125 protein-coding genes (1 of these 125 only partly in view) are annotated in these 115,343 nt (G+C 41.2%); 89 read left to right on the top strand and 36 right to left on the bottom strand.

Annotated features, from left to right (window positions below; translation table 11 throughout):
* The first annotated feature begins 123 nt into the window (after positions 1 to 123).
* Complete coding sequence (locus tag MHH61_RS04700; protein ID WP_024425965.1) at positions 124 to 330, top strand: hypothetical protein; 207 nt, start codon at positions 124 to 126, stop codon at positions 328 to 330.
* Between the two features lie 46 nt (positions 331 to 376).
* Here the strand turns inward: MHH61_RS04700 and yumC are convergent, their stop codons facing one another.
* Positions 377 to 1,375, bottom strand: a complete 999-nt coding sequence (yumC, locus tag MHH61_RS04695) for a ferredoxin--NADP reductase 2 (RefSeq protein ID WP_024425964.1) — start codon at positions 1,373 to 1,375, stop codon at positions 377 to 379.
* A gap of 391 nt (positions 1,376 to 1,766) precedes the next feature.
* Between yumC and MHH61_RS04690 the strand changes: the two genes are divergently transcribed.
* From MHH61_RS04690 to MHH61_RS04675, 4 genes are all read left to right on the top strand, one after another.
* On the top strand, positions 1,767 to 2,984 hold the full coding sequence (locus MHH61_RS04690) for an NAD(P)/FAD-dependent oxidoreductase (protein ID WP_024423350.1): 1,218 nt from the start codon (positions 1,767 to 1,769) through the stop codon (positions 2,982 to 2,984).
* Positions 2,985 to 3,120: 136 nt separating this feature from the next.
* Positions 3,121 to 3,246 carry a YuiA family protein gene (locus MHH61_RS04685; protein ID WP_157834354.1) on the top strand — a complete coding sequence of 42 codons (126 nt, stop codon included), beginning with the start codon at positions 3,121 to 3,123 and terminating at the stop codon, positions 3,244 to 3,246.
* 81 nt (positions 3,247 to 3,327) lie between these two features.
* Positions 3,328 to 3,648, top strand: coding sequence for a YuiB family protein (locus tag MHH61_RS04680; protein ID WP_024423349.1), 321 nt, complete (start codon positions 3,328 to 3,330; stop codon positions 3,646 to 3,648).
* Positions 3,649 to 3,747: 99 nt separating this feature from the next.
* Entirely contained in the window at positions 3,748 to 4,392 is a 645-nt protein-coding gene (locus tag MHH61_RS04675) for a 3D domain-containing protein (protein WP_024423348.1), read from the top strand.
* Between the two features lie 40 nt (positions 4,393 to 4,432).
* Here the strand turns inward: MHH61_RS04675 and MHH61_RS04670 are convergent, their stop codons facing one another.
* Positions 4,433 to 4,909: a divergent PAP2 family protein gene (locus MHH61_RS04670; RefSeq protein ID WP_024423347.1), complete on the bottom strand. Its 477-nt coding sequence runs from the start codon at positions 4,907 to 4,909 to the stop codon at positions 4,433 to 4,435.
* Between the two features lie 324 nt (positions 4,910 to 5,233).
* Here MHH61_RS04670 and MHH61_RS04665 point away from each other — a divergent pair, with 324 nt between their 5' ends.
* From MHH61_RS04665 to MHH61_RS04655, 3 genes are all read left to right on the top strand, one after another.
* Positions 5,234 to 6,724 carry a leucyl aminopeptidase gene (locus tag MHH61_RS04665; RefSeq protein WP_024423346.1) on the top strand — a complete coding sequence of 497 codons (1,491 nt, stop codon included), beginning with the start codon at positions 5,234 to 5,236 and terminating at the stop codon, positions 6,722 to 6,724.
* Positions 6,725 to 6,864: 140 nt separating this feature from the next.
* A complete protein-coding gene (locus MHH61_RS04660) occupies positions 6,865 to 8,193 on the top strand; it encodes a Na+/H+ antiporter family protein (protein WP_125586155.1) in 1,329 nt (442 codons plus the stop codon).
* 160 nt (positions 8,194 to 8,353) lie between these two features.
* Positions 8,354 to 9,130 carry a sporulation protein gene (locus MHH61_RS04655; RefSeq protein WP_125586158.1) on the top strand — a complete coding sequence of 259 codons (777 nt, stop codon included), beginning with the start codon at positions 8,354 to 8,356 and terminating at the stop codon, positions 9,128 to 9,130.
* A gap of 38 nt (positions 9,131 to 9,168) precedes the next feature.
* Here the strand turns inward: MHH61_RS04655 and MHH61_RS04650 are convergent, their stop codons facing one another.
* The 3 genes from MHH61_RS04650 to MHH61_RS04640 form a co-directional block, all read right to left on the bottom strand.
* Entirely contained in the window at positions 9,169 to 9,765 is a 597-nt protein-coding gene (locus tag MHH61_RS04650) for a biotin transporter BioY (RefSeq protein WP_034282595.1), read from the bottom strand.
* 117 nt (positions 9,766 to 9,882) lie between these two features.
* Complete coding sequence (gene ald / locus MHH61_RS04645) at positions 9,883 to 11,019, bottom strand: alanine dehydrogenase (RefSeq protein ID WP_125586160.1); 1,137 nt, start codon at positions 11,017 to 11,019, stop codon at positions 9,883 to 9,885.
* Positions 11,020 to 11,129: 110 nt separating this feature from the next.
* Positions 11,130 to 12,359, bottom strand: a complete 1,230-nt coding sequence (locus MHH61_RS04640) for a CdaR family transcriptional regulator (RefSeq protein WP_039181162.1) — start codon at positions 12,357 to 12,359, stop codon at positions 11,130 to 11,132.
* 406 nt (positions 12,360 to 12,765) lie between these two features.
* Here MHH61_RS04640 and MHH61_RS04635 point away from each other — a divergent pair, with 406 nt between their 5' ends.
* From MHH61_RS04635 to MHH61_RS04600, 8 genes are all read left to right on the top strand, one after another.
* Positions 12,766 to 13,059 (top strand): WXG100 family type VII secretion target, encoded by a 294-nt coding sequence (locus tag MHH61_RS04635; protein ID WP_003213769.1) that lies wholly within the window; start codon positions 12,766 to 12,768, stop codon positions 13,057 to 13,059.
* A gap of 95 nt (positions 13,060 to 13,154) precedes the next feature.
* A complete protein-coding gene (locus MHH61_RS04630) occupies positions 13,155 to 13,394 on the top strand; it encodes an EsaB/YukD family protein (RefSeq protein ID WP_003213579.1) in 240 nt (79 codons plus the stop codon).
* Between the two features lie 14 nt (positions 13,395 to 13,408).
* Positions 13,409 to 14,722 (top strand): type VII secretion protein EssB, encoded by a 1,314-nt coding sequence (essB, locus tag MHH61_RS04625; RefSeq protein WP_024425959.1) that lies wholly within the window; start codon positions 13,409 to 13,411, stop codon positions 14,720 to 14,722.
* 51 nt (positions 14,723 to 14,773) lie between these two features.
* Positions 14,774 to 19,249, top strand: a complete 4,476-nt coding sequence (gene essC / locus MHH61_RS04620) for a type VII secretion protein EssC (protein ID WP_125586162.1) — start codon at positions 14,774 to 14,776, stop codon at positions 19,247 to 19,249.
* The gene (esaA, locus tag MHH61_RS04615) at positions 19,246 to 22,155 is read left to right on the top strand and encodes a type VII secretion protein EsaA (protein ID WP_125586164.1); all 2,910 of its coding nucleotides are present in this window, start codon (positions 19,246 to 19,248) and stop codon (positions 22,153 to 22,155) included. The genes essC and esaA overlap by 4 nt, the downstream gene beginning before the upstream one ends.
* Positions 22,145 to 22,630 (top strand): type VII secretion protein EssA, encoded by a 486-nt coding sequence (essA, locus tag MHH61_RS04610; protein WP_034668062.1) that lies wholly within the window; start codon positions 22,145 to 22,147, stop codon positions 22,628 to 22,630. The genes esaA and essA overlap by 11 nt, the downstream gene beginning before the upstream one ends.
* A gap of 99 nt (positions 22,631 to 22,729) precedes the next feature.
* Positions 22,730 to 23,473, top strand: coding sequence for a (S)-benzoin forming benzil reductase (locus tag MHH61_RS04605; protein WP_044335792.1), 744 nt, complete (start codon positions 22,730 to 22,732; stop codon positions 23,471 to 23,473).
* 288 nt (positions 23,474 to 23,761) lie between these two features.
* Positions 23,762 to 24,295, top strand: a complete 534-nt coding sequence (locus MHH61_RS04600; protein WP_024423336.1) for an HD domain-containing protein — start codon at positions 23,762 to 23,764, stop codon at positions 24,293 to 24,295.
* On the opposite strand, the gene MHH61_RS04595 is transcribed toward MHH61_RS04600, so the two are convergent.
* Positions 24,292 to 25,779 (bottom strand): triacylglycerol lipase, encoded by a 1,488-nt coding sequence (locus MHH61_RS04595; RefSeq protein WP_241218538.1) that lies wholly within the window; start codon positions 25,777 to 25,779, stop codon positions 24,292 to 24,294. The genes MHH61_RS04600 and MHH61_RS04595 overlap by 4 nt on opposite strands.
* A gap of 176 nt (positions 25,780 to 25,955) precedes the next feature.
* Between MHH61_RS04595 and MHH61_RS04590 the strand changes: the two genes are divergently transcribed.
* The 9 genes from MHH61_RS04590 (at position 25,956) to MHH61_RS04550 (ending at position 32,333) form a co-directional block, all read left to right on the top strand.
* The gene (locus tag MHH61_RS04590) at positions 25,956 to 26,192 is read left to right on the top strand and encodes a YuzF family protein (RefSeq protein ID WP_024423334.1); all 237 of its coding nucleotides are present in this window, start codon (positions 25,956 to 25,958) and stop codon (positions 26,190 to 26,192) included.
* 183 nt (positions 26,193 to 26,375) lie between these two features.
* Complete coding sequence (locus MHH61_RS04585; protein ID WP_024423333.1) at positions 26,376 to 27,479, top strand: AI-2E family transporter; 1,104 nt, start codon at positions 26,376 to 26,378, stop codon at positions 27,477 to 27,479.
* Positions 27,480 to 27,545: 66 nt separating this feature from the next.
* Positions 27,546 to 27,767, top strand: coding sequence for a spore germination protein (locus tag MHH61_RS04580; RefSeq protein ID WP_003213446.1), 222 nt, complete (start codon positions 27,546 to 27,548; stop codon positions 27,765 to 27,767).
* A 98-nt stretch (positions 27,768 to 27,865) separates the two neighbouring features.
* A complete protein-coding gene (locus MHH61_RS04575; RefSeq protein ID WP_024425952.1) occupies positions 27,866 to 28,087 on the top strand; it encodes a spore germination protein in 222 nt (73 codons plus the stop codon).
* 96 nt (positions 28,088 to 28,183) lie between these two features.
* Complete coding sequence (locus MHH61_RS04570) at positions 28,184 to 28,432, top strand: YueH family protein (protein ID WP_024423330.1); 249 nt, start codon at positions 28,184 to 28,186, stop codon at positions 28,430 to 28,432.
* A 27-nt stretch (positions 28,433 to 28,459) separates the two neighbouring features.
* Entirely contained in the window at positions 28,460 to 28,867 is a 408-nt protein-coding gene (locus tag MHH61_RS04565) for a YueI family protein (RefSeq protein ID WP_024423329.1), read from the top strand.
* A gap of 60 nt (positions 28,868 to 28,927) precedes the next feature.
* The gene (locus MHH61_RS04560) at positions 28,928 to 29,479 is read left to right on the top strand and encodes a cysteine hydrolase family protein (protein ID WP_125586168.1); all 552 of its coding nucleotides are present in this window, start codon (positions 28,928 to 28,930) and stop codon (positions 29,477 to 29,479) included.
* Positions 29,480 to 29,556: 77 nt separating this feature from the next.
* Positions 29,557 to 30,969 carry a nicotinate phosphoribosyltransferase gene (locus tag MHH61_RS04555; protein WP_229137464.1) on the top strand — a complete coding sequence of 471 codons (1,413 nt, stop codon included), beginning with the start codon at positions 29,557 to 29,559 and terminating at the stop codon, positions 30,967 to 30,969.
* A 137-nt stretch (positions 30,970 to 31,106) separates the two neighbouring features.
* Positions 31,107 to 32,333 (top strand): EAL and HDOD domain-containing protein, encoded by a 1,227-nt coding sequence (locus MHH61_RS04550; RefSeq protein WP_024425947.1) that lies wholly within the window; start codon positions 31,107 to 31,109, stop codon positions 32,331 to 32,333.
* Between the two features lie 35 nt (positions 32,334 to 32,368).
* Here MHH61_RS04550 and MHH61_RS04545 read toward each other — a convergent pair whose 3' ends face one another.
* The gene (locus MHH61_RS04545; protein ID WP_024425946.1) at positions 32,369 to 32,725 is read right to left on the bottom strand and encodes a hypothetical protein; all 357 of its coding nucleotides are present in this window, start codon (positions 32,723 to 32,725) and stop codon (positions 32,369 to 32,371) included.
* Between the two features lie 505 nt (positions 32,726 to 33,230).
* Between MHH61_RS04545 and degQ the strand changes: the two genes are divergently transcribed.
* The 6 genes from degQ to MHH61_RS04515 all read left to right on the top strand — a co-directional run bounded on the left by degQ (position 33,231) and on the right by MHH61_RS04515 (position 38,037).
* On the top strand, positions 33,231 to 33,371 hold the full coding sequence (degQ, locus tag MHH61_RS04540) for a degradation enzyme regulation protein DegQ (protein WP_003213123.1): 141 nt from the start codon (positions 33,231 to 33,233) through the stop codon (positions 33,369 to 33,371).
* A 151-nt stretch (positions 33,372 to 33,522) separates the two neighbouring features.
* Positions 33,523 to 34,446: a polyprenyl synthetase family protein gene (locus MHH61_RS04535; protein ID WP_024425945.1), complete on the top strand. Its 924-nt coding sequence runs from the start codon at positions 33,523 to 33,525 to the stop codon at positions 34,444 to 34,446.
* The gene (gene comX / locus MHH61_RS04530; RefSeq protein WP_024425944.1) at positions 34,424 to 34,597 is read left to right on the top strand and encodes a competence pheromone ComX; all 174 of its coding nucleotides are present in this window, start codon (positions 34,424 to 34,426) and stop codon (positions 34,595 to 34,597) included. The genes MHH61_RS04535 and comX overlap by 23 nt, the downstream gene beginning before the upstream one ends.
* 13 nt (positions 34,598 to 34,610) lie before the next feature.
* Positions 34,611 to 36,902 carry an ATP-binding protein gene (locus MHH61_RS04525; protein ID WP_125586170.1) on the top strand — a complete coding sequence of 764 codons (2,292 nt, stop codon included), beginning with the start codon at positions 34,611 to 34,613 and terminating at the stop codon, positions 36,900 to 36,902.
* 80 nt (positions 36,903 to 36,982) lie between these two features.
* A complete protein-coding gene (locus tag MHH61_RS04520; RefSeq protein WP_024423322.1) occupies positions 36,983 to 37,624 on the top strand; it encodes a response regulator transcription factor in 642 nt (213 codons plus the stop codon).
* Between the two features lie 23 nt (positions 37,625 to 37,647).
* On the top strand, positions 37,648 to 38,037 hold the full coding sequence (locus MHH61_RS04515; protein WP_024423321.1) for a hotdog fold thioesterase: 390 nt from the start codon (positions 37,648 to 37,650) through the stop codon (positions 38,035 to 38,037).
* Positions 38,038 to 38,129: 92 nt separating this feature from the next.
* Here MHH61_RS04515 and mnhG read toward each other — a convergent pair whose 3' ends face one another.
* From mnhG to MHH61_RS04480, 7 genes are read right to left on the bottom strand one after another with little or no spacing between them, the layout of a single operon-like run.
* Positions 38,130 to 38,504 carry a monovalent cation/H(+) antiporter subunit G gene (gene mnhG / locus MHH61_RS04510; protein ID WP_024423320.1) on the bottom strand — a complete coding sequence of 125 codons (375 nt, stop codon included), beginning with the start codon at positions 38,502 to 38,504 and terminating at the stop codon, positions 38,130 to 38,132.
* Positions 38,488 to 38,769, bottom strand: a complete 282-nt coding sequence (locus MHH61_RS04505; RefSeq protein WP_024425942.1) for a Na(+)/H(+) antiporter subunit F1 — start codon at positions 38,767 to 38,769, stop codon at positions 38,488 to 38,490. The genes mnhG and MHH61_RS04505 overlap by 17 nt, the downstream gene beginning before the upstream one ends.
* Positions 38,769 to 39,248, bottom strand: a complete 480-nt coding sequence (locus MHH61_RS04500) for a Na+/H+ antiporter subunit E (RefSeq protein ID WP_024425941.1) — start codon at positions 39,246 to 39,248, stop codon at positions 38,769 to 38,771. Before MHH61_RS04500 ends, MHH61_RS04505 begins: the two co-directional genes overlap by 1 nt.
* Before the next feature lie 6 nt (positions 39,249 to 39,254).
* Entirely contained in the window at positions 39,255 to 40,733 is a 1,479-nt protein-coding gene (locus MHH61_RS04495) for a Na+/H+ antiporter subunit D (RefSeq protein WP_125586172.1), read from the bottom strand.
* The gene (locus MHH61_RS04490) at positions 40,726 to 41,067 is read right to left on the bottom strand and encodes a Na(+)/H(+) antiporter subunit C (RefSeq protein ID WP_024423316.1); all 342 of its coding nucleotides are present in this window, start codon (positions 41,065 to 41,067) and stop codon (positions 40,726 to 40,728) included. The genes MHH61_RS04495 and MHH61_RS04490 overlap by 8 nt, the downstream gene beginning before the upstream one ends.
* A complete protein-coding gene (locus MHH61_RS04485; RefSeq protein ID WP_024423315.1) occupies positions 41,067 to 41,498 on the bottom strand; it encodes a Na(+)/H(+) antiporter subunit B in 432 nt (143 codons plus the stop codon). Before MHH61_RS04485 ends, MHH61_RS04490 begins: the two co-directional genes overlap by 1 nt.
* The gene (locus MHH61_RS04480) at positions 41,495 to 43,900 is read right to left on the bottom strand and encodes a Na+/H+ antiporter subunit A (protein ID WP_125586175.1); all 2,406 of its coding nucleotides are present in this window, start codon (positions 43,898 to 43,900) and stop codon (positions 41,495 to 41,497) included. The genes MHH61_RS04485 and MHH61_RS04480 overlap by 4 nt, the downstream gene beginning before the upstream one ends.
* A gap of 219 nt (positions 43,901 to 44,119) precedes the next feature.
* Between MHH61_RS04480 and MHH61_RS04475 the strand changes: the two genes are divergently transcribed.
* The gene (locus MHH61_RS04475) at positions 44,120 to 44,329 is read left to right on the top strand and encodes a hypothetical protein (protein ID WP_024425938.1); all 210 of its coding nucleotides are present in this window, start codon (positions 44,120 to 44,122) and stop codon (positions 44,327 to 44,329) included.
* 73 nt (positions 44,330 to 44,402) lie between these two features.
* Here the strand turns inward: MHH61_RS04475 and MHH61_RS04470 are convergent, their stop codons facing one another.
* From MHH61_RS04470 to malK, 7 genes are all read right to left on the bottom strand, one after another.
* Positions 44,403 to 45,740, bottom strand: a complete 1,338-nt coding sequence (locus MHH61_RS04470) for a 2-hydroxycarboxylate transporter family protein (protein WP_024425937.1) — start codon at positions 45,738 to 45,740, stop codon at positions 44,403 to 44,405.
* Between the two features lie 176 nt (positions 45,741 to 45,916).
* Complete coding sequence (locus MHH61_RS04465; protein WP_024423311.1) at positions 45,917 to 46,876, bottom strand: ABC transporter permease; 960 nt, start codon at positions 46,874 to 46,876, stop codon at positions 45,917 to 45,919.
* Positions 46,877 to 47,923 (bottom strand): ABC transporter permease, encoded by a 1,047-nt coding sequence (locus MHH61_RS04460; protein WP_125586177.1) that lies wholly within the window; start codon positions 47,921 to 47,923, stop codon positions 46,877 to 46,879.
* Positions 47,916 to 49,451 (bottom strand): ABC transporter ATP-binding protein, encoded by a 1,536-nt coding sequence (locus MHH61_RS04455; protein ID WP_024425936.1) that lies wholly within the window; start codon positions 49,449 to 49,451, stop codon positions 47,916 to 47,918. Before MHH61_RS04455 ends, MHH61_RS04460 begins: the two co-directional genes overlap by 8 nt.
* A 159-nt stretch (positions 49,452 to 49,610) precedes the next feature.
* Positions 49,611 to 50,693 carry a BMP family protein gene (locus tag MHH61_RS04450; protein ID WP_048237317.1) on the bottom strand — a complete coding sequence of 361 codons (1,083 nt, stop codon included), beginning with the start codon at positions 50,691 to 50,693 and terminating at the stop codon, positions 49,611 to 49,613.
* 394 nt (positions 50,694 to 51,087) lie between these two features.
* Positions 51,088 to 51,795 (bottom strand): response regulator, encoded by a 708-nt coding sequence (locus MHH61_RS04445; protein WP_024425934.1) that lies wholly within the window; start codon positions 51,793 to 51,795, stop codon positions 51,088 to 51,090.
* Positions 51,788 to 53,386: a malate sensor histidine kinase MalK gene (gene malK / locus MHH61_RS04440; RefSeq protein WP_125586179.1), complete on the bottom strand. Its 1,599-nt coding sequence runs from the start codon at positions 53,384 to 53,386 to the stop codon at positions 51,788 to 51,790. The genes MHH61_RS04445 and malK overlap by 8 nt, the downstream gene beginning before the upstream one ends.
* Positions 53,387 to 53,571: 185 nt before the next feature.
* On the opposite strand from malK, the gene MHH61_RS04435 reads away from it, so the two are divergent.
* Positions 53,572 to 54,129: a YufK family protein gene (locus MHH61_RS04435; protein ID WP_125586183.1), complete on the top strand. Its 558-nt coding sequence runs from the start codon at positions 53,572 to 53,574 to the stop codon at positions 54,127 to 54,129.
* 42 nt (positions 54,130 to 54,171) lie between these two features.
* Here the strand turns inward: MHH61_RS04435 and MHH61_RS04430 are convergent, their stop codons facing one another.
* From MHH61_RS04430 to MHH61_RS04420, 3 genes are all read right to left on the bottom strand, one after another.
* Complete coding sequence (locus MHH61_RS04430; RefSeq protein ID WP_024423304.1) at positions 54,172 to 54,582, bottom strand: thiol-disulfide oxidoreductase DCC family protein; 411 nt, start codon at positions 54,580 to 54,582, stop codon at positions 54,172 to 54,174.
* Between the two features lie 18 nt (positions 54,583 to 54,600).
* A complete protein-coding gene (locus MHH61_RS04425) occupies positions 54,601 to 56,502 on the bottom strand; it encodes a transglycosylase domain-containing protein (RefSeq protein WP_051582041.1) in 1,902 nt (633 codons plus the stop codon).
* A gap of 107 nt (positions 56,503 to 56,609) precedes the next feature.
* Positions 56,610 to 57,788, bottom strand: coding sequence for an MFS transporter (locus tag MHH61_RS04420; protein ID WP_220396324.1), 1,179 nt, complete (start codon positions 57,786 to 57,788; stop codon positions 56,610 to 56,612).
* 218 nt (positions 57,789 to 58,006) lie between these two features.
* Here MHH61_RS04420 and kapD point away from each other — a divergent pair, with 218 nt between their 5' ends.
* Positions 58,007 to 58,624 carry a 3'-5' exonuclease KapD gene (kapD, locus tag MHH61_RS04415; RefSeq protein WP_103131550.1) on the top strand — a complete coding sequence of 206 codons (618 nt, stop codon included), beginning with the start codon at positions 58,007 to 58,009 and terminating at the stop codon, positions 58,622 to 58,624.
* Here the strand turns inward: kapD and MHH61_RS04410 are convergent.
* The gene (locus MHH61_RS04410) at positions 58,621 to 59,013 is read right to left on the bottom strand and encodes a kinase-associated lipoprotein B (RefSeq protein ID WP_025094193.1); all 393 of its coding nucleotides are present in this window, start codon (positions 59,011 to 59,013) and stop codon (positions 58,621 to 58,623) included. The two genes, kapD and MHH61_RS04410, sit on opposite strands and share 4 nt — an antisense overlap.
* A gap of 91 nt (positions 59,014 to 59,104) precedes the next feature.
* Between MHH61_RS04410 and MHH61_RS04405 the strand changes: the two genes are divergently transcribed.
* Entirely contained in the window at positions 59,105 to 59,281 is a 177-nt protein-coding gene (locus tag MHH61_RS04405) for a hypothetical protein (protein WP_162860193.1), read from the top strand.
* Here MHH61_RS04405 and MHH61_RS04400 read toward each other — a convergent pair whose 3' ends face one another.
* Together MHH61_RS04400 and MHH61_RS04395 are read right to left on the bottom strand one after the other, a co-directional pair.
* Positions 59,282 to 60,574, bottom strand: coding sequence for a HAMP domain-containing sensor histidine kinase (locus MHH61_RS04400; protein WP_039181080.1), 1,293 nt, complete (start codon positions 60,572 to 60,574; stop codon positions 59,282 to 59,284). It lies immediately after the preceding gene.
* Between the two features lie 133 nt (positions 60,575 to 60,707).
* Positions 60,708 to 61,883: a MalY/PatB family protein gene (locus MHH61_RS04395; RefSeq protein ID WP_125586185.1), complete on the bottom strand. Its 1,176-nt coding sequence runs from the start codon at positions 61,881 to 61,883 to the stop codon at positions 60,708 to 60,710.
* 83 nt (positions 61,884 to 61,966) lie between these two features.
* On the opposite strand from MHH61_RS04395, the gene MHH61_RS04390 reads away from it, so the two are divergent.
* Positions 61,967 to 62,227, top strand: a complete 261-nt coding sequence (locus MHH61_RS04390; RefSeq protein ID WP_125586187.1) for a DUF1871 family protein — start codon at positions 61,967 to 61,969, stop codon at positions 62,225 to 62,227.
* Here MHH61_RS04390 and MHH61_RS04385 read toward each other — a convergent pair.
* Positions 62,224 to 63,048 (bottom strand): alpha/beta fold hydrolase, encoded by an 825-nt coding sequence (locus MHH61_RS04385; RefSeq protein WP_024425926.1) that lies wholly within the window; start codon positions 63,046 to 63,048, stop codon positions 62,224 to 62,226. The genes MHH61_RS04390 and MHH61_RS04385 overlap by 4 nt on opposite strands.
* A 175-nt stretch (positions 63,049 to 63,223) precedes the next feature.
* Here MHH61_RS04385 and MHH61_RS04380 point away from each other — a divergent pair, with 175 nt between their 5' ends.
* The 3 genes from MHH61_RS04380 (at position 63,224) to yugI (ending at position 65,509) form a co-directional block, all read left to right on the top strand.
* Complete coding sequence (locus MHH61_RS04380; protein WP_003213765.1) at positions 63,224 to 63,724, top strand: Lrp/AsnC family transcriptional regulator; 501 nt, start codon at positions 63,224 to 63,226, stop codon at positions 63,722 to 63,724.
* Entirely contained in the window at positions 63,725 to 64,918 is a 1,194-nt protein-coding gene (locus MHH61_RS04375) for an aminotransferase (protein ID WP_039181074.1), read from the top strand.
* A gap of 198 nt (positions 64,919 to 65,116) precedes the next feature.
* The gene (gene yugI, locus MHH61_RS04370; protein WP_008345795.1) at positions 65,117 to 65,509 is read left to right on the top strand and encodes a S1 domain-containing post-transcriptional regulator GSP13; all 393 of its coding nucleotides are present in this window, start codon (positions 65,117 to 65,119) and stop codon (positions 65,507 to 65,509) included.
* Between the two features lie 245 nt (positions 65,510 to 65,754).
* On the opposite strand, the gene MHH61_RS04365 is transcribed toward yugI, so the two are convergent.
* Entirely contained in the window at positions 65,755 to 65,991 is a 237-nt protein-coding gene (locus MHH61_RS04365) for a DUF378 domain-containing protein (RefSeq protein ID WP_003212952.1), read from the bottom strand.
* Between the two features lie 144 nt (positions 65,992 to 66,135).
* Here MHH61_RS04365 and MHH61_RS04360 point away from each other — a divergent pair, with 144 nt between their 5' ends.
* The 5 genes from MHH61_RS04360 to MHH61_RS04340 all read left to right on the top strand — a co-directional run bounded on the left by MHH61_RS04360 (position 66,136) and on the right by MHH61_RS04340 (position 70,837).
* Entirely contained in the window at positions 66,136 to 67,299 is a 1,164-nt protein-coding gene (locus MHH61_RS04360; protein WP_024423295.1) for an iron-containing alcohol dehydrogenase, read from the top strand.
* Between the two features lie 121 nt (positions 67,300 to 67,420).
* Positions 67,421 to 68,593 carry an iron-containing alcohol dehydrogenase gene (locus MHH61_RS04355; RefSeq protein ID WP_024423294.1) on the top strand — a complete coding sequence of 391 codons (1,173 nt, stop codon included), beginning with the start codon at positions 67,421 to 67,423 and terminating at the stop codon, positions 68,591 to 68,593.
* A 126-nt stretch (positions 68,594 to 68,719) separates the two neighbouring features.
* Positions 68,720 to 70,075: a glucose-6-phosphate isomerase gene (locus MHH61_RS04350; RefSeq protein ID WP_024425924.1), complete on the top strand. Its 1,356-nt coding sequence runs from the start codon at positions 68,720 to 68,722 to the stop codon at positions 70,073 to 70,075.
* 112 nt (positions 70,076 to 70,187) lie between these two features.
* Positions 70,188 to 70,391: a spore germination protein gene (locus MHH61_RS04345; RefSeq protein WP_235046665.1), complete on the top strand. Its 204-nt coding sequence runs from the start codon at positions 70,188 to 70,190 to the stop codon at positions 70,389 to 70,391.
* A gap of 44 nt (positions 70,392 to 70,435) precedes the next feature.
* A complete protein-coding gene (locus MHH61_RS04340) occupies positions 70,436 to 70,837 on the top strand; it encodes a YugN-like family protein (protein WP_024423291.1) in 402 nt (133 codons plus the stop codon).
* Here MHH61_RS04340 and MHH61_RS04335 read toward each other — a convergent pair.
* Positions 70,834 to 71,820: a TrkA family potassium uptake protein gene (locus tag MHH61_RS04335; RefSeq protein WP_125586189.1), complete on the bottom strand. Its 987-nt coding sequence runs from the start codon at positions 71,818 to 71,820 to the stop codon at positions 70,834 to 70,836. The two genes, MHH61_RS04340 and MHH61_RS04335, sit on opposite strands and share 4 nt — an antisense overlap.
* A 126-nt stretch (positions 71,821 to 71,946) precedes the next feature.
* Here MHH61_RS04335 and MHH61_RS04330 point away from each other — a divergent pair, with 126 nt between their 5' ends.
* The 6 genes from MHH61_RS04330 to MHH61_RS04305 all read left to right on the top strand — a co-directional run bounded on the left by MHH61_RS04330 (position 71,947) and on the right by MHH61_RS04305 (position 76,101).
* Positions 71,947 to 72,171 carry a hypothetical protein gene (locus MHH61_RS04330; RefSeq protein ID WP_024423289.1) on the top strand — a complete coding sequence of 75 codons (225 nt, stop codon included), beginning with the start codon at positions 71,947 to 71,949 and terminating at the stop codon, positions 72,169 to 72,171.
* Between the two features lie 80 nt (positions 72,172 to 72,251).
* Complete coding sequence (locus MHH61_RS04325; RefSeq protein ID WP_024423288.1) at positions 72,252 to 72,926, top strand: zinc metallopeptidase; 675 nt, start codon at positions 72,252 to 72,254, stop codon at positions 72,924 to 72,926.
* Between the two features lie 48 nt (positions 72,927 to 72,974).
* Positions 72,975 to 74,267, top strand: a complete 1,293-nt coding sequence (locus MHH61_RS04320; RefSeq protein ID WP_024423287.1) for a hemolysin family protein — start codon at positions 72,975 to 72,977, stop codon at positions 74,265 to 74,267.
* A 113-nt stretch (positions 74,268 to 74,380) separates the two neighbouring features.
* Entirely contained in the window at positions 74,381 to 74,782 is a 402-nt protein-coding gene (locus tag MHH61_RS04315; protein WP_024425921.1) for a secondary thiamine-phosphate synthase enzyme YjbQ, read from the top strand.
* Between the two features lie 16 nt (positions 74,783 to 74,798).
* Complete coding sequence (locus tag MHH61_RS04310) at positions 74,799 to 75,827, top strand: nitronate monooxygenase (protein ID WP_024425920.1); 1,029 nt, start codon at positions 74,799 to 74,801, stop codon at positions 75,825 to 75,827.
* A 25-nt stretch (positions 75,828 to 75,852) separates the two neighbouring features.
* Complete coding sequence (locus MHH61_RS04305) at positions 75,853 to 76,101, top strand: hypothetical protein (RefSeq protein ID WP_024423284.1); 249 nt, start codon at positions 75,853 to 75,855, stop codon at positions 76,099 to 76,101.
* Positions 76,102 to 76,122: 21 nt separating this feature from the next.
* Here MHH61_RS04305 and MHH61_RS04300 read toward each other — a convergent pair whose 3' ends face one another.
* Positions 76,123 to 76,863 carry a protein-glutamine gamma-glutamyltransferase gene (locus tag MHH61_RS04300; protein WP_024423283.1) on the bottom strand — a complete coding sequence of 247 codons (741 nt, stop codon included), beginning with the start codon at positions 76,861 to 76,863 and terminating at the stop codon, positions 76,123 to 76,125.
* Positions 76,864 to 77,019: 156 nt separating this feature from the next.
* Between MHH61_RS04300 and MHH61_RS04295 the strand changes: the two genes are divergently transcribed.
* The 5 genes from MHH61_RS04295 (at position 77,020) to MHH61_RS04275 (ending at position 86,049) form a co-directional block, all read left to right on the top strand.
* Complete coding sequence (locus MHH61_RS04295) at positions 77,020 to 79,011, top strand: methyl-accepting chemotaxis protein (protein ID WP_125586191.1); 1,992 nt, start codon at positions 77,020 to 77,022, stop codon at positions 79,009 to 79,011.
* Between the two features lie 125 nt (positions 79,012 to 79,136).
* Positions 79,137 to 81,128: a methyl-accepting chemotaxis protein gene (locus MHH61_RS04290; protein ID WP_125586193.1), complete on the top strand. Its 1,992-nt coding sequence runs from the start codon at positions 79,137 to 79,139 to the stop codon at positions 81,126 to 81,128.
* A gap of 173 nt (positions 81,129 to 81,301) precedes the next feature.
* The gene (locus tag MHH61_RS04285) at positions 81,302 to 83,278 is read left to right on the top strand and encodes a methyl-accepting chemotaxis protein (RefSeq protein ID WP_125586195.1); all 1,977 of its coding nucleotides are present in this window, start codon (positions 81,302 to 81,304) and stop codon (positions 83,276 to 83,278) included.
* Between the two features lie 164 nt (positions 83,279 to 83,442).
* Positions 83,443 to 85,434: a methyl-accepting chemotaxis protein gene (locus MHH61_RS04280; RefSeq protein ID WP_024425916.1), complete on the top strand. Its 1,992-nt coding sequence runs from the start codon at positions 83,443 to 83,445 to the stop codon at positions 85,432 to 85,434.
* 90 nt (positions 85,435 to 85,524) lie between these two features.
* Entirely contained in the window at positions 85,525 to 86,049 is a 525-nt protein-coding gene (locus MHH61_RS04275; protein WP_024423278.1) for a type 1 glutamine amidotransferase domain-containing protein, read from the top strand.
* 84 nt (positions 86,050 to 86,133) lie between these two features.
* Here the strand turns inward: MHH61_RS04275 and MHH61_RS04270 are convergent, their stop codons facing one another.
* Entirely contained in the window at positions 86,134 to 87,126 is a 993-nt protein-coding gene (locus tag MHH61_RS04270) for a Gfo/Idh/MocA family protein (RefSeq protein ID WP_056765934.1), read from the bottom strand.
* 197 nt (positions 87,127 to 87,323) lie between these two features.
* Between MHH61_RS04270 and MHH61_RS04265 the strand changes: the two genes are divergently transcribed.
* The 4 genes from MHH61_RS04265 to MHH61_RS04250 all read left to right on the top strand — a co-directional run bounded on the left by MHH61_RS04265 (position 87,324) and on the right by MHH61_RS04250 (position 90,732).
* Positions 87,324 to 87,716: a DoxX family protein gene (locus MHH61_RS04265; protein ID WP_125586197.1), complete on the top strand. Its 393-nt coding sequence runs from the start codon at positions 87,324 to 87,326 to the stop codon at positions 87,714 to 87,716.
* A 66-nt stretch (positions 87,717 to 87,782) separates the two neighbouring features.
* Positions 87,783 to 88,925 carry an AI-2E family transporter gene (locus tag MHH61_RS04260; protein WP_024423275.1) on the top strand — a complete coding sequence of 381 codons (1,143 nt, stop codon included), beginning with the start codon at positions 87,783 to 87,785 and terminating at the stop codon, positions 88,923 to 88,925.
* Between the two features lie 127 nt (positions 88,926 to 89,052).
* Positions 89,053 to 89,886, top strand: a complete 834-nt coding sequence (locus MHH61_RS04255) for an undecaprenyl-diphosphate phosphatase (RefSeq protein WP_025094210.1) — start codon at positions 89,053 to 89,055, stop codon at positions 89,884 to 89,886.
* A gap of 372 nt (positions 89,887 to 90,258) precedes the next feature.
* Positions 90,259 to 90,732, top strand: coding sequence for a hypothetical protein (locus tag MHH61_RS04250; RefSeq protein ID WP_024423274.1), 474 nt, complete (start codon positions 90,259 to 90,261; stop codon positions 90,730 to 90,732).
* Positions 90,733 to 90,767: 35 nt separating this feature from the next.
* On the opposite strand, the gene bioB is transcribed toward MHH61_RS04250, so the two are convergent.
* The 3 genes from bioB to MHH61_RS04235 all read right to left on the bottom strand — a co-directional run bounded on the left by bioB (position 90,768) and on the right by MHH61_RS04235 (position 92,860).
* Positions 90,768 to 91,763 carry a biotin synthase BioB gene (gene bioB, locus MHH61_RS04245; protein ID WP_125586199.1) on the bottom strand — a complete coding sequence of 332 codons (996 nt, stop codon included), beginning with the start codon at positions 91,761 to 91,763 and terminating at the stop codon, positions 90,768 to 90,770.
* 151 nt (positions 91,764 to 91,914) lie between these two features.
* Positions 91,915 to 92,265: a hypothetical protein gene (locus MHH61_RS04240; protein ID WP_024425911.1), complete on the bottom strand. Its 351-nt coding sequence runs from the start codon at positions 92,263 to 92,265 to the stop codon at positions 91,915 to 91,917.
* A 217-nt stretch (positions 92,266 to 92,482) separates the two neighbouring features.
* Entirely contained in the window at positions 92,483 to 92,860 is a 378-nt protein-coding gene (locus MHH61_RS04235; RefSeq protein ID WP_024423272.1) for a helix-turn-helix domain-containing protein, read from the bottom strand.
* A 159-nt stretch (positions 92,861 to 93,019) separates the two neighbouring features.
* Here MHH61_RS04235 and MHH61_RS04230 point away from each other — a divergent pair, with 159 nt between their 5' ends.
* The 18 genes from MHH61_RS04230 (at position 93,020) to MHH61_RS04145 (ending at position 104,289) form a co-directional block, all read left to right on the top strand.
* A complete protein-coding gene (locus MHH61_RS04230) occupies positions 93,020 to 93,283 on the top strand; it encodes a helix-turn-helix transcriptional regulator (protein ID WP_034624558.1) in 264 nt (87 codons plus the stop codon).
* On the top strand, positions 93,280 to 93,432 hold the full coding sequence (locus MHH61_RS04225) for a hypothetical protein (protein ID WP_162860191.1): 153 nt from the start codon (positions 93,280 to 93,282) through the stop codon (positions 93,430 to 93,432). Before MHH61_RS04230 ends, MHH61_RS04225 begins: the two co-directional genes overlap by 4 nt.
* Positions 93,410 to 93,652: a hypothetical protein gene (locus MHH61_RS04220; protein ID WP_029706250.1), complete on the top strand. Its 243-nt coding sequence runs from the start codon at positions 93,410 to 93,412 to the stop codon at positions 93,650 to 93,652. Before MHH61_RS04225 ends, MHH61_RS04220 begins: the two co-directional genes overlap by 23 nt.
* A 50-nt stretch (positions 93,653 to 93,702) precedes the next feature.
* Complete coding sequence (locus tag MHH61_RS04215) at positions 93,703 to 94,104, top strand: holliday junction resolvase (protein WP_125586201.1); 402 nt, start codon at positions 93,703 to 93,705, stop codon at positions 94,102 to 94,104.
* Complete coding sequence (locus MHH61_RS04210) at positions 94,101 to 94,307, top strand: XtrA/YqaO family protein (protein ID WP_125586203.1); 207 nt, start codon at positions 94,101 to 94,103, stop codon at positions 94,305 to 94,307. The genes MHH61_RS04215 and MHH61_RS04210 overlap by 4 nt, the downstream gene beginning before the upstream one ends.
* A 131-nt stretch (positions 94,308 to 94,438) precedes the next feature.
* On the top strand, positions 94,439 to 94,957 hold the full coding sequence (locus MHH61_RS04205) for a sigma-70 family RNA polymerase sigma factor (protein WP_024423267.1): 519 nt from the start codon (positions 94,439 to 94,441) through the stop codon (positions 94,955 to 94,957).
* 152 nt (positions 94,958 to 95,109) lie between these two features.
* Complete coding sequence (gene terS / locus MHH61_RS04200; RefSeq protein WP_125586205.1) at positions 95,110 to 95,754, top strand: phage terminase small subunit; 645 nt, start codon at positions 95,110 to 95,112, stop codon at positions 95,752 to 95,754.
* 8 nt (positions 95,755 to 95,762) lie between these two features.
* The gene (locus tag MHH61_RS04195) at positions 95,763 to 97,064 is read left to right on the top strand and encodes a PBSX family phage terminase large subunit (protein WP_164512160.1); all 1,302 of its coding nucleotides are present in this window, start codon (positions 95,763 to 95,765) and stop codon (positions 97,062 to 97,064) included.
* Positions 97,061 to 98,518, top strand: a complete 1,458-nt coding sequence (locus MHH61_RS04190; RefSeq protein WP_125586207.1) for a phage portal protein — start codon at positions 97,061 to 97,063, stop codon at positions 98,516 to 98,518. The genes MHH61_RS04195 and MHH61_RS04190 overlap by 4 nt, the downstream gene beginning before the upstream one ends.
* A gap of 38 nt (positions 98,519 to 98,556) precedes the next feature.
* A complete protein-coding gene (locus tag MHH61_RS04185) occupies positions 98,557 to 99,645 on the top strand; it encodes an XkdF-like putative serine protease domain-containing protein (RefSeq protein ID WP_125586209.1) in 1,089 nt (362 codons plus the stop codon).
* Between the two features lie 22 nt (positions 99,646 to 99,667).
* Positions 99,668 to 100,591, top strand: coding sequence for a phage major capsid protein (locus MHH61_RS04180; RefSeq protein WP_024423262.1), 924 nt, complete (start codon positions 99,668 to 99,670; stop codon positions 100,589 to 100,591).
* 13 nt (positions 100,592 to 100,604) lie between these two features.
* Positions 100,605 to 100,988: a DUF3199 family protein gene (locus tag MHH61_RS04175; protein ID WP_024423261.1), complete on the top strand. Its 384-nt coding sequence runs from the start codon at positions 100,605 to 100,607 to the stop codon at positions 100,986 to 100,988.
* Entirely contained in the window at positions 100,985 to 101,341 is a 357-nt protein-coding gene (locus MHH61_RS04170; RefSeq protein WP_024425903.1) for a YqbH/XkdH family protein, read from the top strand. The genes MHH61_RS04175 and MHH61_RS04170 overlap by 4 nt, the downstream gene beginning before the upstream one ends.
* Complete coding sequence (locus MHH61_RS04165; RefSeq protein ID WP_125586211.1) at positions 101,338 to 101,835, top strand: HK97 gp10 family phage protein; 498 nt, start codon at positions 101,338 to 101,340, stop codon at positions 101,833 to 101,835. Before MHH61_RS04170 ends, MHH61_RS04165 begins: the two co-directional genes overlap by 4 nt.
* 4 nt (positions 101,836 to 101,839) lie before the next feature.
* Entirely contained in the window at positions 101,840 to 102,295 is a 456-nt protein-coding gene (locus tag MHH61_RS04160) for a phage portal protein (RefSeq protein ID WP_125586213.1), read from the top strand.
* Positions 102,282 to 102,494: a hypothetical protein gene (locus tag MHH61_RS04155; protein WP_034282476.1), complete on the top strand. Its 213-nt coding sequence runs from the start codon at positions 102,282 to 102,284 to the stop codon at positions 102,492 to 102,494. Before MHH61_RS04160 ends, MHH61_RS04155 begins: the two co-directional genes overlap by 14 nt.
* A gap of 3 nt (positions 102,495 to 102,497) precedes the next feature.
* Positions 102,498 to 103,844, top strand: a complete 1,347-nt coding sequence (locus MHH61_RS04150) for a phage tail sheath family protein (protein ID WP_034624547.1) — start codon at positions 102,498 to 102,500, stop codon at positions 103,842 to 103,844.
* 1 nt (position 103,845) lies between these two features.
* Positions 103,846 to 104,289: a phage tail tube protein gene (locus tag MHH61_RS04145; protein ID WP_024423257.1), complete on the top strand. Its 444-nt coding sequence runs from the start codon at positions 103,846 to 103,848 to the stop codon at positions 104,287 to 104,289.
* Positions 104,290 to 104,573: 284 nt separating this feature from the next.
* Here the strand turns inward: MHH61_RS04145 and MHH61_RS04140 are convergent, their stop codons facing one another.
* The gene (locus tag MHH61_RS04140; RefSeq protein WP_350223447.1) at positions 104,574 to 104,630 is read right to left on the bottom strand and encodes a putative holin-like toxin; all 57 of its coding nucleotides are present in this window, start codon (positions 104,628 to 104,630) and stop codon (positions 104,574 to 104,576) included.
* 184 nt (positions 104,631 to 104,814) lie between these two features.
* On the opposite strand from MHH61_RS04140, the gene MHH61_RS04135 reads away from it, so the two are divergent.
* The 12 genes in view from MHH61_RS04135 to MHH61_RS04080 are tightly spaced (at most 41 nt apart) and all read left to right on the top strand, a layout consistent with a single transcriptional unit that may run on beyond the window.
* A complete protein-coding gene (locus MHH61_RS04135; protein ID WP_012011040.1) occupies positions 104,815 to 105,255 on the top strand; it encodes a phage portal protein in 441 nt (146 codons plus the stop codon).
* 41 nt (positions 105,256 to 105,296) lie between these two features.
* Complete coding sequence (locus tag MHH61_RS04130; RefSeq protein ID WP_095357030.1) at positions 105,297 to 105,434, top strand: hypothetical protein; 138 nt, start codon at positions 105,297 to 105,299, stop codon at positions 105,432 to 105,434.
* Positions 105,435 to 109,514 carry a transglycosylase SLT domain-containing protein gene (locus MHH61_RS04125; protein ID WP_164512157.1) on the top strand — a complete coding sequence of 1,360 codons (4,080 nt, stop codon included), beginning with the start codon at positions 105,435 to 105,437 and terminating at the stop codon, positions 109,512 to 109,514.
* Positions 109,507 to 110,175, top strand: a complete 669-nt coding sequence (locus MHH61_RS04120; RefSeq protein WP_024425897.1) for a LysM peptidoglycan-binding domain-containing protein — start codon at positions 109,507 to 109,509, stop codon at positions 110,173 to 110,175. The genes MHH61_RS04125 and MHH61_RS04120 overlap by 8 nt, the downstream gene beginning before the upstream one ends.
* A 12-nt stretch (positions 110,176 to 110,187) precedes the next feature.
* On the top strand, positions 110,188 to 111,198 hold the full coding sequence (locus MHH61_RS04115; protein ID WP_125586215.1) for a phage portal protein: 1,011 nt from the start codon (positions 110,188 to 110,190) through the stop codon (positions 111,196 to 111,198).
* The gene (locus MHH61_RS04110) at positions 111,195 to 111,461 is read left to right on the top strand and encodes a DUF2577 family protein (protein ID WP_024423253.1); all 267 of its coding nucleotides are present in this window, start codon (positions 111,195 to 111,197) and stop codon (positions 111,459 to 111,461) included. Before MHH61_RS04115 ends, MHH61_RS04110 begins: the two co-directional genes overlap by 4 nt.
* Before the next feature lie 14 nt (positions 111,462 to 111,475).
* On the top strand, positions 111,476 to 111,898 hold the full coding sequence (locus MHH61_RS04105) for a DUF2634 domain-containing protein (protein ID WP_024423252.1): 423 nt from the start codon (positions 111,476 to 111,478) through the stop codon (positions 111,896 to 111,898).
* Positions 111,891 to 112,940, top strand: a complete 1,050-nt coding sequence (locus tag MHH61_RS04100) for a baseplate J/gp47 family protein (protein ID WP_125586217.1) — start codon at positions 111,891 to 111,893, stop codon at positions 112,938 to 112,940. Before MHH61_RS04105 ends, MHH61_RS04100 begins: the two co-directional genes overlap by 8 nt.
* On the top strand, positions 112,924 to 113,847 hold the full coding sequence (locus tag MHH61_RS04095) for a YmfQ family protein (RefSeq protein WP_125586219.1): 924 nt from the start codon (positions 112,924 to 112,926) through the stop codon (positions 113,845 to 113,847). The genes MHH61_RS04100 and MHH61_RS04095 overlap by 17 nt, the downstream gene beginning before the upstream one ends.
* 11 nt (positions 113,848 to 113,858) lie before the next feature.
* A complete protein-coding gene (locus tag MHH61_RS04090) occupies positions 113,859 to 114,242 on the top strand; it encodes a phage tail protein (RefSeq protein WP_024423249.1) in 384 nt (127 codons plus the stop codon).
* 15 nt (positions 114,243 to 114,257) lie between these two features.
* Positions 114,258 to 115,136 carry a hypothetical protein gene (locus MHH61_RS04085; RefSeq protein ID WP_125586220.1) on the top strand — a complete coding sequence of 293 codons (879 nt, stop codon included), beginning with the start codon at positions 114,258 to 114,260 and terminating at the stop codon, positions 115,134 to 115,136.
* A gap of 10 nt (positions 115,137 to 115,146) precedes the next feature.
* On the top strand, positions 115,147 to 115,343 hold the 5' portion of the coding sequence (locus tag MHH61_RS04080) for an XkdW family protein (RefSeq protein ID WP_125586222.1). The gene runs 133 nt beyond the window's last position; the window shows 197 of its 330 coding nt (coding positions 1-197); it begins with the start codon at positions 115,147 to 115,149; the stop codon falls past the right edge of the window.

Below are 115,343 nucleotides of genomic sequence, written 5' to 3'. Positions count from 1 at the left end.
ATGTTTTTTTTCGCAAATCGCTCAATTTTGTTACAGCTGACTCGAACAACTGGCTATTTCCACTCGAAAAGAGTATCATGAGAACCAAACATAAACTGTAGTGAGAAAAGAGGTTGCTGAGGTTTGAGTGAACAAATCAATTGCAGGAACTGTCATGAACTGATTCCGTATCGTTCCAAAACGTGTCCATCTTGCGGGATTGAGAAGCCGCTTCCGAAAAAGGAACGTGTGAAGGATCGGGTGATTTTGGTTGTGGCAGGGATTGTTGTGGTGCTGCTTGCTGCAATGGTACTTGGAATGGCAAATGCCTATATTGGGATTTTTAAATAAACGAAAAAGGAGTTCCGCGAGTGGGAACTCCTTTTTTGATCCGATCTTATTTGTTTTCAAATAAGCTTGTGGAATGGAGAGGCTGTACACGGGCTTTCGGGTCCATGTAAGCTTTCGCATTGTTGACAGCAGTTGGTGCTTCACCAAATCCGCTTGCAATCAATTTGACTTTTCCTTCATACGTACAGATGTCTCCTGCCGCATAGAAGCCTTCAATGTTTGTTTCCATTGTAGATTTCACCACGATGGAGTTCTTTTCGATTTCAAGGCCCCATTGTTTGATTGGTCCAAGGGAGGAAACAAAACCGAAGTTGACGATCACGTCGTCCACATCAAGCACTTGTTTTTTGTCGCCTTTGACTTCTTCGAGCACGATTTGTTCAATGCGGTCTTCACCAATGAGCTCAGTTGGTACATATGGTGTTAGTACATTGACTTTCGAGTTGTGCAGGTTTTCTACACTGTGCTCATGTGCGCGGAATTTATCGCGGCGGTGAATAATGGATACTTCTTTTGCGATTGGTTCAAGCATAAGTGCCCAGTCCACCGCAGAGTCTCCGCCCCCAAGAACGGCAACACGTCTGCCGGCAAATTGGTTCAAGTCATTAATGAAGTAATGCAGGTTGCTTCCTTCAAATGATTCTGCTGAATCAAGTTCAAGCTTTCTCGGTTGGAATGCACCGTTACCAGCTGTGATGATAATTGTTTTAGAATAATGAATCTCTTGATTTGTCACAAGTTTAAAGATCCCATCTGCCTGCTTTTCAACCGTTTCAACTGCCTGCTCTAAGCAAATGGTTTGATCAAATTTATCCATTTGTTCCTTTAAGTTATCAACTAATTCTTGTGCGCGGATTTTTGGAAATCCAGCCACATCATAAATATATTTTTCAGGGTAAAGAGCGGATAGTTGACCGCCGAGCTGAGGAAGGCTTTCAATGATTTTCACACTTGCCTGTCTCATGCCTCCGTAAAACGCAGTAAACAATCCAACTGGGCCGCCCCCGATAACGGTAATGTCATATACCTTAGAATCTTCTTGCATTCCTTTAATCCTCCCAAATGAAAATTGTTATCACTATATCATATCATACCACATATCGTCGTTTGACTTGTTTTGAAAAACTTGTCGTTTTTTGATGCCGAAGCTTTGGAAAGGAGGAAAAAGTGAGAAAGACCGTTTATCATAAGGATTTTCAGTTTAAAGCCTTGAAAATTGGAGCAGAACTCGCTATTATTGTTAAGGGAACTAAATATTAATTTTTTATGAATTTTTGTCGGATACGGTCAAATGCTTTCGTTTTATGTAGGTGAAAGTTCAGATTTTCACATACTTATTTTTTTGTTTAAATTTCATAAAATGCCGCAAAGCGGTTGAGAATAACGATATGTAATTCTTTATCCGTTTTACAGCAAATTTAAAAAAGGTGGATGTGATTCCAGTGAATAAACCGAAAATCGTTGTATTAGGTGCAGGTTATGGCGGATTAATGACTGTAACAAGATTAACAAAACAGCTTGGCACAAATGATGCGGACATTACTCTTGTGAACAAGCATAATTATCATTACGAAACAACATGGCTTCATGAAGCAAGTGCAGGTACTCTTCATCATGACCGCTGTCGTTATCAAATCAAAGATGTGATTAACAGTTCCCGTGTCAACTTTGTACAAGCAACAGTTGAAAGCATTGATAAGGAAGCGAAGAAAGTTGTGACATCAGATGGCGAACTTTCTTATGACTACCTTGTTGTTGCACTTGGTGCTGTTCCTGAAACATTTGGTATTGCAGGACTGAAAGAATACGCATTCTCAATCTCTAACATCAACTCTGCTCGTCAGCTTCGTGAGCACATTGAGCTTCAATTTGCGACGTATAATACGGATGCTGAAAAACGTCCAGAGCGTTTGACAATCGTTGTCGGCGGCGCAGGATTCACAGGTATTGAGTTCCTTGGTGAGCTTGGAAACCGTGTGCCTGAGCTTTGCAAAGAGTATGACATTGATCAAAAAGACGTGCGTATCATCTGTGTAGAAGCTGCGCCAACAGCTCTTCCTGGATTCGATCCAGAATTGATCGACTATGCGATGAACTACCTTCAAGGTAAAGGTGTTGAGTTCAAAATCGGTACAGCGATCAAAGAATGTACGCCTGAGGGGATCATTGTTGGAAAAGACGATGATACAGAAGAAATCAAAGCTGCGACTGTTGTTTGGGCAGCAGGTGTACGCGGTAACCCAATCGTTGAAGAAGCTGGTTTTGAAAACATGCGCGGCCGCGTAAAAGTTTCTCCAGATCTTCGTGTACCAGAAAATGATGATGTCTTCATCATTGGTGACTGTTCATTGATTATCAATGAAGAAATCAACCGTCCATACCCACCAACTGCACAAATCGCTATGCAGCAAGGTGAAACAGTAGCGAAAAACCTTGCAGCACTAGTAAAAGGCGGTTCTCTTGAAAGCTTTAAGCCAGACATCAAAGGAACAGTTGCTTCTCTTGGTGAACACGACGCTGTAGGTGTTGCGTTTGGTAAAAAACTTCAAGGAACAAAAGCTTCTGCAATGAAGAAAATCATCGACAACCGTTCTTTATTCATGGTTGGCGGACCAGGACTTGTTCTGAAAAAAGGAAAATTCAAGTTCTTCTAAACCATCATAGACAAAAACGTGTATCCTCGTGATACACGTTTTTTTTATAAGTTGTGGTATATTTTCTCACTTGGTCATTGACGGCGAAATATGTTATGATGAATTATCAGAAAATTTAGATTAAGGAGTGAGCAATATGAATGCACAAACAAAGGAAAAAACATCAATCTGTCAATATTGTTCAGGAAAAGGGTATTTTCAGCTATTGCTCGGCGGATCTGAAACGTGTGAGGAATGTAAAGGGACAGGAAAGAAGCGTTAATCGATCTGCTTTTTCCATTGATTGACTTCATCTCTATTTCCAAGTTAAACTAATGATGGGATATTTGGGGGTGGAGATGAAGTGATCAGTTTACCAGTCGTTATCATTTCAGTTATTTTATTTTTCGTGTTATTCTTCGGCATTGGCTTTTTGCTCAATATGCTACTGAGAATGTCATGGATTATGGCTATTTTATATCCAATTGTATGCCTTTTCATTATTAACAATCAAAAGATGATCGCTTATGTAAGAGAGCCTGGCACTGCTTTTTCAGGAATAGGAGACCGGATCGTCTCACTCGCTGCGGCAGATATCATCATCTTATTAAGCGGCCTGATCGGTGCAATCACATCAGGTTTTGTCATTAATGCACTTCGAAAAAGAGGGTATCAAATGTTTTAACTCACTTGTGGACACGCAAGTGGGTTTTTTTGTTTCTTCTTTGCATAGTTTCCATTTTGTTTGGAAACAAATAGATGGGTAGAGGAGTGACAAATAGAGATGAAAACATGGATGAAACGATTGTTCATGACCGCCTTATTCATGCTTGCACTTTTGACAAGCTTTACGGGCATATCTGGAGTTGAACCAAGTGATTTAGCTGTATGGGTGAAAAAAACCGATGCGGGCAAGCAAGTATCTTCTTTTTTTCAGCAGCAAAAAAGGGAAACGATCGCACTCAAAAGTGAAGATTCGCGGGCTGTTTCTCTCGAAGAAGCGTTTAATTGGAACGATTACCCGAAGCAGAAAGTTGTTGCAACCGGCTATACAGCAGGTGTGGAATCAACAGGCAAAACGAAGGAACATCATGCATATGGCATTACATATTCAGGCGTCAAAGTGAAACGTGATTTATACTCAACAGTGGCAGCCGACCCATCTGTTTTTCCGATTGGAACGGTGCTGTTTATCCCAAACTATGGCTACGGTGTGGTTGCAGATACCGGGAAAGCCATTAAAGGTCATAAGCTTGATTTATACTATGAAACCGTTGATGATGTGTATAGAGAATGGGGTAAAAAAGTGCTCGATGTGTATATCATCAAAAAGGGTGAAGGGACGTTAACGGAAAAAGACTTAAATCAGCTTAATGAAGCAGAATCGATGCAAGTATTCCGTCAGCAGTTTCAAGCCAATAAAGAATAAAAAAGCTTTGGGCCGTTTAAGGTCCAAAGCTTTTTCGCTTCTACATGAAGTAATAATCTAAGATGAGTGTCAGCAAGATCCCTGTTAAGCCGCCGAAGAAGACTTCAATCGGCTTATGACCAAGAAGCTCTTTTAATTTCTTTTGCTTTTCTTTTTCTTCCGCATTCGGGAAATTCTTTGCTTCGGAAACAAATCGGTTAAAATCTGTTACGAGCTTGTTGAGAACAGTCGCCTGTTCTCCTGCCTGTCTGCGAACGCCTGTCGCATCAAACATTGTAATAATGGCAAAGATGGCGGAAATGGCAAAGATAGATGTATCTAGCCCGTGCTCTAAAGCCACTGCTGTTGAGAGTGCTGTTACTGCTGCGGAGTGTGAACTTGGCATTCCGCCTGTGCTTGTAATGAGCGACCAATCTAGTCGTCTAGAAATGATAAATTGAATCGGTACTTTTACAAATTGAGCAAAAAAGATGGCTGCAAGGCTGGCAAGCAGCGGAAAATTCGTCAGTACGCTCATGAACAAGAAACATCCTCTCTTTAAGAAAAAATATCGTGCGAAATGATGGACTAAAAATCCTAGTATGATGAAAAAATGATAGCAGTAAAAAATGCTGCCAAGTCCATGTTCATTATAACATTAAAGAAAGTAGATGTGGAACGAGGAGAACAAGGACAGGCTGCACAGGTTTTCGCTGCTTTTTCATGATGCCCTTCCGCGTGTGAAAATATAAATGTTCATCAAGTAAAGACAGACTGGCAATGATCGTATAGGCACGCAAATTTTGATATAATAGAAGTTCCAATGTGAAAAATGGAGTTCATTAAGGAGCGTGTGATAAATATGTTTTTCTCGACAAATGAATTGCAGCATAAAGATACACTGGCGATCGGACTTTTTCAAAAGAGCCAATTATCAGGAAAAGCAAAAGAAATGGATGAATTACTTGAAGGAAGAATCACTGAATTATTAAAAGAAGGCGACATTTCATCCAAACGAAATCAGCTTTCGAAGTTTTTCCCATCCCCTGAAACAGGCATCAAACGCATTTATTTTGTCGGGCTTGGGAAGGAATCAGATTACACGTTTGAAGAGGCAAAAGAAGTGTTTGCCCATTTATTCAAAAAGCTTCATCAAGATAAAAAGCAAGCGGTTTCTGTCTTGCTGGATACGTTTATTGGAAAGGATCTGCCTGCTCAAGATGCAGCCCATGCCCTTTCTGAAAGCTGCCTTTTAGCTACATATGAATTACAGGATTTTAAACATAAAACAAATGAACCGGATCGTTTTATCGAGTTTGTTTATGCAACGACAGAGCATGATCAAGCTGAAATTCAGGCGAGTTTGAAAGTCGGCGAAGTGTACGGACAGTCAGTCAATTCGGCCCGTACCCTTGTGAATATGCCGCCGAACATGCTCACATCCTCTGATCTGGCTTCGTATGCGGCAGAGCTTGCATATAAATATGAATTTGAGATTGAAATTTTAGATAAAGAACAAATGGAAGAGCTCGGAATGGGCGGTATTTTAGCCGTCAATAGAGGCTCAACAGAACCGCCAAAACTCATCGTATTGAAATATCAAGGCAAGGAAGAATGGACAGACGTCATCGGCCTTGTCGGTAAAGGCATCACGTATGATACCGGGGGCTATTCTTTAAAGCCAAGAGCGAGTATGGTTGGCATGAAAACAGATATGGGCGGCTCAGCCTCTGTTCTAGGCGCAATGGAAATCATCGGCGAACTTCGCCCAGAGCAAAATGTCATTGCGGTCATCGCCTCAACCGATAATATGATCTCGGCAGACGCTATGAAGCCGGACGACGTGATTGTGTCACTAAGCGGTAAAACAATCGAAGTGCTCAATACGGATGCAGAAGGCCGTCTTGTTTTAGCAGATGGGGTGACATATGCGAAGCAGCATGGTGCCTCTGTCCTTGTAGATGTGGCCACATTAACAGGCGGTGTCATTGTGGCGCTTGGAAATGAGACAACAGGCGCGATGACCAATAACGATGAGCTGTACGCTCAGTTTAAAGAAGCATCAGAAGAATGCGGTGAAATGATCTGGCAGCTGCCAATCACGGAAAAAGATAAGAAACGAGTACGAAACAGCAAAATGGCGGATCTCAATAACTCACCAGGCCGTGATGGTCATGCGATCATGGCAGGTGCTTTCATTGGCGAATTCGCAGAGGAGACGCCTTGGGTTCACTTAGATATTGCAGGAACTGCAACAACAGAAAAACCTTCATGCTTTGGACCAACAGGGGCAACAGGTGTGATGGTGAGATCACTCGCAACATTTGTGGAACGATTTGAAGGAACAAAATAAAGGAGAAGGCACTGCCAAGTGGCAGAGCTTTTTTATGTAGGACATACGCCATTTGACGAAGTTTTTTTTCTATGGTAACATACGTTGGTACTTTAATTATCTACTACATTAGTAAACTAAAGGATTTCGGAGGTTTCACCATGAATGCAGTTGTTTTAGCGGTTGTTTTAATGTTGATATTAAGCTTGCTGCGGGTCAATGTCGTGATTGCGCTGGCAATAGGCGCTTTAGCTGGCGGACTTGCAGGTGGATTAGGCTTGGGAGGAACAGTGGACGCCTTTACGGACGGACTCGGAGGAAATGCAACAGTGGCGATTAGTTATGCGTTATTAGGAGCATTTGCTGCGGCACTGACGAAAACAGGTCTGCCAGATGCCATGGTTGAAGGAGCAGTAAAGCTTCTAGGAAAAGAAGGCGATTCAAGACGGAAAACACTATCAAAAGTGCTCATCGTTCTTGTCATTTTGATCGTGTCTTGTTTTTCACAGAACGTCGTTCCTGTTCATATTGCCTTTATCCCAGTCCTCATTCCGCCGTTATTAAAGGTGTTTAACGAGCTTCAGATTGACCGCAGACTGCTAGCGTGTGTCATTACCTTCGGACTCACTGCACCATATATATTACTTCCAGTCGGTTTTGGACAGATTTTCCACGGAATGCTTCGTGACAATATGAAGGAAGCGGGTCTGACCGTAGACCTTGCAGATATTCCGTATGCGATGCTGATTCCTGTAGCAGGCATGGTTCTTGGCTTGATTGTTTCCATTTTTGTATATCGAAAGCCGAAGGTATATGAGAATCGTGAAATTACAGACGTAGAGAAATCGGCTTATACGAAAAAAAGCTTATTCTTTGCCGGTCTTGCTATTCTCGTTTCGTTGATTGTCCAGCTTTATCTATCACAAAGCCTTGGTGTGGAAGGAATGATCTTCGGTGCACTCGCAGGACTGCTTGTCTTGTTTGTGACTGGAATGATGAAACGGGATGAAGCAGATGAACTGATTACATCTGGAATGAATATGATGGCATTTATCGGTTTTGTCATGCTTGTTGCGGCTGGGTTTGCCAACGTTTTAACAAAAACAGGAGACATTGAATCTCTTGTCAAAGCATCTTCCCAATTTATCGGAAACAGCCAGAGTCTTGCGGCGATTTTAATGCTGCTCGTTGGTCTGCTTGTGACAATGGGAATCGGATCATCATTTGCAACGATTCCGATTATTACAACCATCTTTGTTCCACTTTGCTTACACTTAGGTTTTAGTCCAATGGCTACCATTGCCATTATTGGCTCTGCTGCGGCTGTTGGAGATGCAGGTTCACCTGCAAGTGACAGTACGCTTGGACCAACATCTGGATTGAATATGGATGGACAGCATCACCACATTTGGGGAACTTGTGTCCCGACTTTTATCTATTATAATATTCCGCTTGTTCTGTTCGGCTGGCTGGCGGCGATTATTCTGTAAGATGAAAAGCTTGTAGAGAAAACAATGATGTTTTTTCTATAAGCTTTTTTTGTTGTTCGCAGATGAAAAAATAATTAGGACAAAAGTATGAATTAAATGAATCTTTCTTTCTCTATCTTACGTATATATGCTGATAAAAATGAAAAGGGGAAGATGGGACATGTCATTTTTTAAAAAGCTAGCGGCAAGTGCAGGAATTGGTGCGGCAAAAGTAGATACCATTTTAGAGAAAAACGCTTATTATCCAGGACAAGAAGTAACGGGAACTGTCCATGTAAAGGGCGGAAAAATTGCTCAGGAAATCCGCCATATCAATGTTAAAATTGAAACACAGTATGTGATTGTAAAAGATGATGAAGAGCGTAGAAAATATGCAAACATCCATTCTGTACTGGTGGCGGATTCTTTTACCATCCAGCCTGGAGAAAAGCATGAATTTCCGTTTTCTTTTATTCTTCCTATCGATACCCCGATGACGATCGGAAAAGTTGAAATTGCAGTGGAGACAGACCTTGATATCCAAGGCGGAATCGATAAATCTGACTATGACCGCATTTTCGTTGAAGCACACCCTTGGGTGAGAAATGTACTGGAGGCCACTAGAAATCTAGGCTTCCACCTGAACGAAGCAGACTGTGAGCAAGCACCTTACTTCCAGCGGCGCCTGCCATTCGTCCAAGAATTCGAGTTCATTCCGACATCAGACTACTATCGCTATATGCTTGATGAGTTAGAGCTGATTTTTCTGATAGATGAAGGCGGATTAGACATTGTTTTCGAAGTCGACCGTAGAGCAAGAGGCCTGAGAGGCTGGCTTGAGGAGATGTATAATGATGGGGAACAGCTTGTGCGCTACCGCTTCAGTCCATCAGATCTTGAAAATGTAGAAGTGCTTGAAGGAATGCTGGAAGAAATCATAGATCAATACGCTGAGTAATGATGAAAAAGAGCCTGAATGAAGACAGGCTCTTTTTTCTATGATACAGCTTCTTGTTTTCGAAAGGATGTGGCTTTGGATACAGAGCGATAAATTTTAGGTGCCAGCATCGCAAGTAATATAGTCAATGCGTAGTCTTTTACCATAAACCAGATCATAAAGAACCATGTGGTTTGATAGGAAATCGGTGCATTGAGCCATACATTTAATGCGAGGTATGTATAGGTCGTTCCAATCACATACATCACGGTCGTACCAGCAATGGCTGCAAGCAAAAAGCGGCCAAAGCCAGGGTTTTTTCTTTTTTCTAGAATGAATCCGGCAAGCCAGGCAGCAGGGATGTACGATAATACAAAGCCACCGCTTTTGCCTAAAATGACCCCAAAGCCCGCAGAGAACTGGGCGAATACAGGTGCACCAGCAATTCCAACCAAGGCATAGACAATCATAGCTAATGCCCCAAGCCGTCTGCCGAGTAAGAGACCGGCAAGCACACAAAAAAACGGCTGCATCGTAAGTGGAATTCCGCCAACCTGTAAAAACGGCACAATGGATGTAATATTGGCCCCGATAGCCATGAGTGCAGCAAACATTCCGACTAGCACAAAGTCAGCAGTTCGTGTCTTCTTTTGCATGATGTTTCCCCCTGTCTTATCTGTACAAATAGATTAAGGGGAAGAAGAAATTTTGTCAACTTGTTTTTATTTTAAGTTAACAATATAAACCCGCCCATCAAGAGAGCGGGTAGTTGATTAAGCTTCAGTCATAAAAGTGGCATCGATGGCTTTGCTGACAGGTACGTAATCATAGCCGAGATCACGAGCGACCGCTTCGTACGTGATATGTCCGTTCATGACATTGACACCTTCTGCGATGGCATTGTTTTCTCTAATGGCTTTTGCAACGCCTTTATTCGCAATTTGCAGTGCATATGGAACAGTGACATTCGTTAACGCAACAGTTGATGTCCGCGGAACCGCACCTGGCATGTTGGCGACAGCATAATGCAATATGCCGTGTTTTTCATAAGTAGGCTGGTCATGGGTTGTGATATGATTAATGGTTTCGACAATGCCGCCTTGATCAATCGCTACATCTACGATGACAGAACCAGGCTTCATTTGTTTCACCATTTCTTCTGTCACAAGCGTCGGTGCTTTGGCACCAGGAATCAGCACAGCACAGATGAGAAGATCTGCTTCACTGACTGAATCTGCAATGTTGACAGGATTGGACATTAACGTTTTCATTTGATGGCCAAATTGGTCGTCCAGCTGACGCAGGCGTTCTGCGTTTACATCAATCAGGGTGACATCTGCGCCAAGTCCAATTGCCATTTTCGCTGCGTTTGTTCCAACAACCCCGCCGCCAATAATGGTGACCTTTCCTCTTGATACCCCTGGTACACCTGCAAGTAAAATACCCTTTCCACCTTTTGGCTTTTCTAAAAATTGTGCACCAATTTGAGCGGCCATTCTGCCTGCTACTTCAGACATAGGTGTGAGAAGAGGGAGTGATTTTCCGTCCGTTACGGTTTCATAAGCAATGGCTGTAACGCCTTTTTGTTTTAATGCTTCAGCCAAGGAGGGCTCTGCGGCTAGATGCAGGTACGTAAATAAGATGAGTCCTTCTCTGAAATAAGGATATTCCTCAGGTAATGGTTCTTTTACTTTCATGATCATATCAGAAGATGCCCATACATCTTTCGCTTGATCAAGAATCTCTGCACCAACAGATACATAATCGTCATCAGTGAATCCGCTTCCAAAACCAGCGTTTGTTTCAATCAAAATCTGATGTCCAGCTGAAAGCAATTGAGAAGCTGCTCCTGGTGTTAAAGCCACTCGGTTTTCATTGTTCTTAATTTCTTTCGGAATGCCGATGATCATGTTTATTCCTCCTATGCTTATCTATTCATATTGTATGTCTAGTGTATCCTGAAAGTTTAGAAAATTCTTCGGTTGAAATAAAAAATAAAAAAACGCCTCTTTGTGAAATTTCACAAATGGACGTTTTTTAGCTTCATATCAAGGTATATGGTCATTTTCTCATTCATGTTTTTTAAATCAATTTCTGCGATGTCTGTAATCCGTTTTAATCGATAATTTAAGGTATTGATGTGGATATTTAATTGCTTTGCGGCAATATTGGCATTGCTGTCACAGTCAATAAACCGTTCAAGTGTTTCGACAAGGTTGGAATGATGCCTCAGGTCGTAATCCTCCAGCTTCGATAAAGAGTAACTGGAGTAAGAAGAGCCCTTTCGCTTCTCAGCAAGCACATCAAGATATTGATAAATGCCTAGTTCAGAAAAGCTGTTTAAACGTTCTGTTTCAACTGGAAAGCGTTCTTTCGTTTTTAATACAGCCAGTGCTTCTTTATAGGAAGGCTGAATTTGAGAGATGTTATCGTAAATTCCTCCAATTGCTGCCTGAACATGCTGAATATGATACCGGTCCGCAAGTTGCTGCAGCATGCCGCTTGTGAATTGTTTAATATCTTGAAGCGGATGTTCTGTTTTTGGTGAGACAAGAATAATGAATTCGTGAAAATCAACAGTCGTTAACAGTACCTGGACTTGCTGTGTTGTTTCAAGCAGATAGGACAGCTTTTTTTCTGTCTCCTCTGTGAGTTCGTCACGAAGACGGAAGATGATGATGGCATATGTGTCTGGACATCTGATGCCAAGTCTTAAAAATAGGTCAAGCATCTCATCCTTTTCATGAATATGACCTGTGAGCATCTTCCAGAAAAGCTCCTGATTGCGTTCCTCTGTTTTCGTTTTTCGAATTTGTAAATTGAGTAATTTGTTTTTCACGGCATGTGCTGCCATTTTGAGAAGGTCCATTTCTTCTTCTGAAAATGGCTGCGTAGATTCAATCGCCCAAATAAATCCGAGCACTTCTTTGTCCTTCCAGATGGAAATGGCGACCCTGCTAGATAAACCGACCTCTGCAATTTGAGGGACACGAAGCGGTTCGTCTGTTTTAAGGAGTGTAGGAATGATGCCGTCCTTCCAAAGCCGATTGATGACTTTTTCCGGTACCCGGCGGGAGATAATGGTTGAAGTTCTGGCGGGATCAGTAAAATCATTGTGTGTGCTATATGCCAATAATCGATGATGAGTATCTTCTATAGTAATAGGGCAATTGAGCACATCACTTATTTGGTCTGCCACATCCTCTAAACGATCAAGACTATACTTAAACGGATCTGTCTTTTTTGTCATAAAAAACCCCTGCTTTTTCGAATATTTCACGTACTTACATTATGAAGAGAATGAGGTACGTAAATCAACAAAAAACTGCCATAAACTTAAAAAAACAAAAAGTGTGAGAAGCAAGCAAGTGGATGTTGAAGCACGATGAAAAAGAAATAGTACAATAATAACGTAGTAAAAAATCAATAGGCGGAAAGGTCCACCAAAGTCGGTGGATACTTATTAAGAATATATGACCAAAAAACTGTTAAATACTAGATAAAAAGCGAAAAACCAGTAATTCTATAGACTCATTTTGTAAAATAAAAACAGATTTGTTTGACTGTGTATCATTTCTGTTTTTATAATAATAACGTCAAAAAATAAGTGGATTAGCCCATTATATGGCGGCTATGCACGGGAGGTAATGAGGAATATGTCAGGAATTATTCGCGTAACCCCAGAAGAACTAAGAGCGACCGCTAAGCAATATGGTGTTGAAAGTCAAGAAGTGTTAAACCAAGTTGATCGTCTAAATAGAATGATCTCTGATTTAAAAGGAATGTGGGAAGGTGCTTCTAGTGAAGCATTTGCTGATCAATACGAACAGCTTAAGCCTTCATTTATCAAAATGTCTGATCTATTAACAGATGTCAGCAATCAGCTTGATCAAACGGCAAATACACTTGAAAGCACTGACCAAGACATCGCAAGCCAAATCCGCGGCTAATCAAGGGGATTTCCTTTCTAAGTGTGAAAAGCAGAAACAGCGCCGAGTCTGTCAATGGATGCCGGCGCTCTTTCTATTTTGTGAGGTGGAAATTTGTGTATATCGATATTACCATCGACTTAAAAAATTATGATGGCAGTGTGTTTGATTTGAGACTATCAAATTATTTACATATTAAACAAGTCATCCATATCGCCTGGCAGGCAAAACAAATCTCGCTTCCAAAGCGGGAAGGCGGATGGGTGCGAGTAGTCAATAAGAAAGCTGTGTTTTCAGGCGAATATAAGCTGTCAGACTGTGGAATTACCACAGGAGACAGGCTGGAAATACTATGAAAGGACTTTTGTAAATGGCAGATAAAAAGAGTTCCTATTTAGAAGAACAATTAGAAGCAGTCATGAAAAAAGAGGGAGGCACCTATACCTTTATTTTTCAAAAAGAGACAATTAAACTCTTAGACGGTTTAGAAGCGGCACCGATCAAAGACATCAACCCTTCATTTCAGAAAGAGATTCAATTAACTGAAGATGAGGTCATCATTTCTATTCAACCGCCTCCTGCCTATCAGGAATTTCGTTTCATCCATGCAAAGGATGAAAAAAGCAAATGGATTTTTTCGTACCAGCTTGTCGATGCAGTTCTTAAACACGACGTGAAACGGCTGCATCCTATTGTTTCTCCTGAAAACATTGTTTTTCATCAAGGCTTAGCTCCTGCATTTTTGCATTATGGAGTCAAAGAAAGCATCCCGCCATATGAAACTGATGAACATCGCCTGTTAAAAGAGGTCAAGGCCGTCGTTCTTCGAGTGGTTGACCATGAATATCAATTTCAAGAATATGTGGCTTACAATGAAACGTTGAAATTATCTGAGCTGGCAAAAGAAATTAGTGAAACGAAGTCGCTGGAAGAATTGTCAGCTTTGATTGAGCAAAAGATCAAAGCAATCGATACGAAAGAAAAAACGCTATTAACCATCCCTAAAAAGAAATGGAAGATTGAGCGATACATCGGACTAGGTCTGCTTGTCCTATTAATCCCTGCATTGGTGTACACCATTTACACCTTCTTTTTTGCCATGCCAAAACAAGAAGCATACGTCGAGGCAAACAAATATTATCTCAACAAGCAGTACAGTCAAGTGGTGGATACGTTAGAGAAATATCCAGCCAATAAAATGCCAGTCTCTCTTCAATATGAACTGGCCATTTCGTATGTACAAACGAATCAAGGCAGCCTCTTACTTGATCAGCATAAAAAAGAAATCACAGAAACGTACACATTACAGACAGATCCGCAATACTTCCTATTCTGGATTCATATTGGACAAGGCAATAGCAAGGAAGCACTTGATATTGCACGGGTGCTTGGAGACGACAGGTACATATTCACGGCACTCGTCGCCTACCGCAATGAAATTCAAAACGATGACAGCCTTTCTGCTGAAGAAAAACAAAAACAACTAGATCCAATCATTAAAGAAATGGCGAAATATGAAGAAAAAGAAACAACCGAGACAAGCACAAGTGACTCCTCGGGCGCAAGCCAAACAGATGAAACAGCTGAACAAAAAGAGCAGTCAAAAGCCGATCAAGAGAAAAAAGAGAAAGAATCTGAAGCGAAAAAGAAAACCTCTCAGACAAAAAAAGATGAGAAAAAATAATTCTTTCGATACAACTGACAGTTGGTGCTGTCCGATGAGGAGGTGGAGCGTTTGAGTCTTCTTTGGGTTTTTTATGAGGAGGATTATCAAACCGTCCGTTTAGATGAGCAGTTCAATCGAGAAGCTCTGATTGGACCTGAAATAGAGCATACGGTGACAATCCCTTCACTTTCATTTGATGAAGGGACAATTCGTTTATCTCCTGATGAACCGAATGATGGTTTTACTATTTATCAGGGGAATGAGAAGAAAGGCAAATTACTTCCACATGAACCATATCAGCTTGGTTCACTCACATTTATTTTAATGGATGCACATCATGATCAGCATATTTATTACCTAGGAAATAGAGTTGAGCTGTCTTTTTCACGTGAAGAGAAAGATGAGATTGATGTGTGGAAAGAACAAGCTCATTCCATGTTTCAAGATGCCAGCCAGTTCACTTTAGAGAAAATCGAAGGAACATGGTATGTCATGCCTCAGGACGAGACGATTTACGTGAACGGAAAAAAAATCCACGGTCCAGAGAAGGTTTATGCCGGAGATGAGCTGTTTTGGAACTTTCTGACGGTGACATTTATAGATGATGATTTATTACAAGTGACAGCTTACGAACCTTTTCAAACGCGCTTGGAAAAAACAAGACCTCCAAGCACAGAAACAAAACAAAAATACCCTTCATACAGACGTACACCGCGTTTGATTTATGATTTACCAGATGACCGGGTATCCTTTAGCTTTCCTTCGCAGGAGAGTGAAAATAACAGCAGAGGGCTTTGGCTTGTTGTCCTTCCGCCGCTTGTCATGCTCCTTGTGATGGGGATTGTCGCCCTTATCCAGCCGCGTGGAATCTTTATTGTCGTGTCGATGGCGATGTTTATCATGACGTTAATTACATCGTCCGTTCAATACTTTAAAGAAAAATCACAGCGTAAAAGACGAGAAGAGAAGCGGCAGCGAGTCTATTCTCTTTATTTAGAAAATAAGCGGAAAGAGCTACAGGAGCTGTATGACCGCCAGCAATATATTTTGACGTATCATTATCCGTCATTTGAACAAATGAAGTATTTAACATCAGAAATCAGCGGCCGCATTTGGGAAAAGACGCTTGTAAGTGACGACTTCTTGCATCTGCGTCTTGGAACAGGCGCAGTCCCATCAAGCTATGAATTATCGATGAGCGGCGGCGATATGGCCAACCGGGATATTGATGACTTAATGGAACAAACGCAGCACATGCAAAAAGTATATCGTGAAGTGAAGAATGTCCCGATTACATTCGGCCTTGCGGATGGTCCAACAGGATTAATTGGGAAGCCTGCGATTGTGAAAAATGAGCTTCATCAGCTTGTCGGACAGCTTGCTTTCTCGCACAGCTATCACGATTTGAGATTTGTCTTTATCTTTCATGAGCAGGAGTATGAGAATTGGGAATGGATGAAATGGCTTCCGCACTTCCAGCTGCCTCATACATATGGCAAAGGGTTTATTTACAACGAACAAACACGTGATCAGCTGTTGTCCTCAATCTATGAAATTTTACGTGAGCGTGATTTAGAAGAAGAAAAAGAGAAGAAAATCTTTACGCCTCATTTTGTGTTCATCGTGACAAATCATGAGCTCATTGCCGAGCATGTGATTTTAGAATACTTAGAAGGCAGCCGGACTGATCTTGGTATTTCCATCATCTTTGCAGCAGAAACAAAGGAAAGCTTAGCTGAAAATATTTCGACGCTTGTCCGTTATATTAACGAAGAAGAAGGAGATATTCTCATTCAGCACAAGAAGGCAGTAAGAATTCCGTTTCAACTTGATACACATCAGCGCGGGGACAATGAACTGTTTGCCAGAACCCTGAGAACATTAGATCATCAAGTCGGTATGACCAATTCGATTCCTGAGACGGTCTCATTCCTTGATCTTTTCCATGCCAAACAGGTAGATGATATTGGCATTCGTGAAAAATGGCTGACTTCAGAAACGGCCAAATCATTATCAGTGCCAATCGGTTATAAAGGGAAAAACGACATTGTCGATCTGAACCTGCATGAAAAAGCACATGGCCCACACGGACTATTGGCGGGAACAACGGGATCAGGGAAAAGTGAATTTTTACAGACGTATATTTTATCGCTCGCTGTACATTTTCACCCGCACGAAGTTGCTTTCCTGTTGATTGACTACAAAGGAGGCGGAATGGCGCAGCCGTTCCGAAATATTCCTCATTTACTTGGAACGATCACCAATATTGAAGGCAGCAAGAACTTTAGTGAAAGAGCGCTGGCCTCAATTAAAAGTGAATTAAAGAAAAGACAGCGGCTGTTTGATCAGTATCATGTGAATCACATCAATGATTATACGAAGCTCTATAAGGAGAAAAAGGCTGAGCAGGCAATGCCTCACCTGTTCTTAATCTCTGATGAGTTTGCTGAATTAAAAAGTGAAGAGCCAGACTTTATTAGGGAGCTTGTTAGTGCTGCACGTATTGGCCGAAGCCTCGGGGTCCATCTCATTTTGGCTACCCAAAAGCCAGGCGGGGTCATTGATGATCAGATTTGGAGTAACTCCCGTTTTAAGGTCGCACTAAAAGTACAAGATGCGTCAGACAGTAAGGAAATTTTGAAAAATAGTGATGCAGCGTCCATTACCGTCACAGGCCGCGGTTATTTACAAGTGGGCAACAATGAAATTTATGAATTGTTCCAATCGGCTTGGAGCGGTGCACCATATATGGAAGATGGCTACGGCTCAGAAGATGACATTGCCATTGTGACAGATACTGGTCTTATTCCGTTATCAGGAGTAAGCACAGAGCCAGCAGTGAAAAAAGAGACAGTGACGGAGATTTCCGCTGTTGTGGATGAAATTGAACGTATGCAGCAAGAGCTTGGAATCGAGAAGCTGCCAAGTCCATGGCTTCCACCGCTTGAGGAACGTATTCCAAAAACACGTTATGCGTCGAGTGAAGAGCATGTCTTCCATTTTGCGCTTGTCGATGAACCAGATCAGCAGAGCCAGCATCCACTTTCTTATCAAATGATGGAAGATGGGAACATTGGCATCTTCGGTTCCTCCGGCTACGGCAAATCACTTGCTGCCACAACACTGCTGATGAGCTTTGCGGAGAGGTATTCACCTGAAGAATGGCACGCATATATTTATGATTTCGGAAACGGAACATTGCTTCCGTTAGCTAAACTGCCGCATACGGCGGATTATTTCTTAATGGATCAGATGAGAAAGATTCAAAAATCAATGAAGCGTCTGCGGGAAGAGGTTGAATATCGCAAGCGCTTATTCAGACAGCAAGAAATGAGTCATATCAAAATGTACAACGCCTTAAATGAGAAAAAGCTTCCGTTCATTTTTATCGTGATTGACAACTTTGACATTGTCAAAGACGAAATGCATGAGCTCGAATCTGAATTTATTCAGCTGAGCCGTGACGGACAATCACTAGGTATATACTTCTTGATTACAGCAACCCGGGTAAATGCAGTGCGTCAATCGCTGATGAACAATCTGAAAACGAAGATTGTCCATTACTTAATGGATCAAGGAGAGGCGTACTCGATTATTGGCAGACCGAAATTCAGCTTAGAGCCGATCCCAGGCCGAGTCATTATTAACAAAGAAGAGCTTTATTTTGCGCAAATGTTTCTGCCAGTTGAAGGAGAGAACGATCTCGAATTGTTTGAGCATTTGAAACAAGAGATACAGCTTCTTCATGACCGCTTTGAAGCATCCGAAAAACCAAAGCCTGTGCCAATGCTTCCTGATAAGCTGACAGTTTGGGAGCTTGAGAGTCGTTTAGATGAACAAAAACTGCCTTATGACATTCCAGTCGGATTAGATGAGGAATCTGTGGCACCTGTTTATTTTGACTTGAAAAAGAATAAACATTGCCTCATTATCGGTCAAACGCAGCGCGGGAAAACAAATGTGACAAAACTGATGCTCGATCAGCTTTTAGTGGCAAAGCCTGAAAAGCTGGCTGTCTTTGATTCAATTGATCGAGGTCTATCCCATTATGCAAAAGAAGAGAACATTGATTACCTTGAAACAAAAGATGATATCACCGAATGGGCAGAAGAAATGGACCGCATATTCAAGGTGCGGGAAGAAATGTATGTCGAAGCTGTGCGCCAAGGGGAGACCGATCAGTTGTCATTTCCTCAAATTGTGCTTGTGATTGATGGCATTACGCGTTTTCAGCAGACGATCGATCCGCGTCTTCAAGATCAATTGGCTGATTTCATGAAGTCATATGCACACTTAGGCTTCAGCCTGATTGCATCAGGGAATCATACCGAGTTCAGTAAGGGCTATGATGCACTCACAAACGAAATCAAACAAGTTCGTCATGCTATGTTACTCATGAAAAAATCAGAGCAAAACATCATACCGCTTCCGTATGCAAGACAAGAACCAGAGATTCAGCCAGGCTTCGGGTATTTGGTTGAAAACGGAAAAGAGAAGAAAATCCAGGTTCCTTTATGTGCGGTAGAAAGGAAGAGTGTTCAATGACAGAGCAGCAAAAAAGCTCCATCAAAATCGTATCCACCATGATATTGATTCTTGTGCTGCCGGTTTTATTTTTCCACCTGATTGGAGATGACCCGGCAAAACAGAAGAAGAATGCGACACGAAATATTGCAGTGGTCAATGAGGATATGGGAGCGAGCGAAAGTGAAAACACGGCTCGTTTCGGACAGGATGTTGTGGCAGCATTGTCAGAACGTCCTGATTATACATGGACTGTAGTGAATCGCAGTGCGGCGGAAAATGGACTGAAAAACAGAAAGTATGACGCTGTCCTCTATATTCCGTCTGACTTCTCTAAAAATGTGCTGAGCTATGATAAAGACCATCCTGAAAAGGCGTCCATTCAATTTTCAATTCAAGATCAGCTCAATGCAGTCAATAAAGAGAAAGTGCAGAGAGAGCTGGAAAATGCACAAAAGAAAATGAATGAACAGATGTCGACGCTATACTGGAGTTTTGTATCACAGGAAATTGGCAATGTAAGAGAAGAGTTTGAGCATATTGTCGGTAAAGAAGTCGAATTCCAAAACACGATGTACAACTTCTATAAGCCGAACTCAAACAAACTATCAGATGCCGTCCAGCAGCAGAAGAAACAAATAGAAGAATTAAAAAATGCGATGGCCGATTCACAGAAACAATATAAAGACGGATTGAGTACAACAGAAGAAGCAAAGAACCAATTAAAGGACTTTGTGAAAGCAGTCGATCAATACCAGCAGTATCAAGATAAACAAAAGGATCTCTTGATCAAAGCGCAATCAGCAAGCCAAAAGCAAATCCAGCAAGGGCTCAAACAACTCGCTGACATTCAAAACCAAAATGCCCGCAGCTTTAGTGATCAAATGGGCGGACTCAAAACAGACATCAACGGGGTACAAAGTCAGCTGAAAACAACGGACAGCGCCATCCAATCTGTTCAAAAGTCGAGAGAAGACGTTATTCCTAAGCAATCCACGGGGTTAAAGGAACTTGTGAAGACGTCTCAGGAAGAACTGATTAGAAATTATGAAGCTCAATATCTTGCATACATAGGGGATAAAATTACTCCGTTGCAAGAGCAATTGAAAACTTCAAGAAAGGCATTGCTTGAAGCAGAGAAACCGAAAGAGGATCCGAATGAGGATTCGAATAATCAAGATGAAGATCCGCAAGACTCGACAGACGATTTGAAAATCGATCTTGAAGAAGAGACGAAGAAATTAACTGAAATCTCAACAGAAATAAATCAAGTGGCAGATGATTTGTCTGGAAATGAAGAAACGCCACCTACTCCAGAAAATGGTGAAGAAAATCCAGAACAAACTGGGGAAACCAAATCAACGTCAGTTCAATCAAAAGAGCAACTAAAAGCACTGTCCCTAAAATTAGAAGAAGTGAAAAAGAATATCGAGGAGAAAACCACAGCTCATAATGATCAATTACAAGGAAAAGTCGATCTTTTGAGTAAAGTATTAAAATCTTTAACAGATAAAATAGATAAACTAGAAGAAAAAATAATAAGAATAGAAACTAGCAACAATAAAAACATAAGTGATATAAAGAAATCCATCATCAAACAAGAATCTGCTATTACAAGAAAATTAGAACGAATAGAAACAACTCAATCTCCATTAAATCAATATACATCGAAAATGGATAAACTTAGGGATTTTAATACAAAATCAGAAAATGCATCAGAATTATTAAAGTATTCAAATGAATTAGTACATTATGAAGCATTACTTAACAGCTTCTATCAAGAGAAGGATCCTTCTTCTTTGGTCGACACCAAACCAGATGAAATCCAATCCATCCTCTCCATCAAAAAAGAAGAAACAGAAAACTGGGATAAGCTCAAAAACCAGATGCTGACATCAAACGATGATGTGTCTACTTTTATTGATGAGATGCAGAAGTTTTCAGATGGTTATGCGGAGTACATTACGGCTCAGCAGGCAAGTATGGAACAGGAATTACAGACAATTTCTGAAAGTGCGGACAATGTAGCTGAGCAAATGGCTGATCAAGGAGATGCGGTGTATACAGCAGACATTGCAGGCAGTTCAATTGTTGTCAGTGCACAGGATTCAATTGGTCAGGAAGTGCTTCGTCTTTCAGAAAATATGAGTTCGTTAACCGACCGCCAAAAAGGGGTGGCGGATTATACGAATAACATTGAAGAGAGTGTCACAACAGTTCAAGAAAAAGCAGATACGCTGAATGAAAACTGGAGCAAGAATGTCGACTCTACAAAGCTTGTTCAGCAAGATTTAAAGGGTATTTTAGGAAATACATTAAGTGATCAAGGCAACAGCAACTATGTGTATAACCATTTAGCCAATCCGCTGAAAATCAGCGGCGATGTGCCGGAAGAAAAAACGCAGACTGTACCGCCGGTCGTCATTTTGGTCATTGTGATGATCAGCAGTTTGTTAATTGGCTTTTTCAGCTCGTATTATGCGTCAGCTCCGATGCTGGTCAAAGGTGCACTCTTTGGCATCTTGAATCTATTAGTCGGACTCATGATCAGCTTGTTTGGACTGAACATTTACAAACTTGCAGATGATCAAGCCATTCAATGGTCGATCTTCACCATTTTGTTATTAGTGGCGTGCTCTGCCTTTATTCGCACGGCCTTCCTATTCGGTTCTATTGCCGGATGGATGGCAGCAACAGCGCTGATTTTCTTCTTTGTCGCACCGTTAATTGATTTGGTGATGCCGAATTTCCACTTTACCAATCCAGTGACAGACGTGTACCTGTCGATTCAATATGGAAATGGAGACACCTTTGGAATGGGCGTCACAGGGTTAGTGATTTTAACTGTTCTTTTCATGGTCGTACCGCTTGTGAAAAAGCTATGGAAAGATAAAACAGAGGAACGTGATGTGACTCATGAAGCTTAATCTATTCGTGAAAGGGACGGCACTCGCTGCCGTTTCCCTTTTTCTCCTCATCCCTGCTGCTTTCGCTGCTGGTGAAGATACGGATACGAATGTCAAGCCGAATGAATATCAGGAAAAGGAACTCAATATTAACTCGAGTATATTGAGGGATCAAACGAAATACGAACAAAGCAAAACGACATCAAAAATCAAAACAGACATTCATTTTGCTAAACCGCCTAAAGCCCCGGGGGGATCTCTTTCTCCCCAGCTATTTAGTGATCTAAAGGAGAACCCGCCCAAAACACCAGCTCGTATGATGAAAGAAATGAATATCTCTTTTAGTGATTCGGCTGTATCAGCACCTTCTGAGGATGAACATGAGAAGCAGACATCGGCACTGCTTCCGATTATCTTTGGTTTCTTGATAGCCCTTGGTCTCGTTGTGATGATCATCCTGATTCCAAAGGTGAATGTGAAGGCTGAAAAGAAATAGTCTGTCTCTTTTAATAGAGGCAGGCTTTTCTTTATGCAGATTGCTTGCTGTCATACCGTTTCACTACGTAAAATAGTGTTATCAAGGGAGGAGATTGTCATTCGAATTTCAATCGTTACAGGCGGATCAAAAGGTTTTGGCTTAGCACTTGTGAACAGGCTGCTTTCACGCGGGGATCATGTGTACACGGCAGCAAGAAGTGCATCGCCGATATCCCATCCGAAGCTTACACATACCCAGGTTGATCTGACCGATGAAGAAGCAGCGGCCAAATGGCTTCAACATAGTCTTACGCCGCAAACTCTGGCAGATGCTGATGACATCTTACTTGTCAACAATGCAGGAATGGTCACACCTATCAAGCGCGTTGGACAAGGCGGACAGGATACACTTCATCAGCATTACAAGCTGAATCTTGTCATTCCTGTTTTGCTGAGCCATGTGTTTGCCAAGCAGACTCAATCATTTAACGGAAAGAAAACGATCGTTCATCTCTCTTCTGGAGCGGCGAAAAACCCATACAAAGGCTGGAGTGCGTATTGCAGTTCAAAGGCAGGACTCGATATGTTTATGAGGACTTTTCATGAGGAACAACAGGACGAGGCGCATCCGATCAACACGTTTTCCTTTTCACCCGGCACGATCGATACAGATATGCAGGGGGAAATTCGGAAATCATCAAAACAAGACTTTGAACAAATAGACCGTTTTCAGCAATTATATGAAACAGGCACGTTGAAGAGCCCAGATGAAGTTGCACGTATTTTGCTCGATCTTTTAGCGGGTGATCCAGCTGGCGGATGTGTCTACGATGCACGTGAGTATGGGAAAAAGCAGTCATAACGACGGCTGCAGCGTGAAGACAAACCCTCGCATTCGGTGTCAGGCCTGCGTGCCGGTGCTCACGAATCTCAAATTCGCTCCGCGCCAGTACTCGGCCTTCCTAGACTTCAAGGGTTTTCATATCACGAAAAAAAGCAGTCATAGCGACTGCTTTTTTCGTATTGTACAAGCAAAAACAGCTCATTTGACATAAGCTATTCTTGAGACTCATAGAAAATATAACAGAACATTTGAGTTTCTTTTCAGAATATGTTAGGATGCTAAAAATATAGATAAGGAGGGGTTTCCATGAGAAAGGTTACATTAATGGATGTTTACACCCATCCAGTCGCTCAAAAATATTTAAATCGTTCAGGAAAAGCCCATGCGATTGCTTGTGCTTATCACGCATTCAAACTGGCGGTGCAGGCTGGGATTAATCCAGATCTCGCTGTGAAAGCAGCCCTCTTGCATGACATCGGCCACTATGAATGGTATACAGCTGGCGGAGAATGGGATTACGAGACATATAGACGGAATGATATTCATGCCATTAAAGGCGCGGAGCGTGCTCACAAACTGCTCATACGCCTCGGTGAGGAACCAAAGGCAGCCAAAGATATTGCGCTTGCAATTCTGCTTCATACGGATTCATATTTGCCAGAGGGCGACCTTCATAAGGACACACTCCAGCAAATCGTTAAGAAAGCAGATGAAATGGATGAAGAGCCTGGCGGGCATCACCATTACAGACAAATAGACGAATCACTTGCAATGAAAAAAATCACGGAATTGGATCAGAAAGTGCAACAGGCACTTCAGCCCATGAAACGCTCTGTTTAGTATGGAATGTCACCATGAATATTTCCATGCTGATCGACATACAATGTGCGAATAACGGTACGGTTAAATGCTGATGTACCTGATGCAGTGAGTCCAGTGTAATGAACCGTGACAGAATAAGCACCTTCTTTTTTCAATTGAACAGCTGATGAAGCAGTTGTTTTGAGAGGATGATCTTTTTGGGCATCCTTAAAGTAAAAGGTTTCTACTTTCTTGCTTAATCGTTTAATCAGACCGCTTGAATGGGTTGATGCATCATCCCCTGATTTCGCTGCTTCTGCTTTGATTTCTTCATTTAATGGTGAATCAAAGGATACGAGCAGCAAATAAGGAGTCATTTTTTCTGAATTTGATCGAATTGTCCATTTTCCAGGAACGGGTTTATTGATTTGCACATGGTGCGAAAATGCGCCTTCATATGGGAAAGATGCTTCCGATGTCTTCAGATTTGTTAAGACGTCTCCATTTGGGACGATGATTTCCGGCTGCGCCTCATGCCTTTCATTTAACCACTGAATCGATAAGCCATTCGTTCCTTCCTCTACATAGAACGCTTCTGTTTTATCCTTTTCACTTTCTCCGCCTTTCACATAAACATCTGTATTCAGCTCAGTAGAGTTCGGGCTCTCTATATTTTCGTTTCCAGTGCTTGTGGCATTTGCCAGCAGCTGATGCTGGAACACAGGGAACATGCTTGTGCCGTTTTTAATGGAGTTGTGATCCCATTTCCCTGTTAAAATATTGTTTGCATATGATAGTCTTGTGCTGCTTACCGTGACGGCGCCATCGTTTGCGCCAAAGCTCTTTAAATACATGCCTCCTAAGTAAAGCACCCCGCCAAATGTTCCCCATTCCGATCCCGAATACGTGATGTATTTATGAGGAAACTTCTCCAGCTTGTCGGTTTCACTTCGAAAAGCCGCCATGAGCCCCGTTTGCAAAGAATAGAGCGCGTCGCTTTTTTGTCCAAGAATTTCCGCGAGCCAGCTTCCGCCCTTGCTATACGCTAAATCTGCCAGCGGCGTCCCGTAATGAGGGGAGCCGAGTGTGATGACCTTCTCTACATATGGATGGGCATTGTGATACACGAGTGCGGACTGTGTATCCACCCCGCCTTTACTATGACCAATCACAATGAGTTTTCGACCGAACACATCATAGATTTCTTTTAACTTTTCTGCTAATAGTTTGCCATTCTTTTTCGTATCCTGATCTGGATACAAATCTATGAATGCGCTTTCGTATCCGTTCAGAACAGCTTGCTTTGCCATGTCGTTTCGGTCGAACCATGTGGAGGAGGAGCTGTTAATGCCGTGAACAAAAACAAGTGGCGGTTTTGACTCGTCTTTTTGAACCGGCTCTTCTCCTTTAAACCACTTCCCTGGTGTCCCAGGCTCATCCCCAATTGATCCTGCATACGCATAACTTGCAAAGGAAAAAAAGAGCATGACAGCAGCGAGACAGATGAGTTTTTTCAAGATCATTCACCTCTTCAAATGTTTTAAGTTGTTGGCAGCACCAATCTATTATACTTCCAAAAGATGTAAAATTATATAAAATGTTAAAATATGGTATTTGGGTTGTAGGTTTGCCCTGAGTGACATTCACATGGGTCATTGCATAAGCTGTGGGTAAATACACAAGTAAAGGGGCAGGTAGGATGGCACAACAAGGAAGTCCGCAGCTTGTTTCATTAGTTGATCCATATGTTTATCAAACATTGCAGAAAGTGATCGGTATGAGATTAATTGTTCAAACAGTGAAAGATACAGTGCGCGGAAAATTGAAGGAAGTCATGCCGGATCATATTGTGATTGAGGCGGGGGCAAAATCAGTTTTTTATGTGCGGATCCAGCAAATTGTATCGGTGATGCCTGATCACAGTGAAAGAGTGTAACAAGCAGACGCAAAGGTGTCTGCTTTTTTCACGCTTATAGAATGTATATCTGGAAAAAGTGCATGATATACCAATTGTTCTTTTTTTTACAAAAAATGAGGTTCTAAAACAAGAAGCAGTTGACAGAAGGTGGGTTGAATAGTAGTTTTTTAATAAGATCAATACGTAACAGGAGGAGCATCTTTGTTAAAATCTAAAGTTCATTTTTGGACATTCCAAATATTACTTGTTTTACTCATTGTTTATGTATCAACAAAGGTTTCGTTTTTATTTCAGCCGATTATTTTATTTGCATCCACCTTGTTTGTTCCCATCTTGCTGGCTGGAATTCTCTTTTTCATCTTTAATCCAATTGTTCGATTTTTGTCCAAGAAAATTCCTAGGACACTTGCTATCCTGATCATTTATCTTTTGTTCATCGGACTCATCACGTTCATTGTGAATGCTGCGGGACCGGTTATTGTCACGCAGGTCGGTGGACTTGTCAAAAGCTTCCCTGGTTATGTGACGGATATGCAGAAATTTATCAACGACTTCTCGCATTCTAAAACATTCACTTGGATGATGAACCAAGATTATGTCTCCGTCTCGAAGTTTGAACAGACAATTGTTTCAACATTAAAAGGTTTGCCGGAAAATATTGCTTCAAGCATGTCTGCTGTGTTTGGCGTGATTGCCAATATTGCTTTAGCTGTGATCACAGTTCCGTTCATTTTGTTTTATATGTTGAAAGACGGACATAAGTTTCCGGACAAGCTCGTTCAATTTTTGCCAATGCCTTACCGTAAGGAAGGGTTGAAAATCTTTAAAGAATTAAACGATACACTTGCGGCTTACATACAAGGGCAGATTGTTGTCTGTTTATTTGTTGGAGTGGCTTGTTTTATCGGATACTTATTAATCGGTGTGAAATATGCGCTCATTCTCGGCATTATCATTGCGGTCACAAATGTGATTCCGTACCTTGGGCCATATCTTGGCGCGGCACCAGCTGTGCTTATTGCGTTTCTTGATTCGCCTGGAAAAGCGGTGGTGACAGTCATTGTCATTCTTGTCGTTCAGCAAATTGACGGAAACGTCATTTCTCCATTGATCATTGGAAAACGCCTCAACACACATCCTTTGACCATTATCCTGCTATTAATTGGGGCAGGAAGCTTTGGCGGAATCCTTGGCATGATCTTTGCGGTCCCTGTCTATGCACTGCTTAAAGCTATCACCTTGAATATTGTCAGATTGGTGCAGCTGCGTCAGCGATCTCGCAAAGAACAGCATTTAAACGTCTAGGACAGATGCACACCTTTTCCCTACTTGCATAAGATGATTGAGATAAGCAGATAGGGGGAGATTCTGATGCCTGCGATCGTTGGACCTATTCATATCGAGTCGTTAGGAGGAAACGGTGCAGCTACTTTCGGTGATGTCCTGGCCATTGCCCCTTTGGCTGTAGACCACTCTACTGGCGGTGCGGGAGCCTTTAATTCAGGTGATTATATGTCACTTACAAGTGATCCGAATGCCACGATGCTTTGGGACTTTACTTTGTTTGGCCAGCCTCAATCATTTAATGCATAGGAAGACAGCTGATACTCACAGATCAGCTGTCTTTTTTATTTTTCATACACGTATTTTTGAGCTGGGCATATGATGTGGGGAGAAAAGGTGGTGGAAAGATGCCAGCGATTGTTGGGCCTATTCATATTGATCGTGTGATTGGAAATGGTTCTGCACATTTCGGTGATGTTTTTGCCATTTCGCCAAAAAGTGTCGATCACTCCGCCGGTGGATCTGGTACCTATAATGCAGGGGACTTTGTCCAATTTTTTAGCAGTCCAAACGTTACGTTTATGTGGGATATAGACCTGATCAGCCAGCAAAAGAGCTTTAATGCATAGCCAGCTTTGAAAGGGAATTCCTTTTCAGAAGCTGTCTTTTTTTATGGTACAATAGATATGGATGTAAGAAGAAAAAAGAGGTGTGAATTGAGTCAAATGAAAATTAGAAAAGCACACATCACAAGCGGACAACCAAAGACCTACAATGTATATTTACATGAAAATAAAAAAGAATATAAAACGCTTGTAGCCGTACCTGACATTGAATGGAGTATTTCCATTGCGTATGAGGACGAAAAGGAGCAGCTCATCCATACGCTTGAACAATCCTTAATGGAAAGAGTAGAAACAGACGAAGCCCGTGACCTCGCACTCAAAATTGTGCACTGGGTCACAGAAATGTAAATTTAGAAACCAGGAGTGAAAACAGCGATGAAAGAAGAATCCGTAGACTTTTATTTGCAGCAAGGGATATTTGGACATGCTGAAACAAAACCTGATGAACGAAGGATGTTTCTTGGTTCATTAAGGGAACGAGCGCTTCTCGCCCTGACAAAGGGACAGGTATCAAGAAATAAACCGTATCAAGAGGTGGAACAAGTATTGAAGGCCAATCGACAGGCCTCCCTTCTTTTAAATGGTGAACTGTCTTATGCATCTTATTCTCAATATGTGAAAATGGCAAATGCCGCTGGATGTTCCTTTAAAGTGGTGAATCATCACGAAGCACACTCTCCTTTTGGTCTTGTCATAGAGATGCCTGGTGCGGTCAATCAGGAGCATATCTATATAGAGGATGAGCTGTTTCAAAAAGCTTTTTCTCATGAATCTGTTGAATAGGTTTCCCTAGTGAAATGAATAAGCTATAATGATTCAAAAGAGCATATGGGAGAGATGCGGATGGGCAAAGCGTTGATTTGTATTGATTATACAGTTGATTTTGTTGCAAACGATGGAAAACTGACATGCGGAAAGCCTGGACAGGCGATTGAGTCTAAGATCACAGAGATCACTTCTTCATTTATTGATGAAGGCCACTTTGTCGTCTTTGCTGTCGATCATCATGAAGAAGAGGACCCTTTTCATCCAGAGACAAAGTTATTTCCGCCCCATAATATTCGCGGAACAGAGGGTATTGAACTTTATGGACAACTAAGTTCACTATTTCACACGTCAAAACATTTAAAACATGTCTACTATATGGAAAAAACAAGATACTCTGCTTTTGCAGGCACTCAATTAGAAATGAAACTGCGCGAGCGCGGCATCACGGAACTTCACTTAGCCGGCGTATGTACCGATATTTGTGTACTTCATACAGCTGTTGATGCGTACAATAAAGGCTTCGAACTTGTGATTCACCAAAATGCTGTGGCGAGTTTTAATGAAGCGGGGCACGAGTGGGCACTTTCTCACTTTGAGCAGTCGCTTGGTGCGAAAGTGGTTAAGTAAGGGAAGGAGAATGGAAGTTGGAGCATCGGTTTAATGACGACAGTTTATCACTACATACAGATCTTTATCAAATTAACATGGCAGAAACGTATTGGAGAGACGGCATTCATGAGAAGAAGGCAGTCTTTGAACTCTTCTTTAGAAAGCTTCCATTTGACAATGGCTTCGCTGTATTTGCTGGCTTAGAGAAAGCGATTGAATATTTATCGGACTTTTCCTTCACCGAAAGCGATCTTGCGTATTTAAAAGATGAACTCGGTTATAAAAGCGATTTCATTGACTATTTAAGCGGATTGTCCTTTACAGGTACACTTCATTCAATGCGAGAAGGGGAAATTGTCTTTGCGAATGAACCGATTATGCGCATCGAGGCAACGCTTGTTGAAGCTCAGTTAATTGAAACGGCATTGCTCAATATCGTGAATTTCCAGACGCTGATTGCAACAAAAGCGGCTCGGATTAAAGGAATCATTGAAGATGAGACAGCATTAGAATTTGGAACAAGACGTGCGCATGAAATGGATGCGGCGATGTGGGGAGCAAGAGCGGCACTCATCGGCGGCTTTCAGGCGACAAGTAATGTTCGTGCTGGGAAACGCTTCAACATTCCAGTATCAGGAACACATGCCCACGCACTTGTACAAGCATACCGCGATGAATATACAGCATTTAAAAAATATGCTGAAACACATACAGACTGTGTCTTTTTAGTCGATACGTATGATACTGTCAGATCAGGTATTCCGAATGCGATTAAGGTAGCGAAAGAATTTGGAGACAAAATCAACTTCATTGGTGTCAGACTTGATAGCGGAGACCTTGCATACTTGTCTAAAAAAGCTAGAACAATGCTAGATGAAGCAGGATTCCATGATGCCAAAGTCATTGCATCAAGCGATCTTGATGAACACACCATTATGAACTTAAAGGCACAGGGCGCCAAAATTGATGTGTGGGGTGTTGGAACAAAACTGATCACAGCATTCGATCAGCCAGCCCTCGGTGCAGTGTATAAACTGGTGTCCATTGAAGAAAACGGCAAAATGAATGATACCATCAAAATTTCATCCAACCCAGAGAAAGTGACAACACCAGGCCGTAAACGTGTGTACCGCATTATCAATCAATTGAATCATCATTCTGAGGGTGACTACATTGCGCTTGAAGAGGAAGATGTTCATAGTGAGGATAAACTAAAAATGTTCCATCCTGTGCATACATTTATTAGTAAATTCGTGACAAACTTTGTGGCGAAAGATCTTCACGTCCCGATTTTTGAGCAAGGAAAACTTGTCTATGACAATCCAGATATTCAAACGATTCAAGCCTACGTGCAGGAGAGTCTTGGACTCTTCTGGGAGGAATATAAACGAATCAGCAAACCAGAAGAATATCCAGTCGATTTGAGTCAAAAATGCTGGGATAATAAAATGCAGTTTATCCATGATGTGAAAAATAAAATCAAAAAAGAGCTTTATGAAAGCGAATGATCTGAAGAAAGGGAGACCATCAAGCCAGGTGGTCTCTTTTTTTTATTTTGACCGATTGAAATTGAACTAAAAGCGCAATCATTTGGTATACTGAAAGCACATCTTGTTTGTCATGGCATAAAGGAGGATTGGAGCAGTTGAGGGTGTTTGTTGCGAGACAGCCTATTTTTAACAGAAAAGAACAAGTCGTATCATATGAGCTGCTTTATAGAGATAGTGAAACCAATACATATAGCGCTGAAGACGGTGATCAAGCGACAACGGACCTCATTATCAATAGTTTTCTAAATATCGGCATCGAAACACTGACAGAAGGAAAACGATGCTATATTAATTTCACCGAAAGCTTGCTTTCATCTGATCTGCTCACCTATTTTGATCCGCATCAGCTTGTGATCGAGATATTAGAAAATGTACCGATTACCCCGGCACTTATTATGAGATGTAAGCAGTTAAAAAAATGGGGATATACGATTGCACTCGATGATTTCTTCCTAAACGGAACACATTTTAGTGACAAACTGCTTGAGGAACTCCTCTATTGCATAGATATTTTAAAAATTGACTTTCTGAAAACCACAACGCAAGAACGAAGAGATATTCTGCATTCGTATAAAAAGTATCGCCTTCGATTCCTAGCAGAAAAGGTAGAAACGAGAAGAGAATATGAAGAGGCACTAGAAGCGGGCTTCCACTTGTTTCAAGGGTATTTCTTTAGTGAGCCGCATGTGATATCGGGACGAGCATTATCGACCAGCTTCCATGCGTACCATCAGCTTTTAAATGAGTTAAGCAAGGACCAGCCGAATATCCAGACCGTCACCCATTTTATTGAAAGTGACCTTTCGCTATCATATCAATTATTAAAAATGCTGAATTCAGGCGGCATGAGACGTCTTTATCAAATTAAAAGTATCCGGCAGGCGATTATCCTGCTTGGATTTAATGAAATTCGGCGCTGGATCTTTATCCTTTCATTTAAAGAACTGAATGTCCAAGCTAACTCAAGCCAAAAAGAAATTATCAAAATGTCATTCATTCGTGCCAAAACGTGTGAACTGATTGCTTCTCGTACTGAACGAGAGCACCCCGCCTCTTATATGCTGACAGGTATGTTTTCTCTCATTGATACGCTTGTCAGGGCAGATATCACAGAACTTGTGAAGGAACTGCCGCTTTCTGATGAAGTTGGCGAGGCACTGCTTGGCTATGAAAATGATTATTCTTTTGTGCTAGGTATGGCCAAACGTATTGAACGAAATGAATGGGATGATGAAATGTTAGATGGAAATCTCCCGAAACAGGAAGCCTATGGGTGTTATATAGAAGCCATTGAATGGTGCCATAAAATGTTTGAATCTTAAGAAAAGCCGCTCGTGTGAGAGCGGCTTTTTCTTTGTCATGCCCACTTTAAAAGAAGAAAAAGTCTGCTGGAGGCAAGAGACAAGTAGATTCGAATGCCTTCTGGACTAAAGCGGATATCAATGCCGCTTTTCACACCAATTTGCTTCAGCATTCGGCTCACACTTGTGGAATCAGAGCGCTCAGCAGCCTCCATGATGCGCTGCGCAAACGGAAGGGAGCTTGAAATTTGCTGCGTGATGAGTGAAGCATCAGCAACGAGACGGGCCGATTCCTTTGCGGCTCGTTGAAATGAGTGGGCATCTACTGGAGGAAAAGTCATTGGCGTGCGCGGCGGGTATGCGTGGCTCATTGCGGGAACCTGCAAAGCAGGATAAGGAACATAGTAAAACACATGGTCACCTCTTCTCTCATTGACGTGAAATTGGACGGATATCTGTTCTAAATGTATGTAGAAAATCAGAATAAAGAATCAAAATGATCTTTCTATCTTTGTAATTCCAGCATAAAAATAGGTACTTTTGCGGTCAATTTCGGTGAATGTCGCCAAAAAATTGCGGTGTCCACAATAGCGTCTGTCGTCTGGCCTATGACACGCAAAACCGAAGATACAGAGGGGATCGTACGTTCTATCGGGAGAGAAGTGTGACGAATGATGCCTATTCCTGTCGCAAAAATGACGCAATTCCTTTGAAATTGAGATAAAAGTATGATTTGAAAAGTCAGAAAATGATGAAAAAAGACCTATTGAATTTTGCGGTATCACGCACACGTTTTGTGCATACTTTTCGGTGAAAAAATACTCAATTACATTTACACTGTTAGTAACAGATCAAATACTTATGACCCAATCACCATACACAAATACATTGATCTTCCAAAAAAGGAGAGTGGAATCGATGGAAAAGTATGAAATCGAAGAACTTAAACAATTATTATGGAAACTTGAAAACGAAATCAGAGAAACAACGGCTTCTCTTCATAACATTAACAAAAGCATTGATCAATACGACAAATATGAATATGTGAAAATTTCTTAAAGACTTGATAATCCTCAAGTCTTTTTTTTATCCAAATACATACAAAAAAAGGATATATTATTATATAATTGTTAAATAGTGATGTCAGTGGACATTTGCTCATGTCTTTTTAGTAAAATAAAAGACGAAAGGGTGAGGTACAAGATCGAGTATGCTAAACTATCTAGAGAATACAAAAATCAAGCAGAATATGTCTGATTTTATTCAACATGCAGTCAGGCAGAATGATTTACAAAAGCTGCTTCTGAAATTTACAGATATAAAGAATGAATTCCCTTTTGGACAATTGGCTTACCAGCATTATGTGGCATTTGGCGGTCAAGACAAGCAAGCGATTACAAAACTGGCAGCAGGGATTGAACTTCTCATCTTATCAGCCGATATATTAGATGATATTGAAGATCAAGACAAAGATTCTTATCCTTGGATGAAGTGTCAGAGCGGAATTGCGATGAATGCAGCAAATGTTCTTTTTGTATTGAGCTTTGAAGTCTTTTCAAAGCTTGATCATGCACCGGAGCTTTTAAACAGTGTATACTCCTATTCCATTCAGTCAATGCAAGGACAGCATTTGGATATGAATCTGGAGCCGGAGAATGAGCAGGATTGTTTAAATATCATGAAGTTAAAGGCAGGATCACTGTTTGTGTTACCCTGTATGTTAGGGGTTATCTTGGCAACAGGTTCATTTGAAAAAAATGTAGAAAAATATGCTTATTATCTAGGCATGGCAGAGCAGCTTGAAAATGACTATGTGGCTCTTTTTAATAAAAAAAATATTGATTTTAAAAGAATGCAAACATTACCGCTAGTATATTTAAAAAATGAATTTAATCCATCCAGTTCTGACTTGCTCAGTTATTATCAATCAGAGGATAAGAGCATTGGCTCTGAAGAATTAAAGGATAAATTAAAAGAATCTGGCGTTCAACAATATGTATTTATTATGAGAAACCTTCTCAGAAATAAGTTTAAAGAAGCATTCGAAATACTACATTTAGAGGCTTCTAAAAAGGAAAAGCTGATACTTTTTTTAATTGGAGATGGAGAAGATGAACATTCAGAAACTAGTTAGTTATCTAGTGGAGAATCCCTCGGCATTAAAGCAAGTTGCAAATGGAAATGCATCGTTGCTTCACGTTGATCAAGTGACTGCAAGCATTATTGTTGAAGGTTTTCAAAAAGAAGACACCATTAGATCAAAAAAATGGAAAGATGCTGGGTGAGTATAGAGGGTCTATGCAAAAATTTTACTCGAAATTAACTGTTATATTAATGATCCTTAGCTTTATTTATGTGATTTATATTTCCTACATCAATGTGTTTAATATTTTTGTAGGAGCAGTCGTTTCGGTGAATAGTGACGGCCAACTTGAAATAGAGGATGTTGTTGATTTTACAGACAGCTATTATGCTGGTGTTAGGAAAGGCGATATCATCCTTGAAGTGAACGGTAACAAAGAACCAACCGAAGAAGTAAGACGAGGTTATTTAGCGAATGTCAAGAGTTTAGTTGTTGATAGACATGGTGATGAAATTGAAATAGAGAATGTAAGCTTATTAAGTCAAGAAAATCTGTTTATTTATATAATACCTATCATTTTTTATTCGATCTGTCTATTCTGTATATTTATGATTTTAAAAATCAATAAATCTAGGAAAAAAGAGTCTGCATATATTCTAGCTCTCTTTTTGCTAGCTGTTGCTGTAGCCTATGTAAGCTCTGGCGGCTCTGGTAAAGGGGAATATATTAGCAGCTTTGTCGTAATTTTTACGATGACTAGTGTACCGTCGTTATATATGCACTTTATGTATCAATATTTAAAGGAATTAGGAACGGTAATTATTAGTTGGCGTGTACTTCTTTGTTTGTATGCCGTCCCTTTTATAAATATTGTATTAGAAATTCTGTTTAAAAATATGGTTTTAGCTGCTTTTAACTTACTTTCATTCTTTGCACTTGCATTTATTACGATTATTATCACATTAAGGGCTGCTAAAAAGTTGAAAGGGACTGAAATCGGAAATGTCCTTAGTGCCTTTGCACTTATCTTGATCTCATCATTCAGTCCATTTATGCTATTTTTTATTATTCCTTATTTATTTCATAAATATTTTATTTCACCTTATATCCTAGCATCGTTCGCTTTATTGATTCCGTTTTTCTTAGTCTATCAATTTATGACAAATAAATTATATAATGTTGATTTCTTTTTGGGGAGAATCAAATATTATAGTCTTTTAGCCATCACACCTACTATAGCGGTAGTCGTTATATTTGATTTCATTCAGAAGCCAAGTGCTAACTTTTATACAATGAAATTTACGATTATCACGTATATTCTTATGCTCACTGTCTTCTATTTTAAAGAAATCATCGACTTCCGTTTTCGATTGAAGCGTTTTTCAGAGAAGCATAATTATCAAGATAGCGTGTTTAAATTCACGCAGCTCATTCGTGAGGCGTCATCACTTCACCAAGTGTTCTATCATTTAAAATACACCATTTTAGAAGTACTTGTTGTGAATAAAGCCTTTGTGCTTGAGGTGAAAGCTGACGGACAAATTATTGAAATTGATGAATCGACAAATGATAGTAAGCTATGGAAAGAATACGTGGATCAATTTCAAGATATTTTAGGTGAAGTCGGGAAAATTATTGAGCTTGATAAAGGGTTTATGATGAAAATTGGCGAACGGGGCGGTCACTCGTTTATCATTTGCTGCTTATCCAATATACAGACACCGAAATTGACGCGTGATGAGATTTCTTGGTTGAAAACATTGGCCTTTTATACAAGTGTCAGTTTAGAAAATGTCGTTAAAATCGAAGAATTGATGGAGCATCTTGACGATTTGAAACAGCGCGAGGCCAATCCTGCCTGGCTGAAGAAAATCATGTTTGCTATGGAAGAAAAGCAGCGTTCAGATTTAGCGAGAGATCTTCATGATTCCGTGCTGCAGGACTTGATATCACTAAAAAGGCAGTCGGAGATGTTTTTAACGAATTTCCAAAACAACCAATGCCCGACATCTATTGAAAATTCGCTTATCTCATGGAATGATCAAATGTCCAAAGTGATTCAAACGACGAGAGAAACGTGTCATGAGCTTCGCCCGCAGCTGCTGTATGATTTAGGTTTAGTAAAGGCGATATCGAAGCTGACTTCTCAAATTCAGGAGGAAGCGCCGTTTCATATTAGGCTGAATACGACACGCTTTGATAAAGAATTGGACATTGATATTGATTCACAGCTGAATATTTACCGAATTGTTCAGGAACTGTTATCCAATGCCCTGAAGCATTCAAAAGCCACTCAAGTGTTAGTGATGCTGATTTGTATTAAAGATCAGGTTGTTCTTCACTATGAGGATGATGGAGTCGGTTTTGATGCCAGTCATCTTGATCAGCATACAATGAGCATGGGGCTATCGGGAATTAGAGAACGAGTGAAAGCGTTAAATGGAAAGCTTCAAATTCACACAGCCCCGGAAAAAGGGCTTAAGGTGAAAATTGAAATGGAATTGTAACGATTTATTAAGGAATAAGACTTGGCATCAGCCAAGTCTTTTATATAAAATGGAAGTGAGTGATTTAAAGGGAGGAAGACATGAAGAAGATATTGGTCATTGATGATCATCCGGCTGTCATGGAAGGGACAAAAAGCATATTAGAATCAGACCAGCAGCTATCAGTCGATTGTTTAAGTCCTGATGCAGAAGCCGCCTTTTTAAAGACGCATGACTTTTCCATCTATGATGTGATTTTAATGGATTTAAATCTCGGGGATATCAATGGAATGGACATTGCGAAACAAATTTTAGAAACCAACCATCAAGTGAAAATTATCATTTATACAGGGTATGAAGTAGATGATTATTTTGAAGAGGCTATTCGGGCTGGATTACACGGTGCAATCAGCAAAACAGAGACGAAAGACAAAATTATTGAATACATACACCGGACATTGCAAGGGGAAGTTGTCATTCAGCTGTCCTATTTAAAGAAATTAATTTCACAGCAGCAAGAAAAGCCAGAACAGGCGCAGCAGACTGATCACGATCTCTTAACCGAACGGGAGTGTTTGATCCTTAGAGAAGTAGAAAAAGGATACACGAACCAGGAGATTGCCGATGTGCTTCATTTGAGCAAACGGTCAATTGAGTACAGTTTGACATCCATCTTTAATAAGCTGAATGTTGGATCTCGTACAGAAGCGGTGTTAATTGCCAAGTCTGAAAGTGTGCTGTAAACGTGTGAAGGGAGAGGGCCTTAATGGATGTGAGCGGATCAAATACACTGCTTGAGGCACTAGGCATTGAAATTGTAGAGTGCAATAAATCACGATGCGTTGCAACAATGCCAGTCGATCACAGAACAAAACAGCCATTTGGACTGCTGCACGGAGGAGCATCTGCTGCTCTAGCAGAAACAGTGGCGAGCATGGGGGCTGCGGCTCATTTAGACTTAACGCAGCAAGTTTGCTCAGGTATTGAAATCAATGCCAATCATTTAAAATCTGTACGCGATGGAGTGGTGACAGCGACAGCTGTTCCTGTGCATGTAGGACGTCGTACAATGGTATTTCAAATCGATATAAAAGATGATCGAGACCGGCACATCTGTACGTCAAGATGCACACTTGCTGTCATTGATCGCATATAAAAAAGCTCCCGGTGCAGCGGAAGCTTTTTTTGTATGCTGTTGTGCGGTAAAAAAAGAATGGCCCAACATGGCAGGCCATTCTTTTTTGCTTTTTATAAATAAGAATCTTCTTTTCGCTTAATCACAAAGTTACGGAAACCGCCATAATCATCTTGAACGCTGCGTTTGTCGAGCTTAACACCAGTATTGTAGGCGGCTCTTCCGATTAAGTGTGCGCCGACTGGTGCTGTCAGGAAGATAAATACGATGCCGAGAAGGATTTTTGCAGAAATAACGCCTGCAAGAAACCATTCGTGAAAAAACACACCTACTAAAATCAGAACAACGCCAAGGGTCGATGCTTTTGATGCAGCATGCATACGGGTGTAAACATCCGGCAGGCGAAGGACACCAATGGCTGAAATCAAACAGAGGATAGCGCCTAGCAGGATAAAGAAAATCACGATGGCTTTAGCGATGACGATCATTTTCAATCACTTCCCCTTTCTCAAGGAATTTGGAAAAAGCGACAGTACCGATAAAGGCAAGGATGCCGAGCAGTAAAATAATCTCAAAGAATGCAGTGGTTTTCAGTAAAATTGAAACGATGGCTGTCATCCCAATTAAATTGATTCCTATCGCATCAAGTGCACTTACACGATCAGGAATAGAGGGACCTTTGATCACTCGTATCACAAAAAGCAAAGTAGACAGTGCCAGAATGCCAAGTGACATTTGCAAAATGAGTTCCATTACTTACCGCTCACCTCCTGAATCGCTTTTTCAAATGAAACCCGGATATCGTGAATGGCTTTTTCAGCATCTTCAATATCCATCGCATGAATGTATAAAATGGACCGATCATCGGAAATATCAATCACTAGTGTACCTGGTGTCAATGTAATCATATTTGCCAGTATGGTGATTTCCCAATCTGTTTTCAAGTCCGTACGAAAGGCGAAAATACCGGGCTTAATCGTGAGCTTTGGAGATAATACGGTCTTTAATACACTTAAATTGGCAAGAAGCAGCTCGCGAATAAAAATGATGATCAGCTTGAAAATCGCATAAAGGGCATAGCCGTAAAAACGCTGCGGGAAAAATCGACGCAGCATGAAAATGGCGATCATCCCTAATGCAAAACCTGATACAAAGTCTGCGGCTCTGTATGTATCATTCATAAACATCCATGTAAAGGCTAGGAGTGCGTTTAGTAATATTTGAAAGGCCATGTTCATCTACTCCTTCAGCACAGCTTGAATATATTTTTCTGGTGTAGAGAGCATTTCCGCTGCTTGATTGATATAAGGGGCAATGAACTCTGTCCCTAACCCAATGGAAAGCGATAGGACGACAAGCAGTACGCCAGGGTACACCATTCCTTTAATTGACGGCTTTCTTCTTCGCATATCCTGTTCCTCGCCCCAAAATGCGGACATGAAAATCTTCATAATAGAGTAGAGGACAAGGAGACTGGACAGTAAGACCAGGATAGAAAACGTCATGTGTCCAGCAGAAAATCCACCTTCCACAATTTTTAGTTTTCCAACAAAGCCACTTAGCGGCGGAATTCCTGCAAGCGATAAAGCCGATATGAAAAACATCCATCCTAATAGAGGCTGGGATTGAATCAGTCCGCCCATTTTTTTCAGTTGATTTGTACCAGCATACACAAAGAGGGCACCTGCCAGCATAAATAAAGCCCCTTTGATCACCATGTCGTGAATGAGATAATAAATGGCACCTTGGAGTGATGCAGGTGTGTTGGCTGCAAATCCAAACAAAATGACCCCAACAGCTGTGACAATGTTATAAATCACGATCTTCTGCACATCAGAATAGGCGATCGAGCCTATCACACCGAATATCACCGTCAGTGCGGCAAGCCACGCCATGAGTGTATGGGTGAAGCCTGTATCGTGTATAAAAATTAATGTAAAGACTCTTGCAATCGCATATAAGCCAACCTTTGTCAGCAAAGCCCCAAATAGAGCTGAAATCGCTGCTGGCGGCGCATGATACGATCCTGGCAGCCAGAAATAAAGCGGGAAGATCCCAGCTTTTAAGCCGAATACAATGAGGAACAGGATGGAAATAACAGTGATTAATCCTGTTTGCCCTGATTCAGCTATTTTCACACTTAAATCAGCCATATTGAGCGTACCCGTCACTGCATATAAACAGGCGACTCCGACAATAAATAATGCCGACGAGATGATATTAAACACAATATATTTGAGTGATTCACGAAGCTGAGGCTTTGATCCGCCTAATACAATAAGCATATAAGATGCCATCAGCAGTAATTCAAAGAATACAAACAGGTTGAAAATATCTCCCGTTAAAAAGGCTCCGCTCACGCCAGCTAACAAAAACTGTACGCCAGAATAATAGAAGAGCCGCTCTCTTTCTTTCCCAATCGTTTGAAAGGAGAAGAGGACTGTCACAAGCCCGACAACGGAAGCGGTCAGCACAAGGAGTGCAGCAAATTGATCGGCCACAAGGGCAATCCCAAATGGCGCTTTCCAGCCGCCCAAATAAAGGGTTTGTATCCCATTTGTGAAAATCGTTTGAACCAAATATGCATTACATATAATGGCTGAAAGAGATGCCAAGACACTAAAGACTCTTGACAGCATGATGTTTTTATTCATAAAGATCAATAGTGTAGCAGCTAGTAATGGAATTAATATAGGCAGGATCACGAGATTATTCATGCTGATCATTTCCTCTCATTTGATCCATGTCATCTGTTCGCAGCTCTTGGAAGGCACGGAAGGCCATGACAAGTAATAAGGATGTCACACCAAAAGCAATGACAATGGCTGTTAAAATTAATGCTTGTGGCAATGGATCCACATAGGATGTGAGCCCCTCTTTTAGAACGGGAGGCGCTCCTTTTTTTAAACCGCCCATTGTTAAAAGAAGCAAGTGGACGCCGTGACTCAAAACAGCAGTACCGACGATGACCCGCAGAAGGCTCTTTGACAGCATCAAATAGGTCGCCGCCATAAAAATAATTCCGACGATAATAGACATTAGAAATTCCATTATTCCTTCTCTCCAATCATTTGAATAATGGTCATGGTGACACCGACAACAACTAAATACACACCGATATCAAACAGGACAGCTGTCGCCAGTTCTGTTTTCCCTAAAAACGGTAATTGAAAATAATCAAATGCATGGGATAGAAAAGGTGCACCGAATAGAAAGGATCCCATACCTGTCAGGATCGCAACGAGCAAACCGGCTCCAGTTACATAAATAAAGTCAAATGGCAAAATGCGTCTTACTGTCTTCAGATCGTAGGCTAAAAGCAGAAGTACGACAGCCGCAGCACTCATCAGGCCGCCAATGAATCCGCCGCCAGGATTGTTATGTCCCGCAAGAAATAGGTGAAGGGAGAAAAGCAAGATGATGAATGCTGTGATTTTTGTTGTGACTTGCAAAAGCATATCATTCGTATCAATCTTTCTCATCGCCGCACACCTCTCTTCCGTTTTGCTTGTGTTTTTAATAACCCATAAATACCAAGTGCCGCAATGGCGAGCACGGTAATTTCAAAAAGGGTATCAAAGCCCCTGAAATCTACTAGAATGACATTGACAATATTGTCACCGCCAGCAAGTTTGTAGCTGTTTTCAATAAAGTAAGTTGAGATGGTGTCAAGTGACTGCTGACTTGTGGAAGCGAAAGCTAGACAAGTGACAACAACCCCAACGCCTAATGAAATGATGAAATTGGTCATTTTGAATCTTCTTGTTTTTTGCTTTAAGCTCAGCTTCGGCAAATGATAGAAGCAAAGCAAAAACAGTGCGACAGAAATCGTTTCAATAATCAGCTGCGTCAGCGCAAGGTCAGGTGCTCTGAAAATCACGAAGAATAATGACAGCGTGTAGCCCATGACACCTAGTGCAATAATAGCTGTTAATCGTGAACTTGCGAATACTGTGGCAATCGTCGCCGCCACCATCACAAGTGAAAGAATCACCTCATACGTGCCAATTGAGGCAGCCTGATCAGTTTGAAATGAAAAGGCCTGCTGATAAAACATCACGCCGCCAATAACGATAATCATGAACCCAAACACATAGACAAGATAGTCACGAAGAAAACCAGTCATATAACTGTTTGTCAGGCGGTATGAACCTTTTTCTAAACCGATAAGAGAGCGGTCGTATATAGCGTTAAATGACCATTTTTCCTTAAAGATGTTGTACATTGGACGCCATTTTGAAAGCGTCAAGTAGCCGATTGTGCCGAGTACAACAACACCTATTGTCATATAGAGTTCTGGCTGGAAGCCATGCCATGCTTCAATTTTCACAGAAAAACGGCTTCCTGTTTCAATCGCTTCAGGAATGATCGCCGCAATTGCAGGTTCAATGACAGAATAGGCAAGAATATTAGGGAAAAAGAAGAAGGTGACCACAAGTGCAGCTAGAATGATGGGCGGAATGAGCATGCCGATCGGTGCTTCATGCGGTTTTTTCTCCAATTGGTCTATATTCAGACGGCCTCTAAAAGTTTTAAAGAGGAGCATCATACTATAAATAAACGTAAAGACACTAGCGAGCCAAGCGAGTGCTGGGAAGATGGCACCCCATGTTGAAACGTCCGTAAAGCTGATATCAGAAATCCGTATCATACTTGTGAAAAATAGCTCTTTACTTAAGAAACCGTTAAATGGCGGTAATCCGGCCATTGAAAATGTACCGATTAACGTAATTGTGAAGGTAATCGGCATGATCGTCATTAATCCGCCTAATTTCCGAATGTCACGAGTTCCTGTTTCATGATCGATAATACCAGCTGCCATAAAGAGACTGCCTTTAAACGTAGCATGGTTAATGAGGTGAAAAATAGCTGCAAGAACGGCTGCGCCAAAAAAGGCAGGATTGTTTTCATGAATCGCAGCTGCGCCGACGCCAAGCATGAGCATAATCATGCCGAGCTGGCTCACTGTCGAATAGGCCAGAATGGCTTTCAAATCGTTTTGCCGGACGGCGTGGAATGATCCCCAGAATAATGTGACAAGTCCCACGATGGAAATGGTCCAGAACCATACCTCTGATATAGCAAAGATTGGACTGAAGCGGGCAACAAGATAAATACCGGCTTTCACCATCGTAGCAGAATGCAGATAACTGCTCACAGGGGTCGGTGCTTCCATTGCATCAGGCAGCCAGATATAGAATGGGAACTGCGCTGATTTCGTAAACGCACCTAGTAAGATTAGGATCATGGCAGGGATAAAGTAAGGTGATGCCATAATGAGCTGAAGCTGATTGACTGCTTCACGAATACTGAATGAATCAGTAATCAGGTAAATGAGGATGAAGCCACCAAGCATAGCTAATCCGCCAAAAACAGTAATAAGCAGTGATTTCGTTGCTCCATATCTAGAGCGCTCCCGCTTATACCAATACCCAATTAAGAGGAAGGAAGAGATACTCGTTAACTCCCAAAACAAGTATAAAACCACCATGTTGTCAGAAAGAACGACACCCAGCATCGCGGTCATAAACATGAGCAAATACGTGTAGAAAGAGCCAAGCTGTTCTTTTTCCTTTGATAAGTAGAAAATACTGTACAGCACCACTAGTGAGCCGATACCTGTAATTAATAAAGCAAATAACAGGCTGAGACCATCGACATACACAGTGAAATTCATCCCTAAAGATGGAATCCATTCAGCCTGTGAGAAAAGCGTTCGTCCATTCGAAGTGATGTGTAACATTTGGATGAAATAGGTAAATAAAAGAATCGGCAAGATGAGAACAAACCATCCTGTATGTATACGCTTCACATATTTGTAAAGGAAAGGTACAACAAAAGCGAGTAAAAAAGGTGATAGGATGGCGAAGTGAATAAGCTGCAAGAAAATGAACCTCCTTTGATCAATATAAATTCACGTTCTAAAGAACTGGTAATTAAAATTATAGCGTAAATACAGCCATAGTGCATTGGTTTGAAACGATTTCAAGCAAACTGTATTTGTTTTAGGTTCTTTTGACCACAAAAATAATTTTATCAAAAATGATACTCATTGTATATTGTTTTGTTTTTCGTACATGCTTTTCTTAAAGGAGCTGATCAAATGAAACGAAAGATCGTCATCAGCTTAAGCCTATTCTGCACGATTTTAGGAGGAGCATTCTTGATTGACCGAAATGATCAAAAAAGGTGGCAGGCCGGGAGTGAATGGCCGCTGTTTTCTGAGCATCTTCTTCACATGAGCTATCAAGAAACCAAGCTGTATCCTTTTCAGCCCAGGGAATATTTACGAATTGTATTAGCTGATGAATAAGATCCTATAGGAGAAAAGAAATATAAAAAAGCATGGGCCCATGTGAGAGCCCATGCTTTTTATGTGTGGTAGTTTAACTAAACACTCTGAGTAAGATCGTTGCACAGATAACAGTTGCTGCTCCGCCAAGTCGTGTAGATACTTGTGCGAAAGGCATAAGACCCATTCTTCCAGAAGCTGAAAGAATCGCAACGTCGCCAGTACCGCCAAGTCCGCTGTGACAGCCAGTGACAATAGCAGATTCTACTGGATACATGTTCATTAGTTTTCCAACGAAGTAACCAGAACCAACCATTGCGAGTACAACAGCGATACATACGCATACGAATGGAATGGAGATGACAGTTGCTACATCATCAAGTGGAATGTATAGAATACCAAGACCAACCATCAGCGGCCATGTAAAGCTTTTAGATACAAACTTGTAGAACTGCTGTGAGCCGTTTTGAAGATGCTGAGGCATCACGTTTAAGTATTTGATTAAAGCGGCAAGAACAATCATTAAGATTGGACCTGGAATATGAACAAAGCTTTCTAACAAACCACCAAAGATGAAGGTTGTACAAGCAACGAGTACACCAGCACCCATTAACCCGAAATCAACTTTTGCATCCAAATCTGGCTGCTCGAAAATTTCGTTTGCTTCTTTAGATTTCACAAGACGGCCATTTCCGTTTAGTTCTGGACGTTTCTCACCAAGCTTCTTCAATGCGCCAGCACAGATAATGGCAATGACGTTCCCGATGACAGCCGCAGGAATTAATTGAGAAATTAATGACTCTGCTGATACATCAAGAATTTGTGAATAAGCGATAGATAATGGCAAAATCCCTTCTCCAACACCACCGGCAATAATCGGTACAATAATAAAGAAGAATGAATGATGCGGTGTGAAGCCAACTAAAAGGCCAACAAGGATACCAGCACTCACAGCTGCAATTGTACCTGCAACGAGAGGAACAAACATACGAATAAGGCCTTGTACTAAAACAGTTCGCTGCATCCCAAGAATACTACCTACTACAAGAGCAGAGATATAGAAGTAAAGGAAGTTCGACGTTTTCATAAGAGACGTAACCGCTTCCAATGAGTTCGGATTCAGGACATTAAAAAAGACCAGGAACGATGGTACGAATAAAGAAAGAATCGCCGGTCCACCAATATCTTTTAAGATTGGAATACGTTGTCCTACATCTCCAAGGAAAATCCCCAAAATCATAATAACAGCGAAACCACCAAGCATATTTGCTGGAATTTTATTAAAATAAGCGGCAGTTAAAATAATCGCTGCAAGTACTAAATACACAGGTAGATCAATAACACCAATTTTCCAAGACATGATCTTACGGAAAACGCTTTTATTATTGTCAGAATCGTCTGTAATCGATTTCAATTGTTGTGCATTAGCCACATAAACACCCCCAAATGCTATTTGTCTCAATTGTAGAAGATTCAATGACACTCTTCTATTTATTAAACTAAAATAAGTGTAATAAAAGTAAAATAAACAGGAGTTTTTGAGTTTTTTATCATACAAAAATCCCCTGAAAGTAGTTTGTCCTTCAGGGGATTGATCATACATCGTATTTATCGTTTTCCTTTTAGATAAGGCGTACCAAGTGCTTTCGGTGCATCGGCACGTCCGATGAAGCCAGTAAGTGCTAAAATGGTGAGCACATATGGTGCTATGAGCATATACACATTCGGTATATCTTGGAACAGCGGCAGGAGAGAGCCAATGATGCTTAAACTTTGAGCAAATCCAAAGAATAAAGCAGCGCCCATTGCGCCAAATGGATGCCATTTACCGAATACAAGCGCAGCTAGTGCGATGAAGCCTTGTCCAGTAATGGTGGCATGTGAGAAATCAAGCGCGATCGTTGAGGCATAAACAGCTCCGCCAAGACCGCCAAACAGTCCACTAATGAAAACAGCAATGTAACGCATCCGGTACACTTTGATACCCATTGTATCAGCTGCCATTGGATGCTCTCCGACTGCACGAAGACGAAGACCAAACGGCATTTTAAATAAAACAAACCAAGCAACAACCGCAAGAGCTAAGGCGAGTATAGACGTATAATAAACATCTTTAAAGAAAATATCACCAATGATCGGAATGTCACTTAAAAGGGGGATATCTCCTTTATAAAAAGGCTCTGTAATTTTATCAGTTTGTGCTTTCCCATAAATCAGTTTGACGACAAACAATGTAGCGCCAAGTGCCAGCATGTTAATCGCCACACCACTGACCGTTTGATCAGCTCGGAAGGTAATGGTCGCCACTGCATGAATCAGTGAGAACAATCCGCCAACGGCCATTCCGACGAGAAGCCCAAGCCACGGGGTCAAGGCTCCAAACGTATCAGCAAAAAATAAGTTAAAGATAATACTGGAAAATGCTCCGACGACCATCAACCCTTCAAGACCGATATTGACAACACCTGATCTTTCTGAAAAGACGCCTCCAAGAGCGGTTAAAATAAGTGGTGCAGCATAAACAAGTGTAGCTGGGACGATGATTTCAAGTATTTGCAGAAATCCCACTTATTTTCCCCCCTTTTTCTTCATTTGTTGAATCACAAGACGGATAATATAGCTTGAGGCGACGAAAAGAATGATGATCGCAATGACAATATCAACAACCTCAGTCGGTACGCCTGATTCAAGCGGCATATTTAATGCACCGACCTTCAATCCACCAAGCAATAATGCAGCAAGGACAACACCAACAGCCGTATTTCCACCTAATAAAGCGACGGCAATTCCATCAAAACCTACGCCTGTAAACGAGCCTTTAATAGAGGCATATTCAAATGTACCAAGACCTTCCATAGCGCCTGCAAGACCTGCAAAAGCACCTGAAATAAGCATCGCATAAATGATATTGCGGCGAACGTTCATACCAGCATAGTGTGATGCCTGCTGGTTCATTCCAACTGCTCGTAATTCAAACCCTTTAGACGTTTTTTGAATAATGGTCCACATCACGACGGCAGCAATAATGGCAACAAAAATACCGTTATGCATTCGGGAAAAATCAGTGATCTGCTCAAAAAATCCAGAGCGGAGCGAGGCAGTGGCATCGATTTTATCTGTTTTATCTTTATTATCTGTTAAGACATTTGAGATTAAATAGTTTGTGACATGAAGGGCAATGTAGTTCATCATGATAGTAACGATGACCTCATGCACATAAAAACGAGCTTTTAAAAAACCAGGAATAAAGCCCCATAAAGCACCTGCAGCAGCTGCGGTGATGAGTGCAAGCGGCAGATGAATATACATAGGTGCATGGACAGTTGTTCCAATCCATACAGCAGCTACCCAGCCAACAAGCATTTGACCTTCTACACCGATATTAAACAGGCCTGTCCGAAATGCAAAGGCAACAGCAAGACCTGATAATATATAAGGTGTCACTTGCCTGATGGTTTCTCCCATATAATAGGTTTCACCGAAAACGCCATTCCAAAGGGCGCTATAGCCTTCGATGACACTATAACCGCTTGCCAGCATAATAATGGCCCCAACCAAAAGACCAAGTACAATGGCTATAAGCGGAATCAGCAGATTTGTTAAGCGATTAGACATTTGCTTCTTTCCCCACTTCCTGTTGCGTACTTCCAGCCATTAATAGACCAAGCTCTTGCTCTGTTGTTTCTTTTGGATCAACAATGGCGACAATGCTGCCTTCGAAAATAACAGCGATCTTATCACTGACATTGATAATTTCATCAAGCTCAAAGGAGATGAGCAAAACGGCTTTGCCTGCGTCTCTTTGCTCGATTAGACGTTTATGAACAAATTCAATCGCACCAACATCAAGTCCTCGTGTCGGCTGAGCGGCAATTAATAAATCAGGATTGCGGTCAACTTCACGGCCGATAATGGCTTTTTGCTGGTTACCGCCTGACAGAGCGCGCGCTTCTGTATATTCACTCGGTGTTCTCACGTCATATTCCGCAATGATTCGTTTTGCTTTTTGATAAATATTTTTCATATTCAATAAGCCGAATTTTGAATAAGGACGCTGATAATACGTTTGTAAGGAAATGTTTTCTCCAATTGAAAAATCGAGTACAAGTCCATGTTTATGACGATCCTGAGGAATATGTCCAATCCCAGATTCGGTCACTTTACGAGGCGGGAGATTTTGAATGGCTTTCCCGTTTAGCATGATTGTGCCAGATTCTGATTTCTTTAGACCGGTAATGGCTTCAATTAATTCAGACTGGCCATTGCCATCTACCCCAGCAATTCCGACAATTTCGCCAGCCTTCACTGAGAGGTTCAACTGCTTAACCGCTTCAATTCCTCTGGCGTCTTTTACTGTGAGATCTTGAATTTGAAGAACTTCCTCAGCTGGAGAAGCAGCTTTTTTATCTGTTTTAAATGACACTTCACGACCAACCATGAGGCTTGCAAGTTCATCTTTATTTGTGCTTGCCACATCAAGTGTACGAATGCCTTGGCCTTTTCGGATAATGGTCACGCGATGACAGGCATCCATAATTTCTTTCAGCTTATGGGTGATTAAAATAATGGATTTGCCTTCATTGATTAAGTTTTTCATAATTTGTATGAGTTCTTTGATTTCTTGAGGTGTTAAAACGGCCGTTGGTTCGTCGAAGATCAAAATATCAGCGCCGCGGTAAAGTGTTTTTAAGATTTCTGCACGCTGCTGCATACCGACAGAGATGTCAGATACTTTTGCGGCAGGATCTATTTTCAAACCATAGCGGTCAGAAAGCTCTTGTACTTGCTGTATGGCTTGTTCTTTGTCAATCTTTCCAAACTTCTTTGGCTCTTTACCTAAAATGATGTTTTCAGCGACAGTAAAGGTATCGACAAGCATAAAGTGCTGATGCACCATTCCGATGCCTAAATCACTAGCATCATTTGGACTAGAGATGGTCACGGGTTTTCCGTGCACCTTAATTTCACCTTTTTCAGGCTGGTACAGTCCGAAAAGCACGTTCATGAGCGTTGATTTTCCAGCGCCGTTTTCACCAAGCAGCGCATGAATTTCGCCCTTTTTTAGCTGCAGCGTAATGTTGTCGTTTGCTACAATGCCAGGGAATTCTTTGCGTATATTCAACATTTCAATGACATAATCCACAGGTTTAACCGCTCCTTTTTTAGGGTGCTGATGAAGATAAAAACTAGCAAAAGAAAAGCTGCAAAACGAGGCTGCAGCTTTTCTTTTACCACCTTTTACGAATAAAGAGGAGGTAAAGGAGAGGCAAGGGGATAAGGCGCGCTTATCCCGATGCTCAAATTAAGCTTTAAAATCTTTTAATTCATCACGTGTTGCAGGGATTTTGATTTCGCCCTTGATGATTTTTTGTTTCCATTCTTCCACTTTCTTTAATACATCCTTATCAAGGTTTTCCTTAGATGGAGAGATGTCAAGAGCGCCTTCTTTCAGACCGTATGTGATCACTTCGCCGCCAGGGAACTTACCTTCTTTTGCTTTCGTTGTTAAGTCTTGTACCGCTGTGTCTACTTTCTTAACCATAGAAGTAAGAGTGACACTTTGTTTTGTTCCAGGTACTTTTCCTTCGTCATACTGGTCTTTATCTACACCGATGACCCAAACTTTACGATTAGGATCCGCTTTTTTCAGGTTTTTCGCTTCTGTGAAGACACCAGTTCCAGTGCCGCCAGCAGCATGATAGATGATGTCGACGCCAGATTTGTACATGCTTTCAGCTGTTGCTTTACCGATGTCAGCCTTATCGAATGCACCAGCATATTTCACTTCAACTTTTGCTTTTGGGTTCGCTGCTTCAACACCAGCGCGGAAACCGACTTCGAATTTTCTGACTAATTCAGAATCAACGCCGCCGACAAAACCAATCTTGTTTGATTTTGTTGTAAGAGCAGCCGCAACACCCACAAGGAATGATCCTTCGTTTTCGTTAAACACAATGCTAGCCACGTTGTCTTTTTTCACGACTGCATCAACGATAGCAAAGTGGTTTTTCTTACGTTGATCCGCAATTTCAGATATAGCATCTTCCATTAAGAAACCAATTCCGTAAATCAGGTCGAATTTCTCACGAGCAAGTGTGTTTAAGTTTGTTGTATAGTCAGCATCTGATTTAGATTGTAAGTAATCAAAGCCGTTTTTACCTTTTTTTAGATTGTTGTCTTTCCCAAATGCTTGTAAACCTTCCCAAGCTGATTGGTTAAACGATTTGTCATCGACACCACCGACATCAGTTACCATTGCAACAGTGAATTGATCTTTATCTTTTTTGCTTTCACCGCTGTTTGAGCCAGAGTTGCCGCATGCTCCAAGGATGGTTCCTGCTGCTACGACTAAGGACAATGCTAGTCCAATTTTGCGCTTCTTCAAAACATAACCCCCTATAAAATTTAAAAGTTTCAGAAAAGTCTCGCGAAAAAAGACCGATCTATCTCTTCTCACCCTTCTGAAGAGGGTATTTTATCCTGCTTTCTCATGAAGCTTATGGAGGGCAGGAGAGAAGATGTAAGACATCAGACTTATATCTCGTTGAACTAATCAATCATAATTTATCATTTCCGATCGAATAAATAAATAGAAATTTGTTTTATTTTTAAAAAAATGTTAAATGGCTTTATTTGATGTCTTTTTATCTGCTGAAATATGATATAATGCCGCTTTTGTGATGTGCTCCGCTACAGCAGAACCACTGATATCAAGGGGTTTGTTACATCGTATGCCATAAAAAAACATCTGGCCTTTGTGAAAGGTCAGATGTAGTATTTTAAAGATATTGCTGAATCAAATTCATATTGCTCGTGTTCAGTTTATATTGGAAAACAGGACGTCCTATTGTCCCATATGCCATTTCAACATCCACCACTTCGATATCCTCAAGGAATTTCAAGTATTTTCTAATGGAGACTTGAGAGATTTCTGTATGATTGGCTAGGTCTTCGGTTGTGAAAGCCTGCTGGCCAAATGATTGAATGCTTGTCCAGATGAGTTTAAGTGTGCTTTTGGTCAGTCCTTTTGGCAAGAGGACTTTTTCCGCCTCTGCTTTTTTATGAAAAAGCTTCGCATCTAAATCATTTTGCGAAATGCTGTTCATGGATTGATACAGGGCGTGTTTCCGTTTATACTCTGCCAGTGCTGATTGGAATCGTTCGAACTCAAAAGGCTTAATTAAATAATCAACTGCCCCGTTTCGCATCGTTTGCTGTACAACATCGACTTCATTTGCAGCCGAAATGACAATGACATCAACGGCATGATTTTGCTGGCGAATTTCTGTTAGTAATGCCAGTCCATTTTGTCCAGGCATATAAATATCGAGCAGTACGAGGTGAATGACTTCTGTTTTTAACATTTCAAGTGCCTGCTGAAACGAGGTGGCAATCCCCTTTAACTCAAAGCCGTCGATTTGGGTCAGGTAGCGTTTGTTCAGCTCCCCAACCATTGGATCATCTTCTACTATTAACACATTAATCATGTGAATCCTCCTTTTGTTTATACGGAATGCGGAGACTAAAGGTCGTTCCTTCTCCTTTTTCACTCGTGACAATCATATGTCCGTTCAATTTCTTGATGCTTTGGTCAACGAAGTAGAGTCCGAACCCTCGGTCTTCTCCTTTAGTTGAAAAGCCTTGATCAAACATGATGTCTTGTTCTTCTTTCGTGAGACCAACACCTGTGTCCGTGATTTCAATGTGAAGCTGCTCATGGACGTATCTGAAGGAGATCGAGATGTTTTTCGTATCAGTATGTGAAACAGCATCGAGTGCGTTATTTAACAAGTTGCCAATCACGGTAATGAGATCATGCGTCACTGCCGGGTCCTCCGTATTTGGCACTTGTGTGCTGCAAATAACCTCCAAGGCAGCGCCTTGTTCCCTGATATAGCTTTGTTTTCCTAGTAAAAATCCTGCTAAAACAGAGTTTTTCACATGGTTGATGATTTCATTTGTTTCCGTTTGCTGATAGATCGCAATATCTTTGATATAGGTGCCAAGGTCATCGTAGTTTTTGAGCTGAACCAATCCTAAAATGACATGCAGCTTGTTCATAAATTCATGTGACTGGGCACGGAGCGCATTCGCATACATTTTGACCCCGCTAAGCTGCTCAGCCAGATGTTTCACTTCTGTTTTGTCACGGAAGGTGGCGATGGCTCCGACAATCTCATCATTTACTGTAATTGGTACTTCATTAAAAACGAGCTCCAGTCCATTCATTCTCACGTCACGATCAAGCAGTGGCTTGCGTGTTTCAATGACCTGTTTTAAGCCGCTTGAAGGGAGGAGAGTTTGAACATCTTGTTCTCTAGGATCAACCATAATGCCCATATTATGAAAGAGTCGTTTTGCCTCTGCATTGGCCAGCTTGATTTGACCGTGCTGATCGACGGCAAGAATCCCTTCTTTTGTTGATTCTAGCATGGCACTTCGTTCTTTTAGCAATGTGGCAATCTCATCCGGCTCAAGTCCAAACATAATCTTCTTCACTTTTCTTGCCACAATGAGTGCCCCGATGATGCCAGATAGGAGGCTGAGTGATGTGACGAAGTAGAGTGGAAGTAAGCTTTGATGAATAATCAAGTCAATTTCCTTTAACGTAATCCCTACGGCCACAGCCCCGAGCTGCTTACCATTTTGATCATAAACAGGAACAAAAGCACGCATGGATCTGCCGAGTGTTCCAGAAGCCGTACTAATATGTTCTTTTCCCTGTAATGCTGCTTTTTCATCACCGCCGGCAAACCGCTTTCCAATTTTCTGCGGATTCGGGTGTGTTTTGCGGATACCGTTCATATCCATGACGACAACGAATTCGGTTTTGGTGATTTGCTGAACACTTGTTGTATATTTTCGTAATGCGGAATATGAATGATCTTCTAATGATTGTGCTGTGATCGGTGCCTCTGCGACCATTTTGGCAGTAGAAAGAGCAATGTCACGTTCCTGCTGATGGATGTTCTTGGCTGTTTCCGACCATATTGTAAAGAATGTGATACAAAGGGAGATCAGGACAACGATGCACACAAAGATCGTCAGCCGTGTTTGCAGTCTTAAAGTTTTTTTCACGAGTATACCCCTAACGCACGATTTTTTCGTAACAGTAATACTTTAACGGGAAAATGTAAGTTTGTGAAGGAATGTACGTGCAAAATCATAAATTTGATTTTGCTGTCGGTTTACTTTGAAAGCATCTTGTCAATCCGTTTTAAGTGAGCCATAATAAATGTGAGCTTATGAGAAAGGATCTATTTATGAAAAATACATATTTGACTGGATATTTTCCGCTGATTTCAATTTTACTATTCAGCTCTGCTTTTTCGATTTTCACAGTAGGTATCACAACTGATTTCTTGACTCAAGCAGGCATTTTAAAAGGAATGCTTGAATTTTTCTCTGAACAGGGCATTCGTCTTGCTCTCTTTGCTGCTTTTGCACTTGTTTATTTTATGATCTTATCTGCCTTAAAACTGATTGCAGATACGGTATTAGAGCTGGCGTTACTCTTTTTCGCTAAGGACCCTGAAGGGGAGAACTTAAAGAAAATTCGGATCGCATCCGTTGTTTATTTATTTGCCAGCTTGCTAGCTTTTCTGTTGACACAGCAGCTCATTCTGCTAGTCGGACTTTTTGCACTAGCAAGTCTTGTCTATTTTATCTGGGTTGTGGTTCGCATTTATCAATCGCTTTCTATGCTGAATTTGATTGGATTTATGATGTTTCTTCTGCTGTTTTGGGCGACGTTTTTGATCGGTATTTTGTACTTATTTATTAAGCTTTATAACAGTGTGATGGCAAGTCTGCCTTCATAAGCAGACAAAGAAAGCATCCTCCAATGATGGAGGATGCTTTTTTTATGAAAGAAACCGTTTTTGAATATCGGGTGTAGGCATCATACAAGATGTTTTTTGACCAAACCATTTGTAGCGATTTTTTGCTATCAACTGATAAAACCAATCACGGATTGGGCGAGGTATGGCAAGGAGTAAAAAGCTCCATCTGTATATCCCTTTTAAATGCCGCGCGGCTTTTAAGATGCCTGTCGACTTCGTATAAAGGGTCCCTTTTTCAATATAAATGAATGAATTGAACTCATCTAAAGGCAAACCGTTTTCCTTTAAAATACGCTGCCCTGTATCTGATTGTAAGGAAGCGAACATCATCCGTTCATTCGGATCGCGCTTAATCACAAACTGAACAGCGCCGCTGCACACGTTGCAGACACCGTCAAATAAGATTAAATGGGGTGGATGTGTTGAATGCATCGCAATCAAACCTCCTGTTTATCTGGCGTATTGCATCGTATTTTTCCAAATACGTAAGTGCGGGCTTGAATGATAAATCGATTCCACCGTTCCTCTATCTCTTCCAACCCAGACACCCATTGTGTACTGATCTGTCAGTCCCACAAACCAAATATCTTTGTAGTCATTGGATGTCCCTGTTTTACCACCGATGTAAGGGGCGTTGAAATTCGCTTTTTTCCCTGTCCCACTCTTCACAACAGAGGTAAGCAGCTTACGCATCGTTTCATTTGTACGCTGAGAATATACTTGCTTTGGCGACTCTTTCCACTTGTAAAGGGTCTTACCGTTTAAGTCTGTCACTTTTGTGATCGAATGACTTTGTGTGTAGGCTCCTTGGTTGCCAAAGACGGTATATGCATCTGTTATTTCTAGCGGTGAGAAGCCTTTCGTAAATCCGCCAAGTGCAGAAGGAAGACGGTAATCTTCCGCTACAATATGTTCGAATGAGAACTTCTCTAAATAGCTGAAGCCTTTTTTGACACCCACTGTATCCAGCATTCGGATCGCAGGGGTATTGTAAGAATTTTTAAAGGCTGTTTCAAGTGTGACTGTTCCATACGTTTTATGATTATAGTTCTGCGGACAGTATCCGCTGCTGCAAAACTTGCCGGCACTGATGGTGCTTGAAGCCGTTGCACCGGTTTGATCAATATAAGGCGCATAGTCTAAAAGCGGCTTAATCGCAGACCCAGGCTGTCTTTGCGCTTGATAAGCGTAGTTAAAATCAAATTTCTTATAGTTTTTCCCGCCAGCAAGTGCAACAATTTGATGCGTTTCATGATTAATGACGGCTGATCCGCCTTCCACACCTTGGTAAGGCAATTGAGCATTGAGCTGATAGACGGCTCTTTGCTGTAAGGAAGGATCAAGCGCCGTATAAATTTTCACACCATCCTGGAGCAGGGCACTGACCTTTTCAGATAATTCCTTTTGAATCGCCTTTTTCGCTTCAGCTGTTTTGGCTTTCTTCAATCGTTTTGTAAAGCCCTCCTGATCAGACACAAGATCTGTAAACTCTTCATTGGCATATGTCACATAGTCAGGGTATAGGTTTTTCTTTTCACTTAAAGAAAGGCTGATTTTTTCTTTGACGGCTTTTTTGTATTGTTTTTTGGTGATGACGCCATCTTTCTTCAAAATACCAAGCAGTCGTTCTTGGCGTTTCTTTGTGTGCTTGAACTGTTTTAATGGGTCATACAGTGTTGGGTTGTTTGGAATAGCAGAGATAAATGCCATTTGGGCAAGTGTTAAAGAACTAAGCGGCTTATCAAAATAGTAATTAGCCGCAGAACCGACACCGTAAACACCATTACTGAAATAAATCGTATTTAAATAGCTTTCGAGAATTTCATCCTTCGAGAATTTCCGCTCAAGTTCATAGGAATAGAGCAGCTCCGTAAACTTTCGGCTGAACGAACGTTCATGGCTTAAATATAAGTTGCGGGACAGCTGCTGTGTGATCGTACTCGCTCCTTGGCTGATGCCATGGTTTTTGACATTTGCAGCAAGGGCACGAACCACCCCCATAAAGTCAATTCCCTTATGGTCATAAAAGTTGCGGTCCTCTGAACGAAGGAACAGCTCCTTCACAGGTTCAGGAATGTTATCGTATTTCACGAACACTCGGTTCTCATCGTTTGAGACGATCTCGGAGATAAGAGAACCATCCCGGTCATACATATAACTGTTTTGGGAAAAATCTATCTTTTCCAGCTTGATTTTTTGATCAAGCACTTCGTTAACAGGCTTTACACTTGCAGCTTCTTCCTTTGATAGATAAAAAGTCAGAGCAAATAATGGGATGAGGGCAGCAAGTAATAACCAACCAATAATTGCACGAAACATGAGGTCACTCACTTTCTTCAATTTTCTAGCCATATCGTACCATTCTTTTGCGAATACGAGAAGGTTATTTTTAGAAAAGAAAGGGCGTGAAGTCTAGTGAATAAGGCTTTTCCGCAAGAAAAAAGAGTATCTGAAGATGATCAGACACTCCTTTCCTTTGTTTTCGCATGTGAGCGGACCGCCCATAAAAATAACGCGCCAAACAGAAAAATGCCGGCAGTGACATAAAAGACAGCTGGAATCCCGTAATGACTCGCCACAATGCCGCCGATTACCGGACCGACGACATTCCCAAGAAAGCGGAAGCTGACATTGTATCCGAGCACTTCTCCTTGCATAGAAGCAGGTGCTTTAATCCGGATATACGCCGTCGTACACGGAATAATTCCGCCAAGTGCCATCCCGTATAGGAAACGGAAAATGACTAACATGACGTACGAATCCGCCATCGCTTGCGGGATGAATAAAATAGAGGAGAGGATGAGAAGGGCAAGGAGCACCTTGTCATGACCAATTCGATCTCCGAGATCTCCCCATTTTCGCGTAAACAGCAAATTGCCAAGTCCAGTTGCAGAAAAAGCAAGCCCCGCATAAAAAGCGAGATTGACAGGACCATGTAAATCATGAATGTATAAAGCCAAAAGCGGCTGAATGCTAAAGTTCCCTACTTGTGTAATAAACGTTAAAAGCATCGTGACGACAAGCAAAGGCTGTTTGAAAATGTGAAAGAGTACATCCTTCCGTGAGTAAGAAACACGCTTTGCTTCTTTTGACCGGATCGGCTGTTCTTTCACTCCGAAGATAATCACAATAGCTGACACATAAATGACAGCCGCTGTCAGGAAAAACGTATAAATAAATCCGACGCTGTCTGCCATGAATCCACCCATTAATGGACCAAACAATCCTCCGGCAACATTACTCATCTGCATCGTTCCAAGGGTTTTACCGGCAGTTGCCTTTTCGGTCTGTGCAGAAATCAGTGCCATTGAAGTCGAGATAAAGCCTGTGACAAGCCCCATGAAGAGCCTTAGTGCGAATAGCTGATACACAGTGTGCACAAGCCCCATTAATAGAATACTTGTGGCGATGCCAATTCCGTTAATTAATAAAATCTTTTTATAGCCATGCCGGTCGCCAATCCGCCCCCAAATCGGAGAAATCAGGAAGGCCGTTAAAAACGTGACTCCAAAGACATAGCCGCTCCATCTTTGAACAAATTCATTTGAATAGCTGCTATCAAGAGATTCTATGTAAAGTGATAAAAAAGGGACGATCATTGTAATGCTCGCAGATACAAAAAAGTTCACAAACCACATGATGTACAAGTTTTTCTTCCTGTTTGTGATAGAGACCACCTTCTTTATTTATTTCGTGTTCCTTAATAATTATAAAGGAAAATAAACGATCTTTCATCAGATGAATAGGTTGGGCATAGTGAATCTGCATTATTTTCACGAAAATGAAGTGATTTCAAGGTCCGTCTTAATATAATGGTATGAGAATGAAAAGCTGACGAAAAAGTGAGGTGAAACTGGTGGAACAGAAGACGGTGCTTGTGGTCGATTTTGAATTTACGATGCCTGATGGAAAATATCATCCGCAAAATTTTTTTCCTGAAATTATTGAAGCTGGAGTAGTGAAAGCAGCAGATGAAACGATCATAGACACATTCTCTAGCTACGTCAAACCGAAAAAGTTCCCGAAGCTGACGAAGCGCTGTAAATCTTTCCTCGGAATTACGCAGGAGGATGTAGAGAGCGGAATTTCATTTGAGGAATTTATCGAGAAGCTCGTGTCACTTGATGGGGGAGAGAATTGTGCAATTATTACGTGGGGCAACATGGACATGAAGGTATTGAAGCAAAATTGTATGCTCAATCACATTGCCTTTCCTTTTAAGGGGAAGCTGAGGGACCTGGCCTTTGAATATAAAACCTTTTTTGGTGACCGCACACTGACAGGGCTTCGAAAAGCAGCAAAGGAATACGGCAGTGAAGGAGCTGGTAAGCATCATAAAGCACTCGATGATGCCATGACGACTTATCAGCTGTTAACCCTTTTTGAAAAAGACAGAGCCTATGTGGAAAATCCGCAAACAACCAAAATTGGTGAGCTGATCGATTTCTCACATTTTTTTGATTCGGCTGATTAGCGGACGTCTTCTGGAAAATAATCTTTCTCAAGAGAAGATAGGCACGCTCTTGATTTTTCAGCCCATTTGGAATCATCCGCACGGAGTGCTTGTTTCAATTTATCTACAGCTTCTTTCAGTGACTCTTCATAATCAGGGATATCGCCATCATAAGGCTTCACCATATGATGAGGGATATTTGTCTGTTCTCTATAGGCCAAAGCCCGCCTCTCTTGGAAAAAAGGCACGTCTGCTTCTTTCGGATGATGCAGGTCGCCTTGAGTGGGATGTGTCAGAACGGCTTTTACTTGAACGAGATAGGTCGATGGTTTCACTGCTGTCACTTCCCCAACGTATACACCTGTTTTATAAAAACCTTTCACAACTTGTCCAATTTGAATGTCTGTCATGTGAAATTCCTCCATTTCCTTCTCATAGGAAGGTATTTCATTTCTTTTAGCCAATATAGTGAAGTAAACGAGCAAAAGGGGGAATGGCGAGATGTCATTCATCGTACTTTTTCTACTATATTTTCCTGAAGATAAAAGGGAGTACATCCCGGCGGCGATCACCACGGTGATTTTCTTTATTGCTGCGTTTATTTGTTTTCGTCTCATCGTGCGTGCGTCTAAGAAGCAGGAGCGGATAGATGAAAAAAGAACAAAAAAAATGGATTAATCATTTTCTTCTTGTATCTTCAGGAAATTTCACGGTGACGGTTGTTCCAGACTGCAGCGAGCTTTTGAAACGTATGGTTCCATGGTGATTTTCAATAATTGAAAAAGTCACTGTCAGCCCAAGTCCAGTTCCTTTGTTTTTCAAGGTGTAATACGGTTCGCCAAGCTTTTTCATTTGGCTTTCTGTCATACCTACACCGTTATCAACGAAATAAAGGCAGATTTTATGATTTTCTTTCGAAGCAAAAAGTTCAACCTTTCCTTCATGTTCGGGAGCTGCTTCTATCGCATTTTTGATTAAATTAATCATGACTTGCTTGATCTTCGTTACGTCACCTTGAATGTATAAGTCAGGTTCAATGGATTGATGAATCGTGACCGATTTAAAATTTGCATAGGATGTCATCAGTGATGCACATTCCTCAAGTAATTTAGATAGATTAAGAGATTCAATTTGATAATAGTTTTGTTTTGCAATGTCAAGATAACTCGTAATAATGTCCTGAGCCCGGTCTAATTCGGACAGAACGAGATTTTTATAATCTTTATTGGCAGGCGGCTCTTTTGTATGATCACTCGAAAAGAGCAATTGAATAAACCCTCTCACAACTGTCAGCGGATTGCGTACTTCATGGGCGACACTTGCAGCAAGTTCACTTACAATGGTCAGTTTTTCTGACTGGACAAGCTGTGTTCTCATTTCCGCATTTTCTTTAACGAATTCAATACAATAGATACTGAGCACAAGAAAGAATATGTAGTAAAGAGTTGAGAAAAATAACTCAAGGAGCTTTTGCTGCATAATAAAAGCTGGGCTGTATTCAAGTAAGCTGACCGCAAGCAGTCCAATGTAAATAAAGAATCCTTTGGATAAACCGATAAGCACTCCGTAAAAAAGCTTATTTGGCTTCGAATATTGATGCCATTTTCGGTAGAACAGGAATGGGATGAAAAAGTAAATTGGGACAACAATGAGTCCAATCCATAAGAAAGAGCCATACATCACGAATTTGACAATGATGCTTATCAAGATGGCAACGCTCCCCGCCATGTATCCTCCGTATAAAATAGCAAGTACAAGGGGAATAGATTGAAGCCCAGTCTGCAAATCTAAAATCGAACCAACTGGATACATAATACATAGTGCTGAAGAGATGGATGCGAATACTGTGATGAGCAGTTTATTCGTTTTTGGGAAATGAGCAGGGGTCCGGCTTAACCATAGCGCATGATATAAAAAGATTGGAAATAGAATAAAAGATACATGGAGCAGAAAATCCTTGAACATTTCCATTTAAATGCTCTCCTCGTAAATAATAGTAATTCCTCTCATTATATCATTTCATGTACAAAGTAGATATGATAAAAGGAGGGTTTTTTTCTTTAAAAAGAACACCCGTTAGGATGTTCTTTCTACCGTATAGATCTTATTCAGCTGATGGCGTGAACGCTTGATGAAGACGTTTCAGTCCTTCTTTGACTGTTGAAGCAGGACAGCCGAGATTCATCCGAATAAAGCCGTCTCCTTCGTGTCCGTACACGTGGCCAAGCTCTAGGATCACTTTCCCTTTTTTTAGCAGATTCCGCTTTAATTCCGCTAGACTGTATTGATAATCCTGAATGTCCAGCCACAATAAATAAGAAGCATCTGGTTTCATATAACGCATATTTGGAAGATATTCGTCAATATAATCCATGGCCATCTTCATGTTGCCTTCGAGATAAAGAACAAGGGCATCAAGCCACTCATCCCCGTGACGGTATGCTGCTTCCATCGCTGGAATCGCAAATGCATTCAGTTTGGACAGTCCGTTTCTTTGCAATTCATTGGTGAAAAGGGTTCTTTTTTCTTCATCTGAAATGATAATAGCAGATGCCTGCAGACCCGCTAGATTAAAGGTTTTACTCGGCGCAATACACGTTACCGTGATATGTGCAATGTCGTCAGAAAGGCTGGCGAAGGGCACATGCTGCTTCCCGTAAAGCATTAAATCTGAATGAATCTCATCTGAAACGACTGTGACTCCATGCTTCACACAGAGGTCTCCAACTCGCTTTAATTCCTCTTTTGTCCACGCTCTTCCAGACGGATTATGCGGATGACATAGGAACATCAGCTTTGCTTGTGGCCTGCTCAGTTTTTTCTCTAAATCATCAAAATCCATCATATAACGGTTGTTTTCTATTTTTAAAGGATTGGTTGAGACTGTACGTCCATTTCGCTCAATCATTTGATAAAAAGGTGTATACACTGGTGACTGTATAACTACTTCGTCATGCGGTGCTGTAAAGGCTTGAACTGCAAAACTAAGAGCCGTTACGATGCCTGGTGTAAAAGTGACCGCTTCTGTCTGAATGGTCCATCCGTGTCTTCTTTTGAGCCATCCAGCTACTGCCTGCTGCGTATCCTGATCTTGAAATGCATAGCCAAATACACCATGGTCTAATCGCTCTTTCAATGCATCAAGGACGACCTGCGGCGCTTTAAAATCCATATCGGCCACCCACATCGGGAGGGCATCTGTTGTCAGGAACAAAGACTCTGCTTGATCCCATTTCACTGATTTTGAACCTTTACGTATGATCTGTTCGTCGAAATTCATGAAACCCACCTCTAGCTGTTTTTCAACCATTCTTGGTTGTGCTAAAATAAACATCACAAAATTTATTATAAGCGGTGATACCGATGAAAGATAGTCAAGCTGTAGAAGAGATGATTCAATTCATTAAGGCATGGGACCCTTTTCATTATGGAGAGGATTTTTATGAAACGGAGCCTGCTGACGTCATCAGTGCATTATACGACGCAGAAGATCCGTTAACTTTAGCAAAAGAGATTCAAGCCATCTACCATCACTCATTTGAACAGCTTCTTCCGATAGAGAGCTGTCAGCATACAGCGAATCAGCTTTTTGTCTTGCGAGACAACAGCTCCTGTTCACGCTAAGACAGGCTGAAATGTCCGATTTGATCAGACACAAAGACCGGATTTTCCTCAGGAATGAGGTGCCCGGTTTTTTTTAATGCATGTAAGGTCGAATTCGGCAGATCTTTGTGCAGTCTTTCGCCTATTTGAATGGGAACGATTCGATCTTCCTCGCCCCAAATAAGCAGCACGGGTGTTTCCATTTTCTTTAAAACGTCCGAGGTTAAATCTCCTTCCCGGTGCCGAATCAAACGAAAGATTCCCCGAAAGATTTGATCATCTGAAAACGGTTTTAAATATCCGTCGACCATCTCTTGATCAATGATGGAGTGATCATGCACAACAGCCGTTAAATTTTTCATAATGCCTTGCTTTAAAAGCTTTCTTTTTAGATACAGATAAAAATAAGGAATATATGTGCTGTAAACAAGTGATCTTTTTGACTTATTTAAATATCCTGAGCTGCACAAAAGAACCGCCTTTTCAAATAGGTCCGGCCGTTCAGTAGCAGCGTATAAGGCGATTTGTCCGCCCATTGAATGGCCGACTAGAATTGCATGCTGAATCTGTAAATAACCAGCTAGCTCTATAATAATTTTTCCCATGTTGCGATAGCTGTAAATAAACGTATTCGACTTCTCGGACTGTCCAAATGGCGGCAGATCAATCGCAATTAAGTTGAAGTCCTGTTTCAGAAGCGGGATGAGCTTTCGATAGCTGAAGGTAGAAGAGAAGAGACCGTGAATTAAGATCAATGTCTTCTTGCCTTCATTTGGATAGTGCTCGTAATAGATATCTAAACCGAATGTACTTTTCATATAAGCTGGCTGAACAATGTCCACATTCTTCACTCCGATACTTGATACTCTCTCTGTTAGGTGACTGTATTGTACCCTAAAAAGTGGATTTTAAGCTATCATTAGAATCTTTTCCCTGCTTAGCATAATGGGAAAAACGTGCTATAATGTTCAGAAGATTTTTTAAAACTAGCTTTTATAATCTGAGGTGTGAAATCAAATGAAACTAACAGAAAAAGAAACTGAAATATTAGAGATTTTAGATGAAAACAGCCGCGCCGATTTAAATACAATTGCAAAAATGGCAGGCGTGACAACAGAAGAAGCCGAAGCCATCATTCAAAAACTTGAAGATCAAAAAGTCATTATTGATTATTCAACCATGATTGACTGGCGAAAAGTGGATGGCCATGAAGGCGTTACAGCAATGATTGATGTAAAAGTGACACCAAAAAGAGGCGTCGGATTTGATGAAATTGCTGAACGGATTTATCGGTTTCAGGAAGTGGAATCTGTCTATCTCATGTCAGGTGTTTACGATTTATCCGTTGTGATCCGCGGAAGATCAATGTCTGATATTGCCCGCTTCGTATCTGAAAAATTATCGACACTTGATTCCGTTGTTTCAACAACTACCCACTTTATTTTGAAAAGATATAAACATGATGGGAAAGTGTTTGAAACAGGAGACGATGACAAAAGAATCGTGGTGTCTCCTTAAATGAAAAAGTCTTATTTATCTGAAACGGTACAAAGCATTCAGCCGTCAGGTATTCGGAAATTCTTTGATTTGGCTGCCACAATGGAAGGGGTTATCTCCCTTGGTGTGGGTGAGCCAGATTTCGTGACAGCTTGGAATGTCAGAGAAGCAAGTATTATGTCATTAGAACAGGGACTGACCTCTTATACGGCGAATGCCGGTTTAATTTCTTTGCGAAAAGAACTGAGCCACTACTTATATAAGCGGTTTCACATTGACTACAGTCCAGAAGAAGAACTCATTATCACAGTTGGCGGAAGCCAGGCACTTGATCTGGCCTTTCGTGCGATTTTAAACAGCGGGGATGAAGTGATCATTCCAGAACCTTGTTTCGTAGCATACGGGGCACTTACGACACTTGCAGGCGGAGTGCCTGTCTATTTAAGTACATCCGCTGAAAAAGATTTCAAAGCAGATTCTGCGGATCTTCGCACGAAGCTGACGCCGAAGACAAAAGCCATTTTGCTTTGCTCGCCATCAAATCCGACTGGGTCTGTTTATTCAAAGGAAGAGCTTGAAGATATTGCTCAATTTGCGAAAGAGCATGACCTGCTTATTATTACGGATGAGATTTATGCAGAGCTGACGTACGATGAAGCTTTTACAAGCGTCGCAGCTATTCAAGATATGAAGGAAAGAACGATCTTGATTTCAGGCTTTTCTAAAGGGTTTGCCATGACGGGCTGGCGTTTAGGATATGTGGCAGCACCACCTGTACTGCGGGATGCCATGCTGAAAATACATCAATATTCTATGATGTGCGCACCGGCGATGGCACAATATGCGGCAGAAGAAGCATTAAAAAATGGGCTTGAAGATGTAGAGAAAATGAAGAAAAGCTACAGAAGACGCCGTAATTTGTTTGTCGGCTCCTTAAATGAACTAGGACTGACATGCCATCAGCCAAACGGAGCGTTTTACGCGTTCCCATCGATTAAAAGCACAGGCATGACTTCAGAACAATTTGCTGAGGAGCTGCTCCTAAGTGAAAAAGTCGCTGTTGTTCCTGGGAATGTATTCGGACCGAGCGGTGAAGGTCATATCCGCTGTTCATATGCTTCGTCACTTGATCATCTTCAGGAATCACTTTCAAGAATTCAGCGCTTTTTGCAGGCTCGACAAGTGAAGGAAGAAGCATCAGCCATCTTAAAATAAAAAAAGGCATCAATCCAAACGGACTCATGCCTCACAAATTAGGGGGGAATACTAGAAAGCATTCTTGTTTTCAGGTATTCCCCCTTTTGTTCTCATCTAAACCCATTTAAAAAATATTTTGCGTAACTGCCCGTTCTGTGATATAGTTTTTAATTGCGTATAAACGAATATTAAAACATTTATTTAGGAGTTGTTATCATGGCGACAAAGTTTGAAGTAGGCAGTGTTTACACTGGTAAAGTAACAGGATTACAAGCGTATGGTGCGTTTGTTGCATTAGATGAAGAAACTCAAGGACTTGTGCATATTTCTGAAGTAACACATGGCTTTGTAAAAGACATCAACGAGCACCTTTCAATTGGTGACGAAGTACAAGTAAAAGTTCTTTCTGTTGATGAAAATGCAGGTAAAATCAGCCTTTCTATCCGTGCGACACAAGAAGCACCTGAAAGAAAAGAAAGCAAACCAAAGAAACAAAGACCACAGCAAGTGAAAGAAGAAGCTGCTGCACCACAAGGTTTCAATACACTTAAAGATAAACTTGAAGAGTGGATTGAGCAATCAAACCGTAAAGATCTTATCAAGAAATAATAAAAAAGCACCGCTTCAAACGGTGCCTTAGATTGTTGACAAAGGGCTAAAATGATCTTTATTTTAGCCCTTTGTCTTCTTTTTCAGCGTGATAGAAAACCTTTGAAGTCTAGGAAGGGCTGCTACTTTTGCGGAGCGAATTTAGAATTCTTGAGCACCAGCGCGCAGACCTGACAAAGAATGCGAGGGTTTGTCTACACGCTGAGGCTGCCTCATGTAGGCAGCCTTTTTTTATGTCCTTTTATTTAACGAACTTCTGGGTTCGGCTCGTCACGGCGAACAGCTTCTTCGCTTGGTTTGAACAACAGACCAAGGTTGACAAGACCTGCAATTCCAACAAGACCATAAATAATACGTGATAATGCAGAACCTTGTCCGCCAAAGATCGCTGCTACTAAGTCAAATTGAAAAAAGCCGATTAGTCCCCAGTTAATAGCACCGATAATCGTGAGCACGAGGGCAATACGCTGAATAGCACTCATCGTGATTCCTCCTTTCGCTACAGCATCAATACATTTATATTTTGCAGATTTTTAGCCAAACTATGCGTAAGAAAATGGATGAAAGCAAATTACTTTACTTTTGGAATGAATGAGGCGCATAATGTAGCGCGAGGAGGAGATCACATGGATCGATTTACTTATTGGAACCCAACGAAATTAATTTTTGGAAAGGGAGAAGTATCAGCCCTTTCAGATGAACTCAAACACTACGGAAAAAACGTATTACTTGTATATGGTGGAGGCAGTATTAAACGAAACGGCCTTTATGACCAAGTTGTCAGCATCCTAAAAGAATCAGGAGCTGCCATCACTGAACTTGCTGGTGTAGAGCCTAACCCGCGCTTAACAACAGTAAGAAAAGGGGTAGAGCTTTGCAAAGAAAACAACATTGATTTTATTTTGGCAGTTGGCGGCGGCAGTGTCATTGATGCCACAAAAGCAATCGCAGCTGGTGCGAAGTACGATGGAGATGCTTGGGATATCGTGACACGCAAACACGTCCCAATGGAAGCTATTCCGTTCGGTACTGTGTTAACACTTGCCGCAACAGGCTCTGAAATGAACTCAGGATCAGTTATCACAAACTGGGAAACAAATGAGAAGTATGGCTGGGGAAGTCCAGCAGTTTTCCCGAAATTCTCTATTCTTGATCCAGTTAACACATTCACTGTGCCTAAAAATCATACGATCTATGGCATGGTTGACATGATGTCACATGTGTTCGAGCAATATTTCCATCACACAGAAAATACACCTTATCAAGATCGTATGTGTGAAGGACTTCTTCGCACTGTCATTGAAACGGCACCGAAGTTGATCAACGATCTAGAGAACTACGAGCTGCGTGAAACGATTTTATTCACTGGCACAATTGCACTTAATGGCATGCTTTCAATGGGGGCACGTGGTGACTGGGCATCTCATAACATTGAGCATGCAGTATCTGCTGTCTATGATATTCCTCATGCAGGCGGTCTTGCGATCTTGTTCCCGAACTGGATGAAACATGTGATTCAAGAAAACCCAGGCCGTTTTAAACAATTAGCGGTGCGTGTATTCGATGTAGATCCTGCGGGCAAAACAGACGAAGAAGTTGGCTTAGAAGGAATCGACAAGCTGTCAGCTTTCTGGACAAGTCTTGGTGCACCAAGCCGTTTGGCGGATTATGACATCAACGATGAGAAAATTGATTTAATTGCAGACCGTGCAATGGCACGCGGTGAATTTGGTCAATTTAAAAAGCTGAACAAAGAAGATGTTTTAGCCATTTTGAACGCTTCTTTATAATTGAATAACAAAGGGATAGCTGCTTGCGGGCAGTTATCTTTTTTTGAGTTCATCGTGTACATATGTTACAGTAGTCTTTCATGTTTTTGGATATATTCGTTGTAAGGAGATGTTTCAACAGATGGAGAATTTTATTTACTATAATCCAACTAAATTGATGTTTGGAAAAGGACAGCTAGAAGGACTCAAAAGCGAACTCGCTCGTTATGGAAAACGAGTGTTACTTGTATATGGTGGAGGCAGCATTAAGAAAAATGGCCTTTATGACAAAGTCATCAGTGCGTTAAAAGAAGCAGATGCTGAAGTATTTGAGCTGTCTGGCGTTGAACCAAACCCGCGCCTCACAACAGTGAAGAAGGGAATCGATATCTGCCAAAAGGAGAACATTGATTTCTTATTAGCCGTTGGCGGCGGAAGTGTGATCGACTGTACAAAAGCGATTGCAGCCGGAGCAGAGTATGACGGTGATGTGTGGGATATTATTTCAAAGAAAACAACCGCTCAAAAAGCGCTGCCGTTTGGCACAGTGCTGACACTTGCAGCAACTGGTTCAGAAATGAACCCGGACTCTGTCATCACAAACTGGGAAACGAATGAAAAATATGTGTGGGGCAGCTCTGTCACTCACCCTGCTTTTTCAATTCTAGACCCTGAGCATACGTATTCTGTGCCAGAAAACCAGACGGTGTATGGTATGGTCGATATGATGAGCCACGTTTTTGAGCAATACTTCCATAATGTAAAAAACACGCCTTTACAGGACCGGATGTGTTTTGCTGTTCTTCAAACGGTCATCGAGACAGCACCAAAACTGCTGGAGGACTTACAAAACTATGAGCATCGTGAAACGATTCTCTATGCAGGAACGATTGCTTTAAATGGCACACTGCAAATGGGTTACTTTGGCGACTGGGCGTCCCACACGATTGAGCATGCTGTATCGGCTGTCTATGACATTCCGCATGCAGGCGGGCTTGCTATTCTCTTCCCAAACTGGATGCGCCACACGCTCGATCATAATGTGGAACGCTTTAAAAACCTTATGCTGAACATGTTTGACATCGAAACAGAAGGAAAATCAGATCGTGACATCGCATTAGAAGGAATCGACAAACTGTCAGCTTTCTGGACAAGCCTTGGTGCACCAAGCCGTTTAGCTGATTATGACATTGGTGAGGATCAGCTGGACAAAATTGCCGACATTGCAGCAAAAGAAATGGAATACGGTGGTTTTGGAAACTTTATGAAACTTAACCGTGATGATATTCTAGCGATTTTGAAAGCTTCTTTATAATCCAGATTGCCGCTTTTCATCCAGAAAAGCGGCTTTTTGCTATGCCAGTGACGATCACTTGATTTCAATAGCTAGTTCCGCTAAAGTGAAAGGGACAGAACTAACGTAATGGAGGGCTTACAAGCGATGACACATATTCAATTTGACTACTCGAAAGCGTTACCTTTCTTTCAAGAACATGAGCTTACATATTTAAAAGATTTTGTGAAGGTAGCCCATCATAATATTCATGAACAAACGGGTGCAGGCAGTGACTATTTAGGCTGGGTGGACTTGCCGAAGCAATATGACCGTGAAGAGTTTGCCCGCATTAAAAAAAGTGCAGACAAAATTAAGTCTGACTCTGACGTCCTGCTCGTTGTCGGAATCGGCGGATCATATTTAGGTGCACGTGCGGCGATTGAATTTTTGAACCATTCTTTCTATAACACTTTGCCAAAAGGCAAGCGCAAGACACCGCAAATCATTTTTATTGGAAACAACATCAGTTCTTCTTATTTAACAGATGTGATGGATCTATTGGAAGATGCAGATTTCTCCATTAACGTGATTTCAAAATCTGGTACAACAACAGAGCCAGCCATTGCGTTCCGCATCTTTAAAAAGCTCCTCATTGAAAAATACGGTGCTGAAGAAGCGAAAAAACGTATTTATGCGACAACTGACAAGGCACGCGGTGCACTTAAAACATTAGCAACTGAAGAAGGCTACGAATCATTTATCATCCCTGATGATGTTGGTGGACGCTATTCTGTATTAACAGCAGTCGGTCTTTTGCCAATCGCTGTGAGCGGTGCAGACATTGATCAGATGATGGAAGGTGCGGCAAAAGCAAGCGAAGACTTCGCTTCATCTGAGCTTTCTGAAAATGCAGCTTACCAATATGCTGTCGTCCGCAATGTCCTTTACAATAAAGGCAGAACGATTGAAATGCTGATTAACTATGAGCCAGGCCTGCAATATTTCGCAGAATGGTGGAAGCAATTATTTGGTGAAAGTGAAGGGAAAGATGAAAAAGGAATCTATCCTTCATCTGCTAACTTCTCAACAGATCTTCATTCACTTGGCCAATATGTTCAAGAAGGAAGAAGAGACTTGTTTGAAACAATCGTCAATGTAGAGAAGCCTCGACATGAGCTTGTAATTGAAGCAGAAGAACAAGACCTTGATGGCTTGAACTATCTAGCAGGAAAAACGGTTGATTTCGTCAATAAAAAAGCATTTGAAGGAACGATGCTTGCCCATACAGATGGAAAAGTACCGAACCTTATCGTGACAATTCCTGAAATGGATGCTTATACATTCGGATACCTCGTGTACTTCTTTGAGAAAGCATGTGCGATGTCTGGATATTTACTAGGCGTCAATCCATTTGATCAGCCTGGAGTAGAAGCTTATAAAGTGAATATGTTTGCTTTACTAGGAAAACCAGGCTTCGAAGAGAAAAAAGCAGAGCTTGAAAGCCGCCTGAAACAATCATAAGAATAAAAAAGCACACCTTTTCATAAAGGTGTGCCTTTTTTGTTTTCTTCAGATTCCTGTGCAAGCTTTCCTATGTTCTGTACATAGAATAATGAATGGAGGAGGGTGAAAAATGAGGACGAATCATATTTATATTCATGATATTTCTGGTCAGGCGATCGTGAACTTTGGCAATGTCGGACGCATTTGTTCTAAGAGTGCTACGAAGGAAACAGCAGGTTCCGGCAGTGATAACGAGACGAATCAATCAACCAATCAAAGCTCATTTGATGCTGCGTTTTCAAACAATGTCCAAATCGCGAGAGGAAATGTATGAATTCCTCTCTTTAACGAACCCTAATACAAAAAGGAGGGTTTCGTATGATTCATGTACCATCCAGGCTGCCTGGTGAAAGCTTTTCACTTTACCATTTAGAAGAAACGATGAAGCCGCTCGGTTACGTCATTAATGGGAACTGGGATTATGATCACGGATATTTTGATTATAAAATTGATAACCGTGATGGCTATACCTTTCTCAGAGTTCCTTTTACAGCCGAGAAAGGCCAGCTCGATCAGCCTGGTGTTGTGGTGAAAATGGGACATCCATTTCTCTTAAAGCATGTCTATCAAGACAAGTTAGATGATCATGCGATGGTTGGAAATGTGGGCGCATCCTTTAACCAATTCCAAGAACCAAAAGAGAAAGATGGGGATGTATCAAAGGCTTATGCTGAGATTGGCTTTTCGCTCGTCAAGGAATTAGAAGACGCACTGCTTTAAAGGCTGATCAGTTCATCCTCTGGATGAAGCTCATAGCTAAAGGGAGGATTCATCATGGGTCCTTCTTTTTTTTGTACGCCGACGATGATCACATGATGCTCTAAAAAATGATGGAGCGCTGTTAAGAATGTTTCTCCGGCTAATGAAGCTGGTACAGGTATGATGGTGACGTGTTTATGCAGCGTCATATGTCGTTTTTTCTTAAACGCCGTGAGTTGTTCCTTTATTAGAAAATGTTCAACCATTAAATGATTGACAGCATCAGAGGTATGAATGACTTGGTTGGCACCAGCACGCTCGGCATTCTTCACGTAACGATCTGTTAAAATTTCAATTAAACAATATAGCGAAGGGTTTAATCCTTTTGCTGCAAGTAAGGTCAAAACACTCTGCATATCGGCTGTCACTTCATTTTCATGCTGATCCGCGGTAATCATCAGTGCATCTGCACCGGTAATGTTGGCTTTACGCAGTGTGACGTCTTCGGTCCCGTGTCCTTTAATAAAATGAACATTCTCTAAAAGAGGCCCCTCTTTCAAGGAGTCATCAATCAGCACAATCGGCATAGCTGGATCAATCGTTTGAAACGACTGAAGCAGTTTGTTCGTTTTCTCATTCCAGCCGACGATAATGAGATGTCCTTTACCCTTAAAGGCTACCTTGCCCTCAACATAATGGTGCTGCTTGCTGAACACAGCGGCGGCAAGTGTGGCGAAATAAGCGGTGACAAAGCTGGCTCCGATAAAAATGAGCGCCATACCTGCCACCTGCCCTGGCATGGTTTGCGGCACAAAATCACCGTAACCAACCGTAGAGACTGTAATAAGCGCCCACCAGATCCCATCAAAGATCGTATGATACTGCTTCGGTTCAAGTAAAACGATTAATTGTCCAAAAAAGAGAAGCAAGAAACAGATGATGATGGCAATTCGAAGATAAAGCGGCCACCTTAGCCAAGCAATAAAGATACGGTTTGATTTCATCGGACTCTTCCTTTCAGGAGACTGCTAATGTCAGTATGCCCGATTGGGAACACATTTTTTCATCTTTGTCATGTATTGAAATAGAACCCATATCTTAAAATAAGGGAGAAGAAGGAGGGAATTCGAATGTCGTTTGTTCAAAAGACCGTACTTCTTTTTATTGGTGTGCATTTTTTATCATCAGCTGTCATCTTACTCGTGTTTGATTTAAATGCTGTGAATCATTTTATGAATGATTTTTCATGGCTGCACTTTTTTCAAGACCTTTATGGTACGGGAACCTTTTATACAGCTTGCTTAGGTGTGTTCTTCTTTTTCATTGGTGCGGTTATCCCCCTGAAAAAGACCTAGTGCTTTTTGCTGTACATGGTACATAAAAGTCATTAAAATTGTAAATAAATATATAAAATAAAAGGAAGCTGATGAGCATGCTGTTTTTTTATTTTTTAACATTTGCCGCATTGGGATTATCATTTTGGGCACAATTTAAAGTGAAGAATAATTTTGAAAAGTATTCAAAGGTTGAAGCATCCAGTATGAAAACAGGTGCTGAAACCGCTCGATATATTTTAGATCGCAACGGGTTATACGACGTGCCTGTTGAACCGGTAAGAGGAACTTTGACTGATCATTACGACCCGACGCAGCGTGTGGTTCGTTTATCTGAACCTGTGTACTACGGCCATTCCATTTCGGCCATTTCAGTCGCATCACACGAGGTTGGACATGCCTTGCAGCATCAGGAATCCTATGGTGCGCTTGTTTTGAGACATAAGATCTTTCCTGTCGTGAACTTTGCATCTGGTGTTGCTCCGCTTCTTTTCCTTGGTGGAATTTTGCTCAGCAGCCTTAACTTAATCGGGCTTGGGATTATTTTGTTCTCAGCAGCTGTATTCTTTCAGCTTGTGACATTGCCTGTCGAGTTTAATGCAAGTTCTCGTGCAAAAGATATCATTGTTTCAGAAGGAATCATTAGAAGCAGTGAAGAAAGAGGTGTGAACAAGGTGTTAAATGCTGCAGCTCTGACGTACGTAGCAGCGGCCCTTGTCTCCCTGTTTGAATTGCTCCGTTTTGTAATGATCTTCCTAAATGGCCGTAATGATTAATTGATGCCAGAGGAGGTGAGCCCTTACCAGTGTTAGGTAAGGGTTTTTTTGTATATTTTAAACGTATTTTTAGTCATATTACTCATTGCTGCGACAGCATTTTTTGTTGTCACTGAATTTGCGATTGTGAAAATTAGAGGCTCTAAAATCAACCAGCTGATCGAAAGCGGTGATAAGAGAGCCATCCATGTTCAAAAGCTGATATCAAATCTCGACGAATATTTATCCGCCTGCCAACTTGGCATTACCATCACGGCCTTAGGTCTAGGGTGGCTGGGTGAACCGACGGTGGAGCATTTTCTGCATCCGCTGTTTGAAAAAATCGGGCTTCATTCTGCATTGACTGACATCCTTTCGTTTATCATCGCATTTGTGATCATTACGTTTTTACATGTCGTGGTGGGAGAGCTCGCGCCTAAAACAATTGCCATTCAAAAGGCAGAGGCCGTCAGCCTTGTGACAGCAAAACCACTCATCTTTTTCTATAAAGTCATGTACCCGTTTATTAAGGCGTTAAATGGGGCTGCACGAAGCATCGTGAAATTATTTGGTTATCATTCTGTCAAAGAACATGAAGTGGCGATCAGTGAGGAAGAATTGCGACTCATTTTATCTGAAAGCTATGAGAAGGGTGAGATTAACCAATCTGAGTACAAATATGTGAATAAAATCTTTGAATTTGATAACCGAGTGGCGAGAGAGATCATGATCCCGCGTACAGAAATTTCAGCCATAGAGATTGAACAGACCTTAGAAGACGTGACCCATTATATGCTGAACGAAAGGTACACACGCTACCCTGTTATTAAAGAAGACAAAGATCATGTGATTGGTGTTATTAATAGTAAAGATGTATTTAAGGCCAGCTTCCTAAATCAAGATGTATCTATTGAAGACTTAATGCGTCCGGTGATCCGAGTGATTGAAAGCACCCCTGTTCAAGAATTGCTCATTTTGATGCAAAAGGAACGGATTCATATGTCAGTGCTCGTAGATGAATACGGAGGTACAGCGGGACTTGTCACAGTAGAGGACATATTAGAGGAAATTGTCGGAGAGATTCGAGACGAATATGATCAGGATGAAACACCTCATATCGTTAAAAAAGGTGATTTTCATTATGTGATGGATGGGAAAGCATTGATTGATGAAGTAAATGATTTATTGGATTTAGCCATTGAAAATGATGATGTTGATACAATTGCAGGCTGGATGATGACGCATAAATTTGATTTTGACATTGGAGATACGATTGAAGCAGAAGGCTGTGAATTTACGATCATTGATGCTGAAGACCACCATATTCGAACCATTGAAGTCAAAAAGGTTCACTTTTCTTAAAAACCTCGCATTGCTTGACGAGGTTTTTTTGCTTGGTAAACTTTAGATAAGAAGATTTGTTTCACATAAAAAGGGTATGGTTTTTATAGAAACATCAAAAAGGAGCAGCTCATATGAAAAAAATCAATGTACAAACAGACAGACGCGATGACATGATCGATGTCACACACGAGGTTCTCCAATATGTCAGGGAAACAGGCATACAAAACGGAACTGTCATCGTCTATTGTCCACATACGACAGCTGGGATCACCATTAATGAAAATGCGGATCCAGATGTGAAACGAGATATGCTTCGCCGGCTTGATGAAGTCTTTCCATGGAAACATCCAAAGGATCGCCATATGGAAGGAAATACGGCAGCACATATGAAAGCGAGTTATATGGGGGCGTCTCAGCATGTTCTCATTCATGATGGAGATCTTGTGCTAGGCACGTGGCAGGGAATCTATTTCTGTGAGTTTGACGGGCCGAGGCATCGTCATTTTTATGTACAAGTGATGTCAAACGAGTAAGAGATGGGGGAAATAAATGGGGGATATCAAAAAGTTGCAAATCGAACATGGAATCATTCAAGCGCCAATGGCAGGAGGAGTTGTGACACCGCAGCTGGCAGCCGCTGTTTCAAATTACGGAGGGCTTGGCAGTCTGGCAAGTGGATATGTGCATCCTGACGATTTAAGACAGCAGATTAGACAGGTCAAACAGCTGACATCTCGCCTGTTTCAGGTCAATGTGTTTGTACCAGAGCCAATTCCTGATGTGAAAAAAGAGGATGTGGCATTTTGGGAGAGGAAACTGCCTGTATGGCCCGAAGCTCATAGGATGCCAAGCGAAGAAGAATTGTGGGATGATTTTGAACAAAAAATCAACATTCTTCTGGAAGAAGACGTTCCGATTGTTTCCTTTACATTTGCCTGTCCAAAAGAACAAACGATTCACCGCCTAAAACAAAAGGGGATCTTTTTAATCGGAACGGCCACAACAAAAGAGGAAGCACTGCTTTTAGAGGAAAAGGGAATGGATGCCATTGTTCTGCAAGGATGTGAAGCAGGAGGGCACCGCGGCACATTTTTACGTGCAAAAGGAGACGCTCTGCTGGGACTCATCAGCCTGATCTCAGATGTCAAACGGGTCTGCCGCGTGCCTTTGATTGCCGCAGGAGGCATCACGGACCGATCAGGTGTCAAAGCAGCGCTAGCGCTTGGAGCAGATGCGGTTCAAATCGGTACACGGTTTTTAGCCAGCAAGGAAAGTGCTGCGGCAGAAGTATATAAGAAGGCTATTTTACAGGCAGAAGGCAGTGAAACAAAGGTGACCAGACTTTTTTCTGGGAAAAGAGCGAGAGGTATTGTGAATCAGTGGATGGAGGATGAAAGCCTGCATGAAGATCGGGTTCTTCCTTATCCAGTTCAGCATGTATGCACAACACCGATGCGAAAAGCAGCTGCTGCCGGCGGTAACCCTGATCAAATGGCTTTGTGGGCAGGACAGGGGGTTGGACGTATTCACTCGATTTTAAGCGTTGAAGACATCATGCACGAACTGACGCAGACATAAAAATCATGATGGGTGGTGTGACAGGATGGACATCTTAAAACATTCCTACCGAAAAAAAGGCCAGATTGAATTTTGGTTTGATGATTTCCCTCATTCTCCTGCTGTCCTTACGCCCATTCGTCATTACTATTTTGTTCGCTACGTGAAATGGAGCCGGCACGACTCGCCGGTTACAAGAAAAGATTTAGAAGAAATGGAGGTCCTTGCGAACACGATGCTTGGCACACTCCAAAATTATCGTAAACGCAAGGCATACAAAAGCCCCTTGTCATAACCAAGAGACAAGAGGCTTTTTTTAGCTGCCAAACATTTGCCTGAGATAAATGACATCCATCCGTGTAGTCTGCGGTAATAAATAAGCGGATTGAACCGCACCTGGCCGTCTTCTCTTATTTAGTTTGTCGATAATTTCTGCCGCTGTTAAAATTCCAAGCCCGTGACCGTAATATTGATCTTCTCCTAAGTAAATCACATTTTCTCCGCGCCATTGCGACTGCTGATAGCTAAACTCTGGATTTTCGAAATATAGACAATCCCCATAGATAAAATCATTCCCGCGCTCTGTATAAATCGACAAAGTATCATAGTGCCAGTCATACAGTGTTAAACTGCGAAGTCTCCGATTAAACTTCTCCTCTCCTACTGTTTGCAAGACCCCCATATAAAACACAATGACAATTGCCGTTGCACATTCAAATGCATATTTTGAACCATTTTCAAAAATGTCTTTAATGCCTCTAGATGGCTCCACTTGATAGCGCAGCTCTAGTGCTCCTGCTTCCGATACTCGCCAAAACGCATCATTTGCACGCGATCTTTGAAAGATGGCAAATGAGGCACCGCTTTTATTCAAATCTCTTGCAGCATTCATAATGTTCGATCTTAAAGTGACCTCAAATAGCAAATCAGATGCTTGCCTATAGCGGAACGTATCATTTGAGGCTTGTAACTGCATCAAAATGCTCCGCTTTTGTCCCTCTAGCTGAAACGATGCCAGCTGCTCATTTGTCACTGGCTGCCCTGAAAGGATAATCATATGAAAAGCGCCCCCTTTTGTATTAGCGTATGCAGGGTGCTTGGGCAAGGAATCAATTTGTGAAAATAAACAAAATAGCATCCTTTTTATTTGAAAAACATGAAAATACTATGAAGATGTCCGATATAAAACATATCGTTTAAAAGGAGGAAAAACATGAAAAGTGCAATAAAATGGTTGAAAAAACCATCGATTTCCAAGAGACTGATTATTTCATTCACACTTGTTCTCGTCTTGCCAATCATTACACTTAGTACAATTTCATATCAGATTGCCAAAGAAGAATTAGATCATGAAATCATGTACGGAGCAAAAGCAAGAGTCAATGATATGAATGACATGATCGAGCAAAAGCTTTTGAATAAAGAAAACGCGGTGAAACTTTTTACTCAAACAACTACTGCTGCAGACTTTAAAAAGAAAAACCAGGACGAACTGTATGAGCATTTTGAAATATACAGCAAAATCAACGAAGATGATGTAGTTGGATTTTATGCAGCAAGTAAAAATCGTGATTTCATTCAGTTTCCTAAAGTAGACATGCCAAAAGGCTATGACCCAACAACACGCGATTGGTATCAGCAAGCGATGCAGGATGAAAAAGGTGAGCCAGTTGTCACCAATCCATACATTTCTGCTACAACAAACGGCATGGTGGTTACGATTGCCCAGCGCCTGAAGGACGGGTCGGGAGCAATCGGAATCGACATTGATGTGCAAGACATTGTTGATAAAATCAAAGAAATTAAAATTGGACGAGAAGGATATCCAATTATTGCAAATAAAAGCAAACAAATTGTAGCCCATCCAGAAGAAAAATCAGGATCTGAAGTCACAGGAAATATTTCATCAATCCTTTACAGCGGCAAAGAAGGAACATCAACTTATGAGAATAAAGGAGAACAAAAACGTATCGTTTTTGTCACAAATGATTTAACAGGTTGGAAAATTGCTGGAACGATGTTTGTATCAGAAACAGAAGAAGCAGCACAGCCAGTTTGGAATTCTGCCATTATTCTTTTAATTACTTCATTTATCCTTGGCGGTGTCGCTATCTTCTTCATCGTTCGCTCGATCACGATTGGACTGAGAAGGCTTGTTGATTTCTCAGAAAAGGTGAGTGAAGGGGATTTAACAGAAACCCTTGAAACCAAATCGAAGGATGAAATAGGAGACCTCACAAGAAGCTTCAGCAAGATGAGTGAATCTCTTCGTGACGTCATTCGCGCTGTACAGCAATCTGTCGACAACGTCGCTTCGGCTTCAGAGGAGCTGACGGCAAGTGCCAGCCAAACGAGTCAAGCAACAGAGCATATCACGATGTCAATTGAACAATTTTCAAATGGAAATGAAGCACAAAACGAGAAAGTCGAATCCAGTACGAATCAGCTTGTGGCAATGAACGAAGGATTACAAGATATGTCACAAACCTCATCTGAAGTGGCTGCTGTCTCACTTCAATCAACAGAGGCGGCTGGTCAAGGCGGCCGAATTGTTGAAAGCACAGCGAACCAAATGAAACATATTGATACATCTGTACAAGAAGCAGAACAGGTCATGAAAGAATTAGAATACAAGTCTAAAGATATTACGAGTATTTTAAATGTCATTAACGGCATCGCGGATCAAACAAACTTACTTGCGCTTAATGCAGCAATTGAAGCAGCAAGAGCAGGTGAATCAGGACGCGGCTTCTCCGTCGTTGCAGAAGAAGTGAGAAAACTAGCTGTCCAATCCGCAGATTCAGCGAAAGAAATTGAGAAGCTTATCCAAGAAATTGTGTTAGAAATTGCTAAATCTCAAGATATGTTCAAAGCAGTCAATCGAGAAGTAAACGCAGGACTTGGTATGACAGAAGAAGCAAAAGAAAGCTTCCAGCACATTTATGAGGCGGCAGAAGGAATGTCGAAAAAACTGTCGCAATTAAACGATACAGCTATTGACCTATCGAGCGGTTCAAAGCTTGTTTCACAAGCGATGCAGGAAATGCGCCAAGTCTCAAGAGACAGCGCAGCAAACATTCAGGACATTGCGGCTTCGGCAGAAGAGCAGCTAGCATCTATGGAAGAAATCACATCTTCTTCTGTGACACTTGCCAACATGGCGGAGGAACTAAAAGAGCTCACAAGTCAATTTAAAATTAATTAAATAATGATGAAAAAGTATCCAGAATTGTCTGGGTATTTTTTTTATTTTTAAACGTCATTTCCAGTCTCTAAAAATACACCTTTCATCCGATATTAACTTTAGAGAAGTAAAGGGGGAAAGTTAAAATGGGAAAAATGATCCAATGGTTCAAAAAACCATCCATTTCAAAAAAATTAATCATTGCCTTCTTGGTAGTTCTTATCCTGCCGACCGTGGCACTGACAATTAGTGCGTTTTTTACATCAAAGACAGAACTAGACAAACAGATTATGGGCAGTGCGATGAGTCAGGTCAATGCATTTGATACCTTAATCAATGAGAATATTGGCAACAAATCAGATGCTGTGACACTGTTCTCAGATTCACTCAAAGCGTCTAATCTTCAAGAAAAAAATAGAAATGCGACCATTAAAGAATTACAGCAATTTGGAAAAATTAATGAAAAAGATGTTTCTGCGATCTATGCAGGCTCTGAAAAGGGATTGTTTATGCAATACCCAGTTCAAAAGATGCCAGATGGCTACGATCCAAGAGAACGTCCATGGTATCAAGAGGCATTGAAAGCAGAAAACGGCAAACAAGTCATCACAAAACCATATGTAGCAGCATCTACAGGCAAAATGGTTATCACAATTGCCCAAAAAACGAAAGATGGTTCAGGTGTCATTGGTCTTGATATGGAAATTGACAGCCTGCTCCAAAAACTAAAAGAAATCAAAATTGGGCAAAAAGGCTATGCTTTCATCATGGAGAAAGATAAAACAGTTTTAGCAGATCCAACCCAAAAGCCAGGAAGTCAGGTCAATGAAAATCTGGCCAGTATTATTTATAAAAACAAAGAAGGAAGCGGCAGCTATACCCTCAAAGGAACAGATAAAAAGGTTGCATATGTCACCAATGAATTAACCGGCTGGAAAATTGGTGGAACGATGCTCGTATCTGAAGTAGAAGAAGCAGCAAAGCCCGTTTTCAATACTGCCATTATCGTATTCAGTGTCACACTCATTGTAGCAGGCACCCTCATTTTCTTTATCGTCCGCTCTATTTCAAAAAGATTATCCAATCTTGCCCGCTTCTCGAAAAAAGTCAGCGAAGGTGATTTACGCGATAAGCTTCAGATCCAGTCAGATGACGAAATTGGACAAGTTGGTAAAGGCTTTAATACAATGATTGATTCATTGCGATCCCTTATTGGAGCCGTTCAAACTTCAGTTGAAAATGTCGCATCTTCATCAGAAGAACTGACTGCCAGTGCAGGACAGACAAGTAAAGCAACAGAGCATATTACACTAGCCATTGAACAATTCTCCAGCGGAAATGAAAGCCAAAATGATAAAGTCGAATTGAGCTCAGTCGAGTTAGAAGAAATGAACCGTGGTCTTCAACATATGAATGAATCGGCTGAATCTATTACGGCTTCATCGATCAAATCAACAGATATCGCAGGAGAAGGCGGCCAGCTTGTTGAAAAAACGGCTTCTCAAATGAATGTCATTGATCAGTCCGTGAAAAAAGCAGAGAACGTCATTAGTGCGCTTGAAAATAAATCTAAAGACATTACCCAAATTCTCGGTGTCATCAATGGAATTGCCGATCAAACGAATTTACTTGCGCTAAATGCAGCGATTGAAGCAGCAAGAGCCGGTGAATCTGGCAGAGGCTTCTCCGTTGTAGCAGAAGAAGTAAGAAAACTGGCGGTTCAATCTGCCAACTCGGCAAAAGAAATTGAGAATTTGATTAAAGAAATCGTGCAAGACATCGACGTATCACAGGAAGTATTCACTGCGGTGAATCGAGAAGTTCAATCAGGCCTAAGCTTCACTGAACAAACGAAAGTAAGCTTCCACAATATTTTCGAAATGACAAAAGAAATTTCTGACCAGCTTCAAACAATGAATCAAACCGTTGTCCAGCTTTCAAAAGGCTCTGCACATGTGTCAGAGGCTGTACGTGAGATTGCAGATGTATCACGTGAAAGCTCGGCAAATATTCAAGACATTGCTGCTTCAGCAGAAGAACAGCTGGCATCAATGGAAGAAATCAGCTCGTCCTCTGCCACACTCTCTTCGATGGCAGAAGAATTACGCGATTTAATTAGCAAATTTAAGGTTGAATAGACAGGAAGAAAAGAGCCTCCAGCTAGAGGCTCTTTTTTATTGGATAAACCAAAAGAAATGGGTATTTATACTTATTTTTTGTTTTTATTGAACATTATTCCTTGAAAAATAATTCATATTACCTAAGAATAGAAGAGAAAGACCACAAATCATAAATCAAAAGGAGTAGAGTCATGAAAAAAATCAACTTTTTTAAGCACTTTACGATGTCGAAGAAATTAATTACTGCATTCTTAGCGATTCTCCTAGTGCCAATTCTCGTATTGGCCGCATTTTCTTATGAAGTGGCATCAAAGTCTCTCAATGATGAGATTATGTCTAGTGCTGCAAATGGTGTTCAACAATTAAACGAACTCATTAATAAAGATATACAGCCTAAAATTGACATTGTTTCATATTTATCCAGATCGGTCAAAAAGGAAGAATTGACTGCTAAAAACAAAGATTTACTCAAATTGAAATTAGAGCAATTATCGGAAACAGATGATGATGTAGTAGAAGTATTTGTTGCAGATCAAAATGGTAAACTAACTGAATATTCCAAGATTCACAAAGGTAATGCAAAGAGCGCAAAAAATGAACCATGGTTTCAGCAATCGATGGGAGAGAAGAAACTCATCATTTCAAATCCTTTTGCCGACAAGTCATCAGATGACCTGCTCATCACAATATCAGAACAGTTAGCAGATGGATCTGGTGTGATTGGGGTGAATGTACGATTAAATACGGTTGTAAAAGATACAAACAGCATCAAAATTGGCCAAGAAGGCTATGCGTTTATCGCCACATCAGATCAGCGTTATGTGGCCCATAAAACCGATAAGGCGGGGACAAAGCTGACTGGTGACTTCATCTCAAAACTATATGATAAAAAAGAAGGCAGCTTTGAATATGAATACAATGGCCAGCCGAAGCAAATGTTTTTTGCCACAAATGAAGCAACCGGCTGGAAGCTAGCTGGAACGATGTATGTGAATGAAGTAAAAGAAGCCGCACAGCCAGTGCTCGACTTAACAATGATTATCCTTGCGGCTGCGATTGCCATTGGCGGAATCGCGATTTATTTTATTATTAAATCGATTCGAAAGCCACTGATAGAGCTCTCTGAATCGGCTGAGAAAATCAGTCAAGGTGATTTGACCCAGCATATTGAAGTTCGTACGCACGATGAAATTGGTAAGCTAGCGCAGAGCTTTAACGACATGTCAGCAAAGCTGAAGCAAGTCATTCAAGCTGTCCAAAATTCCATTGAAAATGTGGCTGCTTCGTCTGAAGAGTTAACGGCAAGTGCAGGACAGACAGCTCAAGCGACTGAGCATATCACATCATCTATTGAACAGTTCTCAAACAGCACTGAACATCAAAATGATATGATCGAAAAAAGCTCAGTCCAGTTAAACGAAATGGATCGGAGCTTATCGCATATGGTCGACACAACCTCTCATATGATGGAATCGTCGATCGAATCGAGCAGAACCGCTCAGGCTGGAGGAGAACTCGTTCAAAAAACAGCAGGTCAAATGCAAACCATAGAGCAGGCAGTAAAAGAAGCAGAGCTTGTCATTGCAGGCTTGGAGCAGAAATCAAAGGATATTACAAACATTCTTGGGGTCATCAACGGTATTGCGGATCAAACGAATCTCCTTGCTTTAAACGCTGCGATCGAAGCCGCACGAGCAGGTGAAGCAGGCAGAGGTTTCTCTGTTGTCGCAGAAGAAGTCCGCAAATTGGCAGAGCAGTCAGGAAGCTCTTCAAAAGAAATTGAAAGCCTGACGAACGAAATTGTGGAGGAAATAGAAAAATCGCAGAAAATGTTTAAACAAGTAGCAGGTGAAGTACAATCTGGATTAAACATTACAGATGAAACGAAAGTGAGTTTTGAGAAAATCACTGATAAAACATCAGAAATGACAGAACAAATGAAACAAATGAACGGATCAGCCAAAGAGCTATCGCATGGCTCAAATGATATTTCTCATGCGGTGAATCAAATCAAAGAGCTCTCAAGAGAAAGCTCAGCAGGCTTCCAAGATATCGCGGCATCAGCAGAAGAACAGCTTGCATCTATGGAAGAGATCAGCTCATCCTCTGCCACTTTATCTCAGATGGCAGAAGAACTAAGGGAGCTCATTAAACAATTTAAAATGTAAGAGAGTAGCGAAACACCTGACGTCAAAACGTCAGGTGTTTTTCCATTCGATGCATATAAATTGGGTAATTTGGACTTATTTAGACTTTAATAAGTTAAAAAAGCAAAGAACCTAGTAGTACTTCCGATATATATACTATCTTACTAAAAGGAGTTTTCTTTTTTATGAAATTCATACAGTATTTCAGAAAGCCATCTATTTCAAAAAAGCTCGTATTCTCTTTCTTATTTATTCTTTTATGCCCAATCATCGTATTGGCATTCTCTTCATACCATACGGCAAGCACCTCCTTAAATGATCAAATTATGCAAAGTGCAAAGGAAAACGTAGAGCAGCTAGATAAAAATATTACGAAGGTTGTAAAAGTGAAAACAGACGCAGCCGATTTCTTTAGCAAATGGATCACGGAGAAAAAGCTCAAGCAAAAAGGAACGACCGATATTCAAGGACGCTTTGAGCAGTTCATGAGCATGAATGATGACACAGAAGGCATTTTTGTCGCTTCAAGTGACGGCAAAGTGTTTTCAAGATATCCTAATCAAAAAATGCCTGCCGATTATGTCGCAACTGAGCGTGATTGGTATAAAGACGGCTGGGCGAAAAACGGTGAGCTGTCTGTTTCAGCACCATATGCAACGGCTTCAACCGGTACACTTGTGGTGACCATCTCTAAAAAATTAGAGGATGGATCAGGCGTCATCGCGATGAACCTAGACATTGCGAATCTAGTTAAAGAGTCCAATAGCATTAACATTGGGAAACAAGGCTTTGCCTTTATTGGAAGTCCAGATCGCACATATGTGGCGCATCCAAAGAAAAAAGCAGGAACAAAAATATCTGGTGGTGAATGGTTAGAAAAACTGTATTCACAAGATAACGGAGCTATGAGCTACATGTTTGAAGGAAAAGAAAAGCAAATGGAGTTCACCACAAACAAGGCGACTGGCTGGAAGATTGTCGGGACGATGTTTGTCAGTGAAGTAGAAGAAGCTGCACAGCCAGTCTTTAACATGGCCGCTATTATTTTAACAGGCGCGCTTATCATTGGCGGGATTCTAATCTTCTTTATCATCCGTTCCATTACAAAACCACTTTCCACTCTTGTCTCTTCTTCGAAGAAGATCAGTCAGGGAGATTTGACAGAAAAAATTGATGTCCGCTCAAAAGATGAAATTGGACAGCTTGGCACAAGCTTTAATGAAATGAGTGAGTCCCTAAGAGATGTTATTCAAGCTGTACAAACATCTGTTGAGAATGTCGCTTCATCATCTGAAGAACTGACGGCGAGCGCAGGTCAAACAACAAAAGCAACCGAACATATTACATCATCTATTGAAACATTCTCAAATGGCAACGAAAATCAAAGCGAAATGGTGGAGCAAAGCGCGGCTCATTTAAAACAAATGAATGAGGGTCTGAACGAAGTTGCCGAAACGTCTGATGTTATCACATCGTCATCTATTCAATCAAAAACAGTTGCGGAAACAGGCGGACAGCTTGTGGAGCAAACTGTTGGCCAAATGAAGACGATTGACCATTCAGTGAAAGAAGCTGAAGGCGTGATCAACGGGCTAGAGCATAAATCAAAAGATATCACAAACATCTTAGGCGTGATTAACGGTATTGCGGATCAAACGAATTTACTTGCACTAAATGCCGCCATTGAAGCAGCACGCGCAGGCGAGTCAGGCAGAGGATTCTCTGTTGTTGCCGAAGAAGTGCGTAAACTAGCGGTTCAATCATCGGATTCAGCAAAAGAGATTGAAAAGCTTGTAAATGAAATCGTCACTGAAATTGAAACATCTCAAAATATGTTCAAAGCAGTGAATGAAGAAGTGAAGAATGGTCTTACAATTACAGATCAAACGAAAGAAAGCTTCTCACAAATAAATGAACAAACAGCGGAAATCGCAGCAAGAATGAATGAAATGAATACAACGGTGCGCGAGCTGTCGAAAGGATCTGAGCAAATTTCTAAAGCAGTGAATGAAATTGCAGATGTATCAAGAGAGAGTTCAGCAAGCATCCAAGATATCGCAGCATCTGCTGAAGAGCAGCTTGCTTCTATGGAAGAGATTAGTTCTTCATCTACGACTCTTTCCCAAATGGCGGAAGAATTACGTGATTTAATTAAAAAATTCAAGATTAGTGAATAAGGTTAAGTGGTTCTCCTCAAGGGGAACCGCTTTTCTTTTTAACAGGACATCTCGTACAATAGAGGAAATCGAAAGAAGAGGAGAGATAGTATGCGTTTATCAGATAAGAAGGTCATTGCGTTTGTCAGCGATGATTTTGAAGATTTAGAGCTGTGGTATCCGGTTCTGCGATTAAGAGAAGAGGGAGCAACTGTCCATCTTGTAGGTGAAAAAGCAAATCATGAGTACATCGGGAAATATGGTGTGCCGGCGGTATCCGATGCAGATTTTTATTCCATTCAAGCTGATGATTATGATGCTGTGCTTGTCCCTGGTGGATGGGCGCCTGATAAACTGCGCCGTTATCCAGAAGTATTAGACATCGTCCGTACATTTGATGCGAAGGCAAAACCAATCGGTCAGATTTGTCATGCCGGCTGGGTGCTGATATCAGCAGGAATCCTGAAAGGCAGACAAGTGACAAGTACACCTGGTATTAAAGATGATATGACAAATGCTGGTGCGGACTGGTTCGATGAGGCAGTCGTCACAGATGGCCACCTCATCTCCAGCAGACGCCCTCCTGACCTTCCGCCGTATGTGAAAGCATTTGCGGATGTGTTAGCGGCAAAATAAATAACTGACACAAAACGTAAAAAAACAAAGGGCGAACAAATCAATCATTCGCCCTTTGTTCATCATTTCATGCCCTACCATGCCCTATACATTTTGTCTGTCGGCAGGATACATCACGCCCATTTGTCTTCTCGCTTCGTCCATGACGGACATGGTTTGAACAGATAAGGCAAATGTATTGACCGGAGACTGCCCCATTCCCTGCTGAATACACTCAATAAAATGATTCATTTCATAAGACATAGCTGGCTGATCATCTTTGAGAGAGATGTCAGTTTGATGTCCGTCACGGTCATATATCGTAATTTGTGAAGGACGGTGGAATTGATCAATCACCATCGTAGCATCCTCGCCTTGAATTTCAGCCGATAAATGAGACGTTGAAATTTTAGAATGAAAAAGAAGTGCTTGATGCCCGTCATACTGTAAAAGGACTGAACCGTTCCCATCCACACCAGAAGAAAGCTTATAGCCTCTCGCGGTGATTTGATTCGGCAGACCAAATAAGGATATGACTGGGTAAACGAGGTACACCCCGATATCCATTAAAGAACCATTGGATAGCTCAGGCTTAAAGGCATTTGGAAGCTCGCCGCTTCGATAGGCATCGTATCTTGAAGAATATTTACAGTAATGCGCGACCACTTGCCTGATAGGTCCAAGCTGATCAAGATGCTGTTTGATTTGAAGGAAGTTAGGCAGAAATGTCGTTTTCATCGCTTCCATCAAACAAACGTGATGTTTTTTCGCTGCGGCAATCATTTCTTCCACTTCTTTTCGATGAGAGGCGAATGGTTTTTCGCATAAAACATGCTTTTGATGCTCCATCATCAACATGGCTTGCTCTTTATGAAGGGCATTTGGACTCGCAATATACACGGCATCAAACGTATCACTTTCCGCCATTTGTTGTAAGTTCGTAAAAACCGTATCAATCCCATATTTTTCGGCAAAGGCCTGTCCTTTTTCAGCGGACCGTGAATAGACGGCTGTACATGTAAAATCAGCTAGTTCTTCACCAGCTTGTAAGAACCGATCTGTAATCCAGTTCGTTCCGATGACAGCAAATCGAATCATGTGATTCCCTCCTTCTGCTTTTCTCTGATTATACATGCTTTGAAAGCGTTTGTATGAAAGAATATTCTTTTTATTGATAAGCGGATGAAACCTTTATATAGGCTGAAACGTCTTACATAAAGGATATAAATGTACGAAAAGTGGGTAGTTTCTTCCTTCTTGGGGTAATACTCAGGATAGAAGGGAGAGGAGGAAACTTGAAGCGCGTCCTGCATATAGGAAGTACATACACCTTTGCGCTTTTATTCATAGCGGCTGGTATTTTTCATGTGATAGAGCCGAGCGGCTTTGCCCGCATGATGCCAGGCTGGCCATTTCCATATGTAATGGTCTATGCGACTGCATGTTTTGAATGGCTGCTGGCCGTGCTGCTTCTTTTGCCAAATGTCAGGATTACAGCGGCAAAATCCATTGCTGTCTATCTTGTACTCATTTTCCCTGCAAACTTATTTGCTGCTCGTGAGGGAATACCATTTCCAGGTCAAGAAGATACAGAACAAGCCTTGCTATGGATAAGGCTTATTGGACAGCCGATTCTCATTGTATGGGTGATGTCTATTGCAAAATGGGAAAAAAAGCTGAAACAATGACCACCATATCATGATCAAGTAGTGTACAATTTACTCATAAAAATAGCCCGTGTTTGGAGGAACGATATGAACTCTATGCAAATGTGGAGCAGTCGATTTAGAAAATTTTTTCTTGATAACAAGTTTGTTCTCTTTTTACTCGTCCTGTTATTAATTGGATTGAATATCCTTGTTTTCATGAAAACATCATTTATTTTCACACCGCTCATTGTACTCGTCAAAACCATTGCCTTACCGATTATTTTAACGGGGGTCGTGTATTATTTATTAAATCCAATTGTCAACTTGTTAGAGAAAGCAAGAATTAAGCGGATCTATTCCATTTTGCTTTTATATATTGTCATTATTGGGATTATTACAGTGACCATCGTGTCCATTATTCCTTTTTTACAAGCTCAAACCATGAGTCTCTTTCATAATCTTCCGAAATACGTCGATACGGTAGAAGATCAAATTAGACAATTAACAGGAAGTAACTTTATTAATCAAGTGCAAAACTCGATGAACTTTAACGTGTCTGAATTAGTAAGTAAAGCATCCAGTCAAGCGACGAAGATTTTGGAAAGCACCTTTACCGGTGTAGGAACATTCTTAGGGGCGCTCACAGAAGTCATCATCTCGATCGTGACTGTGCCGTTTATTCTGTTTTATCTATTAAAAGACGGCAAAAAGCTGCCTGACTATCTATTGAAATTTTTCCCAAGTAAAATGAGGGAACATACACATATCATGCTTCACGAAATGAACCACCGTCTGAGCTCGTATATTCGCGGACAGATCATTGTCAGCTTCTGTATCGGTGTTCTTCTGTTAATCGGTTATATGATCATTGGACTTGACTATGCGCTGCTGCTCGCTATCATTGCTGCATGTACAAGCATAGTGCCTTACCTTGGTCCAACAATTGCGATTACACCAGCGATTGTGATTGCACTTGTGACGTCACCAGTAATGCTGTTAAAACTCATTATAGTCTGGACAGTGGTTCAGCTAGTTGAAGGGAAATTCATTTCTCCTCAGGTGATGGGGAAAAACCTTCATATTCATCCCATTACGATTATTTTTGTTATATTAACAGCTGGGAAATTGTTCAACGTGGTCGGCATTATTGTCGCTATTCCGACGTATGCCGTTCTGAAGGTCATCACGACTCACTTATTTGATTGGTTCAAAATGCGGTCCAATTTGTATAAAGAAGAAAAGGTTTGATGTCATAATCTTTTTTTGAAAAAAATATAGTATCATAAAGACGAGCTTTCGATGAAGGAAGCTTGTCTTTATGTGGACATAGATGTTTAGCGTGTTCAAAAGATCAGAATTGAAAGGAAAGAAAATCATGAATCTATGGGATTTATTCGTGGCACTGGTTTTAGGAATTGTCGAAGGATTAACAGAATACGCACCTGTTTCATCTACAGGTCACATGATCATTGTCGATGATCTTTGGTTAAAATCAAAGGAAATTATTACGCCAGAAGCGGCCAACACATTTAAAGTCGTGATTCAGTTAGGCTCAATTTTAGCTGTTATGATCGTGTTTAAAGATCGTATTTTAAACTTATTGGGCTTAAAGAAAAATATCACCGAAGAACAAAAGCGCAGCGGGCATAAACTGACCATCGCCCAAATTGCAGTTGGACTTGTTCCAGCCGTCATTTTAGGATTCTTATTTGAAGATTATATTGATAAATACTTATTTGACGTCAGAACGGTCGCTGTCGGTTTGATTTTAGGGGCAGTGCTGATGCTTGTCGCTGACTGGATCAATAAACGAAAAACAGAAACAAGCTCTGTCGATAACATGACGTACAGACAAGCGCTTTATATTGGACTGTTTCAATGTTTAGCATTATGGCCAGGCTTTTCGCGCTCAGGTTCGACGATCGCAGGCGGGGTTATTCTTGGTTTGAATCACCGTGCTGCGGCAGACTTTACATTTATCATGGCGATGCCGATTATGGCAGGAGCAAGCTTGTTAACCCTTGTGAAAAATGCCGAATATTTAACACCGGACATGCTGCCATTCTTTATCGTCGGCTTTGTGAGTGCGTTCGTTGTGGCTCTCTTTGTTGTTCGATTCTTCCTAAAACTGATCAATAAAATCAAACTAGTGCCTTTTGCGATATACCGAATTATCCTAGGTGTGATTTTATTTATCCTGTTCATGTAATACTGTAAACTACTCTTTTATAAAGAGTAATTTCAGCGTGTAGACAAACCCTCGCATTCGGTGTCAGGTCTGCGCTCCAGTGCTCACGAATGTCGAATTCGCTCCGCTCCGGTGCTCGCCCTTCCTAGACTGCAAAGGTTTTCTATCACGCTGAAAAGAAGACAAAGGGCTAAAATCAAGATCATTTTAGCCCTTTGTCAACAATCTGAAACTACTCTTTTATAAGGGTAGTTTTTTTGTTATTTCGCCTAATTAAACAGTAAAAACCCCCTCTTAATTGGTAGAATAAGAATTTTTTTCATAAATTAGTGTTTAAGGGACAGATAAAGGGGTAGTACATAAACATACCAATTAAAGGAGGAGTTAGAAATAATGAGAAAAACAAGCAAAATGTTTGTTGGTTCTGTCATCGCTACGTCAATGATTGCTGCCCCTCTATCTCTTACGACTTTTGGTCAAACGGCTGAAGCTGCTACAACAACAGGTGTTGATGGAAGTGTCTCAATTGATCCAGTAGCCATTGCCGATAAAATTGAACAAGCAGTAAAATCATCTCAAAATCGTGATGGATTCGTAAAAAATGCGGCATACAGTGCGTTCTATGAAGCAGGTCAAAACTACAACGTTGTTGTCCAAAACTTAAGCCAAGACCACGACTTTAGCGGTCTGAACAATGTTGTTTACTATGATAGTGTTGAATATGACGGTATTACGTTTGGTATTTGGGTATTTGAAGATGGTACGTTTGTCAATAATGGCGACGGTGGATATATTAACTGGACGTTTGTTGGCAGCTTTGACCGAGAAGATGGAAGCGGAACTGTCGATTTTCATAAAAGATTCTAATCTTAAAAGTCTGCCGGAGAATCGGCAGACTTTTTTTATAACGCACATTCTTCTATTTCAAACCCTAAATCTTCAATGATGTGATGATCCGTTTGGACTTGCTGGCCTTTTGTTGTTAAATAATCACCAACAAAAATGGAATTTGCGGCATAAAGTGCGAGCGGCTGGAGTGTCCGTAAATTAAACTCTCTGCCTCCGGATACCCGAATTTCTTTTGTTGGGTTGACAAATCTCATCATTGCCAGCACTTTCAATGCTTTGATTGGGTGTGTTCGTTTTTGATGCTCAAGCGGTGTTCCTTCGATGGCATGAAGAAAGTTGACTGGAATTGAATCCGCATCAAGTGCTCTGAGCGCAAAAGCCATTTCAACAATTTGCTGATTGGTTTCACCCATTCCAATAATGACCCCTGAGCAAGGTGACATGCCGGACTGTTTGACCTGCTCAATGGTCGATACACGGTCATTGTATGTATGAGTTGTCGTAATGTGAGCATGATGATCATGATGTGTATTGATATTGTGATTATACCGATGAACACCCGCTTCCTTCAGCCGCTTCGCTTTTTCTTCATTTAATAACCCAAGACAGGCACATACCTTCAAAGGCATTGTTTCAGTGATCTCCTTGACTGCTGCTGTGACTTCATCTAATTCCCTATGAGAAGGCGCTCTCCCGCTTGCCACAATACAATAAGTCCCGGCTTTTCTTTTGAGAGCTTCACGCGCACCAGCTACAATGGTCTTTTGATCAAGCATTGTATATCTTTCAACTGGTGCTTTTGAAATCATCGACTGTGAACAATATCCACAATTCTCAGGGCAATATCCACTTTTCGCGTTAAAAATCATATTTAATTTCACCTTTTTTTGAAAAAAATGAAATCGCACTTGATAGGCTGCATGCATAATAGGTAACAATTCTCTATCGTCAGCTTCAAGAATGTCTAGACCCTCTTGCGCCGTGATCGGTTCATTTTTCATCGCCTTCTCCGCTATTGCTTCCCAAGACAAAGACAGCTGCTCTCTCATCATGAATGCCCCCTCAATATGTTAACTTATATTTATTAAAAGTTAACATATTGAGCGGATGTTGGCAATCATGTTTCAGATGAAACCAACTCTAAACACCAAAAGGCGATGACTTCATGTCATCGCCTTTAGATATGTAAAGCTAGATTGTTTATCGAACAGTAATATAGTTAATCACAAGCTCGCCTAGTGAATTATAGTAGGAAACTGTTACAGAACCGCGTTGTACAGCGCGAATCCAAGTGAAGTTTGGAGCTGTTTGATCTAATTGAATCGCATACGTTGCACCCGACACAGAAATTTGGCTTGCTGGAAGAGAGACGGCGATTGAAGAACCTACAGAAAGTGTACGGTTCACCGTAATTACTTTATTCATAATAGGAGCTTTTGCTATGACTGGTTCTTTTGGCTGTGCAGCTGCATGAGCACCTTCAGTTTGAGAGAACGTAAGAGCACCTACAGCAGCTAAAGACAATGTACAGATTTTCATGAATTTTTTCATCGATAACACTCCTTTTTTTGGTATATACATATATTAATAATAATAGAATTATTTGTCAATTAATATATATGAAAAAAAGAGTAATTATGGTGAAAATTGTCACATATTTGTTGAAAAAGACATGATTTTTTATTCATATGCTATTTCTTTTTTAAGGGAAAAAGAGGTATAAAAAAAGCTGGGTTTGTCCCAGCGTAAAGCAGATGAAAAGAGATGATCAATGGTCGTCACGCTTTTTTGGCTGACGACCTTTTTGCTTCTCTTTCTCTCTAATGTAGTTAATAAAATCGATGGTTTGTCTTCGTGCTTCTTCGGAAAAATCTGAGGCTGCTTTAAACGCAATTTGCAAATCAGGATCGTCTGCAAGATCGTCATCGGGCCTGCCTTTGTCCTTACCTGTGAGAAGATAATCGGTTGAGACCCCATATAACTCGGCAATTTTCACAATCATTTCACCGTCGGGTTTTCTCAAGCCGTATTCCCAGTTTGCATAAGTGGACATTGCCTTTAATCCGAGTTTTTTAGCAACTGTTGACTTGCTCCATCCATGCTTCTCTCTTAATTCAGTTAGAATCTTCCCAGTCAAATTATCCATCAGAAACACCTTTTTTCATGTTATGAGTAAATTTTATCATGAATTACACGGAAAAGATAAATAAATACACAAAAAGAATAAAAATGTGATTGACTTACTCGTTACGTGTATATTATCATAATGAATATAACTTACACATATTGAGTAAGAGGTGGACAAATGAAACTTGAAAATTTACGAGAAGAGCGCATATTGCAAGGTAAAACACAAACCTATATGGCGAAAAAATTGGGATATAAGTACACAAGCGGCTATGCGAATATCGAAATGGGCAGAACGAAGCCTAGCTTAGAAATAGCAAAGCATATTGCAGATCTGCTGAATACCGGGGTTCAAGAGCTTTTTTTTGGCCAAAAGTTACACGAAAAGAGTAATTCTTTAAGAGAAGATCGGTTCTTAGAAAAGGGGAGACGAGCAGAATGAATATTGAACATCCAATGGTGACTCAGATGAGTGACTTTGGTTATCCAAAAAGCTATTGGTTATATGACATGAAACGATATGGATACCAAACAGAAATTGAGGACAGCTTGGAGGGAGCTGAAGAAGATGAGACATCAGCTGACGTTTGATGCTAGAAAAGAAGCGCAGCTTTGTTTAGACCAAGCTGGCGGCTGGATCGCCTTTCATCGTCAGAAACCGATGTTTGTTTTTGCCACAGCAGAAGAGAAAGAGACATATATGACCCTCCTGGAGGCTAAGGTCGATGATACAAAAAAGGAGGAATCAGGGCAACGTGAAACGATGGAAGCAAATCATGACATTTTTGAAATGCTTGCTCAAAGCGAGTAAAAACGAACAAGACATCCGCCAGTGGTCAAAGGATGACGGGAGATCATAACATGGTCATCCATTTAATTATTGAACATGAGCATTTGTTAACAAAAGAGACATTGATGGAAAGAATACGATCAGCTGCAAAAGGGCAATGCCCCCAAAAATTAAAAGGCGCACTATCACTTGAAATTCGTTTATTTGATCACATGCCGTTTGACATAGCTGACTGCCAAAAAAAGCGTACATACGCAGAAAAAGGGTTGATACGCCCAGTACACGTCAGCATCTTTCAGCCGAATCTACAGCATATTCAAGAAGCACTTCATTCTATAGCTGATGAAGTCCCTCTGCAGATGGTCGATTTAAGAGTTTCCCAGTTTTATAGTATGTGTCCAAGAGTTGAAATCATTATCAATACGGTAGGTGGTGGCACGAGGCCATCACCAAAAAAGGAGACAAGCATATGAACGAGCCAAAACAACTATTCATTCAAGAAAACCAAACATTTGTCGGTGAGATGGAAAAAGGAAAAATTCAAGTCATCGTGTTAGATGGGAATGTAGGAACGGCTTATAAAATGGATGTACCTGAACATGGAAAAACCATTATTCAAACGGCAAAAGGTTATTTTGCAAGAGTAGATCACGAGATTGGTTTTAAAATCAGCTAACTGACTGAACACATCAAAGCACAATATTATGTCCAAGACGGAAAGCCTGCGGACACTGATCAAGACCCTGCTAAAAGGGGGCCTGATTGGTGTCCGTTTTTTATTTTCTTAAAAAAAGGGAGAGAGCCAATATGCAAGATTTACTCATTGAATATAAAAGAGCTTTAAAGAATGCTAGAAAACAATATGAACCATTTAAAGAAAAAGAAGAACATCAGCTGTCCGTTCAAGACAAGCATGATAAAAAAATGATCGCCAGTATGGTAAGCGATCTGGAATATGTAGTAGAATGGCTTCAAATCGGAAGAGAGCCAGGTGCGCGCAGAGGATTAGACAGACGTTCAGTCTATCAGCGTACCATTCTCGCAAATCCAGAAGTGTTAGAGGCTTTATCACATGAATATACCCTTATTCAAGAGAAAGAAAGAGAAGTCAGTGAGAGAGACAAAAGACGAATTGATGAAGCTTTGTCTGTTTTAACAGATCGAGAAAAGGACGTATTCTTTATGCACACAACACAAGGGTTATCGTTTAGCGAGATTGCGGTTATGCTGGATGTCAAAAAAGGAACTGTCCAAAAACATATGGAAAGAGCGCGGACGAAGATGTCCAAAAAAGTACAAGAACGCCTATTCAGAGCTGCTGAATAGGCGTTTTTTCTATCCGAAAATAAATCAGTGAAAGCTTGTCTTACAGTTGCCACCTATAGTTAGAAAGACCAAACGAATGTTTGCTAGCCCTACACAAATGATTCCTTCAGAGGGAATCATTCGAATTAAAAGGAGGCGGCAGGTGAATGTAAATGAAAGATAAACGGATAGAGGCCAAGCAGGATTATATGAAGGGGATGACGTACCAGCAAATTGCTGATCATTACAATGTCTCGATCCATACCGTCAAATCGTGGAAAAGGCGATACGGATGGCAAAGACAAAAAACTTCGTCAAAGCAAGCACACTCGATTTTCAATCATTTTCTTTCAGATGAAACGATTGAAATCATGGAGAAAATGGATGGACGCACATCGCTTGATTTAATCTGGGATCAAATTCAAATTCAATATGCAGCCATTATTCGGGCGCAGCGAATCATGTATGTAGCAGATCAAGAGGACATGATCAAAGAGCTGAAAAAGGCGGCATACATGCCTTCTTCATTAGAAGAAACAGGAGAAGGCATTCAGACAGAACTAGACATCACCTCAGAAGAATATTCGTTTCAATTTTCATGGGATCGGCATGCGACGTTTTTAAATGCACAATCCCGTGCAATGGGTGAACTCAGGCGTTTAATAAAACAGTTTGAAGAGCTCGCACATGCGAAGGATGAACGAAGATTAAGGCTGAAACAAATTGAACTGACGATCGAAAAAACGAAAAAAGCAGTGCGTGAAGAAAAAGAGGAAGATCTTCAAATCATGATCAAGCGAAAAGAGGACGACTCATGACGCCATTGATTGAAAAAGAAGTCAATCCTCATTTTGAACACTTTCTATTCGATTGGAATCAAAAGTTTCAATTTTTAGTAGGGGGCTACGGCTCCTCTAAAAGCTATCACATTGCTTTAAAGCTCGTCTTAAAGCTGCTGGAAGAAAAGCGGACAGCACTTGTCATTCGAGAAGTGTATGATACGCACCGCGAATCAACCTTTTCTTTATTACAAGAAATCGTCAGCGACCTCGGCATCGACCACGTGGTGAAGTGCCGAAGTTCGCCGCTTGCACTAACATTTCGAAACGGCAGCAGCATCCTATTTAAAGGGCTGGACAAGCCTGAAAAATTGAAATCGATCAACAACATTTCGATCATTTGGATTGAGGAATGTTCAGAGGTTTCTTATGAAGGCTTTAAAGAGCTGCTTGGAAGGCTGAGGCATCCATCCTTACCGCTTTATATGATGTTATCGACGAATCCTGTTGGTCAGGATAATTGGACGTACAGACATTTTTTTAGAGATGAACAGCTGAAGCGATTTGTTTTAGATGACGAAACCTTATACAAAAAGCGAACCGTTGTCATCAAGGATACGTATTACCATCACTCCACGGCGGAAGATAACCTATTCCTTCCTAAAAGCTACGTGAAGCAGCTGGATGAGCTGAAAGAGTATGATCCAGATCTCTATCGCATTGCGAGGAAGGGGTATTTCGGCATTAATGGCACAAAGGTTTTTCCTCAATTTGAGGTGAGAAGCCATTCTGATGTAATAGAAGCCATTCAGCAGATTGACAGACCGCTGAAACGAGCAGGCATGGATTTTGGATTTGTTGAATCATACAATGCGCTCATTCGGTTAGCTGTCGATCATGAAAAAAAGTACTTATATATTTATTGGGAATATTACGACCGCGGGAAAACAGATGATGAAACAGCTATTGACTTGAAAGAGTTCATTGAATCAAAGGAACTGATTAAAGCCGACGCAGCCGAACCTAAAACCATTCACTATTTTCGGCAGCGCGGCTTTCAAATGGTAGCGGCACATAAGTTCCAAGGCTCACGTTTGCAGTATACAAAAAAGATCAAACGGTTTAAGAAAATTATTTGTTCTGATGCTTGTCCATATACCATCTATGAACTTCAATCACTAACCTATAAGGCAGATAAGGATGGACGTCTAGAGGAAGATGAATTTCAAATCGATCCGCACACTTTATCAGCCATCTGGTATGCGCTGGATGATTATGAAGTGACAGATCTGAAGCAGACCGCCTCAGAGCGTGTCCGTCCAAACAGAGAGAGGAGGTCCATACAATGAAACAATTGAAAGCAACCATTATGAAGGCAAACATGTCTGATCATACAAAACAAATGTATGCAGATGAATTTTCCTACGAAAAAGATGACATTGTTCCCCCGCCTTACAATATCAATGAATTAAAAAGCATGGCAGAATATTCAACCATTCTTCAGCAATGTATTGATGCGTATAAGACCAATATTTTAGGCTTTGGTTTTGGTGTAGAATATGCCTTTGACTTTAATGCAGAAGGTGTGAAACCGGCAAAAAAGAAAGCAGCAGAGAAGGAATGGACAAGACTTGAAGAGTTTACGAAATACATGAACTATGATGAGTCTGCTGACGTGGTGCTTGGCTATGTCATCGAAGACCGGGAGAAAACGGGGAATGGTTTTTTAGAGGTTCTCCGAGATGGTCAGGGAAAGCCGGCAGGAATCGAGTATTTAGATGCGCTCCATATCCGTATTTGCAAGCTTAGTGAGCCAGTTGACGTTGAATTCCGGTATACAGAAAACGGCGAATTGAAAACAATGAATCGAAAGAAACGATTCCGTAAATATGTGCAGGTGATCAATGAAAAGAAAGTCTTCTTCAAGGAGTATGGTGATCCGCGCATTTTACATTGTGAAACAGGCAAATACGATGACACCACCCCAGAGCCGCTGCGCGCAACAGAAGTGATTCATTTTAAAATAGGCAGTGGAACGTATGGGATTCCCCGCTGGATTGGCAACATCGTCAATATGTATGGGGCACGCAAGGCAGAAGAATTGAACTATCTTTATTTTAAACAAGGGCGGCATGTACCTGGTGCCATCATTGTCGAAAATGGAATGCTGTCTGAGTCTTCCTATCAGCAGCTTCAGGATTATATGGACGATATCGAAGGCTCTGATCATGCACATAAGTTTCTCTTGCTTGAAGTCGAAGGTCTCCCGACGGAAAAAGGGTTAACTGGAGAAGAAGATGTCTCAAATGTCAAAGTGAACTTCAAATCCCTAGCAGAGATCTTGCAAGAAGATGCACTCTTTTTAGAATACGATGAAAAAACAAGAAACAAAATCCGATCTGCTTTTCGCCTGCCGCCTATTTACACAGGTGAGTCTCAAGACTATAACAAAGCGACAGCCGATACGGCGCGAAAAACAACAGAAGAACAGGTATTTCAGCCTGAACGGCATCTCATCACAGGAAAGCTCAATACCCTTTTCTTGCCGGATCTTGATATTTGGCATGTTCGTTTCCTATTAAATGGTCCTGACTTTAGAGATCCATTAGAGATTGCCAAAGTTCTGACACCGTTTATTCAGGCTGGGGCAGTGTCACCAAACGATTTACGAGATCTAGCAGGACGTATTCTTGGGAAAACGTTAGAGGAATGGCCGGAGGATCTCTATCACAGACCTTTAGAAAGCCGCATGACATCAACCGAACAACAGCCTCAACGAGAGGCCAATCAGCTGAAGAAATAAACCGAAGCGCATGCGCTTTTTTGAAAGGGGGTGAACATATGCCAAGAGAATTAAAAAACGCAAAAATTACGCATGTTTCCTATGTGGACAGAGCCGCAAACAAAAAGAAATTCTTTTTGATGAAGGCAAAGAAAAGCCAGCCTGACTTTCAAAAGGAGGTTAGTGTGCTGACAAAGGCAGAAGATGCTCATCGCCTTGTGTATGGTGTCGTGTATGAACCGAATACACCTGATGCACATCAAGACTTTATGTCTGCCAAAGAAATTGAAAGAGCGGCACATGGTTTTATGAAGGATGCCCGCCACATTGACAAGCAGCATGATTTTCAACATGGTGTGGGCGAGGTTGTTGAATCATACATTGCCCCCGCTGATTTTGAGGTAGGCGGTGAGCAGATTCGAAAAGGATCTTGGGTACTTGTAACAAAGGCTTCCCAAGAGATTTGGGATCAAATTCAGAAAGGCCACATTACAGGGTATTCAATGGCTGGAACGGCGGACATCGTAGCAATAGAAGAACAAGATCAGCTCCTATCTCAAAGCACAAATGAGAGAGGGCTTTTTTCTTTGCTGAAAAATTTCTTTTTGAAAGAGGAAGGTGCAAACATGTCACAACAATTTTGGAGCGTTTTAGACCATCTGCTGGAAGCCTTACAGTCAAGTGATGGTGATGAGGCGGGTGTAAGATCAGCGCTTGAGCAATTGCTGCCAATCGTGCAGGACATTTTGAAGACAGAGGATGTGCTTCAAACGATTGGTGAAAGGCCAGCCTCCGTACAAAAACAAGATGCCGCTCTGACAACGGAGCAAGTACAAGAGCTTGAAAAAGCAAAAATGGCCATTGAACACGTCTTACAGCAGGCAGAACAGCAGGAAACAGATCAAACAGAGGAAGAACCTGTCCAAAAGGTGCTTGAGCAAGTCGTTGCACCGATTCGTCATCAGCTTTCTTCCTTAGAGAAATCAGCCAGCAGAGAAAAAGCAGCGCTTGAGCAAGTGCTTCAGCAGCAGCTTTTGCCTATTTCAGAGCGGATTCACATGCTTGAAAAAGCGCGCGGTATGTCAAAACAAACAATCCACGATACACAAAACGACAGTACAAAGCCCATATGGGATGGCTTACTATAAGCCTAAATAAGGAGGAAACAGTGTGAGAAATCAAGAGTTGATTCGCAAGGCCGAAATGACACTTGCCAGCTTAAAAACCGGCGGTCTCATGAACGCAACCCAATCCAACACATTCATTAGAATGATGCAAAATACACCAACCGTTTTAAATGATGCACGTATCATTCCAATGGAAAGTGATTCACAAAAAATCGAAAAAATCGGCTTTGGCCAGCGTATTTTGCGCCCAGCAGAAGAAGGCAAAGCACTTGATGCGAAAGACCGTGTTGTCCCAGCGACAAGCACTGTCCAGTTAAATGCGAAAGAGGTCATCGCAGAGATTCATATGACCTATGACAGCATTGAAAACAATATTGAGAAAGACGGAATTCAGCAGACGATTATGCAAATGCTCGCTGAACGAGCAGCCGTTGACATTGAAGAGCTCATCGTCAATGGCGATACGACTTCAGCAGATCCATTTTTAGCTCAAATGGATGGCGTGAGAAAACAAGCAGTCTCTCATATCGTAGATGCAAACGGAGCGGAAATCAGCCGCCAAATGTTTAAGCAAGCCTATAAAGCGATGCCGTCAAAATATTTACGTGTACCTCAGGATTTCCGTTTCTACACATCCCCAAGCTTAGAGGTTGAATGGAAGGATCAAGTAGCAAACCGCCAGACAGGCCTTGGAGATGCGGCCATTCAAGGCGGACTTTCTTCTGCATTTGGTGTGCCGGTCAAAGGTCTTGCCAATATGCAGCCATATGACGAAGCGGGAACAGACGTATCAGATATTTTGCTGACACACCCTAAAAATATTATCGTAGGTTTCTCTCGTCATATTCGAATTGAAGTAGAAAAAGATATTCGCAGCCGTAAATTTATTATTGTCCTCACAGCGAAGCTAGACAGCAAATTTGAGGAAGAGGATGCTGTAGCAAAAGTGATGAAAGTGAAAGAGTAGGTGACGGCAGGCCATGATCATTTCTGCTGAAGAACTGCAAGCCTATTCTGTCTTTGATCGTGTGAAAAATCGATCTGTGGAAAGACTGACAGCAGATATTATCGAAGCAGAAGCTGCGGTATTTCAGATCGTAGGTCACGATTTCTCAAGCGAAAAATATCAGCCCCTCCCTGAAAAAGCAAGAATCGCATTATTAAAAATGGCCCAATATTTTGCCATGCTGAATGATGATGAATCTATGATGAAAGGCTTTACGTCAGAGAAAATGGGCGATTATTCATATGCGAAGGCAGCTGATCAAGTCAAAGGCAGACCCTATGTATATGCCCTGCTTGTAGATTACATTGAACCAACATTGACCGGCGGCAGTGCCAAGTTAAAGGTGAGGTCATTATGAGCTATCAATCTCTATTAACAGACCGCTGTGATCTTTTTCACCTTGAACAGCAGGAGTCCGCCCGCGGGAAATTTGGAATTCCAGCTGATGATTTACAAATAACACTTTCCTATCCCGATGCTCCCAGCCTGACTGATCTAGCTTGTTATGTCATAGAAAAGAACCAGTCACTTGTGCAAGAAGAGCCGAATACAGTCATTTATCAATCCTATCTTGTTCATTTTCCTTTAGGAAGTGATATTCGCTTGCATGACAAAATGGTGTGGAATGGCGTGTCACTCAAATTACAGCAGCCTAAAAAAGTGAAAAATCATCACATCGAAGTGATAGCAGTCAGGAAGGAAAATCTATGAAAATTGATGGACTTGACCGGCTGCTCTCACAGCTGCAGACAGCGGGTGATGGCGGCTTAAAGGCAGAATATCAAGATTGGCTGGAGGACATGGGCCTGCAGTTTTTAGACATCATTCAGGATGAATTAATCAAGGAGAATGCTGTCGATACAGGCCGGCTTCTTAGTTCCTTTACACAAGGCGATAAGGAGAATCATTTTCTCATTTCAAAAGGCGGTCTCACACTTGAAGTGGGAACGCAGCTTGAATATGCCTCCTATGTCAATGACGGACATGCCACTTCTTCAAGTGGAGAGCGAAGATGGTTGCCTGGCAGATGGACTGGCAGCCGCTTTGAATATGATCCGAATGCAAGTACCGGAATGATGCTTGCCTCTCAATGGATTGATGGCAATGGCTACTGGGATCATGCTGTCATGCTCTATGAGCAAATGTTTGAACAGTCGCTGGATCGAAAGCTGCAAAGCTGGTTCGATCGACATTTTGGGAGGTGATGGAATGAATCAAGAAGTCGGGGCAATCATGCATTATATCTACACACACTTTCCTGTGACAATGTATGATCGTCTTTTGCCAGAACGCTTTCAAGTGCCATCCGTTTATGTGCCGCCTGTAACAGTGATCAGTGGTCCAGATACGGTCTCTACCTTTATGAAATCTTATTCGCTGCAAGTGAAAGTCTTTCATATTGATACAGAAAAAGCACATGATGCGGCAGAAACAATTGTTGATGCATTGCTTGCTGATCGTCAAATCATTCAGATGATGAGTGAAGACGGAGAGATGCTTGATGATTATGTCCGCATAAAAAGAGTGGAAACAAGAATGATAGATCAAGGCGTAGCAGCGATTGTCCTGACGTGGGATAGCAGCTATTGGTATAACCGCGACAAAGAGGCAAGCCTTGAAGACATCAACTTTTCAGATGGGGTGATCAAACGTGAGCAAGACTAAACATGCTCAGCCTGCTCAAACAGCCGGCGAAGAAAAAGAATTTGGCTTTTCATTTGAAGCCTTGAAGGAGCACAGTAAGGATCTTTTTGGGGTCAAACCAGAAATCCTTGAAGGGGCTCTTTTTTATATCAAACATCAACCAATTACAAAAACAGAAGCGAAAAAGCACATTGATGCTTTTTTGTCCAAGGAGGTTTAAAGGATGAACGGAGGCACTTTTACACCAGGTACAGAGAAAAAGCGTCCTGGCATTTACTTTAATTTTAAAACAACAGCAGAGCAGCGAATTACTTTAGGCGATCGAGGTACGGTGGCACTTCCCCTTGTGATGAGCTGGGGAGAACCAAAAACCTTTATTTCCGTTTCAAATATGGAAGATTTAAATAAAAAGGTTGGACTCAACATTGATGATAAGTCACTTCTTCTTTTCCGTGAAGCAAAGAAAAAAGCGCAAACGGTCTTGCTTTACCGTCTCAATGAAGGAGAGCCGGCCAAAGCCGAAATTGCTGAAAATTTTGTCGTCACAGCAAATTATGGCGGCCAAAAAGGAAATGAGATCACAGTACAAGTCGCCGAAAATGTACTTGATAGCAAAAAACGCGATGTGATCACTTATCTTGGAACGGATATTGTGGATAAGCAAATCGTCACTGATGTCAAAGATCTTGTGAAAAACAAATACGTTCAATTTTCTGGTGAAGGTGAAGCTGTCATCACAGCTGGTGTGGCACTAAGCGGCGGGAAAAACGGGGTGGCAAGTGTCGCAGATTATACAGCTTTCCTAGAAGCAGCAGAAACAGAATACTTTGATGTCATTGCCCTTCCAGTCGATAATAGTGAGCAATTAAAAGCAACCTTCGCTTCATTTATCGAACGTTTACGTGATAAGCAAGGACGTAAGGTGCAAGGAGTTGTGGCGAATTATGCAGCGGACCAAGAAGGAATCATCAATGTGACAAGCGGCGTTGTCCTCGAAGATGGAACAGAACTAACACCTGCCCAAACAACAGCATGGGTCGCAGGTGCAAGTGCCGGAGCAAATTTCAATCAGTCATTGACCTTTGTTGAATACGAAGGAGCGGTCGATACATTAGAACGCCTTGACAATGATCAAGTCGAATACCGATTATCTCAAGGGGAGTTCCTTTTCACCTTTGATGCGCGAGATCGTACCGTGAGTGTTGAAAAAGATATTAACTCCTTGACAAGCTTCACAGCTGAAAAGAACCAGCAAATGGCGAAAAACAAAATCATTCGTGTGCTTGATGCGATCAACAATGATTTAACATTCGAATTAAAAAATCTGATTAAATTACGTAAAGCCAATGGCAATGACATTCCAGCATCAGATGATGGTGTGCAGCTTGTGAAAACACTGATTACCCAGTATCTCACACAGCTTCAAGATGGCAGCGGTATTACAGGCTTTAATTCAGAAACAGATATCGTGATCGGTCTCAATGAAGATCGTGATGGATTTATCATCGATTTAGCGGTTCAGCCAGTAGATGCAGCAGAAAAATTCTATTTCAATGTGGAGGTGAAGTAAGATGGCTTTTAAAGCGCAAAATACAATTTCAGGTAAAGAAGGTCGTCTTTTCTTAGAAGGTGAGGAACTTGCATTTATCAAAACCTTCGAAGCAAACGTGGAGAAAAACAAATCAGAAGTCAACGTCATGGGCCGCCGAATGACTGGCCATAAAACAACGGGAGCAAATGGAACAGGAACGGCAACATTCTATAAAGTTACGTCCCGTTTCGTTCAATTAATGCTCAATTATGTGAAAAAAGGAGAAGATCCATATTTCACTCTTCAAGCGGTAATTGACGATAAATCATCAGGCCGTGGCACTGAGCGTGTGACATTATTTGATGTCAACTTTGATTCTGCTAAAATCGCTGGATTGGATGTTGATTCAGAGGCACTTGAAGAAGAAGTTCCTTTCACATTCGAGGACTTTGACCTGCCTGAAAAACTGAAGAATACATTCTAAGAAAAGTGGAGGAAATTAGCTAATTAATTAGCTAAATAACAGCTGAATATGCTATAATGCAGTTGTAATACAACCGTCTTGATGCCGTCTTCATTTCGTCTGGTAACGTCTTGTATTCGATTCATTAAAATATGTTTACTTGCAAAGCAATTTGCATAAAATAAAAAGAAGCCAGGATGCTCTAACATCCAGGCAATGTACAATGAGGCCCTTCAAGGGGCTGGCTTATCGAATAGGTTCTTTAGGTAGACTTCCCTTTAACCTTCCACAGCTCAAGGGGGAGTCTATTTTTTGTCTATATACGTCAACAAAGTAAAGATAAACATCCCGAATAAAAGCATAAGGGAAATCGCTTCAAATGTTGACATATGCATCACCCCCTTCCTATCGGGGATGAGCCAGACGCCCTTGAGCAAGCCGTTCAATTGTACAATTTAAATTATACATGAAAAGATTGGAAAGCACATTCAAAAATGGATGTGCTTTTTTGCATTCAAAAAAACATAACAAAGGGAGTTTTTAAACATGAGTGAAAAACAAACATTTGATCTTTCATTTTTTATGCCAGGACAAACAGTAGAAGCGGAAGAAGTCAAAGTACCGATTTCTAAGCGTTTTGTTGATAAAAAAGGAAATGTCATTCCTTTTGTCTTTAAAGCTATTACAACTGAACGTATTGATGAATTGGAAAAAGAAAACACAACCTTCAAAAATGTCAAAGGCAGAGGACGTGTGAAAGACTTAGACAGCCAGCGCTTCTACGCACGTATTGCGATTGAATCGACGATTTATCCAGATTTCCGCTCAAAGGAATTAAGAGAAGCCTACAGCACACAAGATCCAGTTGAAGTAGCAAAACGTGTCCTGTCAGTCGGCGGTGAATATGCGAACTGGTTAAACAAAGCGATCGAAATCAACGGATTCGAAGATGAAATTGAAGATTTAGAAGAAGCAGCAAAAAACTAATAAAAGATGGGGATAAAGAAGCGGTGTTTTTATATTACGCGATGCACGAGCTTCACTACTCCCCATCTGAACTCCTTGAATTATACGAATCACCAAGACCGTTCAAAGCATTCCTTTTCGGACTCATCAGCTACAAGCTAGACATGCTAGAAAAAGAAGCAAAGAAAGGAGGTAAATAATTGGCGAAACTTACAGCACGATTTGAATTAGAAGACCGGGTGTCGAAGAAGTTATTACGCATTCAAAAACGATTTCAAACGTTTGAGAAGCAGCTCAAACCATTTAGAAAACCAGTGAAAATAAGTCTGGAAATGGATGAAAAGAAATTAAGAAACCTCACTTTATCGCTGCGGAAAGTTTCAGTATTTTCTATGAGACTGGATCAAGGAATCTATCGGGATCTAAAAGCATTGAACAATCAGTTAAATATGATTCCAAATCATCTGGTCATATCCTTTCAAGCGAAGGGGCTGAATGTCATTAAATCCAACATAGATCGTTTGAAACAAATGGGGACAAGTCCCATTATGCTGACGTTTAAACTAAACGATCAATTGTCAGCGAAAATGTCATCGATCAAAAAATCAATCCTTCAGCTCATCAACAGAACGTACTATATGAGATTAAACATGGTTGACCAAGCCACCGCTGCAATTCAACGAATCAAAAAGACACTCAAAAGCTTGACGATGTCCAAACACGAAATCAGAGTGTCTGTTCAAGACAATGCAAAAAGTAAGTTGAAAAAACGAGATCAGGCAGAGTCTGTTGTGAAAGAAAATAAAGTAAAAAAGCAACCTAATGCAACAGTTGCTACAAAAACGAATGAAAACAAACAGAGCTGGTTGGGTAATTTGGGAAATAAGGCCCTAAAAGAAATTGAAAAATATGCAGGTGACGTTTCAGATAAATTGAAGGAAAAATTGAGTCCTAGAAACTTTTGGGATAATAATGCATTCCCTTGGATTGAAACGAAAATCGACGCATACAAACAAGAAGTAATCGGACGAATTAGTGAGAAGATTAAAATCAATCCTGAGGAGTATTTAGATAAATGGTTTAACAAAGGCTTAGATTTGATCCTTGGCCCGAAAAATCCATCAAGCGAGAACAACAGTAACTCTTCAGCTCAAAGTCAAACGACTGAAGCATCAACAAATCCAACTCCTAATACGCAGCCAAATAAACAAAAAGGAAAAGGTTTGTTTCGTAATAGCTGTTGCCCTTGTTGTGCTCGAGGGTTAAGCAGGCGTGGTTCTAATAGAACTAGAAATAGAAATGGCCGTACTCAAAGGCAGCCCGCAAATCCTACCGCCATTTCTAGAGCTGAAAGAAATAGAAGACCTTCAGGTAGACTAGGAAAACTGAAAACAAATGCAGGTAAGATTTTTGAAAAAATCCCTAGTGGATTGAAGAAAACTACAGGCATAGTAGCCTCAGTTGCGGGACTTGCTGGACTGATGAAAGGTAGCGGCGGGTTAAGTAGTTTAGGCGATTCATTAAAAAATATAGGTAGAGGAAGTAGTAAGTTATTAAAAAGAGTGCCTGTATTGGGGAACTTATTAAGTGCAACAGATTTAATAGGAACAACCAAAGAAAACGTTGGGGAAAAAGTAGGTGGTTTCTCTGGAGGTCTTGCAGGAGGAGTTAGTGGAGCTGCAATTGGTCAGGCTCTAATTCCAATACCATTTGTAGGAGCTGCAATTGGTGGTATTGCTGGAAGCATGGCTGGCACTTATGGTGGATCAAAATTAGGGGAGATATTTGATACTTCAAAACTTAAAGAGAATATTTCAAACACTTTATTTAATGGCGAATGGTGGAGTGAAAAGTGGGGGAGTGTTAAAACTTCTGCAGAAACGTCTTTAGGAAACTTAAGTGAGAAATGGGAAGATATAAAAACAACAGCATCGAATACACTGTTCAATTCAGAATGGTGGGCAGAACAAGCTGGATACGTTACAGGAGTTTTAGAATCTACTGTCTTTAATGGCGAATGGTGGAGTGAAAAATGGGATGCTATCAAGGACTGGACTCAAGAAAAGTGGGATAGTGCAGTCGAAATATGGGATTCTATTAAGGGGAAACTTAGTGAGACCGTTTTCAACGGAGATTGGTGGGGAGAGAAGTGGGATAATGTAAAGGAATGGACCAAAGAAAAATGGGATGGTGCAGTCGAAATATGGGATTCTATTAAGGGGAAACTTAGTGAGACTGTTTTTAACGGAGATTGGTGGGGAGAGAAGTGGGATAATGTAAAAAAATGGACCAGAGAAAAATGGGATGGCGCAGTCGACATATGGAATTCAATTAAAGGGAAAATTCGTGAAACGGTCTTTAACAAAGATTGGTGGGGGGAAAAGTGGGATAACGTAAAAAGTTGGTCAAAAAGTAAATGGGAACAATCAAAAACAATTTGGTCAACTGCAAAAACAACTATTTCTTCAACTCTATTTAATAAAGACTGGTGGTCAAGAAAGTGGAGTAATGTTCAATCTTGGGGTAAAAATATTTTAGGAGATTCATGGGATTTAATCAAAAGTGAAGGCGCAAAATTCGTTGGTAGGCATATTGTGAAATTTGAAAAAGGTCGAGAAAACGGGAAAAAGGATTTTAAACCTGGTAAAAAAGCCACAGGCGGTTATATCACCCAGCCAACCTTATCATGGGTCGGTGAAGCTGGTAACGAATTTGTTATTCCAACTCAAAATAACCGAGGACGCGGAAAAATGCTGCTGGCACAGGCCGCTTCTCAACTTGGAATGTCTGTTGTACCAAGCGGAGCAGGAAATTCAGTGTCAAGCTCTCCAGCTCCTACAGCAGTAGCTTCATCATCTTCTGTCGGTTCAATAGACGGATCGCTCTCGATGACTGGGGACATTCAAGCCTCTAGCATTGGCGAGCAATTTAATAACGATTTTGAACAAGGATTAAATCGTAAAGTCATCTCTCTTGATCAATGGAAACAAAAGAATATTCAGCAGCCTTTTGGTCAATTGACATCAGACTCAGGAAAGTATGGTCAGCAAACGGTTTCTGCCTTTGCAAATGGTCAGCAGATGACACCAACTGGAACAGATAGCTTTTTACAAAGTCGTGTAAAAGCACCTTACCAACAAGTGATGACAGCATCACCCACTTGGGGTTCTGGAACGGTTAGTGGTTTTGCAGCAGGCCAAAATGCCACATCAATTGGCACGAGCCAATACGTAGATCAAAACATCAAACAACCATTCCTGCAAGCGAAACAAGAATCACCAGGCTGGGGTTCAGGAATGATTGACGCCTTTAACAGCGGCATGCGTTCCAAAGGAAGCGAAGTCACGCAAGCGGCCAAAGAAATGGCGAAGAAAGTAGAACAGGCGTTTAGAGAGGAATTAGACATTCATTCCCCTTCACGCGTCATGATGAGTCTTGGGAAATTTGCGTCAATCGGTGTTGTCAAAGGGCTTGACTCAGTTGATGTGAAAAAATTTGCTGAAAATCAGGCTGGTTCATTAATCGGTGCCTTCAGCGGTATGGGAGCTTCAGGGCTTAATATTAAACAATGGCTCATGGCGGCTATCATGGCAACTGGTACATCAATGAGTTGGCTTCCAGGTCTGATGACCATCGCGCAGCATGAGTCACGTGGAAATCCGAGAGCGATCAACTTATGGGATTCCAACGCCAAAAAGGGAACCCCTTCTAAAGGCTTAATGCAAACCATAGGAACGACGTTTAACGCCAATAAAGGCAAGGGCATGAATGACATTTGGAACCCAATTCATAATGCCGTAGCAGCCATTAACTACATTAAGGGAAGATATGGAACAGTCTTCAATACGCCGGGATTACGAAGTATGAGAAGAGGCGGACCTTATAAAGGCTACGCAAATGGCGGATTGATTACTCAAGAGCAGGTTGCAAGAGTCGGTGAAGGAAATAAACGCGAATGGATTATTCCTGAAGAAAGAGGCATTCGCGGAAGGTATTTATTGACGCAGGCAGCCAAGGCACTTGGGATGCAAGTATATGATCCATCAAATGCATCTGCTCCTTTACCAGAAGCACAGATGCAGCAAGTTACCTCAGCTCAGTCTACTGGCAGTACAACATCGCCAGGTAATAAACAAATCACGATTCAATTCAATGGAGATCAGCATTTCCATAATGGACAAGATCAGCAATCGCTAGTCGAAAAAATTAAACAAATGCTTGTAGATGAACTAGAAGTAGAGATTCATACAGGAACGAAGGGGGTCGTAATTGATGGGTAAATCAGTGTATCAATTGTGGATTTCCCAAGGAAAGGACAAGTTGCGATTCCCTGTCCTTCCATCCGAACTCGAAATCACAAATAACGTACAAAATGAAACGGTAAAGGTCGCCTCTTTTGGAGAACTGACCTTTATTGACGTACCATCGGCGAAACAAGTATCATTCACCTCATTATTTCCTAAGAAATATTCGCCGATTGCTGAATATAAAAGCATTCCATCACCAGAGAATGCGATCGCGAAAATTGAACGAATGATGCGTTCAAAGAAATCTGTGCGGTTGATTGTAACTGGGACAAAAATCAATATGACGTGCAGCATTGAAAGCTTTACCCACAAGGAAGGGTCATATGATATTGGCGATCGTGAATTTACAATCGAGTTAAAGGAATATAAAACCGCATCGCCTAGGAAAATTAAACGAAAGAAAAAAGCAAAACAAACGAAAAAGAAGCGGCCTTCAAAAACACCACCAAAAATGTACACCGTCAAAAAAGGGGATACGCTATGGGCCATTTCAGGCCGATTTTATGGTGACAGTACAAAATGGCGGCGTATTTGGAATGCCAATAAAGCAGCGATGATTAAACGAAGTAAACGCAATATTAAGCAGCCAGGGCATTGGATTTTTCCTGGACAAAAATTAAAAATACCACAATAAGGGGGGCTGGCATTGATTGAGCTTTTTGCCATCAGAAGCGGCACCATGTATGAGCTTGTCACAGAGAGTGTGACACTTCAGGGGCAAAGGTATCAAGCCCCTCGCTCTATTCAGGCAAATATTATCACAAAGCAAGGCAGTCAAACATATTACCGTGTCTCGGAAGGGGACACGGTTCTTTTTAAATGGAAAGGAAAAGAGCTGTTTAGAGGCATCGTTTTTTCCCGGACGCCGGTTGAAGGAAAGCTGACCTTTACCGCATACGATATGCTTCAATATTTGGTGAAAAACCAAGATGTCTATGTTTTTTCAAATCAAAGAGCAGATCAAATCTTAAGGCGGATTGGAGCTGACTTTCAAATTCCAATGACCTCCATCTCCAATACAGGACATGTCATAAAATCACTAGTGTTTAAAAATGATACAAGCTTGTATGACATGATATTGAAAGCATTGAAAGAAACGAAGCGGCAAACAGGAAGAAACTATCAAATCTATTCTGCTAAAGGCAAGATGGGGCTGAGAGCCTGGCCTGATCCAGAGGACGTCTGGGTCATTGAATCAGGCGTCAATCTCATCAGCTATCAATACAGCACCTCGATCGAAGAGACAGCCACTCGTGTCAAGATGCGTACGTCTGCTGATGAACAGGGGAAGAATAAGAAAAAAGGCAGTAAATCCGAGATTGTGGTGATTGAACAGGATAAAGCCAGTCAGAATAAATACGGTATTTTACAGCATGTTGAGACAGTCACTGGGCAAATCAACCAGCCGCAATTGCAAAAAAGAGCCAAAGTACGGCTGGCAGAGAAAAAAGGCGTCAAACAAGAAGTCAAAAGTATACAAGCCCTAGGAATTCCTGAGCTGCAAAGCGGTCTCCCGATCTATTTGAAAATTCCTGAAATCAACGTAAAAAAAACTTACTGGATCGATCAAGACAAACATGAATTCAGTGGGGTGAAACACACCATGACCATTGATGTTGTTGAGAAAAATTCCATGTCAAAGGGTGATCAAGCGTGAGATTAAGTGAAGCGATTAAACGATTAGCAGTGAATGCAGTAGACGCAGAATCGCCAATTGATCTTGTTATCGGAGAAGTCACGGCAGTTTCCCCTCTGAGCATCCGATTAAATGAAAATCATAAGCTGATCATTCCAGAAGAATTACTGATTTGGCCGAAGCGCTTAAATAAGGGTGAGGATGATGAGCTGAAAAGGGGAGACAGTATTATGGTGCTTGCAATGGCAGGAGGCCAGTCCTTTTACATCATCGACAAATTGTAAGGGAGGTGATGAACGTGGCACTTTCACCAGAGGAAGAAATCGAGGAAATAGAAGAAGATGAAGAGGTCGAAACCTCAACGACGTATCGAATAGATTTTGAAACTGGCAGACTGACAGGCGAAACCATTTCAGGTATTGAGGCAATCCGGCAATTTATTTATATGACGCTTAGGACAGAGAGGTATGCACATCCTATCTACAGCCACGACATTGGCACTGAAATTCAGGAGCTGTTGACGGATACAGAAGCTACAGATGAATACAAAGAAATGGAGATTCCAAGGCTGCTAGAGGAAGCGCTGCTCGTTGACGAACGGATTGATCATATTGAAGAGTTAGAGGTCACAAAACAAAATGACTCGTTTCATGTCAAACTAGCGATTGTCACAGATGAGGGCACATTAGAAATAGAGGAGGTGATGGAGGGCGATGTTTGAGGAACAGACGTACGAAGCATTAATGGAAAGAATGCTGGACAGACTGCCAGATGATATAGATAAAAGAGAAAACAGCGTCATTTGGAATGCCTTGGCACCTGCTGCCGCTGAACTGGCCCAGTCCTATATTTGGCTTGACCAAGTGTTTGAGCTGGTCTTTGCAGACACAGCACAAGGAGAGTTTCTAGATCGGCGGGCTGCTGAAGTAGGGATCGAAAGAAAACCAGCCACTAAAGCGGTTTGGTCAGCGGTCATTCAGCCAGACAATATCAACATACCAGCTGGCTCACGTTTTTTTATTGAAGACGTTTATTTCCAGTATTCGAAGGATGGTACGCTAGAATGCGAGACAACTGGTAAAGCTGGCAATGTTCAACTAACAGATCAGCCGCTGCTGTCACTTGATACAATTCCAGGACTTGAATCGATTAAGATGAAAGAACTGGTGATACCAGGTCAAGAGGAGGAAGATGACGCTTCTTTATATGATCGATATTTAATACGTGCGAGGCGGGAGGCTGTCAGTGCCAACAGGGCGCATTATAAAAAATGGGCTGAGGAAGTGCCCGGTGTTGGCAGAGCGAAAGTGTTCCCGCTTTGGAACGGAGAAGGGACAGTCAAAATTGTCATCACAGATGGCAATCTAGATGTTGCATCAGACCTTCTTGTCAAAAGGGTACAGGAATATATCGATCCAGTGCCAGGTGAAGGAGAAGGACAAGCGCCTATAGGCTCGAAAGCAACCGTTGAAAGCGCCAAATGGCTGGATATCGACATAGAAGTGGCTGTCGAACTTCAAATGGACTGGACCCTTGAAGGAGCTCAGAAAGAAATAGAAGAAAAGGTCAAGACGCTGTTGAAATCAATCGCATTTGAAAAGAGTACCATTCGAATGTCCGCCTTAAATGATATTCTGTACCATTCAGAAAGTGTGTCAGATTATGCAGATGTGTTATTGAATGGAGAGTCGAAAAACTTAGTATTACAGGACATTGAGATTCCGCGTCTTAGGCAGGTGAAGGTTATTGAGCAAACAGGATGAAATGAAAAACTACCTGCCGCCATATTTTACAGAGATTTATGAAGTTGATCACCTGCTCAAGACAGAGGCACCGGAATTTGAGGGATTGGACGAATCTATTTTCGACTTAACGGATCAGTTCTTTCCTCTAACAGCGACATGGGGATTGAATAGATGGGAAAGAATGCTGAAGGTGCAGCGGGAATCAGATGATTCAATTGAACTGCGCAGGGCACGCTTACTCAATATGATGTCAAATATTCCCCCAATCACGTACCTTTCATTAGAGAAATCAGTCAATCGCTTTCTCAAGAATCCAAGTGCTGTCATCCGTCTCACAACCAATCGTTATCATTTCGCCTTACGTGTGAACCTAGATGATCTGCAAAACACGAGATATATTGTAGAAATACTTGAAACGTTAAAACCTGCACACTTGGCTTATACGTTCACGGCTTTGCATCATACCGACATACATGAAAAAAATGATCATCACGGGAGGCTCACACTGCGCAGCAGAGTGGGTTTTTTCGATCATATCCCCATTTTACTCAATGGTGAATTTGTCTTAAATGGTACGTTTTATCTCAGCGGAACAAGGGGGACAACGGATGTGCCTGCTCGTTTTCAGCACTCATTAAACATGAGAATGCCGCTTCAACATCAGTCAGACACAGCATATCGCATGAACTATGTCATGAATGGAGCGGTACATGAAACGAAGCAAGGAGCGGCATTGACTTTACGCACAAAAAATCATCTCCAGCATCAAACCAAGAAGAAGATGACGTTCCGTCTGCCAGTACATGTCCAAACTGAGCAGGATGGAAGCTTACTGATCAAGGATCATTACTGGATTCTCGATGGATCTGTTCCACTGGACGGATCAAAAATGCTAGCAGCAACTTCTAAAAAAATAGATTTATAAGGAGGATCACAATGGCTGATCAATTAACCGTAACAACACTGTATGCACGTCAACAAATGGCAAAGGCAAGAGCCGAAGGAACAAAACTCACAAAAGTCGTCAAAATGGCCTTTGGAAATGGGGGAACGAAGGATGGAAAACCGATCTCTCTAGACGGCACTGAACAAAAACTCAAAAAAGAACTAGTTCAAAAAAATATTGATTCGTTTACTTTCATGGAACCAGCAAAAATCCGCTACACCTGCACGATCGCCGAGGGAGAACTGGCAGGAGAAGTGATCAACGAACTAGCACTTGTCGACGAAGACGGTAAATTCACCGCCATCCGCACCATGACAGACAAACAAAAAGATGGCGACATCGAATTTGTTTTTGAGATTGATGATATTTATTAATGGAGGAGAAATGAAGTGGACATAAAATCACCTTTACCGTTTGAAACCTCTGACAAAGCACATGCCAATTTGTTTAACCGGATGGTCGACACACTTGTGGAAAATGACAATGCGCTTAGTAAACAAATAGCAGGGATCACAAATGAAAGCTTATTCAAACTAACAGGGGATCAAGCCATTCAAGATGCAACAGTCAGCGGCGAGGAATATCCAATAGGTATTACATTCATGGATATTGGTCAAGCCAATGATACGGGATACCCTACAAGATTCGGCTTTGTGAAAAATGAAAAATATAGTAACTTTCGATTTGTTCAATATTATTATGGGACTGGAAACGAAGCAGGCAGCTATTTTGATAGCACAGGTACGTGGTGCCGTCATTGGTGGACTGGATCGGGTTGGACCGACTGGCATAAGCTCTCAGGTTTTCTTCATACGAACATTGGTACAACTGGGAAGCAGTTGCTTAATAATGCTGAGCGACAAAAAATCCTTTTTAATCGAAAAATCAAAGATAGTCACAATAATTTTGATATAAAAAATAGTCGTTTTATTTGTCCGGAAAACGGAATGTACCTAGTAAACGCTGGAGTCTATATTGAGACGGTTCAAATGTATGCAAATTTTGAGCTGTCTATCTTTTTAAATGGTAAAAATTATAAAAATATATCTCATTATAGACATCTCCCTGCTACACCCTCTGAAACGGCAAAACTTGATATAGGTTTATATGGGGCTGCGAATGTTCCAGCAAATAAAGGAGATTACGTTGAAATTTACATGTATATAGGCTATGCGGGAAATTCTGATCGTTATATATCTGATAATTCAGGCTGGTACAACTATTTCGATATTACGGAATTAGGCGGCCGCAATTTCCCGAGAGTATAGGAGGGTTTTGATGATTTTATATGAAGCCATTAAATATAAATATCCAGATGCGGATCCGCAAAAGGATTTTGAACTAAGAAATGACGGTGCTGGTTCGTATATAGATGAATGGTATCTGGATGTGCCCAAACCAACAGAGAAAGAGTTGAAAAAATGGTGGGAGGAATCACAAGCCAATCCAAGGTATCAACCACCGCTCCCGCTAGA

It is taken from the genome of Bacillus sp. FSL K6-3154, from assembly GCF_040869395.1.
In the GTDB taxonomy this organism is placed as follows: Bacteria; Bacillota; Bacilli; order Bacillales; family Bacillaceae; genus Bacillus; species Bacillus safensis.
Note: the sequence above shows the minus strand (reverse complement) of the source record. Positions and strands in the feature narration are given on the sequence as shown.

Bases quoted from the DNA above. Each gene is read 5' to 3' on its own strand.
- MHH61_RS04520 (WP_024423322.1), top strand. From the start codon at position 36,983: ATGAAGAAGATATTGGTCATTGATGATCATCCGGCTGTCATGGAAGGG.
- MHH61_RS04405 (WP_162860193.1), top strand. From the start codon at position 59,105: ATGTCATTCATCGTACTTTTTCTACTATATTTTCCTGAAGATAAAAGG.
- MHH61_RS04490 (WP_024423316.1), bottom strand. From the start codon at position 41,067: ATGGAATTTCTAATGTCTATTATCGTCGGAATTATTTTTATGGCGGCG.
- MHH61_RS04340 (WP_024423291.1), top strand. From the start codon at position 70,436: ATGATTCATGTACCATCCAGGCTGCCTGGTGAAAGCTTTTCACTTTAC.
- MHH61_RS04295 (WP_125586191.1), top strand. From the start codon at position 77,020: ATGAAAAGTGCAATAAAATGGTTGAAAAAACCATCGATTTCCAAGAGA.
- MHH61_RS04345 (WP_235046665.1), top strand. From the start codon at position 70,188: ATGAGGACGAATCATATTTATATTCATGATATTTCTGGTCAGGCGATC.
- MHH61_RS04315 (WP_024425921.1), top strand. From the start codon at position 74,381: ATGAAAAAAATCAATGTACAAACAGACAGACGCGATGACATGATCGAT.
- MHH61_RS04365 (WP_003212952.1), bottom strand. From the start codon at position 65,991: ATGAGTGCTATTCAGCGTATTGCCCTCGTGCTCACGATTATCGGTGCT.
- MHH61_RS04090 (WP_024423249.1), top strand. From the start codon at position 113,859: ATGGCTGATCAATTAACCGTAACAACACTGTATGCACGTCAACAAATG.
- MHH61_RS04685 (WP_157834354.1), top strand. From the start codon at position 3,121: ATGAATGCACAAACAAAGGAAAAAACATCAATCTGTCAATATTGTTCA.
- MHH61_RS04350 (WP_024425924.1), top strand. From the start codon at position 68,720: ATGACACATATTCAATTTGACTACTCGAAAGCGTTACCTTTCTTTCAA.
- MHH61_RS04445 (WP_024425934.1), bottom strand. From the start codon at position 51,795: ATGATTAATGTGTTAATAGTAGAAGATGATCCAATGGTTGGGGAGCTG.
- MHH61_RS04280 (WP_024425916.1), top strand. From the start codon at position 83,443: ATGAAATTCATACAGTATTTCAGAAAGCCATCTATTTCAAAAAAGCTC.
- esaA (WP_125586164.1), top strand. From the start codon at position 19,246: ATGACAGAGCAGCAAAAAAGCTCCATCAAAATCGTATCCACCATGATA.
- degQ (WP_003213123.1), top strand. From the start codon at position 33,231: ATGGAAAAGTATGAAATCGAAGAACTTAAACAATTATTATGGAAACTT.
- MHH61_RS04410 (WP_025094193.1), bottom strand. From the start codon at position 59,013: ATGACAGACATTCAAATTGGACAAGTTGTGAAAGGTTTTTATAAAACA.
- ald (WP_125586160.1), bottom strand. From the start codon at position 11,019: ATGATCATCGGCATTCCGAAAGAAATTAAGAACAATGAAAACCGAGTG.
- MHH61_RS04575 (WP_024425952.1), top strand. From the start codon at position 27,866: ATGCCAGCGATTGTTGGGCCTATTCATATTGATCGTGTGATTGGAAAT.
- MHH61_RS04430 (WP_024423304.1), bottom strand. From the start codon at position 54,582: ATGCATTCAACACATCCACCCCATTTAATCTTATTTGACGGTGTCTGC.
- MHH61_RS04435 (WP_125586183.1), top strand. From the start codon at position 53,572: ATGAAAAATACATATTTGACTGGATATTTTCCGCTGATTTCAATTTTA.
- MHH61_RS04675 (WP_024423348.1), top strand. From the start codon at position 3,748: ATGAAAACATGGATGAAACGATTGTTCATGACCGCCTTATTCATGCTT.
- bioB (WP_125586199.1), bottom strand. From the start codon at position 91,763: ATGAGAGAGCAGCTGTCTTTGTCTTGGGAAGCAATAGCGGAGAAGGCG.
- MHH61_RS04290 (WP_125586193.1), top strand. From the start codon at position 79,137: ATGGGAAAAATGATCCAATGGTTCAAAAAACCATCCATTTCAAAAAAA.
- MHH61_RS04600 (WP_024423336.1), top strand. From the start codon at position 23,762: ATGAGAAAGGTTACATTAATGGATGTTTACACCCATCCAGTCGCTCAA.
- MHH61_RS04210 (WP_125586203.1), top strand. From the start codon at position 94,101: ATGAACGAGCCAAAACAACTATTCATTCAAGAAAACCAAACATTTGTC.
- MHH61_RS04160 (WP_125586213.1), top strand. From the start codon at position 101,840: ATGAATCAAGAAGTCGGGGCAATCATGCATTATATCTACACACACTTT.
- MHH61_RS04460 (WP_125586177.1), bottom strand. From the start codon at position 47,923: ATGTCTAATCGCTTAACAAATCTGCTGATTCCGCTTATAGCCATTGTA.
- MHH61_RS04475 (WP_024425938.1), top strand. From the start codon at position 44,120: ATGAAACGAAAGATCGTCATCAGCTTAAGCCTATTCTGCACGATTTTA.
- MHH61_RS04145 (WP_024423257.1), top strand. From the start codon at position 103,846: ATGGCTTTTAAAGCGCAAAATACAATTTCAGGTAAAGAAGGTCGTCTT.
- MHH61_RS04205 (WP_024423267.1), top strand. From the start codon at position 94,439: ATGCAAGATTTACTCATTGAATATAAAAGAGCTTTAAAGAATGCTAGA.
- MHH61_RS04135 (WP_012011040.1), top strand. From the start codon at position 104,815: ATGAGTGAAAAACAAACATTTGATCTTTCATTTTTTATGCCAGGACAA.
- MHH61_RS04250 (WP_024423274.1), top strand. From the start codon at position 90,259: ATGAGAAAAACAAGCAAAATGTTTGTTGGTTCTGTCATCGCTACGTCA.
- MHH61_RS04380 (WP_003213765.1), top strand. From the start codon at position 63,224: ATGAAACTAACAGAAAAAGAAACTGAAATATTAGAGATTTTAGATGAA.
- MHH61_RS04260 (WP_024423275.1), top strand. From the start codon at position 87,783: ATGAACTCTATGCAAATGTGGAGCAGTCGATTTAGAAAATTTTTTCTT.
- MHH61_RS04215 (WP_125586201.1), top strand. From the start codon at position 93,703: ATGGTCATCCATTTAATTATTGAACATGAGCATTTGTTAACAAAAGAG.
- MHH61_RS04220 (WP_029706250.1), top strand. From the start codon at position 93,410: ATGAGACATCAGCTGACGTTTGATGCTAGAAAAGAAGCGCAGCTTTGT.
- MHH61_RS04100 (WP_125586217.1), top strand. From the start codon at position 111,891: ATGTTTGAGGAACAGACGTACGAAGCATTAATGGAAAGAATGCTGGAC.
- MHH61_RS04270 (WP_056765934.1), bottom strand. From the start codon at position 87,126: ATGATTCGATTTGCTGTCATCGGAACGAACTGGATTACAGATCGGTTC.
- MHH61_RS04300 (WP_024423283.1), bottom strand. From the start codon at position 76,863: ATGATTATCCTTTCAGGGCAGCCAGTGACAAATGAGCAGCTGGCATCG.
- MHH61_RS04330 (WP_024423289.1), top strand. From the start codon at position 71,947: ATGTCGTTTGTTCAAAAGACCGTACTTCTTTTTATTGGTGTGCATTTT.
- MHH61_RS04670 (WP_024423347.1), bottom strand. From the start codon at position 4,909: ATGAGCGTACTGACGAATTTTCCGCTGCTTGCCAGCCTTGCAGCCATC.
- MHH61_RS04555 (WP_229137464.1), top strand. From the start codon at position 29,557: ATGGCAGAAACGTATTGGAGAGACGGCATTCATGAGAAGAAGGCAGTC.
- essB (WP_024425959.1), top strand. From the start codon at position 13,409: ATGGCAGATAAAAAGAGTTCCTATTTAGAAGAACAATTAGAAGCAGTC.
- MHH61_RS04150 (WP_034624547.1), top strand. From the start codon at position 102,498: ATGAACGGAGGCACTTTTACACCAGGTACAGAGAAAAAGCGTCCTGGC.
- MHH61_RS04485 (WP_024423315.1), bottom strand. From the start codon at position 41,498: ATGAGAAAGATTGATACGAATGATATGCTTTTGCAAGTCACAACAAAA.
- MHH61_RS04420 (WP_220396324.1), bottom strand. From the start codon at position 57,788: ATGTGGTTTGTGAACTTTTTTGTATCTGCGAGCATTACAATGATCGTC.
- MHH61_RS04425 (WP_051582041.1), bottom strand. From the start codon at position 56,502: ATGGCTAGAAAATTGAAGAAAGTGAGTGACCTCATGTTTCGTGCAATT.
- MHH61_RS04400 (WP_039181080.1), bottom strand. From the start codon at position 60,574: ATGGAAATGTTCAAGGATTTTCTGCTCCATGTATCTTTTATTCTATTT.
- MHH61_RS04190 (WP_125586207.1), top strand. From the start codon at position 97,061: ATGAAACAATTGAAAGCAACCATTATGAAGGCAAACATGTCTGATCAT.
- MHH61_RS04165 (WP_125586211.1), top strand. From the start codon at position 101,338: ATGAAAATTGATGGACTTGACCGGCTGCTCTCACAGCTGCAGACAGCG.
- MHH61_RS04500 (WP_024425941.1), bottom strand. From the start codon at position 39,248: ATGGCCTTTCAAATATTACTAAACGCACTCCTAGCCTTTACATGGATG.
- MHH61_RS04640 (WP_039181162.1), bottom strand. From the start codon at position 12,359: ATGACAAAAAAGACAGATCCGTTTAAGTATAGTCTTGATCGTTTAGAG.
- MHH61_RS04285 (WP_125586195.1), top strand. From the start codon at position 81,302: ATGAAAAAAATCAACTTTTTTAAGCACTTTACGATGTCGAAGAAATTA.
- MHH61_RS04590 (WP_024423334.1), top strand. From the start codon at position 25,956: ATGGCACAACAAGGAAGTCCGCAGCTTGTTTCATTAGTTGATCCATAT.
- MHH61_RS04665 (WP_024423346.1), top strand. From the start codon at position 5,234: ATGTTTTTCTCGACAAATGAATTGCAGCATAAAGATACACTGGCGATC.
- MHH61_RS04185 (WP_125586209.1), top strand. From the start codon at position 98,557: ATGCCAAGAGAATTAAAAAACGCAAAAATTACGCATGTTTCCTATGTG.
- MHH61_RS04580 (WP_003213446.1), top strand. From the start codon at position 27,546: ATGCCTGCGATCGTTGGACCTATTCATATCGAGTCGTTAGGAGGAAAC.
- MHH61_RS04495 (WP_125586172.1), bottom strand. From the start codon at position 40,733: ATGAATAATCTCGTGATCCTGCCTATATTAATTCCATTACTAGCTGCT.
- MHH61_RS04560 (WP_125586168.1), top strand. From the start codon at position 28,928: ATGGGCAAAGCGTTGATTTGTATTGATTATACAGTTGATTTTGTTGCA.
- MHH61_RS04395 (WP_125586185.1), bottom strand. From the start codon at position 61,883: ATGAATTTCGACGAACAGATCATACGTAAAGGTTCAAAATCAGTGAAA.
- MHH61_RS04355 (WP_024423294.1), top strand. From the start codon at position 67,421: ATGGAGAATTTTATTTACTATAATCCAACTAAATTGATGTTTGGAAAA.
- MHH61_RS04525 (WP_125586170.1), top strand. From the start codon at position 34,611: ATGCAAAAATTTTACTCGAAATTAACTGTTATATTAATGATCCTTAGC.
- MHH61_RS04515 (WP_024423321.1), top strand. From the start codon at position 37,648: ATGGATGTGAGCGGATCAAATACACTGCTTGAGGCACTAGGCATTGAA.
- MHH61_RS04240 (WP_024425911.1), bottom strand. From the start codon at position 92,265: ATGAAAAAATTCATGAAAATCTGTACATTGTCTTTAGCTGCTGTAGGT.
- MHH61_RS04375 (WP_039181074.1), top strand. From the start codon at position 63,725: ATGAAAAAGTCTTATTTATCTGAAACGGTACAAAGCATTCAGCCGTCA.
- MHH61_RS04130 (WP_095357030.1), top strand. From the start codon at position 105,297: ATGCACGAGCTTCACTACTCCCCATCTGAACTCCTTGAATTATACGAA.
- comX (WP_024425944.1), top strand. From the start codon at position 34,424: ATGAACATTCAGAAACTAGTTAGTTATCTAGTGGAGAATCCCTCGGCA.
- MHH61_RS04170 (WP_024425903.1), top strand. From the start codon at position 100,985: ATGAGCTATCAATCTCTATTAACAGACCGCTGTGATCTTTTTCACCTT.
- MHH61_RS04595 (WP_241218538.1), bottom strand. From the start codon at position 25,779: ATGATCTTGAAAAAACTCATCTGTCTCGCTGCTGTCATGCTCTTTTTT.
- MHH61_RS04230 (WP_034624558.1), top strand. From the start codon at position 93,020: ATGAAACTTGAAAATTTACGAGAAGAGCGCATATTGCAAGGTAAAACA.
- MHH61_RS04360 (WP_024423295.1), top strand. From the start codon at position 66,136: ATGGATCGATTTACTTATTGGAACCCAACGAAATTAATTTTTGGAAAG.
- MHH61_RS04390 (WP_125586187.1), top strand. From the start codon at position 61,967: ATGAAAGATAGTCAAGCTGTAGAAGAGATGATTCAATTCATTAAGGCA.
- MHH61_RS04650 (WP_034282595.1), bottom strand. From the start codon at position 9,765: ATGCAAAAGAAGACACGAACTGCTGACTTTGTGCTAGTCGGAATGTTT.
- MHH61_RS04275 (WP_024423278.1), top strand. From the start codon at position 85,525: ATGCGTTTATCAGATAAGAAGGTCATTGCGTTTGTCAGCGATGATTTT.
- MHH61_RS04175 (WP_024423261.1), top strand. From the start codon at position 100,605: ATGATCATTTCTGCTGAAGAACTGCAAGCCTATTCTGTCTTTGATCGT.
- MHH61_RS04225 (WP_162860191.1), top strand. From the start codon at position 93,280: ATGAATATTGAACATCCAATGGTGACTCAGATGAGTGACTTTGGTTAT.
- MHH61_RS04305 (WP_024423284.1), top strand. From the start codon at position 75,853: ATGGACATCTTAAAACATTCCTACCGAAAAAAAGGCCAGATTGAATTT.
- MHH61_RS04255 (WP_025094210.1), top strand. From the start codon at position 89,053: ATGAATCTATGGGATTTATTCGTGGCACTGGTTTTAGGAATTGTCGAA.
- yumC (WP_024425964.1), bottom strand. From the start codon at position 1,375: ATGCAAGAAGATTCTAAGGTATATGACATTACCGTTATCGGGGGCGGC.
- MHH61_RS04335 (WP_125586189.1), bottom strand. From the start codon at position 71,820: ATGAAATCAAACCGTATCTTTATTGCTTGGCTAAGGTGGCCGCTTTAT.
- MHH61_RS04655 (WP_125586158.1), top strand. From the start codon at position 8,354: ATGTCATTTTTTAAAAAGCTAGCGGCAAGTGCAGGAATTGGTGCGGCA.
- essA (WP_034668062.1), top strand. From the start codon at position 22,145: ATGAAGCTTAATCTATTCGTGAAAGGGACGGCACTCGCTGCCGTTTCC.
- mnhG (WP_024423320.1), bottom strand. From the start codon at position 38,504: ATGATCGTCATCGCTAAAGCCATCGTGATTTTCTTTATCCTGCTAGGC.
- MHH61_RS04310 (WP_024425920.1), top strand. From the start codon at position 74,799: ATGGGGGATATCAAAAAGTTGCAAATCGAACATGGAATCATTCAAGCG.
- MHH61_RS04635 (WP_003213769.1), top strand. From the start codon at position 12,766: ATGTCAGGAATTATTCGCGTAACCCCAGAAGAACTAAGAGCGACCGCT.
- MHH61_RS04235 (WP_024423272.1), bottom strand. From the start codon at position 92,860: ATGGATAATTTGACTGGGAAGATTCTAACTGAATTAAGAGAGAAGCAT.
- MHH61_RS04570 (WP_024423330.1), top strand. From the start codon at position 28,184: ATGAAAATTAGAAAAGCACACATCACAAGCGGACAACCAAAGACCTAC.
- MHH61_RS04505 (WP_024425942.1), bottom strand. From the start codon at position 38,769: ATGGAACTCATTTTGCAAATGTCACTTGGCATTCTGGCACTGTCTACT.
- MHH61_RS04565 (WP_024423329.1), top strand. From the start codon at position 28,460: ATGAAAGAAGAATCCGTAGACTTTTATTTGCAGCAAGGGATATTTGGA.
- terS (WP_125586205.1), top strand. From the start codon at position 95,110: ATGAAAGATAAACGGATAGAGGCCAAGCAGGATTATATGAAGGGGATG.
- MHH61_RS04535 (WP_024425945.1), top strand. From the start codon at position 33,523: ATGCTAAACTATCTAGAGAATACAAAAATCAAGCAGAATATGTCTGAT.
- MHH61_RS04120 (WP_024425897.1), top strand. From the start codon at position 109,507: ATGGGTAAATCAGTGTATCAATTGTGGATTTCCCAAGGAAAGGACAAG.
- MHH61_RS04660 (WP_125586155.1), top strand. From the start codon at position 6,865: ATGAATGCAGTTGTTTTAGCGGTTGTTTTAATGTTGATATTAAGCTTG.
- yugI (WP_008345795.1), top strand. From the start codon at position 65,117: ATGGCGACAAAGTTTGAAGTAGGCAGTGTTTACACTGGTAAAGTAACA.